Below are 115,343 nucleotides of genomic sequence, written 5' to 3' on the forward strand. Positions count from 1 at the left end.
TCACCGATATTGAAGGTCAAGAAAATTATTCCTTCATAAAGGCTGACATTACTGATGCTTCGGCGATGAATGATCTTTTTCAGAAAGAGAATTTTGATGCAGTAATTCATTTGGCTGCGGAGTCTCACGTGGATAGGTCTATTACCGATCCAACTGCTTTCGTCATGACCAACGTGATCGGAACAGTGAACTTGTTAAATGCTGCCCGTGAATACTGGAAGGGCGATTTTGATAAAAAGCGTTTTTATCATGTATCAACTGATGAGGTTTATGGTGCGTTAGGCGAAACAGGAATGTTTACGGAATCTACTGCTTATGATCCGCATAGTCCTTATTCTGCTTCTAAAGCAAGTTCTGATCATTTTGTTCGTGCCTATCACGATACTTATGGTATCGATGTAGTGATTTCCAATTGTTCAAACAATTATGGTTCACATCATTTTCCTGAGAAATTGATTCCATTGGCCATTAATAACATCAAAAACAACAAGCCCGTACCTGTTTATGGTAAGGGAGAGAACGTTAGGGATTGGCTATGGGTTGAAGATCATGCGCGCGCCATTGATGTCATTTTCCATCAGGCGAAGACTGGCGAGACTTACAACATTGGTGGACATAATGAGTGGAAAAATATTGACCTGATCAATTTGCTTTGCACCATTATGGATGATAAGCTTGGAAGAGAACCTGGTTCTTCAGCTCAGCTAATCACTTATGTTACCGATAGAGCTGGCCATGACTTGCGTTATGCTATCGATTCTACAAAGCTACAGGAAAAGTTGGATTGGGTACCTTCTCTTCAGTTTGAAGAGGGACTGGCTAAAACAGTGGATTGGTACCTGGAAAATGAAGAGTGGTTAGACAACGTAACTTCGGGCAATTATCAATCCTATTATCAGAATCAATACGCAGAAAGATAAATGAAGGCTACAGAAACCAAACTTAAGGGTTGTTTTATCATCGAACCAGCTGTGTTTAAAGATAGCCGAGGGTACTTTTTTGAAAGTTTTAACCAGCCAAAGTTTGAAGAATTAACCGGACAACAAGGTCATTTTGTACAAGACAATCAGAGTGCTTCTACCTACGGGGTGATCAGGGGCTTGCATTTCCAAAAAGGCGAGTACGCACAGGCTAAACTGGTGAGGGCAATTGAAGGCCGCGTATTGGACGTAGCAGTTGATATTCGAGCCGGCTCTGAGACTTACGGTCAATGGGTAGCAGTTGAGCTTACTGGCGAAAATAACTTACAACTTTATGTTCCACGCGGTTTTGCGCACGGATTTTCTGTGCTAAGCGAAACGGCTGTTTTTGCTTACAAATGCGACAATACATACAATAAGGCATCTGAGGGTGGATTGTTCTTCAACGATCCTACCCTAAATATTGATTGGGGAATTCCTGAAAATAAACAAAGTTTAAGTGAAAAAGACTTAATATTGCCTACTTTTAAATAGCATATGAATACAATCGTATTAGGTGGATCCGGGCAATTAGGACAATGCCTGAAAGCTGTTGATGAAACAGGTAGTTACCAACTCTTAGATTTTCCGGATGAAAGTGCGGCGAATATTTTAGACGTAGAGAAGTTAAGGGCACTTTTTTTAGAAAAAAAGCCGGAGTTTGTAGTTAATTGCGCTGCCTATACTGCTGTCGACAAAGCTGAGGATGAAATCGAACTGGCCAGGCAAATCAACAAACAAGGCGCTTTAAACGTTGCACTGTTGTGCAAGGAATTTGATGCTACTTTAATTCATATCTCTACTGATTTCGTTTTTGAGGGTGATCAGGTGGCCTTGCTGAAAGAAGACGATGTTGCTGAGCCAATCAGCGTATATGGGTTGACCAAACTGGAAGGCGAGCAAGATATTATTGCCAACCTGCCAAAACACTATATTATACGCACCAGCTGGTTGTATTCAGAATACGGAAATAATTTTGTGAAGACCATGCTGAAGCTTGGCTCCGAGCGTGATGAGTTGAACATTATCGCCGATCAGATTGGTTCGCCAACCTATGCGATTGATCTGGCAAATGTGATACTGGATATCATTGATATGTATGATGAAGCGTATGGTGTTTATCATTATAGTAATGAAGGTGCTGTCTCCTGGTACGACTTTGCCAAGGCTATTTTTGACATCAGTAAAACTGAGTTGAAAGTAAATCCAATTCCTACATCAGCATACCCAACTAAAGCTGCGAGGCCGAAGTTTTCTGTAATGGATAAAACCAAGATTAAATCAACATTTGGAATTGAGGTTCCATATTGGAGGGATAGTTTAAAGAATTGTATAGAGATCCTGAACCAAGTTCAGCAAGACGTAACGCATAAAGCAATTTAATATGAAAGGAATAATATTAGCTGGTGGTAGCGGCACAAGGTTGCATCCCCTTACTTTAGTAATGAGCAAGCAAATGATGCCGGTTTACGATAAACCGATGATCTATTATCCGCTTTCCACTTTAATGCTTGCAGGGATCAATGAGATTTTGATCATCTCTACTCCGCATGATTTGCCAAATTTTGAGAAGCTGCTGGGCGACGGAAGCAAGCTGGGTTGTAAATTTTCTTATGCGGTGCAAGCTGAACCGAACGGACTCGCGCAAGCTTTTGTGATAGGTGCTGATTTTATTGGTTCGGATAAAGTGGCCTTAGTGCTTGGCGACAATATTTTTTATGGCGAGGGCATGTCTAAACTGCTTCAGCAAAGTGCTGATCCTGACGGTGGGGTGGTATTTGCTTATCAAGTTTCTGATCCGGAACGTTATGGCGTGGTTGAATTTGATGACAATAAAAAAGCCATCTCAATTGAGGAGAAACCTGTTGAACCTAAGTCAAACTATGCCGTGCCGGGATTATACTTCTACGACAACAGTGTGGTAGAAATTGCTAAGAATATCAAACCATCGCCCCGTGGCGAATATGAGATCACTGATGTAAATAAGGTTTACCTGGAGCAAGGTAAATTGAAAGTTGGCGTATTGAGTCGCGGTACTGCCTGGCTGGATACCGGAACCTTTAACTCTTTAATGCAAGCGGGACAATTTGTTCAGGTGATCGAAGAACGCCAGGGTCTAAAAATCGGATCTATTGAAGAGGTAGCCTATCGTATGGGCTTCATTAATGGGGAACAGCTAAGGGCAGTGGCTACACCGCTTGTAAAAAGTGGTTATGGCCAGTATTTGTTGAAGCTGATCAAGTAAAAATACGCCGCTTTTTCAAATAGACCAGCTTTTTGTCATTTGTAAGTATACTTGTACGGTATTACTACTCAATTCCTTTTTTGGCCTCCTAATTGATATGCCCTCTCCACAAAATGCTCAGCTTTCTGGCTCAGCAGGGAAGTTTATGGAAGTACACATGGGAAAGTTACTCGAAGGAGTAATTAGAAAGAGAGGGGTTAATATTAGTGCGCTTGCAAGAAATCTTCATGTAAACAGAAGAACGGTATACAATTGGTTTGCAGAAGCTGAATTGCCTTCTGAGCTTATTGAGCAGATATCCAAGGTGATCGCTCATGATTTTTACAATGAACTTCCTGTTACATTTCCAAAAGCAACGGAAGAAAATCTCTTCCCCGCAGGGAATTCAGTAGACAAAGGCGACGAGTATTGGAAAAATAAGTACATCGCACTTTTAGAACGTTATGCTGAACTCCTTGCAGAGAAGAGGGTTTATTGATCTATTTGTTGATCATAATTAGTGCTCTCGACTTTACGCCTGATTGAATACGCTCAGTTTTTGGTGCATCTGCTGTCGAGCTTTCTGAATCGACTCCATTGATCGAAGATTTTTTAGATACTGTCCTGGTCGTTTTGCTCATTCCTGAAGTACCGAAGTTATAAGTTAGGGTTGCTGCAGCGAATCCATTTCCTTTCAAGGTATTTTTGAATAATTGTGATACCCACTCTCCCTTACCTGAATTGTAACCAGTGATTGCCATTTTATTGTATAGCCCTCCAGTAACTTTAAATGCCAAACCACCACGGACAATTCCTATGTGTGCCGCAGCATAATTTGCAGAAGGATAAGAAGCTTTTACAGTCCCATCCGCAAGCATTTGATTGGCAATGGTACTGTTATACTTGCCATTTGGATGGGCACGGTCGTACAGGGTTTGCCAGTCACCACTTTTCACCTGGCTGCTTGAATTTTGGGTGCGCGTGCGATTTGACGTCCGTTCATTATTGGTTTCGCCCGCAAGTTCTGCATCGAGGGTTAAGGTGTACAATCGCTGAGTCGATGCTTTTCCTAAATCCCAGCTCAAAATGCGGGTAAGGAAACTGTAGCGATAATAGGTCATGGCTTTTGACAAATCGAAGAAGCGCTGATTGGCGTCTGTACCAGCTTTAGTTGAAAGGAGGGAAGCGTCTACGCCAACCAATACCGGGCCAACGTTTAAACCAAGATGTCCGCCCCAATTGATGTAGTCCTGTTTGAAACTTGGAAGGGTGGTCATGCCCCTTACACTTCCGCCGTCGTAGCCGACCGCACGTTTACCGGTACCAAATACCACTCCAAATTCCGGATAGATAAATGGTTTCAAACCCGTGCTGAGCATTTTGTCTAATTTGCCTAAATACAGATCTGACTCCAGACGGAATTCCACTCCTTTTTGAGTAACTCCAACATTGTTTGCGTAGCCAATTGGGTCGTAATTCGCTTTATAGGTAGTGTACCTGGAACCAACACTGATTCTTGGGTTGAGTTGGAATATGCTTTTGGTTGTTTGGATGATTGTGGTTTCATACCGTTCTGAAATCGCTTTCCCTACTTCTGTTAAGGAAAGAGAAGCTTGCCTGGTTACAGTTGCCGGGCTGGCTGGCGCTGCAACTGCGACAAGTACTAAATCTGCAAAGGTCATGTTGTTGCGGCTTTCGGCGCCAAGACCTGCGGACTTCATTTTTTCTGTTCCGTGGTAGCTTAGCTGCGCTAATCTTTTGGCTGTAAAATCTTGTGTGCTGGCAGCTGCTAATGCGCCTTGCTGATTCAGCAACCTGAAGTACAATTTGGAAGCGTCGCGTTCTCCGTAATGTAAGGCAGTTAGCGTAAATAACTCCAGTGCTTTAGACTTTGCATTGGCCGACAACTCACCTGGGTTGATCACGTCAGGTTCGGTCAGCAGTACGGGACCAAGATTTCCAGGAAGGTTTTTGTCAAAGTAGGTGCTACCTTTAAGCGCAGCAATGATCTTGCTCTGAACACCTGATTGCAAATCAGCAGTCATGGCATTGAGCAAGCTAGCTGTTTGCGGATGGTGTTCAAAATCGCTTTGTTGTAAATCGATCAATGAAAATAAGGCACGTCGGTAATTTTCATGCGCGGTTTCCGGACTTACTATTTGTCCAGGGTAGGTCATTCCACGAAATGCAACTACAGCTCTGGTCTCTGCACCTGGCTTTCCATTTTGCTGTTGTAACAGTTGCGCTAAGGTAATTTCCCTGCCTGCATCAGTCGTCAAAGCCAATTGCTGGTCTTCACGCATTTCACGGGTTGCCGAGGTAATGGTGATGGTGTTCTCCAGTTTGGTGCCATAGTCCCTTGCGCGATAAGCCTGATAAATATTTTCCTGCCATTGGGGACGGTTTCCGGCTGCATTTGCGGGGTTCGCCGCCATCTTGATGCGCAGGTCTTTTAGTTCAAGCGGATTGCTAATGCTGCTGCTCGTACCGTTTGTTGTAGTGATGAATTGTAATTTACTTGATTCCGGCAGGTTTTTATTGACTGCTTCAAACAAGGCTACAATATTTACGAACCCTCCCTTTGAGAATTCAGTAAGGTCGTCCTCCTTGAACAACTGGTTGACCGGGATTCCTGCTGCTTTATTGTAGGCTGTAGTATCCTTTAACTTAGCTGCGGCTATTACTGCTGCCCCAATCATCCGGCTGTCTGTTGCAGCGGTAATGTTGGAGGTTGTATAGGTATTTAACGAAGCATTGGGATTCCGTTTTAATTTAACGGTGTCCTGTGGAGCGATATAGCCTGATTGTTTTTGGGCTTCTGCCATCTTTCCAGAAATGAGCAACGCAAAGGATAATAGATAAATTTTAATAAAAGTGGATTTCATAAGATTAATAGATTTCCATGCCGGATACCATTAATCGCGCCTCATATTTATCAAATTTTAAAGTGTGGTATAGCGTCGAACAGGTGTGTGTAATGTGATGTAATTGTTCATCAGTAGTTTATGAAAGTGTTTTATACATACCTGTTCGCCGGTACCATCTTGGGTACAGTTTCCTGCAAAACTGTGATGATGATTTATCACTCTGCAACTCTGCTTTTGCACATTACTATTTTAAGTTTGCGAAAAGTACTTGGGTATTTCTATTTCTCTTTAAAAAATTATGCTATTTAAGCGCTTAACATTGCCTTTCATTTTTTATTTTAGCAGGAATCTAAGTTCCTGCTACTTATGAATGCGGAAATACAAAAACTTCACAACGTCTGGGCCGAAACCCGTAACAAAGCTCTCGAAAATACGGTGCTGCCCCACCATAATTTCGATGACCTGGCGAATTCGATTGTTAATCTTGGCCCTTTTTACTACTATGTGATCGATTTTTATGATATGTCACTTTCGCACGTCAATAAATCTATAACAGAAATGCATGGTTTCGATCCCGAAACAGTGATATTCAACGACATACTTAGTATTATACATCCTGAAGATGTGGATTTTGTAGGAAAGACAGAAGCTGCCATTTCTGACCTCTTTTACAGTAACCTCGGGCCGGATAAATTGCTAAAATACAAGGCGAGTTATAGCTTTCGGGCTAAGATGAGAGATGGCAAATATGCTTTAATGAACCACCAGTCACTAATGCTGACGCTAGACAGCAAAGGGCGATATGCAAAGTCCTTAAACATTCATACCAGAATTGACCATTTGAGCGATAGAAATACTTACCAGTTTTCATTGATTGGACTGCAAGACGAACCTTCCTATCTAAATTTAAATACTAGCTCCGGTGTGCAGACGATGGCAAACTTTTCCAAACGGGAGATCGAAATCATTAAATGTCTTGGCGAAGGATTGAATAATAAGGAGACTGGCGAAAAGCTTTTTATTAGTGAACAGACCGTAAAGCAGCACCGTAAAAATATAATGCAGAAGTCGCAAAGCAAAAACACTGCGCAACTGATCAAATCTTGTATTTTACAGGGATTGATTTAATTTTTACTAGTATTTGTTATGGCACTTTAGTCGCTTCTTCGTTGTTGTCCTGTATGGAATCCCCGCCGGTTTCAACTTCTATTTCTTTGGTTGTTACTGCATAATGCGAGGGATGGATTTCGGATCCGTAAGCCAGGGCATAGGCTTTTGTAAACTCTGCACCGAAATATAAAATGATAGAGGAGTAGTATGTCCACAGCAAAACCACAACTAAGGATCCGGCCGCACCGTAAGTTCCGCCAACATCGCTCTGCCCAATGTAAATGGAGATCCCGAACTTTCCAATCATGAAGAGTACGGCCGTGACTACTGCGCCGGAAATGACGTCCCGCCATTTGATCTCTGCATCTGGTAATACCTTAAATATGACTGCGAAGATCAGGGTAATTACGCCTAAGGTGATGATGGTGTTGAGTACGTAGAAAAAGATAACAGATACATCTTTAAAGGTTGCTTGTAACCTGGTATTGAAACCATCAATTACAGCAGTAACACCAAGAGAAACGAGTAGTATAAACCCGAGACTGATAATGACCGAGAAAGAAAGAAAACGGTTCTGGAGCATTTTTAGCCAGCCTCTTTTTGGCTTAGGCTTTAATCCCCAGATCATGTTGATAGAATCCTGTATATCTGCAAAGACGGTCGTAGCACCAATCAATAATGTTCCTATTCCTATGATGAACGCTATTTTGCTTTTTCCACCCAGCGAAGCCTTTTCAATTACTTCCTGCAACTGGGCAGCGGTCTCTCCGCCAAGGAAGCCTTTTAGCTGACCATAAACTTCTCCTTTTGCCGCCTCTGCTCCAAGGAACAGACCGCATAGGGAAATGATTACCACCATTAATGGGGCCATAGAAAATACAGTATAATACGCCAGAGAGCCACTTAGCTTGGTGACTTTATGGTCGCTAAAACCGGTAAAGGAGTTTTTTAATACTTCCCAAATGCCTTTGAATGTTATTTTCTTATTGTTCATAAATGATGCTTAATAAGAATTTAACCGATTTGGCGGGAAAAGGTTTTGATGAGACGCCGGTCAACTGTAAAATTGACCGGCGTCCATTTTTAATCTTCTAAAACAATTGCTTTTTTTGCATCGAAATACAGCCATACCCAGAAGGCGGCGTAAAGGATAGCGAGGGATGAAATGAGGATTTCCATAGCGGCTAGATTTATAAATGGTTAGGGTTAAGTATAATGCTAAACTAATATTATTTTTCAGTTAATAGCAAGTTAATAACAAATAAAAATTTCTTTAGTTTTTAAATACTGTAATCCAGATCAATAGGAATAAATACTATATTTGGTGCAACTATATGCAAACTAGATACCTCTACATTTTAAAGTACGTTTTACCGATTACAGACCTCTTAATGCTTAACCTGGTTTATTGGGGATCGTATCATGTGACCGGCTATTTTGGCAAATGGGTATCTTATCCGCTCTTCCAGCAATATGCCGTAATCTGTAATTTACTCTGGTTATTTAATGCGCTATTTTTTGGTTTGTATTCGGAGTTTAGCGCAAGAAAACTGGAACGCATTTACAGGGGTACCTGGAGAAGTATTCTTTCTCACTTTGTGTTATTTTCCTTGTATCTTTTGTACGAACGAGATGCAGAATTTTCCCGGACTTTTATCCTGGTCTTTTACCTGACCCTGACTTTTGCCTTTGCGTTAAATAGATTTATAGGCACCGTAATACAGTTTGTGGTGATCAATAAACTGGATGCGACCAATAAAGTTGCGGTGATGGGGATGAACCCTACAGGTAAGCGACTTGCAGAATATTTTAAAAGACAGCGGAACATCAGTTTTTATGGTTTTATTGGGAACAACGACAATGGCTATAATTACCAGACCGGTCTGCTATCTGAAGTGGCTGTTGCCGAAATGGAAGCTGCAGCATCGGATGGGGTAACGGAAATGTATGTTTCTGTTCCACCTGAGCGTATGGGTAAAATCCATATCCTGGTACGCGAAGCCGATAAGTACTGCCTGCGCATTAAGCTGGTTCCTGATATTGCAGGCTCCCTGAAGGTGCCTTATGTGATTGATTACATTGGTAAGGAATTCCCTGTAATCAAACTGCGCCATGAACCTCTGGAAGATATTGGTAACCGTTTTAAAAAACGTGTGTTCGATGTTGCTTTCAGTTCGCTGGTGATCATTTTTGTATTGAGCTGGCTTTTCCCGATCATCGCCATCATCATCAAGATTCAAAGTAAAGGGCCAGTCCTATTCAAACAGCTGCGAAGCGGAAGGAATGACGAACCTTTCTGGTGTTATAAGTTTAGAAGCATGCATGTGAATGCTGCCAGCGATAAGGTACAGGCCACTAAAGGGGATAGCCGCATTTTTCCTTTCGGGCAGTTTTTGCGTAAAAGTAGCCTGGACGAACTGCCTCAATTTTTTAACGTATTGTTTGGTGAGATGAGCGTTGTTGGTCCGCGTCCGCACATGTTGAGCCATACTGAAGAATATAAGGCTATTATTAACCAGTTTATGGTTCGCCATTATACCAAACCGGGAATTACCGGATGGGCGCAGGTAAACGGTTTTAGAGGCGAAACCAAAGAGAACGTGGCCATGGAAAACCGTGTGCGCTACGACATCTGGTACCTGGAAAACTGGAGCGGAAATTTGGACGTGAAAATCGTTTTCATGACCGTCATCAATATCTTAAGAGGTGAAGCCAACGCTTATTAGATTTTGTCTGCTGGCCGGACTGCTGGTCTCCGTTCTAAATCCCGGATTCGGACAAAATTTTAAATTAACTGATCCGAAAGCTACCAAAGAAACTAAAGCACTTTATAAAAATTTACAAGTCCTTTCCAAAAACTATACATTGTTCGGTCACCAACACGCCACAGAATATGGTCATGGCTGGTATGGTGATCCCGACCGCTCTGACGTGAAATCGGTAACTGGTACTCATCCTGCTGTAATCGGGGTGGATTTAAGTGAATTGTCTGGCAGACCGGAAGATCAAATTGTAAAATCAACAGCACGCATCCGGCAAAATGTGATTGACACCTACAACAGGGGCGGGGTAACTACCGTAGCCTGGCATTTTAACAACCCGGTTTCGGCAGGTGAATTTTACTGGAAGGATTCTGTTTCCTTGCCAGCGGTAAAATACATCATCCCCGGCGGGACTGCACATGAAAAGTATAAACGCATTTTAGATGGGGTGGCCCATTGGGCAAAGAGTTTAAAGGGTAAGGACGGAGCCTTAGTACCCGTCATCTTCCGGCCCTTTCATGAAATGGATGGCGATTGGTTTTGGTGGGGGAACACGCACTGCACACCTGAAGAATTTAAGGCGCTTTGGCAATTTACGGTGAGCTATTTGAGGGATACAGCAGGCGTGCATAATTTTATTTATGCCTTTTCTCCGGACAACCGTTTTACCAGCAAAGAAAAGTATTTGGAGCGTTACCCGGGGAATGGTTTTGTTGACCTATTGGGTACCGACAACTATGGCGACATGGGCAGGGACGGGAAATACGACCTGGATGCTGCAGTAAGGAAACTGGAATTGGTTACCGGACTGGCAAAAGAAAATAAAAAGCTAGCTGCATTTACAGAAACGGGCCTGGAATCTTTAACCAACCCCAACTGGTGGAATGAGGTTTTATTAAAGGTGATGAAACGCCCTACCATACAAATGGCTTATGTACTGGTATGGAGGAACGACAGCAAAAGTCCTACTCATTTTTATGCGCCTTATCCCGGTCACCCTGGTGTTCCTGACTTTATAAAATTCTATAATGATCCCTATACGCTTTTTGAAAAAGACTTGAAGGAAATTTATAAATAATTTGTCCGTATTTATTTGAAATATACCCACTTCTGGGTATTGATTTGCCAAAATCGGTACGCTATCTTTGGAATATAACGTTCGGCCTTCCGATCACTCAGACCAAATAACTTTTTTTATCATGAATAAACGCATACTCTCAACGGTAGTGTTGCTGTGCAGCATTGCCGTAGCCAGATCGCAAAATTTGCCTGCTGATTCTTCAAAATTGGCCTTAAATCCTGTTTTTTTCAAATTGGACCATTTGAGCCTTCAATTACAGGGCGGTACTCAAGGTCTTGGGATGAATTTTCGGTACGATTTTTTTCCTTTTCTAGCCGCAAGGGCGGGTGGTTCCTTCGGTTCTGCCTCAATCAGTAAGGGTTTTAATTTTGATAACATCGCTACAGACAACCATTTGAAAGGAGTTTTTTCCAATGTGCACGCACTTGCAGAAATTAGTCCGGTTAAATGGCTGAGGCTGGTAGGTGGTGTAGGTTATTTGTTTGACGCCCGCGGCAGGGCGGTGATGACACCCACTCAATCGGTAACGCAGGAAGGGATTACGCTGGAGCCTGAAGAATTGGGTACCCTAACCGCAAACATTAAGTACAAAGAATTTGCACCATATATGGGAATTGGCTTTGGTAAAGGTTTGCCGAAAAACAGGTTTAATGTAAACCTGGATCTTGGTGTTTATCATCTGTCTCGCCCGGATGTAACCATGACCGGAACGGAATACCTTTCTGACAACAGCCATAACGGGCCCATCATCGCAGAAAACATGAAGGATTACCGTTGGATGCCGATAGTTCAGTTAAATTTTAATTTTAGAATCGCTAAAAAATAAGAACATGAAACGTAACGATATATATTTAGTGCTGATTGCCCTTTTGACTTTTGGTGTTATTCTTTATGCTTGCAAAGACCCGGGAGAAGGCGTGACTATAAACGTGAATACCTATGTTCTGAAAGCGCCAACTGCAGTTCAGTTTGTAAATGCGGTTAATAACGCTCCAAATCAACCAGGAACCTTTACGGTTACCATTGGCGGAAAGGATGCTGATAAAGTGGTAACGGTTGACAATAAAACGGATTTTAAAGCGACTGGTGGAAAGATATTCCTGGCTTTGAAAAAAGGTATTGTTCCATCTGAATCAAGCCCTATCCTATTTACCGTTGCCGCAGAAGTTAGCGGCTTTGCGCCGGCAACGAAAAGTTTCAGAATAACTCGTGACGAGCCGCTCTCAGTGGTAGTCCCTTTGATTGAATACGCAAATCCGCTGCCGGGAACGGCGGTTAAAGTTCAGGAGAGTCCTTTGATTGGGGGGGTGAGTGCAACGCCTATTGTTGTGGAAACCCCTTCCAGCGGAATTATGGACGAAACAGCAAAGGTGACAATCCCTGCAGGTACACAATTTTTAGATGCCAGCGGGAACGTGATCTCTGCAACCAAGCTGGAAAGTAAAATCGTACAGTTTGGAACGGAAAGCTCGGAGTCACTTGCTGCTTTTCCAGGGGGATTTGAAATCAGCTCCATAACCGGTCCCAATGGTCAGCCGATTCCAGGTGGTGTGGCATTTGTAACGGCAGGTTTTATCGCCATGGACATGTATGCAGGCGGAACAGAGGTGAAAAAGTTCTCTAAGCCAATCGATGTAACCATGGGTATCAGTGAATCCGTTGTAAACCCGGTAACTGGTGCTGCGGTAAAAGAAGGCGATGTTGTTCCTGTATGGAGTTTGGATGATAAAACCGGACAATGGACATTCGAATCTAATTCCACAATAGTGAAAGACGCACAGGGCAAACTGCATGGCAGCTTTGCGGCAAGCCATTTATCTTACTGGAACTTCGACTGGGCACAACAATTCTGCACTACTCCTCTAAGTATTAATTTTATTGCTTCAGGAAATGCTGCCGCTACTTACAATGTTATTGTAGAATCAGAAGTAGGTTATAAGTCAAGGGCGTTGGTTTTCATCAAAGACAATACGGTGGTTACGGAGCGCGTTCCACAAGGGAAAATTAAAATAACTGTACTGGATCAGTTTTCAAACATCATTACACAAACGGGCTTTTTTGATGCTTGTGTAGGTAAGGTTAATGTAACGTTCCCACCAGTTGCAAGTCTCGATTTGGTGAACGTAAAGATGACGTTGCAGGGAACTTGTCCAAACAAGCCGGTAAATGAAAATATCAGCACCTTTGCATTCGTTTATGAAAAAGGAACCACAGGTTCGGCTGTTGCCGTATATATTATTGACGGGAAGCTGAACCTAACCTTGAAGAACAATACGGAATATACTGTTGAGGCACTTTACGGACAGAAATATAAAACAACGTCTATCAAGTTTACAAAATCTGACTTCACTTTCCCGGGAACGGTTAGCGGAACTGCAACCTATGTTCAGGAAAGCAATACAGTTAATGTGCTGGCAAAATTTGCACTACCGGACTGCCAATAAATTAACGAGCTAAATAATTCAAAATCAAGGCGCTGTTTTACGGCGCCTTTTGTATTTTATCAGAATTTTGATTCCCAACGTAAAAAGTCTTTAAAAATTTCATTTGAATGTGAGTAATTTGAAATTCTATTAAGAATATTACATATTTTTGGAGCGGAATCCCTTCTGATCTGACAGTATGCTGAAACGTCTACCCGTTTTCACAATTTTCCTGCTGCTTTTCTTTGGTCTGAACAACAGTTTTGGACAGGGCATTACTATTACTACCGTTGACCAGGGGCCATATACTCCTGAATCTACTATTGCTGCATTATTTTCAGGCTCCACCACAACAAATCTCAGACCCGGCAATAAATTTGAGCTTTGGCTTTCTGATGCTACGGGAAATTTCAGTGCGGGAGTGGAGAAAAAGATAGGTGAGTTCACCGGCTTTTACGGTACCTACGTGAATGGGGTAATTCCTGCGGGCACTTTACCCGGACTGGGATATCGGTTGAGAATCAAATCTACTGCACCCGCAACGGTAAGTGCACAGTCTGCTCCTTTCTCGATCATTGCAGGCGGGGCAGTTGAAGCGAAAATCACTGTTCCTGGCAACAAGATCATTTCTGCAGCAGACAATATTTTAGGTTCCTGCAGCGGTTCTGGTCGCGCCAACAATAACTTCAACTTTACCAATGAGTCGACCACAGGAACTGCGGTAACAGCAAGCTCTATTAATGAGTCGACCAATGCCCCATCTGCAACACTCGATTTTTCCGGGGGCACCATAAGGACATTTACGGCCGTCCAGACCACCAATTATACGGTGTATGCAAAAGCCTTGATGCCAGACGGCAGGGTAGGTACGCAAGCCTATATGGTGGTGAACAACAGAACCATTACTGCATTTGGTACTGCGGGGACCAGTGACCTTTGTTTAGGCGGCCCAGCCCTTGAATTTAATGTGATTGTAGATGGATCTGACGGGATTGCCAATAATTATCCGGGGAATACCTATCGGGTAAACTGGGGCGATACGAAAGAAAACGTTTATACTTTGCAGGACATCAGGGCCAATAACAATAAGGTAGGACATAACTATACGGGCACGGCCTGCGGGAATGCCATTAACCTGGGCAGTACCACCATCTACAATGCTTTCGGGATTAGCATTTTTGCCCAGAATGAGTACTGTGGAACCGTGGGTACGCCAATATCTACTACAGCAAAGGTGAGTATTAAGCCGGTCAATAGTTTTACGATATCCGCAACTACTTGTTTAAATACCATCACCGAATTTACCAATACCTCTACACTGGGAGAAACTCCGGAGACCAACGGCAGGGGCTGTCAGCCGAATGAAGCTACTTTTACCTGGTATGTGGACGGTAATGTGGTGCCTGGCGCGATAGACAAGCCAAAATCTTTTAAGCTAAGCTACAGCTTTACCTCGCCCGGAAACCATACCATTACTTTGGAAGCGAACTCCACAGCGCCTTGTCCGCCAGACCCGGTTACCCAAACGGTTTGCGTGCAGGAACAAGCCCGACCTTCTTTTACGCTAAATGGCGTGGCTACAGGTATTGGGATGTGTAATAATGCCGTGTTGATTCCTGACAATACCTCTTTCGTAGACAATAGCAATTGCGGCACCAATACCTATACCTGGGAGATATTGCCTAATACCTACACGACCATTAATGGAACAACGATTAATAGTCGTGTTCCCCAGATTAGGTTCAGCGCCCCGGGAGAGTATACCATTCGATTGATTATCAACGCGTCAAAATGTGGGGAGGTAGCCACCCCTGTGCAGAATGTACTGGTCAGCTCGCCACCAACAGCTTCACTTTCTCCCGACAAAGTGTTGTGTAATTACGGTACTTATAATTTTAATGAGAACGGCGGCGATACCAGAACGGTGATCACTGGTACACCCGCATCAGCACAGGAAGCCGATACTTATACCTGGACGGTTGATGGCCCCGCTGCAGATTATGCATTTGTGAACAATACAACCGCCTCCTCCCGTTACCCAAGTATACAGTTTAAGGCGTTCCGGGCATTTACCATAAAGGTTACGCATAAAAATGGGTGTGATCAGGTTTCAGCCACGCAGAAATTGACCTTCAATGCATCACCTATTGTAGAGGCTGGTAACGATGTGGAAATCTGCTATGACGGGATAGCGCCACTACACGCGTCCCCGGTACCGGGTTATACGCCGGCCTGGTTCGGTGGAAACGGAACCTTCTCTCTGGGCAGAAATGATCCAAATTCCGTTTATTCACCAACAACTGCCGAGCGCAATAGCGGAAGAGTCGCTTTAAGCTGGAGGATCACCACAACTTTACCTGCGCCATGTAACACCGTGGAGGATGTTGTTTTTGTGAACATCAAAGCCATCAATACGGTTACCAGTGCGAATACCTTGGCCATCTGTTCTGATACCAGGCTCGCTTATACGCCTACCAGTACTGTTGCTGGTAGTACATTTACCTGGACGGTACAAAGTGCCACGGGCGGCGTAACCGGTGCGAGCAACGGCAGCGGCTCCACTATTACCGATCTGATCTCCCTACCGGCCAACGCAACTACAAACGGCACCGTAACCTACCGCATTAATCCGGTGTCGGGCAGCTGTACAGGTGTGCCGATAGACCTGACCATCACTGTTGCACCTACTCCGGTGCTGACCGCTACGCCAGCCAGGTTAGCGATTTGTACACGCGATGCCATTCGTATCGCGATCAGTTCAAATTTACCACCTGCAGCGGATGTTAAATATGTTTATACCAGCACGGCTTCAATACCTGAGATAACCGGTAATACTGCGGTTAACACGCCAACCGCCCTCAGCAACATCAGTGACGTGTTGATCAATGCAGGGAATGTGGCCGGTACCGTAACCTATACCATTACGCCGTTGGCGGCTTCGGGATGTCCGGGTCCTTCTAAAGTGATTGTGATCACCGTAAATCCGCAGGGAACTGTCGCGAATGCCGGCGCAGATGAAACCATTTGCAGCAACGTGGCTTATGCGCTGGAAGCGAACGTACCCGCTAACGGGGAAAGCGGTCGCTGGACGGTTACTTCCGGGCAAAACGTCACATTTGCGGACGCAACAAAATACAATACTACGGTAAGCGGTTTACTGGGCGGACAAGCCTATACTTTTGCATGGACAATCACTACCGGAGCAGGCTGTTTTACCACAGATGAGGTGATCATCACCAATCTTCCTCCGCTTGGTAACATCAACATTTCTGCAAATGCAGCCCCCGTTTGTAAGGGACAGGAAGTAACCATAACCGGTCAGACACCTACCGGTGGCAACGGGCAATATACTTACAGCTGGCAGAGCAGTACCGATGATGGCGCAAACTGGACGCTGATGCCGGATGAGACCAGGAAAGACCTGATCGTTAACATTCCTGCTACAACTTCTTACCGCAGGATTACCCGTGGCGGGATTTGTGTTTTGTTTAGTAATGCAGTGAAAATTACGGTCTATGATCCGCTGGGCAACAACACCGTGAGCAGTGGCCAAGCCATTTGTTTGGGACAAACTGCTGCAGCTTTAACCGGTACTGTGCCTACAGGCGGCGATGGCAATTATGTTTACCAGTGGGAGCGCAGTACTGACAATGGCACAACCTGGGTGACGATAGCCGGCGCGACCGGTATTGGTTATGCCCCGGGATTGACTACAATGACCACTCAATACCGCAGGGTTGCTAAAACTACCATTTGTACAGGCTATTCAGAACTGGTCAGTAATGCAGTTACCGTTGAAATTAAACCACATGCCAAGGCAGAATTTACAGTGGCAAGCCCGGAAGAATGCGCGCCATTCGCCATTGATGCATTCAACATCAAAACCATTGCCTACCCCGACAGGAATGCCACTTACACCTGGTATGCAAAAGTAGGGAATGGAGCTGATGTACTGATTGGTACAGGAGTTAACTTTCCGGGGTATACCATACCGACAGAAGACACATTTGTGGCGATTAAGTTGGTAGTAACCAGTAGCAGGGGTTGTAACATAGACCAAACGGTACATACCTTCAATACACTGAAAAATGTGCATGCCAGTTACACGCAGGACAAGGTTTCCGGTTGCGGACCTTTACTGGTGAATTTTACGAATACCTCCAACATTACTGCGGGAGTGAACTTTAAATGGGATTTTGGAAATGGACAGACTTCGACTGATGCCAATCCTGGTGTGGTCAACTTTGCCGCTGACCCGACCGGAAAAGACAAGGTTTATATCGTGACCCTAAATGCCAGCACCGTTTGTGGCGCCAGCGCCGTTTTTACCAGCAGGGTTACCGTTAGGACTACGCCAATTTCTATATTTTCGCCAGGAAGTACGGTAGGCTGTTCACCACTGCCCGTTACCTTTGTCAATACTTCACCTGAATCTACCGGCACGAGCTATACTTACGACTGGGGAGATGGCAGCGCAGCACAAACATTTACCGACAGGGCCGATGTGGTGCATACTTATAGTGCTGTTGGGACGACCACTTTTTACACGATAAAAATGACTGCGAAGAATGAATGCGGTGAGCATACATCGCAACATACCATCAGCATTGCGCCCAATAACATATTTGCCGAACTGGTGGTGGATGCGAAGGATAAACAAGGCTGTGCACCCCTGGTAGTTCCTTTTACCAACAACAGCGGGAACGCCATTTCTTATACCTACGATTTTGGAGATGGAACTACGCAGACTTCAACCACTTCGCCGGAGAAGATTACGCATACTTTTAAACAGCCGGGAACTTATGTGGTAAAGCTGACCGCGATGAACAATTGTACGTCTACGACAACCACAGAAACAATCACCGTTTTTGAACAGCCCGTAACGCGCTTTACAATTGACAGAACTACCGGTTACCCGGGATTGAAATTTCAGTTTGCCAACACGACTGTTGGCGGCATCAGGTATTTGTGGGACTTTGGAGATGGTACCACTTCTATTGAAGCGAACCCTAGTCATGTATTTACCCAGCTGGGAACTTTCAAAGTGAGTCTAACCGCGAATAATGTGGCTGGTTGTCCGTCTTCTTACACGATAGCTGTAGTCATAGACGGAGAACCGGGAAGCTTATTTGTGCCCAATTCTTTTATCCCATCCAGCGATGACCTGCAGTTTCGTGAATTTAAAGCCAAAGGAACTGGTATAGCAAGCTGGAGGATGAGCATTTTTGACAAGTGGGGCGCATTATTGTGGGAGACAACGCGGTTGGAAGATGGCAAACCTGTAGAAGGTTGGGACGGAACTTACAAAGGACAAAAAATGCCGCAAGGCGTATATTATTGGAAAATAGACCTGCAAATGAGAAATGGGACGGAATGGAAAGGCGTTACGTTAAACTCTGCCGCACCCAAACGTACGGGAACCATAAACTTGATCAGATAGGATGGGAAAAATTAGCAGGTTGTTTTTATTGTTTTGTCTGTTCGGATTGAAAGCATTTGCGCAGGATCATGTGTATTCCCAGTTTTATAATGCGCCGCTCTACTTGAATCCCGCGTTGACAGGACAGTTTAAGGGCGACATCAGGATGAACATGATATATAGGAACCAGTGGTCGGGCCTGGGCGGTGACTTGTCTTACCTAAGCGCCTCGGCCGACATCAATATCCCGGATTTTGGCGGGGGTGTAGGATTACAGTTTACCAGGAGCAGTGAGGGGGTCGCTTTTTTAAGGAAGAACAACATTGCCGCTACCTATGCCTACAGTGTAGGCGGTGATGACTTTGTGACCTCCTTTGGAATACAGGCCGGTTTTACCAACAGGCAGATTGACCGGGATAAATTGGTTTTTGCTGACCAGATAGACATGAACACTGGTTTCATACCAGGGAGCAGTACTTCGGCACAGCTACCGGATATCTCCAACCGTTTTTACTTTGATGCGGGAACCGGGATCAATGTGGTGTTCCGTAATTTTATGGCGGGGGCTTCCGTTTACCATATCAATAAGCCCGACGAAAGCTTTACCAATGTGCAGGCGAAGCTGCCGGTGCGCATTGTAGCGAATGCCAGTTTGCGTTTCGCACTGGTACCGCAGTACGATTATTACAATGACGATGGGGTGTACATTATTCCATCTGTGGTGTATTATCAGCAAGCCTCATCCAGATCCGTCAGCATGGGCGCCCAATTCAAGTACAGGAGTGTGAACACTGGGCTATGGTACCGTACCAGCGGACAGAACACGCCTGATGCGCTGGTGATCTCTTTTATATTTGACATATTTAAAAGCGATAAGAACGGGGAAAAACTGCGACTGGGCATTAGTCACGATGCAACTACCTCCAAGATTAACTATACCAATACCAGCGGCAGTACAGAGGCGAGTATAGGCTATGAGAAATACTTTCCGGGCAGCTCGGGCTATAATAAATTTAACGGGCTGAGGAGCTACGACTTCTATTAGTGTAAAAACAATGTGTCATTTTTTGTATTTTGAAATACATATTGCTATGTTTATAGTGTATTAATTACACTATCAGTGTTTTGGTACAGCTGAACGTTTAACCAAATGTAATGACCTATCCTAAATTTTTAATCGGCTTTTTGGCTTTGGCGGCACTTGCTGCTTTTACCAAACCCGATCAGAAAACGCCTGCAGATTATGTAAACCCGATGATTGGGGCCAGTACCAGTGAAAAAGCTGCGGGATCATTGCATGGTTTGGGTAAGACATTTCCGGGGGCCACTACTCCTTATGGAATGGTGCAGGTAAGTCCGAATACCATTACGGGTGGCGACAATGGCTCTGGCTACAGCAGTGAACATACGACTATAGAAGGATTCGCTTTTACACAAATGAGCGGGATTGGTTGGTATGGTGACCTCGGTAATTTTTTGGTGATGCCAACTACAGGGAAACTCTTTACCGCATCGGGCAGTGCCGAGCATCCCGAACTGGGTTACCGCTCGGGTTACGATAAAACTTCTGAAAAAGCGGCTGCGGGTTATTATGCTGTGCAGCTGACAGACGATCACATTAAAGCAGAAGCCACTGCGGCGCGCAGGAGCGGAATGCTTCGGTTTACTTTTCCACAAAATAAACTATCCAGAATTCAAATTGACCTGGCCAGAAGGGTAGGCGGCACATCGTCCATCCAGTCTGTGAAGGTGGTGGGCGACAATGCCATTGAAGGATGGATGAAATGCACACCTGAAGGTGGTGGCTGGGGCAATGGGGATGGCAAGGCAGACTATACCGTATACTTTTATGCGGAGTTTAGCAAGCAGTTAAAGAAATATGGCGTGTGGAGCGCGGAAATACCGGGCGACTGGTCGCGCAAGCGCGATGATGTCACCAGCGAACGTTACCAGAAGTTGATCGCAGATGCAAAGGTATTGCCCATGGTAAAGGCACAGGAAGGTAAACACCTTGGATTTTACACAGAGTTTGAAACCGCCAAAGACGAACAGGTTTTGGTGAAATCAGGTATTTCCTTCGTCAGCATCGCCGGTGCGAAAAATAATTTGCAGACAGATATTAAAGGTTGGGATTTTGACAAGGTACGTGCAGATGCAAAAGCATTGTGGAATGCATCTTTGTCGAAGGTAAAAGTAGCAGGCGGTACAGAAGAAGAAAAAACAGTATTCTATACCGCGATGTACCATACCCAGATAGACCCGCGTACCTTTCAGGATGCCGACGGAAACTATCCGGGCGGAGACGGAAAAGTACATCAGGCTAAAGGTTTTACCAAACGCACGATTTTTAGCGGCTGGGATGTATTTAGAAGTCAGATGCCTTTGCAAACAGTCATCAACCCTGCCCTGGTAAACGATATGGTCAACTCTTTAATTTCCCTGGCGGACGAGAAAAAAATGGATTACCTGGAACGCTGGGAATTTTTGAATGCCTATAGCGGTTGTATGATTGGAAATCCTGCGGTATCAGTTATGGCTGATGCCTATGCGAAGGGGATCAGGAATTTTGATGTGAACAAAGGTTACCAGTTGGCCGTAAACAGTGTAGAGAAATTTGGTAACGGGGAAAAGGGCAATGCCGGGGGAATTTCTACGACATTGGAGTATGCCTATTTTGAGTGGTGTGTTTCTGAACTGGCAAAGGGCTTGGGTAAAACTGCCGACCAGCAGAAATACTTTGCCCGATCAAAATCTTATAAAAACATCTGGGATCCGGAAAAGGGATGGTTTAGACCAAAGAACGATGATGGCAGCTGGGAAACCTGGCCAGCAAATGGCAGAATGACCCAGGGCTATGGCTCTGTAGAATCAAACCCTTATCAGCAAGGCTGGTTTGTGCCACAGGATGTAGAGGGTATGATCAGTTTGATGGGCGGAAGGAAAAAGACCCTGGCCGATTTGACCAATTTCTTCGACAAGGTGCCGGCCGATATGATGTGGAACGACTATTACAACCAGGCCAATGAGCCGGTGCATCATGTGCCTTTCCTGTTCAATAAGCTGGGTTCGCCCTGGTTAACGCAAAAATGGACGCGTGCAATATGCAGCAAAGCTTATCACAATTCCGTAATCGGTCTGGTGGGCAATGAAGACGTTGGGCAGATGAGTGCCTGGTACGTATTGGCTGCAAGCGGTTTTCATCCAATTACGCCTGGAAGTACCCGATATGAGTTGACGAGTCCGGTGTTTAACCGCATTGACCTGGCACTTGATCCCAGTTATTACAAGGGAAAGCAGTTTAGCATCATCGCCAATAACAACAGTCCGAAAAATATTTACATACAATCCGCCAAACTAAACGGTAAACCATACCCGCATTCTTATATAGACCACAAGGATATTGTAGCGGGAGGTAAACTGGAATTAATAATGGGAAGTACACCGAATAAAAGCTGGGGAATAAACTAAGATCATGATGAAAAGAATATATACTGTATTGGCCTTGTTTCTGTTTGTACAGGTGCAGGCACAAACTCCAATTGCAAAATTGCCAAACTGGGCATTGGGACCTTTTGTACGCCCTGCCGGGGTAAACCCCGTGATCTCCCCTAAAGACGATACCAGGTTTTACGACCCGATGCAGGACAAGGATCTGGACTGGGAAAGCAATGATACGTTTAACCCGGCAGCTACGGTGAAGGACGGAAAGATCTATGTATTGTACCGGGCAGAAGACAAATCAGGCGTAGGAATTGGTCACCGTACCTCCCGGATTGGTCTTGCGGAAAGTAAAGAAGGGATTGTGATGCTGCGCAAACCGGCCCCTGTATTGTTTCCGGGAAAGGACGACCAGCAGGAGTTTGAATGGACAGGTGGTTGTGAAGATCCGCGCGTGGCCGTAACGGAGGATGGAACTTACCTGATCTTATATACCCAATGGAACAAAAAGGTGCCGCGACTGGGCTCAGCTACATCGAAAGACCTGGTGACCTGGAAAAAGCACGGGCCGATATTTCAGGATGCCTATAACGGGAAGTTCCACAACATCGCCTCAAAATCTGCCTCTGTGCTGACTACGCTGAAAAATGGGAAATTGGTGATCACTAAGTATAAGGGCAAGTACTGGATGTATTGGGGAGAGAACCATGTGTATGCGGCAACTTCCGAAAATCTGGTGGACTGGGAGCCGGTGACCGACAGTGATGGGAAATTAAAAATATTAACATCGCCAAGAAAAGGCTTTTTTGATAGCAGCCTGACCGAATGCGGTCCGCCTGCAATATTGACTGATAAAGGAATCGTCCTGATGTACAATGGAAAAAATGCGTCGGGTGCAAATGCAGACCCGAATTATACGGCCAATTCCTATTGTGCCGGGCAAATGTTGTTCAGCAAAGATGATCCTTCTAAATTGATTACCCGTTTGGACAAGCCTTTTATGGTGCCGACCGCTTCTTTTGAAAAGAGTGGTCAATACCCGGCCGGTACTGTATTTATTGAAGGACTGGTTTATTTCAAGAACAAGTACATGCTTTACTATGGTTGCGCCGATTCCAGGGTGGCCGTAGCGGTATTTGATCCGAAGAAAAAATGAGGTTGAGTAAATACTTCCTTATCGTTGGAATGCTGCTTGGGCAGTCGGTATGTACTGTTGCTTTAGCGCAGGAGCAGGACTTGCTTAAATATGTAAATACCTTGCAGGGCACGGATTCCAATTACGGCTTGTCGTACGGCAGTACCTACCCGACGATCGGCTTACCTTTTGGAGAGCATTTTTTCTCTGCGCAGACCAATAAAAATGGCGAAGGCTGGAAGTATCAATATAAAAGCAACACGATAAGGGGCTTTCAGCAGGTACATCAATGCAGTCCTTGGATGAATGATTATGCGGTATTTTCGCTAATGCCGGGCAAAGGAAAATTGACCGTACAGGAAGATGAGCGTGCACTGCGCTTTACCCATGAAAATGAAATTGCCAAGCCACATTATTATAAAGTCGCGTTTGACAATGGGATTACTACGGAGATCTCTCCGGTAGAAAGAGGATCGCACATGCGCTTTAGTTTCCCGGCAGGAAGCGACGCGTTTTTAGTACTGGATGGATTTTTGAAAAATAGTGAAATTCAAATTGCTCCCGGGAAGCGCAAGATCACCGGATGGGTAAACAACGGGCGTTTTATTCCGGATGGTTTCCGCAATTACTTTGTGCTGGAATTTGACCAGCCTTTTGAGGCCTATGGCACCTGGGACAATAAAAGCAATACGACAGTAGCAGGCAAAACAAGTGATAGTGGGGAAGGCAGAGGTGCTTACCTGAAATTTAAAGCAGGCAGCAAAGTACAGGTCAAAGTGGCATCGTCCTACATCAGTGCAGAACAAGCACAATTAAACCTGGACCGCGAATTGGGAAAATTTAACACCCTGGAACAGACCAAAGCTGCGGCAGGATTGATTTGGAATCGATTACTGGGAAGGGTAAAAGTAGAAGGCGGCACAGCAAAAGAGCTGGCTACGTTTTACAGCTGCCTGTTTAGGGCGAACTTGTTTTCCCGCAAATTCTACGACCTGAAGGCTAACGGTAAACCGTATTACTATTCGCCATACGACGGGAAGATTTATGACGGGTATATGTATACCGACAATGGGTTTTGGGACACCTTTAGGGCACAGTTTCCATTGAGCAATATTTTGCACCCGGAAATGCAGGGCAGGTATATGCAATCGCTATTGGATGCCCAAAAGCAGAGCGGATGGTTTCCGACCTGGTCTAACCCCGGGATGTCTGGCGTAATGCTGGGCAACCATGCCATCTCTTTGCTGGCAGATGCCTGGATGAAAGGGATCAGGACCTTTGACCCGGTGAAAGCATTGGATGCCTATTACCACGAAGCTACGAATAAAGGTTTTTGGGGCGGGTCTAACGGCAGGGAAGGATGGCAGGACTATTTTGGAAGGGGTTTTGTACCGCTGGGCACCGTGCATGAAAGTACGGCCAAGACCTTAGAATATGCTTATGACGATTTTTGTGCTTACAACCTGGCAAAGGCCATAGGTAATCAGCACTATCAGGATGTATTTGCGCGGCAAATGTTCAATTATACGAATGTATTTGATCCAACGGTTGGATTTATGAGGGGCAGGCTTCCTTCGGGAGAATGGATTCCTGATTTTGATCCGATTGAATGGGGTGGTGCATTTACGGAAGGCAATTCCTGGCAATACAGCTGGTCTGTATTTCACGATCCAAAAGGCCTGATCACACTGATGGGTGGTACCCATAAATTTGTGGCCAAGCTGGATTCCCTGTTTACCATGCACTCTAAATTTAAGGTGGGCTCTTACAAACAGGAGATCCATGAGATGACGGAAATGGTATTGGCCAATATGGGACAATATGCACACGGTAACCAGCCGGTGATGCATGTACCTTATTTATATAACTATGCAGGAGAACCCTGGAAGACCCAGTATAGGGTAAGACAGGTGATGGACAAATTGTATAATGCTACAGAAAAGGGCTTCCCGGGAGATGAAGATCAGGGGCAGATGTCGTCATGGTACGTGATCAGCGCGCTGGGATTATACAGCGTTTGTCCGGGTACGGATGAATACGTCATCGGCAGTCCGGTTTTTAAAAAGGCCACCATCACCCTGGAGAACGGCAAACAATTTATCATCAATGCCAATGGTAATAGCATGGAAAACGTGTATATTCAGTCTGCCAAATTGAACGGGAAGGTATTGACACATAATTATATCAGGTATCAGGATATCGCCGATGGCGGGACACTGACGTTTGAGATGGGCAATAGTCCGGCAAGAACGCGTGGGACTGCCGAAGAAGATAAACCCTTTTCAGTATCAGGAATAAACAACAGCAAGTAATTATCAATTTTTACACAACAATATGAAACCTTTAAACATGAGAACTATTACAAAAATTAGCCTGGTACTGCTGGTGGTCATCGGCTTTGCCGCTTGCAAGAGCATGAACGGTGGAAGTAAAACATCATCAGCTCCACACCCGGAAGCAAAATTAGGCTGGAAGCTGGGCTCACAAGCGTATACCTTCCGTCTATTCACTTTTTTTGAAGCGATCAGGAAGATCGACAGCTGCGACCTGCGCTACGTGGAAGCTTTTCCGGGACAAGAAATTGGCGGAGGCATTGCCGGTAAAATGGGTCCGGAAATGGACGATGCTACCAGAAAAGCAGTATTGGACAAACTAAAAGCTGCCAATGTTAAACTCATTGCCTTTGGGGTGACCGGTGCGGGATCTGAAGCAGATTGGGTTAAATTATTTGAATTTGCAAAAGCCATGGGCATCGAAACCATTACATCTGAGCCTGATGAGAAGTTCATTCCATTCATTTCTACGCTTTGCGATAAATACCAAATTAACCTGGCGATACACAACCATCCAAACCCATCACATTACTGGAACCCGGAGATTGTGTTGAAAGCCATTAAAGGTCAAAGCAAACGTATTGGCGCATGCGCTGATATTGGTCACTGGGTACGTTCAGGTTTAGACCCGGTAGCTTGTTTGAAATCATTGGAAGGACACGTATTGCACTCGCATATGAAAGACCTTCATGAAAAAGGGCCAGGTGGCCACGATGTACATTGGGGAGAAGGTGTTTCTGACATCCCTGCTGTAATTGCGGAATTGAAAAGACAAAATTTTAAAGGCGGAATTTCTGCAGAATACGAATACAACTGGCAGAGCAGCAGCCAGGATGTGGCAGCAAGTGTGGTTAATTTCCGTAACATCATTACTAAACAAAAATAATAGCTATGGATAAGTGGAGTTCTTTGAAACTGCTGACCGCATCTGCGTTGTTACTGGTTTCAGGAAGTGGAGTGATGGCACAATCGGCTGCAAAGCCCGATGATAACCGTTTTACGAAAGTCGTATTGCAACAAAAGCTGGAAGAGCCTATACAATTCCAGATACTGGCTGGAGGTAAAGTATTGTATGCCGAACGTAAAGGAAAAATGAAGGTCTATGACCCGGCTACCAATAAGCTGGAGGTCATTGCTGAATTTAATGTGAGCAGGGAATACGTGAGTAAGACCGGCGAGCACTCTGAAGGAGAAGATGGTTTGCAGGGCATGATCCTGGATCCGGATTATGCAACAAATCATTGGATGTATGTGTATTATTCTCCGAAGGATGTTTCTGTGAACCGTTTATCCAGATTTACCTGGAATGGCGGTAAGCTGGACATGAGCACAGAAAAGAAAGTGATGGACGTAGTCGTACAACGGGAAGAATGCTGCCATGTTGGTGGGGGTATGTTGTTTGACAAAAACAAGAACTTGCTGCTAAGCACTGGCGACAATACCTTTTCCCGTTCTTCGGACGGCTTTACGCCGATTGATGAGCGCCCGGGAGAATCGCCAAGGGATGCACAGAAATCTTCCGGAAATACGAATGACCTGAGGGGCAAGATCCTGAGGATCCATCCGGAACCAGATGGAACGTATACCATACCAGAAGGCAATTTATTTCCAAAAGGAACAGAAAAGACCAGGCCTGAAATTTATACCATGGGTAACAGAAATCCCTGGCGGTTAACGATAGATTCCAAGACCAACTGGTTGTTTTGGGGCGAGGTTGGTCCGGATGGTTCTAACTCATCAGATTTGAGAGGTCCGCGTTCTTATGATGAATTTAACATCGCGAAGAAAGCAGGTAATTTTGGCTGGCCATATTTTAACGGAAAGGAAGCTTATCGTGACTATGACTTTGCCACGCAAAAATCAGGAGAATGGTGGGACCCGTTGAAGCCGGTGAACAATTCTCCTAACAATACCGGTTTGACCGTATTGCCTCCGGTAGTGTATCCTTTTATCTGGTATCCATATGCGGTGAGTGAGGAGTTTCCGGAATTGGGAAGCGGCGGCAGAAGTGCGGTAGGCGGTCCGATCTTTCATCAAAGTGATTTTAAAAATGCCAAAGGCCTTTTCCCGGCGTATTATGAGGGAAAATGGCTGATTACAGATTGGGTACGCGGCTGGATCATGTCGGTAACGTTTGACGAGGAAGGAAAATACGTCTCTATGGAAAGATTTTTACCAAACCTACAGTTGCACGGGGCGATAGACATGAAATTTGGACCGGATGGTAGCTTATACGTTTTGGAATACGGAAATGGTTATTTTAAAGACCTGCCGGAAGCTGAGCTGATCAAGATAGAATACAATGGCGGTAACCGCAAACCTTCGGTACAGGTGGCCGCTAATAAAACCGCCGGTGCCTTGCCGCTAAGCGTACAATTGTCTTCTGCGGGAACCAATGACTCTGATGGAGACGTATTGAAATACGACTGGAAGATCACGAAAGCAGGAGTACTTAAGCAAAGCAGCACCAAGGAAAACCCATTGATCACCTTAAGTGTGGCCGGTACTTATAAAGCAACACTGACCGTTACGGATCCTTCAGGTGCGAAGAACAGCAAGTCTGTGGATATCGTTGCAGGTAACGCCATACCGGAAGTGAAGGTGAACTTTACCAAAGGAAACTCCAGTTTCTATTTCCCGGGAAGTACTGTAGCTTATAATGTCAGCGTAAACGATAAAGAAGATGGAAGCTTAGCGAACAAACGCATCCTGCCATCTGCCGTTTCTATGTCGATCAATTACCTTTCTGAAGGATATGACATGACCGTGGTTGCCCAAAAGCAAAATAACTTTGATGCCTCTGCTCAATATGAGGTAGCTAAGGGCTTGATTAAGAAAAGCGATTGTAACGCCTGCCATATGCTGGATGCCAAATCACTCGGCCCTGCATTTACACAGGTAGCCTTAAAGTATAAAGGCGTGAGTACTGCGCAAGCAACATTGGTAAAGAAAGTGGCGAATGGTGGATCTGGTGTTTGGGGTGATGCGATGATGCCGGCCCACAGTGGAATGCCGACATCGGAATTGAATGCCATTGTTAAATATATTTTAAGCCTGAGCAATAAAACACAAGCCAGCAAAAGTTTGCCAACTGTTGGTACTTATACCACGAATGTAGAAGCCAATGCACCAAACAAAGGTAGTTTTATCTTTAGAGCAGCCTACCAGGATAAGGGATCAAAACTAGCCCCTGCACAGTTTGGCGAGCATGTTGTGGTGTTGCGCAACCCAACCGTTTTGGTGAACAATACCGATAAGAATAATGACATTGACTTCAACGGAAACCGTTCTATTGCCAGCTCGAAAAGTGCCGGTGCCTATCTGGTGTTGAAGAATATTGATTTGACTGGTATCAGCGGCATCAGTTTTGCCCCTGGTGACAAAACTTCCCCGGGAGTTGTGGAAGTTAGGACGGGTTCTGCAACAGGTCCGTTAATTGGTAAAGCAAGCCTCACAGATGGAAAGAGCAGCGTAGCAGATTTGACCGCAACAACTGGTAAAAAGGACCTGTACATTGTATTGACTGCAGCAGATGTGAAGCTAAAGGAATTTACGATGATGAATAAATAAAATTAATCGTGCCTGGTAACAGGACTGTATGGAAAGATGTCTTTCGGGATTTGTAAATCTTCCTGGAAGCATCTTTTTTCATATTTATACTCGTTCATCTTCGCGATATCGCCGGAGGAATTGTACGTTTCGATAATGAGGTTATAAACAATCAATACATTCACGTTCAAGTTGTTTCTTTTAAATATGCCCAATGCAGTTTCCGCTTGCAGGATGGCTGTATTGTAATCCCCATTGAATTTAGCAATCACGGCGTTCAGGAAGATGAGCAGCGATTCAGAATACAAAGTAAAGCCATTGATGTCGCGCTGGCTGGCGATGTTCGATACGATATTTCTAATCTTTATGGCTTTTTTAAATTGATTTTCCATTGCGCAGGCAATGCCATACAATAACAATATATAAGTGGCGAAAGGTGTCCTGCTGTAGATCAGTTTTGGGTGTAAAATATAGACCATATGAACAATTTCAGCAGATTTTGATGCATTGCCGTAGAAAAGGTTAGTGCCCAGCAGTAGCATGTAGAAGACACCTGTCAGGGTATCGGGTATTTCCATTTCCGAATGCTTGTTGCGTCCGGAAATCCAATAATCAACTTTTGAAAGTAGATTTTCAACTGGCGCTTTGATGCCTTGTGTACGGGCATGCGCAATTTTTAAGAAATCAAGTGGATTTACAAAACTTTGGTTACAAATGGCTTCGAAAGGTGTGAGCTGATCTATCCTGTTTTGGATTCGCTCTGGATTAAGACTTAAAATGTCGGTGACAGTGAGGATAGTTTGGTAAGATACCCAATACTGGTCCTTGTCGCAAATATCCGCTAAGGCTTGTACACCCTCAGCATAACAGGAGTCGATGTAATCCAGGTTACTAAGTGCCTCAAGGATGTATTTATGAACTTTCTGCTCCCGCACCTGAACTATATTTCCGGGACGAACGTTCAAGGTAAATTTCAGGTTTTCGGCTATAAACAGGACCAAGTAATTGCGCTCGTAGTTGATCAGGGGCAATTTGAAGACATTTTTAAGCGCGGTATATTCTCCTGAGCGGATGAGGTGGCGAACGGCCCATTGCAACAAGATGAAGCGCATGGAATTGCCTTTATAGGTGGTGTCAATGTGCGCCAGGATTTTACCGGAGGAAACAGGTTCTGTACAATTTGACAGCAATTCCATGTAAATGAAATACTCAAAAATTTGTGGGTGCAGGAAACTGATGTATTCTTTTGGGTAGAAATTGTGACTTCGCTTTTCTTCAACCAGGATCCCATCAGCTATCAATTCCATGTAGGCGTTTTTAAAGACCATCAATTGAGAAATCATCAGGTCTTTTTCTACATGGTAGTTGTCTTGTCCGTAATTGGTGGTTTCCACGAATTTCTTGAGAAAAAGTAATTTTTCCGTGAAATAATTAGAACGGAAAATCTTATCCTGTATAAACCTGTCGATCAGTTCATAGAACGTGATGTTACTGCTGTAAGACAGATAGGGTTCTTCAGCGCGCAGCTGGAAAAACAAAGGGATGTGGAAAGGGAATTTAAGCTGCGTTTTTAGATTGGGGTTAATGCTTCTGAAATCCGTATAGCCTGTATTCCTGATGATTTCCTGGAGCTCATCCTCGGTTAACGGCGGTACATTGGAGACATCGTTAGGATTGTAGTAATTTCCGGGGAACCAGGTGCTTTTTAAATAGGCCGAATGACGTATTTTTTCATAAAATCGGATCCACATCGTTGGTCGCATGTTCATGATGAGCTTTATGCTGGGACTGTGGTCCAGTGCACAAATGAAATTGATGATTTCATCGAACAGTTGGGATTTCATGTCTCTTTTCACAACCAGATCTGTAAAACCATCAATGATTAGGAAAAATTTCCCTTTGTCTTTCGCTATGTCGTTCAGGTAAGCAATTAAATCGGCATCTTGCTTAATCCCAAGGACATTTTTAAGATGCTCATCCAAATTAAAAACCATTTGATCAGGCTTGTAGAAGCTTGAGGCACTAATGAAAAGTGGGATAGAATCTCGGAACATGGACTGTTCATTTCTGAAGTAGTCCTGTACTAGGTGGCTCAGCAGAATTGTTTTTCCATATCCCGGCTGGGCAATAAATGCCATGAAGTTGGTATGACTGTGGTAAAACTCTTCAAAATCGTGTTGGGCAAACTTTCTGCTAACAGTCATTTCATAAGGGAGGCCAGATCTGTTTCTGAGTTCTTTCAAGACATAATCGGTTATTCTACCGATGTTATAGTTGAGGTTTTCCCATGGAGAAAGTGAGGCGTCAGCGCGTAGATTTTGCCCGGAAACAGCAGGAGCATTAAAATTTGCGTATTCAGACAATGCGCTTATTGTGTATTTTGAAAATCCATGACAAACTGCTGCAAATCCAAAGAACCTTTTCAGGGTGGTCTCACTGATGTTTTTTTGGGTTGCCTTACGAATTTCTACAGATAGGAGTTTACAGTCTGAAGGGGTGATGTTTGAAAATCCTGCCTTTAGGCAGACTTTTAGTCTTAATTCTTGCAATAAAAATGTTTCGTACATACAAAAAGCGTTAATGTGCCTGTTAACGTAATAATTTACACCTAGCGGTGTTTAATCATTATAAAATTTATATCGCAATAGGGTTGCTATATTTGGTTTGTAGAACAAAATATTCTTAACTATAAACGTAAGGTAACGATAATTGGTTTTTAAATACTATTTAAAAATTAATTTTTTTTCAAATTCTTTTAGTTTCGGGATTTTGAATTCGCTGTTTTAAATTGGTTGGTTTACAAAAAATACGGAATAGTTGGCTATATTTTAACCTATTCTTAACATAAAGCTTTTTTAGTCGTACTTAATTTCAAACTCTTGTTCATTTCATTCATTTTGAGCAATAAAACGCTATATTTGGGCACGATCCTTAATTTTTAACTATGCAGACCCGATACCTATACCTCCTCAGATATATCCTGCCGGTTACAGATGTGTTGATGCTTAATTTGGTTTACTTTCTCTCATATTTCGTAACCAATTATTTCGGAAAGTATGTTTCTTATGAGTTATTACAGCATTACGTTGTGGTATGCAACTTAATTTGGCTGTTTGTTGCATTGCTTTTTGGATTGTATACAGAGTATGGCGCACGCAGGGTGGAACGCATTTACCGTGGAACCTGGAGAAGTGTATTGGTGCATTTCATTTTATTTTCGCTCTACCTATTGTTCTTAAGAGACAACGAATTTTCCAGGACCTTTTTACTGGTGTTTTATGCTTTATTGGCCGTAGCTTTTATTATGAATCGCTTTGTGGGGACAGTTATCCAGTTTTACCTGGTCAAGAAATTTCATGTGACCAAAAAGATTGCTGTAATGGGCAATAACGCTACGGGTAAACGTATTGCGGCGTATCTTGAAAAGCAAAGAAATGTGACTTTTTATGGTTTTATTGCCGACCACCCCGGTATTTATACTCCGGAAAATAAGGTGGCAACGGATATTGCGATCGCAGAGATGCAACTTGCAGCGGAGAATGGCGTGGAAGACATGTATGTTTCCATTGCCCCGGAAAGGATGTCGGCCATCAACGACCTGGTTCATGAAGCAGATAAGTATTTACTGAGGTTAAAATTTATACCAGATATTGCCGGGACATTGGCCGCTCCTTACACCATTAATTATATGGGCGGAGAATTTCCCATCATTACGCTTAGGAATGAACCCCTGGAGATTATGGGCAACCGCTTTAAAAAGCGAGCATTCGATGTGGTATTTAGTCTGCTGGTGATCATTTTCGTGATGAGCTGGCTGTTTCCGATCATTGCCATCCTGATCAAATTGCAAAGTAAAGGACCGGTATTGTTTAAGCAGTTGCGCAGCGGGCGTAACGATGAGCCTTTCTGGTGCCTGAAGTTTAGGAGCATGCGGCTAAATGATGACAGCAATTTAAAGCAGGCGACTAAAGATGATGACCGGATTACCCCGATTGGCAAATTTTTGAGAAGAACAAGTATAGATGAGTTGCCACAATTTTTCAATGTTTTGTATGGAAGCATGAGTGTGGTTGGCCCGAGGCCGCATATGCTTAGCCATACCGCAGAATACAAAGCCATCATCAGCCAGTTTATGGTGCGCCACTTTATGAAACCCGGTATTACCGGCTGGGCACAGGTGAATGGATTTAGAGGGGAAACTAAAGAAGATGGCGCCATGGAAAAACGCGTAGAGCATGACATCTATTACCTGGAACACTGGACGGGCATGATTGACGTAAAAATTATTTTTATGACGGTAATCAATATGCTTCGCGGAGAAGATAATGCCTATTAACCATTGAAAAAAGCATCCAGGAGCGGGTATTTTTTTTGAAAGCTTTTTTTAAGTTTGCTGGAAAAAATAATTTAACTTTGAATGTTGCCAGGGATATAACTATCAGCATGATAGGGGGAACAGCAAATCTAACTTAAACAGCTCAATGACCGAAAAGTACGGTTCTTATTACCGAATGATCAGCGTACTGGTTGATCTGGCCCTGATAAATCTTGCCGGTTATTTTGCTTACCTGTTTGCTTACTGGCCTGAACATCATATCGACATGAACCATATCAATATGGTCCATGTATTACTGGTCAACTTCATTTGGTTTAATGTTACCCAAATTACCAGGCTTTATCGGGACATCTTTATTAAAGACGCGATTCCAACAGTACGGCAGTCATTTATGTCGTTGGTACTGTTCTCCGTTTTTATTTGTGCGCTGGTTTATCTGATTCCTGAATTTACTTTTACGAACGACCTGATCCTGTACATGCTTGTTGTATTTACCCCATTATTTTTGGGGGAAAGATCGCCTTTTTACTCCTGAGAAGGTCGCACCGTGCAAATTTAATTGAGTATACCAAAGTGGTTATTGTGGGGGCCGGTCCTGTAGGCGTGGAGCTGGCAAAAATTATGGAAAGCAAATCTACAATGGGTTACCGGGTAGTAGGGTTTTTCGACGATAAGCCACATTTGCAGGCGGATGATGTATTTGTGTTGGGCAGGGTTAACGACTGTATAGATTACGTGAAACGGCATCAGATCAAAGAAGTTTATTGTGCATTGCCAGACCGTGCTATTGACAAAATTAACCGCCTGATGCGTGAAGCAGACAAAGAGTTGATCCGTTTCAAACTGGTTCCTGATGTGAAGGATTACTTCAGAAAACACGTGAACGTTAAAATGTTAGGGCATTTTCCGGTGATTAGTCCGCGTGCCGAGCCTCTGGAAAACATGAACAATAAAGTAATGAAGCGTGTTTTCGACATTGGGTTTTCCTTATTTGTTGTGGTTTTTGTTTTAAGTTGGCTGATCCCCTTGCTGGCTGTCCTGATTAAATTGGAATCAAAAGGTCCGGTTTTTTTTAAACAATGGCGATCTGGCAAAGACAACAAGCCTTTTTGCTGCTGGAAGTTCAGGAGCATGCGTGTCAATACCGATTCAGATAAAAAGCAGGCGATAAAAAATGACCAGAGAATAACCAGGCTGGGTGCATTTATGCGGAAAACCAGTTTGGATGAGCTGCCACAATTTTTCAATGTATTGTTGGGCGAGATGTCTGTTGTGGGGCCTCGGCCGCACATGATACAGCATACCAGTGAATATTCTGCCTTGATTGACCAGTTTATGGTAAGGCATTTCGTGCTGCCTGGAATTACGGGATGGGCGCAGGTAAGTGGGTTTAGGGGAGAGACCAGAGAAGAAGGTGCAATGGAAGCGCGTGTGGAAGCCGACATCTGGTATTTGGAAAACTGGTCGATGTTATTGGACCTTAAGATTGCGTTTTTAACTGTGTGGCAAGTTTTAGTCGGACATAAGAATGCTTATTAACTTAAAGTAGTTTTTAAAAAAATATGCAATTATTTTTAAATTTGTCAGTGATAATAACATGATAATGATTAACTTAGCGCTAAAATTCACCGGATTTGCAGGCTTTAATTAGCGGGGAAACTGGCTTTTTGGGAAAAAACAATAAAAAATATTAATAATCAATCAATATTATACTCTCCAATCCAATTAACTATGAAAAGAACAATTACTATTTTAAGTTTGAGCATACTTTTAACGATCTGCACGCAGCTAAATGCGCAAAGTACCGCTACAATTGACAGTGCAAGCCGCCCTAAGGTGACTGTTAGTGCTACAATTGCTACGCAAGGTGTAGGTTTAGATCTAAAATATGCGCCAAAACCTGTTTTTGCTGTCCGCGTTGGTGCCAGTATTCTACCTATCAGCGGTCAAGGTGTTTACAAAGTGAGGTCAGAACCGACAGATGTTGATTTTGATGCTGATTTTGCAAACGCGCATTTGATGCTTGATTTTCACCCATTCCTAAAAGAAAAAGGCTTATCTAAAAAAGTAGTAGTAACTGCAGGAGCCGGCTATTTCTGGAAAGCACAGGGTGATGTAGTAGTGAGCTACCGCGGTACTTATAAGTATGGCGATATTTTGATACCAAGTTCTGATCTTGGTCAGCTAATTGGTGGTGTGAAGTGGGATAAAGTTGCTCCTTACCTTGGATTTGGTTTTGAGAACGTATTTCCTAAGAATGCCTTCAATATCGGTTTTGCTGTTGGAACGTATTATATGGGAGAGCCTAAAGCGACGCTTACAGGAACAAACTATTTAACTTTAAATACCAGTAACCAGGCACAGTTACAGAAAAATATGTCTTATTACCGCTTCTTGCCAGTAGTACAGATCAATTTGAATTTCGGCCTTTAATTAATAATATCTACTTAATAAATAATATATGAGAAATTTTACTAAACTATTCAGCTTTATGATGTTGGTGGGACTGTTCTTTAACAGTTGCAGGAACCCAGCCTACGAGATTAATGTGCTATTTGATGCTGATGTGATCAAATACAAAGCTACTGTGATTGTTAAAGGTGGTAATGGTGAGACTTTGCCGGCGTTGACTGTAAGTGCAACAGGTACTGATGCAGCCAGCATCTACGACTTTTCAGGAACTAAAGCAATTGCTGCACCAGGTGGTGTTATCACTGTTGGTGTTGAGCCAAAGGCTGTTCCGACTGCTTCCAAAAAAATAAACTTTAATTTGAGCATCACTGCTCCAGGTTACGAGCCTAAGCTTATCCCTGTGGAGATGGTGTTGAACCAATTTAGCCAAATCGTTGAGGTTGTATTGTTAAAAACAGTGGTTCCTACACCAGCTAGTACTGTAGTGGTTAAGGAAATTCCTTTGGCGGCAAATGGTGCTACTACCACTACTACTACTTTTGGAACACCACTTTCTTCTACGGTAACTGAATCAACTACTATTACTGTTCCTGCAGGTGTTCAATTTAAAGACGCTGCTGGAAATACCTTAACTGGTGGAAGTGTTACTGCCCAAGCAATCAACATGAATGCTGATGATCCTGCTGCATTGGCATTATTCCCAGGTGGTGATTTAAGTGCGCCAAATGTTATTGGTGCGGACGGAACTGCTACTCCTGCATTCTTCTTCCCAGCAGGTTTTACTGATATCAGAATGTTTGTTGGAGGTTCTGAGGTGAGGAACTTCAGTACACCTATCACAATTGCTATCGAGTTGAATCCTGATTTTGTACCTCAAGCTACAGGTGTTAAGTTAAAAGCTGGTGATCAATTATCTATCTATAGTTACCAAACTTCTACTGGTCAGTTCAAATACGAAACTGTAGGTACAACTGTAGTTGATGGTTCTGGAAAACTTTCTATTAGCTTCCAAACCAATCACTTAACCGTATTTATCGTTGGTGATGTAATCAAAACACCAGGTTGTATTAGCCCAACTGCAACGATCTCAGCACCTTGGTTATTAAACGGAGCTAAGAAAATTGTTGATTTTGAAACTGTTGCAAATGACGGAACTATTTTGAGCAGTTATCCAATTGAAATTGGTGCTGGTGCTTCAGTTGTTCTTCAAGGCTTACCTCCTGTAGCGGTTAACTACGTAATCCGTGATTATGTTAGTCCGTTCTCAGTGTTAGGTGGTGGTAAGATCGACAATCCTTGTGCGGGTACTGCGTTAACAATAACAGTTAATGATCCTGGCACTCCGCTAGATTTCGTTTCCTTGTTGTTAAATGTAAATTGCCCTGGTAAAGGTACAATCGTTGTTCCTAACTTTGATTTGTTCTACAAACCAGTTGGGGCTCCAGACAGTCAATATGTATTATTGGGAACAGCTGTAAAAGGTGCATTCAAAACCACAAACCTTAAAATTGGTTCTTCTTATGACTTCAAAGCGAATTGGGGAACTCAAACTAAGGTAGTTTCTAACAGGCCAATCACTGCTGCTGACATGAGCACAGTTGTGGGTGAAAATGACTTCTTAGGATCTAAGAGTCCTCAGGCTAACAAAATGTTATTGATCGAAGCTTGTAAAGGCCAATAATCTATAATTAAATAAAATATGAAAGTCCCGGCCTTGTGCCGGGACTTTTTTTGTACATAGGTTTTTATGTTAGCGGTTGTCGACTTACCATGTGGTTATGTTAAAAAAGGATTAAATTAGGGACTGCGCTTTGGCTATTTTTACTCTAGTTTATGATGAATAACCAAATTCCTAAAATGAAAGCCTTTTTATTCTACATACTTTTTATTGCATTACTGACTACAACCATTCAGGCATTTAGTCAGCCAAATAGATCAGTAATTCGATACCTTAAACGGATTTCCGGTAAGCAGACCGTATTTGGAATCCACAACCGTGAACCCAACCGGCAACCCGCTGCCTGGACCAACGAGGTGTTTAAAACTACCGGAAAATATCCTGCCCTCTGGAGCGGGGATTTCTTGTTCCAGTCGGACAACATCGCCAACAGGCAGTTGATGATTCATGAGGCGGCTAGACAATGGGAAAAAGGAGCCCTGGTCAACATCATGTGGCATGCCTGTAATCCTGCACTGGAACAACCATGTGGCTGGGATAAAAATGGCGTGCTGAGTAAATTAAATGATGCACAATGGAAGGAATTGCTGACCGATGGTAGCGCCATTAACAGCAAATGGAAAGGCATGATGGATGAAATTGCCGGCTATTTGCAACAATTGGCAGATAAAAAAGTACAAGTCTTGTTTAGGCCACTGCATGAGATGAATCAGGGCGTCTTCTGGTGGGGAGGACGACCTGGTCCGGAGGGTACTAGGAAGTTATACCAACTAACGCACGATTATTTCTGCAAGGTTAAAGGACTGAAAAACCTGATTTGGGTTTGGGACATCCAGGACTTTGGTACGCTTGCAAGCGATGTAATTTCCTATAATCCTGGAGATGCCTATTGGGATGTTGCCGCATTGGATATTTATGATGATAAGACGGGTTTCAGTAAAGACAAGTATGACGTGATGGTGAAAGCAGGCGGCAATAAACCGATTGCTATTGGCGAATGCCAGACATTACCCACGTTGAAGATTCTAAAAGCCCAGCCAAAGTGGACTTTTTTTATGGGCTGGTCTGAACTGACCTTCAAATTCAATAAAAATGAGGATATTGATAGCTTAATTAAAGCTAACCAAATAATTAGTTTAGACGAAATGAAGGGATGGTAAACCAATTTAAAAAGGCATTCATTTTTATAGCCTTATGCTGCGCATCTTTATCGGGCTACACCCAAGCCAAGATATTTGTAAACCAGGTTGGATTTGATAGTTCCGCTCCTAAGTCTGCCGTTTTGCAACTGGATAAAGCGCTTCCCCCATTAACCCGTTTTGAGTTGATCAATGAAGCTACCGGAAAATCGGTATTTAGTGGACCTATTGGCAATGGCACAACAATAGACGAATGGTTTAAAGGAAAGCTATTCTATAAATTGAATTTTTCAACTTTTAGAAAGCGGGGGAGATACCAGATTAGGTTTAAGGCTGGAAATCAAGTCGCCGTATCCAATACATTCGTACTTGATCAATCAGGCTTGGCCAGGTTGACCATTCCATCTATTGTACATTATTACCATCAGCAGCGCGCCAACACCCCTCAGGAACTGGCTGCAGATGTTAAAATATCTCCAAAAGGAAGTGACAAGAAAGTAGACATGAGGGGTGGTTGGGCAGATGCTTCCGGTGATATCAGTAAATATTTTTCACACCTGGCCTATGCCAATTATATGTCGCCCCAGCAAATCCCCTTGGTCGCATGGTCGCTCATCAATACCAAAGAGGCAATTCCGGGAATGTTGAAAGATATGGGCGCTGCAGATTCCATTCAAAATGAAGCACTTTACGGAGCAGATTACTTAATGCGGTCGCTAACCCCCGAAGGGTATTTTTACATGATCATCTTTAGCCACTTTAATAAAGACCCCGCTGCGCGGGACATCGTTGGATTGCTGGCAAATAGTGTGACCACTACTGACTATCAGTGTGCTTTTAGAGAAGGGGGCGGTATGGCCATTGCTTCCCTGGCACGCATTTCCAGGTGGAAGAAGGATGGAGCATTTACTTCAGGCCAATACCTTGATGGTGCCAAACGGGCTTTTGCACATTTGCTGGTCAACAATTCGAAATATACAGATGATGGGAAAGACAACATCATAGACGATTACTGCGCCTTGATGGCGGCTACGGAATTGTGGATTGCGACCGAAGAAGCATCTTATGGTGATGAAGCCAGAAGAAGAGCTTTGAGCTTGGTGAACAGGATGAGTCCGGCGGGTTATTTCTTTGCCAATGATGCAGGCCGACCCTTTTGGCATGGCGCAGATGCCGGAATGCCTGTAGTGGCGCTGGCACGCTACCTCGATGCAGAAAATGATCCTGTGAAAAGAACTGCAGTGTTGGGCGTTATTAAGAAAGCGCTCGATTACAACTTAAGTGTAACAGGTAAGGTGAATAACCCATTTAATTACGCGCGACAAAGCTTTTTATACAAAGGTAAGGTGAAGGAGGGTTTCTTTATCCCTCAGGAAAACGAGACCGGATGGTGGTGGCAAGGCGAGAACGCCCGACTGGCCTCTCTGGCTACCGCAGCGATTGTTGGCGGGAGATTGGTTTACCCGGCTTCTGGTAATTGGGGAGTTATGCCTGCACTTGCCCGGTATGCCTCAGATCAGCTATCGTGGGTAATGGGCGGTAATCCTTACCAAATGTGTTTTATGTATGGCTTTGGTAAGAATAATGTTCCGTATATGGCCGCCTTGTTTGGTCACGGTTCACAAAAGGGCGGCATTTCCAATGGCATTACCGGTAAGGATGGAAATGGGGACGGGACAGGAATTGATTTTAAAACAGAGGCAGGTGGTAATGAATGGCGCTGGACGGAACAATGGTTGCCCCATGCAGCATGGTTTTTACAGGCGGTGACTGCGATGGCCCAGCCAAGATTTAAAGTAGCGGCAATTGCAGAGAATGGCGGTCACCATGTAGCTTATTCCACTGCCGCTAAGCGATGGCTTAATCAATTGGCTGCCGACAGCAACTTTACAGTAGACTATTACGAGAACCCGAAGATGCTCCATAAATCTGTACTGGCCAATTACCGCCTGGTGATTCAGCTGGATTACCCGCCTTACAACTGGGGCCAGGAAGCCGAGCAGGCATTTGAAGATTATATTGACCATGGCAGAGGTAGCTGGCTGGGCTTTCATCATGCCACGCTGCTGGGGGAGTTTGATGGTTTCCCTTTGTGGAAATGGTACTGCGATTTCATGGGCGGAATTCAGTTTAAAAATTACATTGCCAAATTTGCCAGCGGCGATGTGGTTGTAGAGCAGAAAGGACATCCAGTGTTTAAAGGATTGCCAGGTACATTCAACATTAAGAAAGAAGAGTGGTATACTTATGATAAGAATCCGAGGTTAGCTAAGCAGATACAAGTTTTAGCCAGTGTAAATGAACAAAGCTATGTGCCGAACGGCGATATTAAGATGGGAGATCACCCTGTGGTTTGGACAAACAAGACTAAACCTGCTAAAAATCTATATGTATTTATGGGGCATGGTCCGGAGCTTTTTGATAACCCGGCTTATACAACTATGGTAAAGAATGCCATTTTCTGGTTGGTAAAACCTCAGTGATTTCGGTTTTGATATAATCAATTGTTAAAATACTACTACTCTTCAAGGTACATTCGCCCTATCTTCGTTATGATCAATTATAAACTACAGTAACCTGTTTTAGGTTATGCATAACCGAACGAATGAAACCAATTTTTAACCTGGCGATTGCCCTGATTTTTATTATAGTTGCCCAGCCTTTATTTGCGCAAAATAAAGTTGTTGGTTATAAAAGTACCAGCAAAATCATTAAACAATACGAACTGGCAGAATGGGATATTGCCATTGAGGCAGCATTTAAGAACCCTTACCTGCAGGAAGAAGTTGCACTTTCGATGCTGATCAAATCCCCATCAGGAAAGCAACTGATACTGCCATGTTATTATGAAAGTAATGCTCTTGCTAAAGTGTCCAATTGGAAGTCGCGCTTTTTGCCACAGGAGCAGGGAAAGTACACGTATACCTTTGAACTAAAAGTGGGCGAAAAAAATACTTTTTCTACAAAGCAAGGTGTCTTTAGGGCATTGGCTTCCACAGGAAAGGGAATTCTGCATGCCAATGACGACTGGAGTTTTAAATACGACAATGGAACCGTTTTTCGGGGAATAGGAGAGAATTTGGCATGGGAATCACGTGCGGACGACGATTCTAAATTCTTTAAAGCCCTACACGAAAAAGACAAATACAATTACGAGTACATGCTGCCTTCACTTGCTAAACATGGAGGTAATTATTTCCGTACCTGGATTTCTTCATGGAACCTGCCACTGGATTGGAAAGGTGGTTTTAACAGCAAAAGATATACCCCATCTGATGAATATTTTAATCCGAGTGCGATCAGGAAAATGGACCGTCTGATAAACTTGTCTGATTCATTAGGACTGGTTATGATGCTGACACTGGGTGAGGGTACCCATGATGAAAAGAATGGCAGGTATTCAACGACTACTGCAGATTTCTTTGTGAATGAAAAGGCCAAAGCCCAATACCGCAACCGGCTTCGGTTTATTGTAGCGCGCTGGGGTTATAGCGGGGCAATTGGTGCCTGGGAGTTTTTTAATGAGATTGATAACGTGCAATTTAGAAATGCCAGCAATCCCATCAACCCAGCACATATTGTGCAGTGGCATGACGAGATGAGTACCTATTTAAAAAGCATAGATCCTTATCAACATTTGGTGACCACCAGTATTTCTCACCGCGACTTAGCGGGTTTAAATGATCTGAAGAACATAGATTTCAATCAAAAACACATTTACAAGAACAATAGGGTCTTGCCCACTACCATTGTAAAATATGCGGAGGAATTTAAAAAGCCCTACGTTATTGGGGAGTATGGCTATGAGTACGATTGGTCTAAGAATTTCAATCTTTTTGCCGATGAAATGGACAGTGATTTCAAAAGAGGATTGTGGTACGGTCTGTTCTCGCCCACACCGATCTTGCCGCTATCCTGGTGGTGGGAGTTTTTTGACGACCGCGGCACAGACGCCTACATCAGAAATGTAAGCACGATTTCCAAAGAGATGCTAAAGGCAGGGAAAGGATTATTCAGCAAACTTGACGTATCAACCGAAACATCAGGGATTGAAGTATACGCTGTAAAACGTGGAACACATCGATTTATTTACGTGTACAACCCTGGCAGGTTGGCCGTTAGCCCTGTGTTGACATTACCTGGCAAAACCGCTGTTCCAGTCAAAAAAATACAACAATACGATTGTGAAACTGGCAAATATTTGACTGCAACTCCTGCATTAATCAACGACAAAGGGCAACTTGCCAATTTTACACTTGCGCCTAATACAGACACCGTGTTTATTTTATAAGGATGAAAAAGATTAATCATTATCTATTGGCCACCTTTGCATTTGCTATGCTAAGCAAGTCGGCAAACGCGCAACAAGTTTCATCCTGGATCACGAATCAGCAGGAAACTCAAAAGCTTGCCAAACAGGTAGTCCAAAATTTTGAAACGGGCGAGGCAGGAAATATACCGACGATTGGTATAGATGCCGGGCAGACTTTCCAGTCCATCGACGGTTTTGGCTTTGCGTTAACGGGCGGTAGCGCGCAACACATCATCAGGATGACGGCCCCGGAACGTAAGAAACTATTGAATGAACTGTTTGGGAAAAATGAAGAAGACATCGCCATTAGCTACTTGAGGTTGAGTATTGGTGCCTCTGATTTAAACGACCGGGTTTTCTCTTATAACGATTTGAAAGCGGGAGAAACTGATGTAAACCTAAACCAATTTGACCTGGAGCAGGATAAGCTGGATGTGATTCCTGTACTTAAGGAGATTTTGGCCATAAATCCAAACATTACCATCATGGCCTCACCTTGGTCGGCCCCCACCTGGATGAAAACCAACAACAACATCCAGGGAGGAAAGTTAAAACCGGAATACTATCCGGTTTATGCCAAATATTTTCTAAAGTATATCCAGGCGATGAAAAAGCAGGGTATCAATATTGCGGCCATTACCATTCAGAATGAGCCTTTTAATGATGGCAATACCCCAAGTATGCAGATGTTTGCGAAGGAGCAGCTGCGCTTTATCAAGAACAATTTGGGTCCGGTATTGAAAGCTGCGGGCATTAAGACCAAGATCATTTTATACGACCACAACTGTGATGCGCCGGAATACCCAATCTCGATATTGAATGACCCTGAAGCCGCTAAATACATCGACGGGTCAGGCTTTCATTTGTATGCCGGTCAGACCACTGCGATGAGTAAAGTGCACGATGCCTTCCCGAGCAAAAACCTCTATTTCACAGAAATGATGGCGGTGAGCAGGAATGGATTTAACGTTTCCAATCCGGTAGACCGGATTTTGATCGGCGCAACGCGGAACTGGAGCAAGAATGTCATCCTCTGGAACCTGGCGGCCAACGCTAAATATGAGCCCCATACAGATAATGGAGGCTGTCCGATTTGCCAGGGTGCTGTTACCATAGAAGGAGATCAGGTTACCCGTAATACCGCTTATTATGTTGTTGCGCATGCTGCAAAATATGCAGTACCGGGTTCGGTTAGAATTGCCAGTAATAACCTGGATGCCCTCAGCAATGTGGCATTTAAGAGACCAGATGGTAAAATCGTATTAATTGTGGCCAATAAAACTGCCGCAGATCATGAGTTCGCCATTGCTGCTAATGGCAAGACTTTGAAAACAAAGCTGACTGCCGGGGCAGTAGGTACTTATGTTTGGTAATTAAAGAGATATGAAAAGTAGAAAATGTATTACCCTAATGCTATGTTTATTGTTTGCCATCCAGGCATCTGCACAGACAAATGGAGGGCCTAAAGTTACCGTTAAGAATGGCGTGCTGGAAGGACTGACAGCCGGATCCGTAGATCAGTTTTTTGGAATCCCTTACGCTCAGCCGCCTGTTAACGAACTGCGGTGGCAAAACCCACTGCCTGCCAAAAACTGGTCGGGCGTGCGCAAGGCCACCACCTTTGGTCCAAGGGCAATGCAAAAATTTATTTATACAGACATGATTTTCCGATCGCCAAAAGTGAGTGAAGACTGTCTTTACCTTAATGTATGGCGTCCATCCTCCAAAATCACCAAGAAACTCCCCGTGCTGGTTTACTTTCATGGAGGAGGCTTCTCGGCTGGAGACGGATCTGAGTTGAGGTACGATGGCGCAGATATGGCCTCAAAAGGAATAATTGTAGTCACGGTAAACTACCGCATGGGTATATTTGGGTTCTTTGCCCATCCGGAAATTAGTAAATTTGCGGCATCACAGGCCTCAGGCGATTATGGACTCTTGGATCAGGTCGCTTCACTAAGGTGGGTGAAAGAAAACATTGCCGCATTTGGCGGAGATCCCGAGCAGGTGACGATCGGCGGGCAATCGGCCGGATCTATTTCCGTAAGCTTGTTGATGGCTTCGCCACTGGCAAAAGGACTGTTTAATCGCGCGATAGGGCAAAGCGGGTCTATTTTAGGAATCAATAAACCCATAGCACTGAAGCAGGCAGAAGCACTGGGTGTTCAATTTTTGAGCGATGCAAAGCTGCCTACCGTGGCTGATCTCAAAAAAATGCCAGCGGAAGAACTGTTGGAACTATCCCGCAAGCCTGGCGCAGTATATTTTCCTGTAATTGTAGATGGTTATTTTTTACCAGAACAACCCGTGAATATTTATACCAAGGGATTGCAAGCTGATGTGCCCTTACTTGCAGGCTGGACCTCGGCAGAAGTAAATTACCACTCGGTTTTGGGTAATGAAGCGCCGACGGTGGACAATTACATTAAGGCACTGGATAAAATATATGGCGATAAGGCGGCAGAGGCAAAACGCGCTTATGCCGTGACCAGGGATGAAGATGTAATTCCGGTGGCGACTGAATTGGCCGGTGATAGGTTTCTTGGTTTTAGCACCTGGAAATGGATAGACCTTCATGGCAAAACAAACGGATATCCTGTGTTCCGGTACTTGTATAAAAAAGTGCTTCCGGCAGTAAAAGGCAAGGAAGATCAATACCAAAAACCAGTTGGTGCGCCACACTCTGCAGACATTGCTTACGCTATGGGAAACCTGGGCAAAGACCAGGTATACGCATATGGTGCGGATGATTATAAAGCTTCGGCAGCGATGGAAGCCTATTTTATCAATTTTATTAAAACAGGCGACCCCAATGGTCCAGGTTTATCAAAATGGTCTGGACTCCAAAGCAGCATCCCTCAAGTCATGTACCTGGATACCGAAAGCAAACAGGGAGGTGAACAATATCAGCGGCGCTATCAGTTTATGGATCAGCTTTACTACAAATAAACAGCGATGAAGCTTCAATTGATTGATGTGCTGATCCTGGTCTTTTACCTGGTGATGATGGTCCTTATTGGCTGGTATTACCGCAACAAGGCAAAGGAAAACAAGGAAAGCTACATGATGGGCGGTAAAAAGCTGCCCTGGTTTATGCTCGGACTGAGTGATGCATCAGATATGTTTGACATCAGCGGAACCATGTGGATGGTGTCGCTATGTTTCGTTTACGGTTTAAAAAGCATTTGGATACCATGGCTTTGGCCAGTTTTTAACCAGGTGTTTAATATGATGTTTTTAGCCAAATGGCTAAGGCGTTCTAATGCAGATACCGGTGCGGAATGGCTGGCTACCAGGTTTGGCCTTAAGGGCAGGGGTGTGAAAGCATCGCATAACATTACCGTGGTTTTTGCACTTATCGGCTGCCTGGGTTTTTTGGCTTATGGTTTTGTAGGCCTGGGTAAATTTGTTGAAATTTTTATTCCCTGGCATTTGGTACAGGCTTATGTGCCTTTCCAGGTAGCGCCGCAATATGTGCCGCATTTTTATGGACTGGTTTTTACGCTCTTTGCAACCTTTTACTCTATACTGGGCGGGATGCATAGTATTGTGCTGGGTGATGTAATTAAATATGCTATAATGACGGTAGGTTGTGTGGCCATCGGCTACATTGCATTTACACATCTAAGCGCACAACGATTGAATGTACCGCAGGGTTGGGACAGTCCTTTCTTTGGCTGGAATTTGAACCTGGACTGGTCGGCCATTATTCCCGATGCAGGGAAGAAGATTACGGATGATGGATACAACCTGTTCGGCATTTTCTTTATGATGATGCTTTTTAAAGGGGTGTTTGCCAGTCTCGCGGGCCCTGCACCGAATTACGACATGCAAAAAGTCTTGTCGACACAATCGCCAAAAGACGCTTCGAAAATGACAGGCTTTGTATCGATTATTTTATTGCCCATTCGTTATACGATGGTGATCGGACTAACCGTGTTGGCTTTGCTCTATTATCGGCAACTTGACCTGGCTACGCCAAACGGAACTGATTTTGAAAAGATACTTCCTGCTGCAATCAATTCCTTTCTGCCTGTCGGTATTCTGGGTATCGTGCTTACCGGTTTGATGGGCGCTTTTATGGGTACCTTTTCCGGAACGTTAAATGCCGCCCAGGCTTACATTGTTAACGACATATACCTGAAATATATTAGTCCGCAAGCCAGTACCAAACAGATCATGACGATGAATTACCTTACTGGGGTGGTAGTGGTTTCGGTGGGCGTACTATTGGGTTTCTATGCTAAGGACGTGAACAGCATCCTGCAATGGATCGTATCAGGGCTTTACGGGGGCTACATTGCAGCCAATATGTTGAAATGGTATTGGTGGCGCTTCAATGCCAATGGCTTTTTCTGGGGCATGGTTACGGGTATTGCAGGGGCACTGGTGTTCTCGCATTTCTTTAGCGGGATACAGTTCCTGTATTATTTCCCGCTGCTGTTTTTAATTTCCATCAGCGGCTGCCTTATTGGTACCTATACAGCCCCGGCGACAGATACCGAGGTACTCAAATCCTTTTACAAAACAGTTAGGCCATGGGGTTTCTGGAAACCCATACATCATCTGGTGCTGGACGAGCAGGCAAGTTTTAAAGGAAACGACAGGTTTAAGCTGGATATGTTTAATGTAATCATTGGCGTTATTGCCCAATTGTGCTTAACAGCTTTACCTATGTTCCTTATCCTGTGGATGAAAGTGCCGCTCATCATCACCCTGGGTACCATTGCCATTATAGCCATGATCCTGAAAAGAACCTGGTGGAACAAATTAGAGAATTAAAATACAATACACAATATGGATTTTGCAACGCGATTAACACATATAAAAACACAATACGAGGAAACCATTGCTAAAGAAAATTCAGTGGAATTGATAGGTAATGGTATCTATAAACGATTTAGAAACCCTGTGCTCAGCAGCGCCCACATTCCATATTTTTGGAAGTATGACCTGAACCCGGTTACCAATCCGTTTTTAATGGAGCGGATAGGGATAAATGCGGTATTTAATGCTGGGGCGATTAAGTTTCAGGACAAGTATTTGCTAATGGCGAGGGTAGAGGGTAACGACCGGAAGTCGTTCTTTGCCATTGCTGAGAGCGCAAATGGGATAGATGGATTTAGATTTTGGGACAAACCAGCTATTGTACCCCATTTTGAAGGAGAGACCAATTTGTACGACATGCGTTTGGTGCAACACGAAGACGGTTGGGTGTATGGTATATTCTGTACGGAGAGTCGGGATCCCGGAGTGCCAGAGGCAGACCAATCATCAGCTGTAGCCCAATGTGGCATCATCAGAAGTAAAGACTTGCTGGATTGGGAAAGGCTTGCGGACTTTAAAACGCCATCAGCCCAGCAGCGTAATGTAGTACTTCACCCTGAATTTGTGGATGGTAAATATGCCTTTTATACCCGCCCGCAGGATGGGTTTATTGAAGCAGGTAAAGGCGGGGGTATAGGTTTCGGCTTGTCAGACGCAATCAATCCGGCGATTGTAGCGTTAGAAACAGTGATTGATAAGCGAATTTACCATACCATTTACGAAGCTAAGAATGGTCTGGGACCTGCGCCAATTAAAACAGAAAAGGGCTGGCTGCACATGGCACATGGCGTGCGAAATACAGCTGCAGGATTGCGTTATGTGCTGTACCTGTTTATGACCAGTCTGGACGATTTGACCAAAGTGATTCATAAACCATCTGGTTATTTTCTGGCACCAGAAGGAGAGGAACGGGTAGGAGACGTTTCTAACGTGGTATTCTGCAATGGCTGGATTGCTGATGAAGATGGAAAAGTTTTCATCTATTACGCTTCGTCGGATACGCGCATGCACCTGGCACTATCTACTGTTGAGCAATTGCTGGACTATGTGATCAATACTCCCGAAGATGGGTTGAATTCTTCTTCTTCTGTAAGGGAGATTTGCAGACTGGTTGATGCAAATGAGGGATTGTAAAAGTTAACTACACAAAGACCCTTTTGCCCAGGTAATTTTCCCTGAATTCTTTTGGCGTACAGCCTTTCTTGCTTTTAAAGGTGCGGTTAAAGTTGGCCATGTTGTTAAAGCCGCATTTATAGGCAATTTCGGCCACGGAATGAGTGGTGTCTATCAGCATTCTGGACACGTGGCCAAGGCGAATCTCGTTGAGGCTGTCGATAAAAGTATAGCCCGTTCGTTGTTTGATAAAGCGACTGAAAGAAGCATCGGGCATCCCTGCAATTTTAGCTACTTCCGTTAAAGTAATGGCTACACTAAAATGGGCGTTCATGTAGTCGAACACCTTTTCAATCCTACGGCTATTGTAATTGTATTCTTCTTTGGTGAAGGTTGGGTCAGAAAGCATTTTGCTGTTCCTGGAGATAGATAGGTCGTGCAATATCGACATCAGTTCCAGTATGGAAGCGAATCCGCTTTGCGTAGCTAAACTGATTAATCTTGGCGCCATCCGGCTGGTCGTATCCTGCGAAAAAAGCAAACCTCTTTTGGCACTTTCAAACATGTTCCTGATGTTCGACAATTGATTTCTTTTTAAGAATTTTTCATCAAAAAGGTCTTTATGAAACTGAAGGGTTACTTCCTTGATGTCCTTGCTTTTGCAATGGTGGTTAAACCATCCATGTGAAAGGTTAGAGCCTACTAAAACCAGTTCTATTTCTTCTATTTCAGCGATGTGATCGCCCACAATGCGTTGCGCGCCGGCACCGTTAATGATCAGGTTGAGCTCCATTTCTTCGTGGTTATGCAATGGGAAATCGAACTCCTTTTTGTCTCTGGAAAATATCGTGAAACAATCGCTTTGCGTTAAGGGCGTAATTTCACGGATCAGTTGTTTTGGCATCTTTACTTGGTTATGACCGCAATTTAGTTAAAATAGTATTATGATGTTTTTACCGGGTATTATAGATTTGAAGAAAATTTGAATCATGTCTGAATCCACTACGCCAAGATATCTCGAAGCATTAAGAAATGAATTTGCAGCAGCGTTGGATGACATACTGAATTATTGGAAAAAAAATACCATTGATAACCTGGATGGAGGTTTTATTGGAAGGATAGACGATCGTGAAGTAAAGGTGGAAGATGCAGAGAAAGGCGCTGTGCTCAACGCAAGAATTTTGTGGACATTTTCTGCTGCTTTTAATTACGCTTCGGATCAGCAATGGCTCGAATTAGCAGATAGATGTTTTCTATATTTCAAGACTTACTTTATAGATAAGGAATTTGGAGGGGTATATTGGTCGCTAACATGCGAGGGAAAACCTGCGAATAGCAAGAAGCAAAGCTATGCGTTGTCGTTCGCTATTTACGGCCTAACCGAATACTTCATGGCCAGTAAGGATGGAGAAGCTTTGTTGCTGGCAAAGCAGTTGTATAAAGATCTGGAGGATCATGCACGCGATCGGCAAAAGGGCGGTTACCTGGAAGCATTTACCAGGGATTGGCAGGATTTGGAGGACCTCCGCTTAAGCGAGAAAGACGCCAATGAGCGGAAAACCATGAATACCCACCTGCATATTTTGGAGGCCTACACCAACCTATATCGCGTATGGCCCGATGCCGCGTTAAAAGTTGCGATAACAGACATTATATCCCTTTTTACGGATAAGATGATCAGCTCGGAAGGGCATCTGGGTCTGTTCTTTGATGACGATTGGATTCTCAAATCATCGGCAATATCCTACGGTCATGACATTGAGGCGGCATGGTTAATCCAGGAAGCTGCATCGGTCATCAATGATCAGCTTGTTCTGGGGCAATCTAAATACCTTGCTATTGGAATTGCAGCAGCCACGGCTGCCGGTCTGGATGCAGACGGAGGATTAAATTATGAGTACAACCCAGTGACCGGGCAGCACAATTCTGAAAAACACTGGTGGGTACAGGCTGAAGCCATGGTGGGTTTAGTTAATGCCTGGGAGGTTTCTGGTCAGCAAGTTTTCTTTGATCAGTTTAATTCGATATGGCAATTTACAAAATTGAATATAGTGGATCAGAAAAACGGTGAGTGGTTTTGGGGGGTACACGCCGACCATGCGCTAATGGCAGGCGAAGATAAAGCAGGATTCTGGAAATGCCCTTATCACAACAGCAGGGCTTGTATAGAGTTGATTAAACGACTGGTATAAAGCGCTTTTTTGTTGCTTATAACTATTTTTATTGCGGGAAACCCATATATTTAGCACATAAAATAAAAAACCTGTAAAATGTCTGAAATGAAGCCCTCTTTAGTAATCTTAGCAGCCGGAATGGCAAGCCGATATGGCGGAAATAAACAAACTGAATCTTTTGGTCCCTCGGGAGAAACCATTATGGAGTATTCCATTTACGATGCCATCAAAGCGGGCTTCGGAAAGGTCATCTTCATCATCAGAGAAGAATTTGCAGAATCTTTTAAAGCTGCAATCGAGCCTAAATTAAATGGGAAAATTGAGCTGGACTATGTATACCAGAGCTTGGATAAATTTAGCGGCGGTCGCGAAATACCAGCAGATAGAGCAAAGCCATTTGGTACGCAGCATGCGCTATTGTGTACTAAAGAAGCCCTTGATGCTCCTTTTGCTGTGATTAATGCGGATGATTTCTACGGTTTTGAAGCATTTCAACTGGCCTATGAATTCCTGACTACAGCAGCAGAAGATGGTAAGTATGCAAGTTTAGGATATGAACTAAGAAATACATTGAGTGACAACGGTTCTGTAACCCGTGGTGAGATCAGCGTAGATGGATCAGGTAACATTACCGGTATCATAGAGAGAAAAGAAATTTTCAAGCAGGACGGTAAAGCCATCACCAAAGAAGGAGACGCCGAAAAGGAATTGCCTTTGGATACCAAGGTAAGTATGAACTTTTTCTGCTTTACACCGGCATTTGTTAACTGGAGTGAAGGAGAATACTATAAATTTCTTGATGCCAACTTAAACAAAGATCTTAAAGCAGAATTCCTGATCCCTGAGGTTGCTGATACTTTGATCAACTCCGGGAACGGTGTGGTGAAAATGATCCCAACTAAAGCGAAATGGTTTGGTGTAACTTTTAAAGAAGATGCTCCTGTAGTAAAAGCACAATTGCAAAAGTTAACTGAAGAAGGCGTTTACCCAGCAAATTTGTGGGCATAGTTAAATATATTCAGGCCATGCGGATGAAGATCCGCGTGGCCCATTTTCTGCTTAAGAAGCCATAGTTTTTGTTGTCCTGCTTACCGCAGTTTTGCGTACCGCATTGATGATCGCGTTTGTATCGTAGTTACACAATGCCCAAAGCTCTGCCTGTTCCCCATGTTCTATAAACTCATCCGGAATTCCTAATCTGTTTACCTGATTGGAATAGCTGTTGTTGGCCATGAATTCCAGTACTGCACTGCCCATACCACCTTGTAAACAGCCGTCTTCAACAGTAACTATAGTTTTATAACGTTTACATACATCGTGTAATAAGGCTTCATCCAATGGCTTTACAAAACGAAGGTCGTAATGTGCGGGATGTATTCCTTCGCTGTTCAGCTCTTTACAAGCTTCCACAGCAAAATTACCCACATTACCAATGGTTAAAATTGCGACATCTTCACCATCACATATTTTACGGCCCTTACCCACTTCTATAGCTTTGAAAGGACGCTTCCAGTCGGTCATAACGCCATTTCCTCTTGGATAACGTATCACGAAAGGCCCCATGTTTTCCTGCTGGGCAGTATACATCAGGTTGCGCAGTTCCTCCTCATTCATTGGGGCAGAAATGGTCATTTGGGGGATGCAGCGCATAAAGGCAAGATCATATGCCCCGTGGTGCGTAGCGCCATCAGAACCTGCTAAGCCGGCGCGGTCCAAACAAAATACCACGTTTAAGTTTTGTATGGCAACGTCATGAATCACCTGGTCGTACGCCCTTTGCATAAAACTTGAGTAGATGTTGCAAAAAGGAACAAGCCCCTGTGTAGCCAAACCTGCAGAAAATGTAACGGCATGCTGTTCTGCAATACCCACATCAAAAGCACGCTCAGGCATGGCTTTCATCATGATGTTCATAGACGATCCTGAAGGCATGGCAGGAGTGATTCCTACAATTTTTTTATTTTCTTCGGCAAGTTCAACGAGGGTATGACCAAACACATCCTGATATTTAGGTGGCTGCGGTTTATCAATTACCGGTTTCTTGATTTCGCCTGTAATCTTATCAAAGAGACCTGGCGCATGCCATTTGGTTTGATCCTTTTCAGCAAGAGCGAAGCCTTTGCCTTTAACGGTTACACAATGCAAAAGCTTTGGTCCGGGAATGTCTTTAAGTTCTCTTATAATTTGAGCCAAACGTACCACATCATGGCCATCTACCGGTCCGAAATACCTGAAATTAAGCGCTTCAAACAAATTGCTTTGTTTTAGCAGGGTGCCCTTTATGCTTTTTTCAATCTTCTTAACAAATTTATGTGCATTAGGTCCAAGCTCTGAAAGTTTGATCAATACACTTGAGATATCGTCTCTGAACCGATTGTAAGATTTGGAGATCGTGATACTGGTGAGGTATTCTTTAAGCGCGCCCACATTAGGGTCGATGGACATACAGTTGTCGTTCAGGATCACCAGCAGGTTAGAATCTTCAATACCGGCATGATTCAGCCCTTCAAACGCGAGTCCGGCCGTCATGGCACCATCGCCAATTACTGCAACATGCTGACGGTCTGTTTCACCTTTATAATGAGAAGCTACCGCCATACCCAGGGCTGCCGAAATGGAAGTAGAAGAGTGGCCTACGCCAAAAGTGTCGTACTCACTTTCACTGATCTTTGGAAACCCACTGATGCCATTGAGGATACGGTTGGTATGGAAACGCGACTTGCGACCGGTTAAGATTTTATGACCATAGGCCTGATGACCTACATCCCAAACCAGCTTGTCGTAAGGGGTATTTAAAACATAATGTAAAGCTACAGTAAGTTCAACTACACCTAAACTTGCACCGAAATGTCCGCCGTTCACACTTACCACATCAATAATGTACTGTCGGAGTTCCTGACTAATTTGTTCCAGATCCTGTTCCGTGTACTGCTTAAGATCAGCAGGGTAATTGATGTTTGGTAAAAATGGACCGTTGGTGTCTTCCATGCAGCATTTATCGAATAGAACCACAAAGTAAGGTATTTTGTTGTCAAATTAAGAAGGAAAATCATTAATTTTACAAAAATATACTTTGAATAAATGACTAGAGATACTACAATTTTTGAATTGATTGACAGAGAATTGGAACGCCAGGAAAACGGGCTGGAACTGATTGCTTCAGAAAATTTTGTAAGCAAGCAGGTAATGGAAGCAGCCGGCTCTTGTTTAACCAACAAATATGCTGAAGGGCTTCCGGGCAAACGGTATTATGGTGGCTGCCAGGTGGTAGACGAAATAGAAACCATTGCTATTGAACGTGCTAAGAAGCTTTTTGGTGCAGAGTGGGTAAACGTACAACCGCATTCTGGGGCACAGGCAAACGCAGCAGTGATGCTTGCAGTTATCCAGCCTGGTGATAAGATCCTTGGCTTTGATCTTTCTCATGGAGGTCACCTCACTCATGGTTCTCCAGTTAATTTTTCTGGTAAATTGTACCACCCTTTATTCTATGGTGTAAAAAAAGAGGATGGCTTAATTGACTACGCCAAACTGGAAGAAATTGCGCTTGCAGAAAAACCAAAACTCATTATCTGTGGTGCATCTGCCTATTCAAGAGAGTGGGATTACGCCTTCATCAGAAGGGTTGCAGATCAAATCGGAGCATTGGTGATGGCAGATATTTCACATCCTGCGGGAATGATTGCAAGAGGATTACTGGTCAACCCGCTTCCTCATTGTCATATCGTTACCACAACTACTCACAAAACCTTACGTGGCCCTCGCGGTGGCATGATCATGATGGGTAAGGATTTCGAAAACCCGTTTGGATTGAAAACTCCTAAAGGAGAAATCAGAATGATGTCGTCCGTATTGGATATGGCCGTATTCCCGGGCACACAAGGTGGACCTCTAGAGCATGTTATTGCTGCAAAGGCTATTGCTTTTGGCGAAGCGTTAAGTGATGAGTACCTGACCTATATCACCCAAGTTAAAGCAAATGCGCAGGCGATGGGCAAGGCTTTTGTGGCCAAAGGTTATGGGATCATTTCTGGCGGTACTGATAACCACTTAATGCTTATTGATCTTAGAAACAAGAACATTACAGGTAAGGTTGCTGAACAAGCACTGGAAAAGGCAGATATTACGGTGAACAAAAACATGGTTCCATTTGATGACAAATCTCCATTTGTTACTTCAGGGATCCGTGTTGGTACCGCAGCAATTACTACCAGAGGCTTTAAAGAAGCTGAAATGCAACAAATTGTTGACCTGATAGATCAGGTAATCACCAATCCAGAAGACGAACAAAATTTAAAACAGGTAAAAGAGCAGGTAATCGCGTTAGTTAGCAAGTTCCCTTTATATAAATAAGATAAGCTTGATAAGAAGCATTTAATGTCATCAAAAAGCAGCAATAATCCCTCAGCCAGTGAAGATGACCGCGTAAACGCATTGCGGCAGTATGGTATATTGGATACCCCCCAGGAGGAGGCATTCGACAACATTACCAAACTGGCCACGTTGATTTGTAATGTACCTATCGCGCTGATCTCACTGGTTGATGAAGATCGTCTTTTTGTTAAATCCGTTGTTGGCGTAAAAACAACCTATGAGGCCAGAGATGTATCTTTTAGTTATCATACCATACTGGGAGATGACCTGTTAGAAGTAAAGGATACGCTGCTCGACGAGCGATTTGCCAAACACTTGAGGGTATTGAATGCGCCATTTGTACGGTATTATGCAGGTGCACCGCTTATCGATAAGGATGGATTTAAATTGGGTGTGATCGGTGTATTTGATACCAAGCCCAATGCGCTTTCTCCTGAACAAAAAGAAGGGTTAAGTATACTTGCCAGGGAAATCATTACCCATCTTTCTTTAAAGAAGCAGAGTGTAGACCTGGTTGCAAAAAGCAGCCGCTTTGAGGAATTGCTTAACCTGTCTACAGTTTCTCCCGAGATTCATTGCATTCTGGATCACAAAGGCACGATTTTATTCATAAATGATGCCGTAACCAGTATTTTAGAATATACAGCAGCAGAAGCCACAGGCTTAAGCATGTGGGGTTTTTGCTATGAAGAAGATCAGGGCCGCTTGCTGCACACGATAGAGCAAGGACTGAAGAACAAGGTAAAAAGTTTCAATATTGATTTCAGGATAGTTAGTAAAACCGGTGTTATTCGTTGGTTAAGCTGGAATATGGTTGTAAAAAACCAACGTTGGTACACTTATGGCCGTGACATTACCGAAAGCAAAAGGGTAGAAAATGAACTCATGAGGCTTTCTTTTGTAGCCAGTAAGGTAAACAATGCCGTGGTCATCAATGATGCCAATAACCATGTGACCTGGGTAAACGATGCCTTTGAAAAGATAACCGGCTTTACGCTGGAAGATTTGAAAGGGAAGCGACTGGGGGATCTGATTGTAGGCCCTAAAACCGATTTGGAATTGTTGGCCAAAGCACGTGGCTGGATTAAGGAAAACCGATCATTTACGGTAGACTTACTGGCCTATCGTAAGGACAAACAACCGATTTGGTTGTCTATTTACAACACGGTAGTGCTCAATGATGAAGGGGAAGTGGATATGGAGGTGGAGATCATCATTGATATTACCGATAAGAAAAATGCAGAAGAGGAAGTTCAACTCTTATCGATGGTTGCGAGTCAGACCAATACCGGGGTAAATATTTCAGATAAGAACGGCAATACTACCTGGATCAACAACAGTCTTGAAAAATTAACGGGCTACTCGTTGTCAGAAATTCAGGGAGAGAAATTGGGTAATGTTATTGCCAACAGTGATGGCCAGCGCGAGCTGCTTTCAGCATCCAGGAGTAAGGCAAGAAATAATGAATCCTATGTGATTGAAGTGGAGGCAACTACCAAAGATGGCCGAAGCGTTTGGCTTAACGTGGCAAATACTCCGGTAGTTGATGCAAAAGGTAAGGTAGTTAGACAAATTGACCTCATTACTGACATCACCCAGCGCAAGCAGGTGGAGCGGGAACTGGTAGAATCAAAAGAACAAGCATTACAACTAAGCGAAGCAAAGGAAATGTTCCTTTCCGTGATGAGCCACGAAATCAGGACTCCATTAAACGCCGTGATTGGAATGACGCATTTGCTGCTGGAAAATGACCCTAAAATTTCGCAGATTGACGACCTCAATATCCTCAAATTTTCTGCGGAAAACCTGCTCAATATTATTAACGACATACTTGATTTCACAAAGATTGAAACTGGGCATATGCAGCTGGAAGCCATTCCTACAGACATTAAGGCATTGGCGACAGACATCATTAGTTCTTTGCAAGTCAGCGCTGCTAAGAAGGGCAACATTTTAACCTTGGTAACAAAAGACTTGCCCCAAACTGTAATGGGCGACAAGACGCGGTTATACCAGGTAATCATGAATTTATTGGGTAATGCCATTAAGTTTACGGGCCACGGAGAAGTGAAGCTGAGCATCAATTTGACCAGTCAGAATGAAAAACAAGTAGAACTATTTTTCCAGGTTATTGATAACGGAATTGGTATACCTGACGATAAGCTTTCGTATATATTTGAAACTTTTACGCAGGCTAAGGCGGATATTTCCAGGAAGTATGGAGGCACAGGACTGGGACTTGCCATCACCAAAAAGCTGCTCAAGCTGTATGATTCTGATATTCTGGTTGAAAGTGTGGAGGGGAAAGGGACAACATTTTCTTTCGCCATATTTTTTGATAAAGTAGCCGGGGAAGCCAATGGTTTAGTGCTAACGGATCAATTTGCCAGCTTTGCCGGAAAATCAATATTGGTGGTTGATGATAACGACATCAATATCTTAATAGCCAATCGCATTCTCAGCAAATGGGGTTTTGTGCTGGATTTTGCCAGTAATGGCAAAGAGGCCATTGAAAAGGTGATGAAAAAAGAATTTGATCTCATCTTTATGGACATCAAAATGCCGGGTATAGATGGCTACGAAACAACTGCTATCATCAGGGAATTGTCGGGAGAATATTACAAGCAGGTTCCAATAATTGCTTTGACGGCGTCGACGTTACATGACGAACATATCAAATTTGAGGAGTCGGGGATGGATGGGCATATCTTGAAGCCCTTTAAACCTGATGAGATCAAGAGCGTTATTCAACAGCATCTTTCTAAATAAAAAAGAGCCGATAACCACTTTCGTGAACTATCGACTCCTAAATTAACGCTCTCAAGAACAAAGGAACGGAATATATTGGAATTTCCAAAATAAATTTAAATTATTGTTGCTCGAAACATCCTAGTTCAGAAGGAAAGGTACGTGTTGTACCAATCATGTCTCTAATTAAGAGGGTATTATAATAGGGATCTGCTGTTAAAATAATTCCTTTATTAATTGCCGGACTGCCGGTTTGCAGTTTAAAATTGTTATTTGCAATGTCTACAAACTTAGGGTCTGTGTTGATAAAATTATTTACTGCATAAGTTTGCAATGCTGTTTTGATGATGTTCGCTTTAAAATTAGCGTTGATGTTAAAGGCAGTTTTCTTCTCTACTGCCAGTTCCTCGGTTAACATCCCCCAAATGATGTTGTTGGTTAACTCCAGATTCAAATCTGCAGAACGTCCATTTCCGAGATCAGAAAAATAAAGGGCAGGGGTTCTTCTGGGAAACTCAGTGTTAAACCCGGCAAAGGTATTTTGTTTCAGGTTATAGCTTCCGCCACCCACACCGTATATTAAATACTGTCCGCTATTGTAGAACAGGTTATTCAAGGCGACGATATTAGCCTGATAACCCGCGAGCCCGGCAACCGTCATGTTCTTTACGGTGCTGTTGCTTAGTAATAGTTTAGGTGTACCATCAGCTGTTAAAGAATCTGCTGTTACGCCTATTATGGCATTTTTTATCAAAGCGTAGTTGATTGTAGAGGCCATGCTGCTAGGGTAAAAGCGAATGCCCTGCCACTGGCCCGCCTCATTATCGTAGAAATTTTCCAACCTATCACTTGCAAAAAGCACCTGATTGTTAATGTTGCCCACTGCGTTGAGTGTACCACGTATGTTCATGAGAGAATTGCCATGGAACAGAATTCTAGCACCCGGTGTTATCGTTAGCGTTGCATTTTCGGCAACAGTTACAGACCGGTTAATGATGTATGGTAGCCCGGCGTTCCAGGTGGTATTGGCACTAATGGTTTCCCCGTTAATAAAAACGGCATTTTGTCCGTAAGCAATCAGGGCAATTGATTGTTTATTTCCATTGGTGGTAAAAAGGACTGAATCTTCGACAATGAAAGGTTGGTTAAAGTTATTCGGGTTAATGGTAGCCTTGATAAAGATGCTGATGGAGTCTTTTCCTGAAATCCGTACATTGTCTTTTTCGTTAACAGAAACACCGTTAATGATCAGACTAAAAAAAGAATTGTTCCCACGCCAAAGTCGGATGTTGCTAATGCTAACTGCCTTAGGGTCGGTGTTGTATACTTTGATGCGCCTGTTAACAGACCCCACCGCCGTAAATACAGTATCGAAGAGTACAGTGTCTGTAGAGAAAGATAACTTAACATGCTGATCTGTGGTTACGGCATCCTCCTTTCGGCAGGCGATAAAGGCAAAGATGCTGACAACAAACACACCTAATAATCTACGCATAAACAAACTTAGCCTACTTAGTCGGCAAAAGCAACAGCAGCTATACTTAATTTTATATCCTTTGCTTTTGAGATTTCTATGGCACAGGCTTCTATTGTAGCCCCGGTGGTGATGACATCGTCTACCAGCAAAATGTGCTTACCTTCAATTTCGACAGGCTTTGTGAGTGAAAAGACCGACTTCATGTTTTCATGGCGGGAATACCTGCTCCTTCGGGTTTGTGTAGTGGTTTCCCTCGTTTTAAGCAGTGCCGTGGTGTTTATTGCAATATTCAACTCTGCAGCTATTCCTTTTGCTATGCACTCGCTTTGGTTGTACCCCCTTTTGTGCTGCTTTCGTGGATGCATGGGAACGGGAATAATCAAATCTAATCCCTCAAAATATGGAGAGTTTATTAAGTTAGCTGCTACCATTGTGCCCAGACGTTCACCCAGTAGCATTTGATTCTTATATTTTAAGTGATGGATGAGATTTTGTACCCGGGCTCCTTTTTTAAAATTAAGCAGGGCCATTGCAGCATTAAAATCGATACGTCCCCAAAACTGTTTAGCCACCCGGTTGTTCGGGTCCAAGTGATGATCTGTATAAGAAATATGGTACAGGCACTCCGTGCAAATCAGCGATTCTCCCGTATATAAATGTTTAAGGCAGCCGTAACACAGGTTTGGATAAAGCAATCCAATCAGGTCTTCCAGGATTCTTCTAAAAGTATTCATAGGCAAACCTCACCTGTTTAAAGGAAAAAGTGGTAATTTTTGAAGAAATTTATTTTGAAACTAGTTTTGCACTTCGTGTTCTTGCTGCCCCTGACCTTCTTTAACCGCTAGTTGTCCACACGCTGCATCAATATCCTTGCCTCTGCTGCGTCTGATGTTGGTATTTACGCCCTGACTTTTCAGGTAGTTTGAAAATGCATCTATCTTATCCCCGGCGGCGTTAATAAAGTCGGCAAATTGAATGGGGTTGTATTCTATCAGGTTCACCTTACAGGGAATGTGCTTACAGAACCTGGCCAGCTCCATAGCATCTTGCAATTCATCATTAAAGTCATTAAATACGATGTATTCGTAAGTGACCGGGTTTTTAGTTTTAGAAAAGTAATACTTAAGGGCCTCTTCCAATGCTTTCAGGGAGTTTGCCTCATTGATGGGCATAATCTCATTGCGTTTTTTATCGTTCGCAGCATGTAAGGAAAGTGCCAGATTAAACTTTGCGCCATCATCGCCCAACTTTTTAATCATCTTGGCAATGCCCGCGGTTGAAACTGTTATCCGCTTGTAAGACATGTTTAAGCCGTCTGGCGCGGTAATGCGCTCAATAGATTTCATTACATTGGCATAGTTGAGCAAAGGTTCGCCCATACCCATGTAAACGATATTGGTTAACGGTGCTTTGTAATTCTGTTTTGCCTGCTGATCAATCAACACTACCTGATCGTATATTTCATCGGCATTCAGATTACGCTTGCGATCCATATAGCCAGTTGCGCAGAATTTGCAAGTTAAGCTGCAACCGACCTGGGAGCTCACACAAGCCGTCATCCTGTCGTCCATAGGGATCAATACGCCCTCTACAATGTTTCCGTCATAAAGTCTGAAGGCATTCTTAATGGTATGGTCGTTGCTAAATTGAGAATTGTTCACCTCCACCACATTGATGGCGTAATTTTCGTCCAGCTTGGCTCTTAATTCTTTAGAAAGGTTGCTCATCTCATCAAAGGAACGGGCAGATTTTTCCCAAAGCCATTGATATACTTGTTTGGCCCTGTAGGAAGGTTCCTTCATCGCAACGAAGTGTTGCTGTAGCTGCGGCAAATCCAGCGCACGAATATCTATTTTCTTAGTAGCAGGCATTTACGCGCAAAGATACCAAAAATTATTACCTTTTCGGACTTCTGGTTTTAGCTCCCGGAGTACCAGATCTGCCATTGCCAGGTTTAATAGGCCTCTTGCTTGGACCTCCACTTTTATTCCAGTCGCCCGGATTAGCACTTGCCGATCTGGATCCGCCAGTTGCGGCCCCTCTACCAGCACCGGCTGGTTTGGGTGCCGACTTACCCTTGCCTCCTGCAGGTCTATCCGCCCTGCTTACAGAGGAGGAGCGACCGGCGCCTGGGGCACCTTTTGACGTTTTATAACCTGGAGTTCTGCTTGAAGCACGTTTAGGAGTTACATTCTCCATCAGGTTTTCTTCAAAAACAGCCTTAGGTTTTTTATTTACACGTTTTGGCGCAGCAGATGCTCCTTCAAGGGAACTAGACTTGGCAACCATGTTGTAGATTTCGGTTTGCTCTTCAGGAGTCAACTCTCTCCATTCGCCAACGGGGATGCCTTTCAAACTTACATTCATGATGCGCACACGTTCCAACTTGGTTACTTCAAAACCAAAATGTTCGCACATTCTTCTTATCTGTCTGTTGAGCCCTTGTATCAAAGTGATTTTAAAAGTGAAATTACCCTCCTTAACCACTTTACATTTCTTGGTCATAACGCCCAATACGGGTACACCTTTAGCCATTCCGGTAAGGAAAGATTCTGTAAGCGGCTTATTTACGGTAACTACATATTCTTTTTCGTGGTTGTTACCCGCCCGGAGAATCTTATTTACCAGATCACCATTATTAGTTAAAAAAATAAGACCCTGAGAATCTTTATCTAACCTACCGATAGGGAAAACGCGCTCGCTATGGTTTACATGATCAACGATATTGCTTTTAACTCCAGCCTCAGTGGTGCTGGTAATTCCAACAGGTTTGTTATAGGCGATTAATACGGTATTTTCTGCGGCCTGCGGCTCGATGGTTTGACCATTTACCAAAACAATATCGCCAAAGATTACTTTGTCGCCCACTTTGGCTTTCTTACCGTTAATGTATACATTACCCTGCTCAATGTACCTGTCTGCCGCCCTTCTGGAGCACAGGCCGCTTTCACTAATGTATTTATTTAATCGGATATCAGACTCAGCCATGGTTGGGGTATAAATTGAAATATTTTACAAAGAAATCAATTTATACCCACATATACTACCAAAATCTTTAAAGCGCTGATTGTTAGCCTCCCGTTTCGTCGGCACTTGGTCCGTAACTGCCTGGTATAGGAACATCCAGCAATCTTAAATAAACGCCAAGTTGTGCGCGGTGATGAATAGTTTGGCTGATACTCATTCTAACGATTTCGTTCTTTGACCTGGTGCTGTAGATTTGCGCTCCATTCCTCATTGTCCAGGGTTCGTCCAACACAATCTCATTTTTGTCTACTAATTGCTCACGTGCTTCAATTAAGTTTTTCTCAAAGAATGAAAGAATATCTGCTGTGTTATTAATGATAGGGGCAACATGGCTATTATCACCAAAGTCGAGCTCGTCTGTAGTTAACGCAATGCTTACCCAGCCCGGTAGTTCGGCAACGTGAGTTGCCAATCTCTTAAGTGTCATACTTTTTGGGTGTGGCTGCCATTCAAACTTATCGTTAGGTACGATGGCCAGCATTTTTCGGGTAGTTAATGCTTCTTCTTCCAGCTCTTTTAAAAAGGTTTTGATCCTGTTCATCATGTAATTGTTTTGAACAAAGAAAAGGGGAGCCGGTGACAACCCTATGGCAGTGCAAAATTTAGTAAGAAAATAATAATTTGTTCTGGGTTAGAAGTAGAATAAAAAAGGGTTTAGTCGTGGATTCTTCGGGTTTCGGGTACCGCTATGCGAACAAACCACGACCAAACCCCGAAGAATCCACGACTAAACCCAGCATCGGGCTATTAAAAGTTTAGGGCTTGAGCACTACCTTTACACAATTGTCTTCTTTTTGATCAAAAATCTTGTAAGCATGTGATACCTCGCTAAGTGGAAGGGTGTGGGTAATGATGTCATCCAATACCACTTTTTCTTCTTTAACCAATTGAATCAGCGTATCGATGTGGTTCAATACCGGAGCCTGACCTTGTTTAATGGTCAATCCCTTATCAAAGATGCGGAAGAGTGGAAAATTGTCGTAAGGACTGCCGTATACACCCAATATGGAAACCGTACCACTTCTGCGCACTGCTTCAAAACACATCTCCAGCACTTTAATACTTCCCTTTTCAAAATTGACGGTCGCTTTAACTTTGTCCAGGAATGTGCGTTCTGGCTCAAAACCTACGGCATCTATACAAACATCTGCACCGCGGCCCTGTGTCATTTCCCGGATGGCTTCAATCACATCAACTTTGTGCGGGTTTAGGGTGTCTACATTGTTTACTGCTTTGGCTTTTTCCAGGCGGTAGTCGAGCGGGTCAATTGCAATAACGCGACTTGCCCCATGAAGCCAAGCAGCTTTTTGCGCCATTAGGCCTACAGGACCAGAACCAAATATGGCTACTACTTCTCCGCCTTTAAGCTGTGCCCAGTCAACGCCCGACCAACCAGTAGGGAAGATATCCGTTAAGAAAAGGGCTTGTTCATCGGTAATGTTATCGGGGATGATTCTTGGGCTTACATCTGCGTAAGGCACGCGTACGTATTCAGCTTGTCCGCCAGAATAACCGCCGTAGAGGTCAGTATAACCGAACAAAGCTGCGCCTTTCTGATCCATCATGTCGCCATTTGGCCCATAGTGTTTATAGTTAGAATTCTCGCAGGAAGGAGATGCGCCATGGTTACAAAAAAAGCAATGGCCGCAGGCGATAGGGAATGGCACGATTACGCGGTCGCCCTTTTTCAGGTTTTTAACTTCTGCGCCTACTTCTTCAACTATACCCATAAATTCATGGCCCATTACCATATCGGTGGTTTGCGGAACTGCGCCGCTCAGGATGTGCAAATCCGATCCGCAAATGGCGGTTGAGGTCACTTTTAAAATAATGTCTGTTGCCAGCTCGATGCGTGGATCAGCTACAGTTGTATAACTGATGTCGCCCGGTTTGTGAAATACTGCTGCTTTCATAAAATCTGTTTTAATAGGTTAGGTGTTACCGTCCAACACCCGCTATTGAAAAAGGTTTTTATGATTTTTTAAAATAGGTTAAGTTGCTTTCCTTTTAGTGCTTAAATATCTCCGTAATGGAATATCATACATGATCATCACTAAATAAGCGAAGCCTATTGACAGGATTACAGCGGTAATCACGATTAAGGTTAGTTGTTCGGCGCCCGGTTTATGACTGGTATAATAGTTTCCAAACATCCATAAAAAAGCGTAATGCGTCATATATAAAGGGTAGGAGATTTTGCCGGAAAAAACACAAAGCTTTTTTAAGATTTGTGTTGATGTTGCACCTGCGCCGAGTGCAATCAATAGCGGGAAATAAAACAGGACTATGGCAGGTTCAGTAAGCCAATTCCATTTACTGCCTGGCATGAGGAATGCTAAAGACAGCAAAATGCAGATACCTAAAAAGCCCAATTTGTTTTTGATGATCCAGTTGAAACGGTAAATGGCGAGTCCGGCTACAAAGGAATAAAAGATCCTGGCTCCCCCGTCCCAAAAGCTTTTTCCGTCCCAGCCACCTATTAAATTACCGGCCCGGTAACTAACAAAGCAGAGTATTGCTGCGGCAACCAGTATTAAGGCCAGTAATGCCTTCTTGACAATTCTAAAAAGGACAATGACGTAAATGACATTGGCAACATATTCCCAAAATAAAGACCATGCAGGTGCATTTAAACCAAAATTATTAAAACCACGTTCTTCCATTACGGGATATGGCAGGAGCAAAATGGAGCTCAAAAATATCCAAATGGTTTTGCCGGTAGTATATAATTCCGGATGACCAGCAAAGGGGTCGAGCAGAAACGTAATTAAGCCCAACACGGAGCCAAAAATAATCATCGGGTGTAGTCTGATCAATCTTGATTTAAAAAACTCAAGTACGCCCATTTTACCGATCCGGTCGTCATATGCATAGCCGATCACAAAGCCTGAGAGACAAAAGAAAAAATCTACCGCAAGGAATCCGTGACCGATAAAGTTTTGGCTAGGGTCTGTAAAAACCCATTCCATATAGTGAAAAATAACAACAGCTACTGCGGCTAAACCTCTCAAACCATCGAGAACTTCAAAATGTTGTTTGGATTTTAGTATACTGGGATATAGTTTGGGTTGGTCCATATATTGGTTACAAGCATAGCAATTTAGAGATTCATGCCGACAATTAAAATTCAAAAGCGCTTTATCTTATATTTGAAACATGGAAATTAAAGTGCACGGAGAAGGCGCAGGCAAGGTTGCGGAGTTGATGGCTGAAGGTCAGCAAATTGGCAATGCAGAACAAGGATTGCAAATATTAGTAGATCTTTATTACCAGGATTTTGATAAGGTTATTTTGCATGAATACCATTTTACACCGGATTTCTTTGATCTTAAGACAGGCCTTGCAGGAGAAATTTTACAGAAGTACTCTAATTTTAAAGTGCAGTTGTGTATAATAGGGGATTTCAGTAAATATGAAGGTCAAAGCATTAAGAGTTTTATTTACGAAAGTAACAATGGGAGCCGCGTAAACTTTTTACCAACGGTAGATGATGCGCTTAAAAGGCTTAAATAGTAAGATTACACTTCCATCAGCCCATTTTTAAGGCTATACATGTCCCTCTGAACTAAAGGTCTCAATATGCGGATTGCAATATTACTGCGTTGACCGGTCTGACAGCAGAAGATTAGTTTTTTATGCTGAGGCAATTCGTGTGCGCGGTCTTTTAATTCATGAAGGGGAATGTTGATACCGCCAATATTGTAATCTTCAAACTCGTATTCTTCACGCACATCAATGAGATAGATTTCATCCGGAGATTCCGCTAGAAATTTCTCGAAATCCGTTATGCTGATTTCATTTATTGGGGCATCTGGAACTATTTGGATGTCGTTTTGCTTTGCGCTTTTGCCAATCTTAAAAATATGTATTGAGTTTTTAAGCGCATTGATAGTTAATAGATTGCCCGACAAGGTTTCGCCGATACCACAAATAACCTTGATGGCTTCGTTCGCCATATAGCTGCCAATTATGCCAGGCAGCACGCCCAAAACTCCAATCTCACCACAATTGGGTACTTCGTCAGCTGGCGGCGCTTCAGGGAAAATATCCCTGTAATCGGGCCCACCCTGATGGCTGAGTACGGAAACATGACCTTCAAACTTGAATATTGAGCCAAATATGAGTGTCTTTTTTAAAGATACACAGGTATCGTTCACTAAATAACGTGTTTGAAAATTGTCAGACCCATCTATTACCAGGTCATATTTTCTGCAAATATCTTGCGCATTTATTGCGGTGAATCTCACGGGATACGCGGTGATTAAAGTATGCGGGTTGACGAGTTCAAGCTTCTCTTTGGCTACCACCGCCTTCAATGCACCGATGTCATTTGTGTTATATAAAATCTGACGATGTAAGTTGCTCATATCCACAACATCGCCATCCACAATACCGACCTGGCCAACTCCGGCTGCGACAAGATATTGCAATACTGGGCAGCCTAATCCACCTGCGCCAATCATCAGTACTCTGGCATTCTTTAGTTTTTCCTGCCCCTTCATCCCAATTTCTGGCATGATGATCTGCCTATTGTACCGTTTCAGTTCTTCGTCTTTAAACATAACTATGTTGCCAAACTATTATCCCAGTCTTTCCAGACCGGCTCGTACCCTTTGGACCTGATGACCGCGGAAATTTCTTCAGCGCTGCGTTCATCACTAATTTCAAACTGTTCCAGCGACTCCGGTTCAACGGCATATCCTCCGGGATTGGTTTTTGAAGCCGCGCTGATATTCGTGATGCCCAGTTTGATGATGTTATCCCGGAAATCCTCTGACTCCCGTGTAGATATGGAGAGCTCTACCTCTTCATTGAATAGCCTGTAGGCACAGATTAGCTGAACAAGTTCCCTGTCACTCATTTCTACTTTAGGTGCTAGTCCACCGCTAAAGGGTCTCAATCGGGGAAAGGACAAACTATACTTGGTTTGCCAGTAGTGCTTTTCTAAATAATTGAGGTGTAGTGCGGTAAAAAAACAATCGGTACGCCAGTCTTCCAGTCCAATTAGCACTCCCAAACCAATTTTATGGATGCCTGCCTAGCCCAGTCGGTCTGGCGTTTCTATCCGGTACTGAAAATTAGATTTTTTACCTTTTGGATGGTGCTTTTTATAATCTTCCTGATGGTAAGTTTCCTGATATACTAAAACCGTATTTAGGCCATAGGGTGTTAGTTGCTGATAATCTTCGAGGTCCAGCGGCTGCACTTCCATAGAAATGTGCGCGAAATGCGGACGGAGTAACTCGAGCACCTTTTTGAAATAATCGACATGAACATTTTCATTATCTTCGCCAGTAACCAGGAGCACATGGTTATAACCCATTTTTTTGATCACGGCCACCTCCTGCATGATCTCTATTGGCGTTAGCGTTTTGCGTTTTACCTTATTATCATAGCTAAAGCCACAGTATGTGCAAATGTTTTTACATTCGTTAGAGAGGTAAAGCGGGACATACATTTGGATTACCTTACCAAAACGCTTTAATGTTAACAGTTGGCTCACAACTGCCATTTGCTCCAGATACCCCGCGGCGGCAGGTGAAACCAGGGCTTTAAAATCTTCCAGCGTTCGCTTATTAGCTGCTAATGCCCTTTCAACATCATCCGTTGTTTTAGCATAGATGCTAGCTTTTGTTTCCTCCCAGTTATAGGTATCGAAAAGGTCTTTGAAACTACTCATCCAAAAATGAAGTTAAGGGGCTGCTTGCCACAGCTTGGGTTACCGGTAAAGCCAGTTTAGCTTCATAAGCCATTCGACCCGCGTTTACGGCCATTCTAAAAGCTTGCGCCATCTGTACAGGATTGCCTGATACTGCAATCGCCGTGTTTACTAAAACGGCGTCTGCACCAATTTCCATAGCCCATGCTGCATCAGATGGAGATCCGATACCGGCATCAACAATCACTGGAACATTGCTTTGACTAATGATGATCTCTAAGAAATCAATTGTTTTTAATCCTTTGTTACTGCCAATCGGTGATCCCAATGGCATTACTGCAGAGGTACCTGCATCTTCAAGACGCTTGCACAATACCGGATCTGCATGGATGTAGGGCAAAACGATAAACCCCAATTTGGCCAATTCTTCAGTTGCATAGAGGGTTTCAATCGGGTCGGGCATTAAATACTTTGGGTCTGGATGTATCTCCAGTTTAATCCAGTTGGTTTCCAGTGCTTCCCTCGCCAGTTTGGCTGCAAATACAGCCTCTTTTGCATTACGTACCCCTGAAGTGTTAGGCAACAAATTGATGTGGGGATATTTCAGACGGATGAGGAGGTCGTCTTGATGGTTGTTGTCAAGATTTACGCGTTTGAGCGCGACAGTTACGAGCTCTGAACCCGAAGCCAATAGGGCATCTTGCATTAAAATGGTCGAACTGAATTTGCCTGTTCCTGTAAACAACCGGGAACTAAAAGTTTTATCTGCTATGGTTAACATAGGATTTAAATTTATATGAATACATTTCTTGTAGTGTTATTTAATTGTTCGTAGCAATGTTGGACTATTGCCTTACTGTCTATGGCTTTGGTAATCGCAGCCGACATCGCTACGCCGTATAGGCCAGCCTCTAACAACAAAAGAATATCTTCTGGCAACACACCGCCTATACCGATTATGGGAACGGAAATTCCTTCTGCACGAATCTCTTTCATAATGGCCTTAAAGCCCTCTAAGCCTAAAATGGGACTCAATTTTTCTTTCGTTGTGGTAAAACGATAAGGTCCGCAGCCAATATAATCTACCCCTTCTTTCACTCTTTGCCGGACGTGCTGAAAGGTATTTGCGGTGCCGCCAATGATCATTTTTTGCCGACCAATAATACGCCTCGCGTCAGCTACAGACATATCTTGCAAACCCAGGTGCAGGCCATCCGCAGCTGCTTGCAAGGCGATCTTCGGATAGTCGTTCACAATCAGTTTTGCACCGAATTGGTCACATAATTTTCTAGCCGCTATTGCCTGTTCAAGGATTAGCGGGGCAGATTGGTTTTTGATTCTTAACTGTATCCATTTACAGCCAGCCTCTAATGCACGAGTAATGGCAGTTATGTGCGATCTGTTGTCCGTTTGTTGGGAGATATAGTGCAGTTTATCAATCATTGTTTTCAGATTTAAGCGAGCTGATGTAATTTTTTAATTTTTGGAAGGCCGGCAGGACTTGCTGCTGACTATTCCACAGTGTTCCTAGAACTGCAACCCCGTCAAAACCCATATTGAAGACATCTTCCAAATTGGATGCTTCCACACCGCCTAGCGCAATCACTTTGGGCTTGCTTTTGATCTTGTTTAATTGAAAATTGGCAGTTAATGAGCTTTGATAACCTGGTTTTGAAATGCTGTTAAAGACTGGCCCATAGAAGACATACTCGAAGTTTTCTAGTGCCGGCAATAAGGAAATGTCGTGAACTGATGTACTTAAAATATAGCCCTCGTTCAATTTTGCAGTCAGTTCTTGTGGCGTTAAGTGCTTGCGGTGGGCTTCGGTATAATGCAATCTTTTAAGGCAATAGTCGACCGCTAACCCATGAAATTGATGCAACGAAATGCGGTTATGGTATTCGGGAGCTATATCATCGATCAGTTTTCGCACAGCGTGAATGTGATACTGGGGTTTACGAATATGAAAGCATTCCAAACCCTCCTGAAAAAGGGAATTGATGCAGCTACCTTCCTTGGCAACAGCAGTCGGGCTGGAAATTACAATCAACTCCATATTACAAATAGATTTCGCTGCCTTTCTTTAAAAACTCCTGTGCTTTTTCTTCCATGCCCTTAGCGAGTGCATCTGTTTCAGCCATATCATTTTCTTTTGCGTACTCGCGTACATCCTGTGTGATTTTCATGGAGCAGAAGTTGGGGCCGCACATGGAGCAGAAGTGTGCAATCTTGGCACCATCAGCAGGTAAGGTTTCATCGTGAAATTCGCGTGCCGTGTCAGGATCCAGCGACAGGTTAAACTGGTCTTCCCACCTAAATTCAAAGCGAGCCTTACTTAAGGCGTTGTCCCTATATTGAGCGCCCGGATGGCCTTTTGCCAAATCAGCAGCATGTGCTGCAATCTTATAAGTGATCACACCGTCTTTCACATCCTTTTTGTTGGGCAAGCCCAGATGTTCTTTAGGCGTAACATAGCAAAGCATTGCTGTACCAAACCAACCGATCATGGCTGCACCAACAGCGGAGGTAATGTGATCATACCCAGGTGCAATATCTGTTGTTAAGGGACCTAAGGTGTAAAAAGGAGCCTCTCCACAATGGGCAAGCTGCTTGTCCATGTTTTCTTTGATCATGTGCATCGGTATGTGTCCGGGTCCTTCTATAATTGTCTGCACATCATGTTTCCAGGCAATTTTGGTCAGTTCACCCAATGTTTCCAATTCACCAAACTGCGCCGCATCATTGGCATCGGCAATACAGCCCGGTCGTAACCCATCCCCCAGAGAGAAGGCTACGTCATAGGCTTTCATGATTTCGCAAATCTCTTCAAAATGAGTGTACAGGAAATTCTCTTTGTGATGTGCCAGACACCATTTGGCCATGATAGACCCGCCACGGGAGACAATACCGGTGATGCGTTTAGCAGTAAGTGGTACATAGCGTAGCAATACCCCTGCATGGATAGTAAAATAATCTACGCCTTGCTCTGCCTGTTCAATTAAGGTATCCTTAAAAATCTCCCAGGTGAGGTCTTCCGCCTTGCCATTTACTTTTTCTAAAGCCTGGTAAATAGGTACCGTACCGATGGGTACAGGAGAATTGCGGAGGATCCATTCGCGGGTTTCGTGTATGTTCTTACCGGTAGACAGGTCCATGATGGTATCCGCACCCCATCGGCATGCCCAAACGGTTTTTTCTACCTCTTCTTCGATGCTGGAGGTCACGGCAGAGTTGCCAATGTTTGCATTGATCTTAACCAGGAAATTGCGACCAATAATCATCGGTTCACTTTCAGGATGGTTGATGTTTGATGGAATTACGGCACGACCACTAGCTACCTCCGCGCGTACAAATTCTGCCGTGATGTACCCTTTGGGCGTATTTGCACCAAAACTGTGGCCGGGATGCTGATGTGCCATTACCTCATATTGCCCATCCAGTTGTTCCTTTAATAGTTCTATGCGCTGGTTCTCGCGTATGGCAATGTATTCCATTTCGGGGGTAATGATCCCTTTTCTGGCGTAATGCATTTGCGATACGTTCATGCCGGGCCTAGCTTTATAAGGTTTACTGATGTGGGCAAATCGTAAAGCGTCTAGTTTTTGATCATTGGCGCGCAGGTTTCCATATTCGGAACTAATTCCATCCAATTGTTGGCAGTCCTCGCGGGCAATAATCCATGGCTCGCGCAAGCGGGGCAAACCCTGTTTTACATCGATGTCAATATCAGGATCAGTAAATGGTCCGCTGGTATCATAAATAGTTACTGCTGCATTGGGTTCAGTTTCGCCAAACCTGCCGTGTATTTTGGTTTCGCTAAGGCTAACTTCTCGCATGGCCACTTCAATATCATGGATCTGACCTTTTACATATACTTTGCGCGATGCCGGAAATGGGCTGCGGCTAATGATTGGTGCATCTGGAGTTTTTTCTGTTTTCATGATTAGGGTTTTAGGGTTATCCACCTTGTGTTGCTTTGATGATGGTGAGGTTGTCGAGGGGGCAGAGGATATGGGTTTCCCAATTGTGCCTGGCAATGATCTCCTGATTGACGGCTATAGCAATACCTTTTGCCGGAAGGGCAAGAACGGTATCCAGCAATTGCTGCAAAGAGCATGCTTCTGAAACTGAATAATTTTGTTGATTTACGGTAATCTCCATCCTGTTTAAAATTTAATACGATAGGAGTGGACCCGTAGGAGGATTGGTAAACAACACAAGTGTTGCTTTACTTTTCCCTTCGGCAGTACTAACTGCATCAGGTTCAAAGGGTATTTCTCAGCACAAGGCACCCCTAAAGTTTAGCTAAAGGTAGGAAATAAGTTTATATATTGTACATATGAAAATGTACCTGAAGTATTTCCTGTTTTGCCTGGGGCTAGTTAACGCAACAACAAGTTCCGTGTTTTCCTTGAGTTTTGTGAAGCCTCAAAAGCCAAGGATCATCTTTGATACAGATATGGGTCCGGATTACGATGATATTGGTGCAATAGCTGTTTTACATGCTTTAGCAGCTAAAGGTGAGTGCGAAATCCTGGCAACAATTGCCAGTGACGGTCATTCCTCAATTGCCCCAGTAATTGAAGTTTTTAATACTTATTTCCATAAGCCGCTTATACCGATTGGGATTGCAGGGCCAACTGCGCCCAACTTTCCCAGTGGGAATAACTGGAATGATGCGCTACTTCAAAATTTCAATCAGGAAAAGTTAAAGGAGAAAAAATATCCTGCTGCAGTGGACGTATACCGGAAAGTGCTGGCTAGTGAGAAAGATAACAGCGTAACCATTATCACCGTTGGCTTCTTTTCCAATGTTAGTGACCTGTTGAATTCAAAGGCCGACAAGTTTTCGCCGTTGAACGGTGTTGATCTGGTAAAAAAGAAAGTGAAGAATTGGGTGGCTATGGCGGGCGCATTTCCGCAGGGGAGGGAATTTAATGTGGAACGGGATGCAAAAGCTGCGTACAATGCCATTAGCAAATGGCCAAAACCTATCTTGTTTAGTGGTTTTGAAATAGGGGATAAAATTTTTACGGGTGGTAAGGTTGCCAGACAAGGCCCAGAATCAAGTCCGGTTGCCTGGGGCTTTGCTTACAATTTACGCACGTACTCCGGTAAGGAAGAGAAAAACAGGCAGTCCTGGGATGAAACTGCTGTGTTGTGTGCGGTTAGAAATCCGGCTGATTATTTTTATGTAAATGGTCCGGGAAAATTTGTGGTAGATAAAGAAGGTAATAATACTTGGAACGCTGATATCAATGCAAACCACTATTTTCTTTCGCATAAGTACCCATATCAAAAAATAGCGGATGTATTAGATGGGTTGATGGTTCTGCATTAACCATAAATACTAAGCAGAATGAGCCAGCTGACAAAACTAACCGGCACCAATATGGCGGCGCTAATCAATAAGAATTTCCCTAAGTCGCGCTTGCCAATTACTAAACAGATGAAACCAGTAACGACGTTAAGAATGAATTGTATAAAGGCGCATAGACCCATCCCAATGGCAATATTGAATCCTTTATTTTCCATCGCGGAGTTTACCACAATTAGGGTGGTATAGGCTACAAGGATCAAAAGGTTTATCCCTAAAATTTTAAATAGCATGGCGCATTATCTATTGGTTAAACATTGTCAAATATATTTGAATACTAGTAACTAACGGGCAAGAGCTTCATATAATCGTTAAGTTTCATATGATCTTGTTTTGTAAAAGGATGGCATGGACATTTAATAGATTGTATGCGGGATACCCTGAAGTCGCGGTATTCATTTCGAAGCTGACACCATGCAATAAGGTGCCAGTTGAAAGCATAAAAAATTAGTCCGATTGGTTCAATTCTTCTGGAACTATTCTCCGTGTTGTGGTTAGTATAGACAATATCTATACAATGTTGAGATGATATAGCTTCTTGTAACACGGACAAGTGCTCGGATTCATTTTTAAAGGCATCAGGTAGCTGAAATTTGATGTTGTCATTCAGTGCTTCCAGTTTTTCTTTTTGCGAATTTTTAAGTACTGCCTTTACTTTGTTGAGTGCTGTAGAATAATGTTTATGGATCGATCGATCCGCAAAGCCTGATGCCAGTCTTTCCATCATTAAAAGCGCATTAGCTTCTTCAGTGTTAAAAGACACTGGTGGCAAAAAGTAACCCTGTACGATGAAGTATCCCTTTGGCTGCTCAAAACTGATAGGGATGCCCTGCTCTATTAAGGCTTTGATGTCTCGATAGACAGTCCGCACGCTGATCTCATACTGATCAGCGATTTTTTCTGCAGTGACATGCTTTCGGGTTTGAAGGAGCACCAAGATACCAAAAAGGCGGTCTATACGGTTCATTTCTGTTAATGAGGTTTTTGATTGCAATGGCCATACAAATGTATTTATTTAACCGTTAAATTGAGTGAGGAACACAAGTTTGTATTTTTTGATGTAAATACCTTTTCTTTGTAAGTATGGTTTCATACATTTCTGCATCGTACGTATATACTAACGCTGGACTTCCCATTAAAAATGGTATTGTTGGGCTCGATGCAGAGGGGACCGTAGTGGAAGTCCTGAGTCAGGATCAAGCCGCCCACATCCCCGCCGATCATATTAAACATTATGATGGGTTGATTGTGCCCGGCTTTATCAATACACACTGCCACCTGGAACTTTCCAATTTAAAAGGGGCAATTGAGAAACATAAGGGCTTGCCTGCTTTTGTGCAGGAGGTAATAGAGCTGCGTAATTCCGATGCGTATAAGGATGAATACTTGCAGGACAGTGCCATGCTCAGGGCAGATATAGAGATGTTTGATTGTGGCATTGTAGCCGTGGGAGATATTTCCAATAGCGCTGTTTCGCGGATGACGAAGCGCGGAAGCCTGATTCATTACCATACATTTATTGAAGCATTGGGATTTAATCCGGATACTGCGCATTTAGCAGTAAACCGTGCTTTGGCTTTGAAAGAAGAATTTGCGCCCTTACCTGCATCTATTGTGCCGCATGCGCCCTATTCTGTATCTGAAGTATTATTTGGCGAATTGAAGCAAATAGCGGAGACTGACAACAGTATCGTTAGCATACATAACCAGGAGACGGTGGATGAAAATGCTTTTTTTATGGAAAAAGAAGGCGAGTTCCTGGATCTGTATTTTATGCTGGCCCTGGACATTGAATTCTTTAAAGCATCTGGGAAAACCTCATTACAAACCATTTTACCTTTACTTTCCAATACCCAGCCAACGCTGCTGGTCCACAATACTTTTACCAATCTGGAAGATGTTACGTTTGCCCAACAGACGCATAATAACCTGTACTGGTGCTTATGCCCCAATGCGAATTTGTACATTGAAGACCGCTTGCCGGATGTCAATATGCTTAGAGAAGCCAGACTGAAAATCACCCTGGGAACCGATAGCTTAGCAAGTAATGACAAGCTGAGTATTTTCGAGGAAATGCTGGCGCTTCAAGACCGCTTTGATATCCCGGTTGAGGAATTGCTGAAATGGGCAACCTTAAATGGGGCTGAGTTTTTGGGGTTGGCCGACCGCTTTGGCAGTTTGGAGCCAGGTAAAAGGCCAGGGATTAACCTTCTTGGCTTTACAGCGATTGATGGTCAGGTTAAACTAACAGAATTTTCCAGGCGTTTGTATTGATATGGGAAACAGGATCACGTCTCTTTTTGGCATCAAATATCCAATTGTTCAGGCAGGAATGGTATGGTGCAGTGGCTGGAAACTGGCTGCTGCGGTATCCAATGCAGGTGGATTGGGCATTATTGGTGCCGGTTCGATGTACCCAGAAGTCTTGCGTGAACACATCATAAAATGCAAAGCGGCCACGAGCAATTCTTTTGGGGTTAATGTGCCATTATTGTATCCAAATGTGCAGGAAGTTATGGATGTGATTGTACAGGAAGGCGTGCGGATTGTTTTCACATCGGCGGGGAACCCGGCAGTGTGGACTGATTTCTTAAAGAAGAATAACATAACGGTGGTGCATGTTGTCGCGAATACAAAGTTTGCGGTGAAAGCAGCCCAGTCTGGTGTTGATGCGATAGTTGCAGAAGGGTTTGAGGCAGGCGGACATAACGGTAGGGAGGAAACAACAAGCCTGTGCCTGATCCCGATGGTAAAAGCTGTAGTTGACATCCCTGTTATAGCAGCTGGCGGTATAGCCAGCGGAGAGGCGATGCTCGCAGCCTTTGCGTTGGGTGCAGAAGGCGTACAAGTCGGATCTGCGTTCGCGATTGCGGAAGAATCATCAGCACACTCTAATTTTAAGAACAGCATCATTGCGGCCGCAGAAGGTGATACCAAACTGAGGATGAAAAATCTCGTTCCGGTAAGGTTACTTCAAAACGCATTTGCAGATGCCGTGGCGCATGCTGAGGCACAAGGTGCAGATAAGGAAGCACTAATGAAATTGCTGGGCCGTTCTCGTGCAAAATTAGGTATGTTTGAAGGAGATATGGCAGAGGGAGAGCTGGAAATTGGCCAGGTTTCGGCCATGTTAAACGAGATTAAACCCGCTAATGAGATTCTACAGGGAATTTGGGAAGAATTTATTGCCGCGAAAAAAAGGCTAAGCGAATTGGACCTGTTATAGAAGCAGGTATTATTAATGATAGTATAGTAATAACAATGAGTAAAATACATCTAGATATAAGGATAACAGGTAACGTACAGGGTGTTACTTTTAGGGAAACAACCAAATATGTAGCTGATCAGTCTGGCATCAGGGGATTGGTTAGAAATGAAATGGACGGTTCTGTATACATTGAAGCAGAGGGAGAACAATGGGAACTGGATTCTTTTATTGAGTGGTGTAATGACGGTCCAGATCGTGCTAAGGTTGAGCATTGTGAAGTAACCACTGGACCTGTAAAAGATTTTAAGGACTTTGTAATTCTTAAAAAATAGGGATGTCTGTATTTAAGAAATTTGCCGGGCAGACCTTAGTATATGGTTTAAGTACCATTTTCTCCAGGCTGTTTAATTTCATTTTAACCCCCATTTACACTAGGGTCTATGCTGAGGGAATATATGGCATTTTCACCAAAATGTATAGTTACATCAGCTTAATCAATCCAATACTGGCTTTTGGGATGGAAACTACATTTTTCAGATACCTGAACAAGCATGAGGATAAGAAAAAAGAAGTTTACAACAACAGCTTTTGGACCATTACTTTTATTGCTGGTTTATTTTTAATTACTGGTTTGGTCTTTACCGACTATTTTGCCGGATATACGCTTAATGGCAGCATTTCAGGACTTGCAGACCAGCGCAAATATGTGCAGTTGTTTGTTTGGATCCTATTTGTGGATGCGATCTGCGTCATTCCATTTGCGAAACTGAGGGCTGAGAGTAAACCCTTCAGGTATAGTTTGATCAAATTTTTAAATATAGGATGTTTTGTAGGTCTGAACTTGATTTTTATCTATGCATTGCCTGCACTTATTAAACATCATAGTCTTGGCGCAGAATGGCTTTCTGGTTGGTTTAGAATAAAATGGGTTGGGTACGTATTTATTGCAAATCTTGTTGCAAGTATTGTTACCTTAATCATGCTGATTCCTCAATTTCTAGAACTGGAATTAAAGTTTGATAAATCACTTTTTGCCAAAATGCTGGGGTATAGCTGGCCAGTCCTCGTTGCTAACTTATCGTTTATCATTAATGAGAACCTTGATAAGATCTTGTTAAGTAAATATTTGCCTAACGAAATCGCCGACCATGAAATTGGTGTCTATGGAGCAGTATGTAAATTGGCCATATTCATCAGTATTTTTAATACAGCATTTAGATTGGGTGCAGAACCTTTCTTTTTTAGCCATGCTAAAAATGCCAATGCTAAAAATACTTATGCTACGATATTGAATTATTTTGTCCTGGCGCTGGCAGTCTTATTTGTAGGCCTTATTGCAAATATTGATTTGTTGAAGCATTTTATAGCAAGTAAATATTGGATTGGTTTACCTGCCATACCTTTCCTTTTATTCGGTTATGTGTGCCTTGGTATTTATATGAACCTTTCAGTATGGTACCGATTGTCAGATCAAACACGCTACGGCGTGTATATATCAATGGTAGGTGCAATCTTTACCATTGTAATGAATATTGTGCTGATTCCTAAATATAGTTACATGGGTTCAGCCTGGGTAAGCATGCTCGCTTATTTGATGATAACTGTGATATCTTATGTGCTTGGTCAGAAATATTATCCAATACCCTACAACCTTAAGCGAATGCTTGGATATTTGGGCATTTCGGTGGTGTTGGTTTATATGTCATTTTATATCTTTAAACAAAATATTTTTATTGGGAATGCCCTGCTCGTTTTGTTTCTTGGCGGTATCTACCTCGTTGAGAAAAACGATATCATGAAAATATTGAAATCAAAATAATAATTAATGGAAGTAAAAATTATCAACAACTCTACACACCCACTACCTCAATATGAAACTGCTCATGCTGCAGGAATGGACATGCGGGCTTTTACAGAAACTGAGATTACCATTAAACCTTTGCAGCGTGTTTTAGTTCCAACTGGTTTACACATTGAATTGCCTGTGGGTTACGAAGCACAGATTCGTCCGCGTAGCGGACTTGCCTATAAGCATGGGATCAGCATTGTGAACTCGCCGGGTACGATTGATGCAGATTACCGGGGGGAGATTAAAGTGTTATTAGTGAACCTGTCGGATACGGATTTTGTGGTGAATAATGGCGACAGGATTGCGCAAATGGTGATTGCTAAACATGAAACTGTTAGCTGGACCGCAGTTGAAGAATTAAATGATACCGCTCGCGGTGCGGGAGGATACGGACATACCGGTAAATAATTAAATAATGAGGGCAAAATGGTTTTTACTTTCCGGGTTGATGTACTGTATGCCGCTTTTTGCGCAGGTTGCGCCGGCGGCGGGTATTGACACTACCATGGTGAAAAGTTTATTTTTTGCCGGCCTTCAGGATAAATTGAGTGAAAACTATGGTAAAGCCGCGGAAAGTTTTAACAGAATATTGGCCATAGATCCTAAAAATGCTGCCGTTTATTTTGAACTGGCGACAGTTAATTATCGGCAAAACAAAATGCCCGAGGCAGAATTAGCTATTAAAAAGGCAACGGAATTAGATGCTTCCAATATATGGTACTGGAAATTTCTGGTAGAAATGTATAAACGTAAAGGGGATATGAATGCGCTCGTTGGTGCTTTTAGCCAACTGATTGGACTTGATCCAAACAACGATTCTTATTATTTCGACCGCTCTAATGCATTGCTTCTAGGGGGTAAAGTGGATGAGGCTGTTAAAAGTTATGATGAACTGGAAGCAAAGTTTGGCACATCCGCCGAACTTGCCGCCGCACGAAAGCGAGTTGGGGGTAAAAAATCGGGTGAGACCAAAGAGATTGCTGGGGGTAATGACTTGGAGACATTAAAGAAAGCAAAGCTGGAAGAACCCGATAATTATGAGTTGGATCTTGCTATAGCGGATGTCTACAAGGCGGAAAAGAAAAGTTCCGAAGCGACGATCGCACTGCAATCTGCCTTTGCAAATCAGGCTATGCCGGTAGACCAGAAAGTTAAGATTATTATGATGCTGTTTACTGGTACAAAAAACCAGCAACGGATGAACGATGCGAAGGGTTTAGTCAGCATAGCGGTTAAGACACAACCGGCTGATCCGGCTATAAGGGCAGTTTATGCCGAGGTATTGTACCAGATGGGTGATCTGCCCGGTGCATTGACAGAATTTAAATCGGCTTTGAAGATGACCGACCAACTTTATAAAGTTTGGGAGCAGGTCATGAATATACAGGTTAAGCTAGGCCTGTTTGCGGACGCAATGAAGACGGGTGATGAGGCACTGGCGGTTTACCCAAACCAGGGTGCGCTCTATTATTATTTGGCCATGGCGATGACCGGGGCCGGAAAACATGCAGATGCGTTGACACAAATTAAAGCCGCTTTGCAATTAGATACTGAAAATGCCGTTTATATGGAGTTGTACAAGGAGTTAAATAAGAAGGTTAATGAGAAGAGAGATATCAAATAAATGGCTGCTTGTGCTATTAATGTTCACTGTTGCTGCCTGTAAGCCGAAGAAACAGCTGGTCAAATCGACAGCTGCACCGATTGCCGTAGCTGCGAATAAAAAGGCTGAAAACCTGATTTTGTTGAAGAGTAAAAACGTAATATTTAATACGTTGGCCATAAAATCAAAAGCTTCCCTGGATTTTGCGGGAAGCAAAAATGGGGTAACCATGAACATCAGGATGGAACGCGACAAACAAATTTGGGTGAGCATTACCGCTTTGGGTATAGAGGTGGCCCGGGCTTTAATTACCCCTGATAGCATACAGGTGAGAAATAACTTTCAAAAGACATACCTTAAAAAGCCTTTTAATTATGCTTACAGGTATACCAGCAGGAATGTAAATTTTAAAATGCTGCAAGCCATCTTTGCGGGAAATGCCATACCGGATTTTATGACAGAATTGGCGGAAATTAATCAGCAGGACGCTGCATGGGTAGTGAAAGGACAGGACGGTACCTTAGCGTTTAGTGTTCTTTTTAACAATTTATTAAAAGTGCAGGAGAATAACCTGAATGACCTTAAATCTGGTCAGGCATTGAAAGTGGCTTATGGCACTTACCAGCAAGTGAACGATGGGCTGTTTCCTTCAACCATAAGCATCAACTCCATGGCCGGGACTAAAAAAGTGAGTATTGAGCTGGATTATCAAAAGATAGACAGAAACCTTCAACTAGACTTTCCTTTTAGTATTCCGAAGAACTACGAACTTGTAAACTGATTTTTATACTTTTGAACAGATGAAGCTACACAAACTATTGCTATTCCTATTTCTTTTGTTTTCTGTATCTGCTGCGGTAGCACAAAGCAGTATAGAGTTGAAAAGAAAGAAAGAAGCATTGCAGCGTGAAATTGACCTGCTACAAAAGAATGCGAACAAAGCAGCGAGCAATAAAAAACTGACGTTGAGCCAAATCAATGCCCTGAACTCAAAAATCAGGCTGATGCAGAATAAAATAGGGGTAATCAATTCAGAAATGAAGAATCTGGATAACCAGATCCATGAGAATACCAATACCGTACATACGCTAAAAGAACAATTGGAGCAGCTGAGAAAAGAGTACGCAAGTATGATTCGCTTTGCGCAACGGAATAAGAATGCTTACGACAAAATGATGTTCATTTTTGCAGCAAGTGATTTCAATCAAGCTTATAAGAGAATTAAATATCTGCAACAGTTTGGGCAGTATAGAAAGAAACAGGCCGACTATATTAATGGTAAAGAGAAAGACCTGAGCTACAAGATTGTAATTCTGGACAAGAATTTAAAAGCGAAAAGCACTTTGTTACAAGAGCAGGAGAACGAGAGGAGTATCTTGGGTAAAAGTAAGAACGAACAAGCCAAAGTGCTAAAGCAGTTTAGCAGGGAGGAAAAACAATACAAGCAAGATATCGCAGCAAGAAGGTCGCTGCAGATTTCGATAGACCGGAGCATTAGGGCTGCAATTAACAGGGAGATAGAGGCTGCCAGAAAAGAAGAAGAAGAGAAAGAGCGCTTAGCAGCTGCGCGGGCGAAAGCAGATAACCTGCCTGCGCCAGCGGCTTCAAAAGCAAAATCCAGCGGGGGATATCTGACTGCTACGCCAGAATCAGCGAAATTGTCTGCTGCTTTCGAAAGCAATAGGGGTGCCTTACCATGGCCGGTGGCTATGGGATCGATTACTGAAGGGTTTGGAAGACATATGGAAGGCCAGGCCTCGTACACAAATGATGGGGTAAATATTGAGACTTCTGAGAATGCCTCAGTAAGGGCGGTATTTAACGGGCAGGTGAGGGCTGTAGATCTTCAATTGGGGCGATATTATGTTTTGATTAAACATGGCGAGTACTTTACTGTTTACCAAAATCTTAAATCAGTAAGCGTTGCAAAAGGTGATAATGTGACTACAAAGCAGTCTATCGGCGTTGTAGCCAATACCGAAGGTACTCCTCAGTTACAATTTCAGATCCGGAGAGGTGCTGCGGCACAAAATCCTGAAGCTTGGATTGCGAAATAAAAGTTATTATTAAATAGTTATATTTGTAAACTTAAATATAGATAAGCGATGTATAGTGCGACATTAGTTGAATTTCTGAACATGGGTGGTGGCGAGATCATGTTAATCTTAGCCGTAGTGTTGTTGTTGTTTGGAGGTAAGAAATTGCCTGAGCTTGCCAGGGGATTGGGAAAAGGAATAAGGGATTTTAAAGATGCTTCCGAAGGTGTAAAAAGAGAAATCCACAGGAACATTAATTCCGTAGGTATTGCAGATGATATCGATTCGGTAATAAATGATAACAATACTGGCAGCAGGTATCATCCAGAAGAAACGGCTACTAGCAATATACATACGTCAACAAATGAAGGGATAAATCTGGAAAAGAAGACAGCGGTAGCTGAGCCTTTAAATGTAAACGATAGAATAGAAACTGATAAAACTAACCTTTAACTAAAATATCATGTTAAATACAACAATATTGGCCGCTTTAGGTGGCATGGAGATCGCTGTTATCCTGGTGATCGTTCTTTTACTTTTTGGAGGCAGGAAAATTCCTGAACTGATGAAAGGATTGGGTAAAGGTATTAAAGAATTTAAAGACGGTAAAGATGGTGTGGACGAAAATGAGCCAGTTGAACGCAACAGGACCAATACCAACAAGCCTTTATAGGTTCTATCTATTTAATTTTATTGCATTACTGAAGTTTGAAGAAGTACAATTCTCTTAAAGAGATACAAGCATTTATAGCTCAAAAGGTACTTACAGTACCACAGTTATTAGACCATTATTTCCAGCAAATAGAAGATCAAAAACACCTCAATGCATTCAATGAGGTGTTTTTTCTTTCTGCTTCGGCCCAGGCAAAAAGGGTGCAGGATAAAATAGAAGCCGGAACCGCTGGAAAATTGGCAGGTATGGTTATTGGTTTGAAAGATAACATCTGTTATAAAGATCATGAAGTAACAGCATCCTCAAAAATGCTGGAGGGATTTATTTCTCCCTATTCCGCTACAGTGACGGAGAGATTGTTGCAAGAAGATGCAGTTATCATCGGTAGGTTAAATTGCGATGAGTTTGCTATGGGCGGCTCTAACGAAACCTCTTTCTATGGTCCTGTTAAAAATGCAGCCGACCCAAGTAAGGTGGCAGGTGGATCATCAGGTGGTTCTGCAGTTGCGGTTCAGGCTGACATGTGTCTTTCTGCTCTAGGGACTGATACCGGTGGGTCTGTAAGGCAACCCGCAGCGTTTTGTGGCTGTATTGGGTTTAAACCTACTTATGGAAGAATTTCACGTTACGGCGTTATCGCCTATGCGTCTTCTTTTGACCAGGTAGGAACCATTACATCATCCGTTAGTGATGCTGCACTATTACTTGAAGTTTTAGCTGGGGCAGATGATTACGATAGTACGGTTTCTCAGCGTCAAGTTCCGGCATATTTTGCTAATCTTACCGGCAGTGGTAAACGAAAAATTGCCGTGCTGAAAGAGACACTGGATAGCGAAGCCCTTGATCCGGAGATCAGGCAATCTATATTGCAAGCTATTGAATCATTTAAAGAACAAGGACATACGGTTGATTACGTATCGTTCGACCTGCTGGATTACCTAGTGCCAGCATACTACGTGCTGACTACGGCAGAGGCATCTTCTAATTTGTCACGTTTTGATGGTGTACATTTTGGACACCGTAATATGGAAGCTGCAAGCTTAAATGAGTTGTACAAAAAGTCGCGTTCAGAGGGCTTTGGGGAAGAGGTTAAGAAAAGAATTTTGCTTGGTACTTTTGTACTTAGTGCAGGTTATTATGATGCCTATTACCAAAAGGCTCAACAAGTGAGGAGGCTGATTAGGGAAAGAATGGAAGCCTTACTTGTAGATTACGATATAATCGTTACACCCGTAGCACCGACACCAGCATTTAATATCGGTGATAATATGGCCGATCCATTGGTGATGTACCTCGCGGATATTTTTACCGTGCTGGCATCGTTAACCGGAATACCTGCAGTGGCGATACCTTTGGGCAATAACAAGGCGAGTTTACCGTTAAGTATTCAATTAATGGCTAAGCACTTCGCTGAGGAGGAATTACTTTCTTTCGCTCATGCGTTTTTAAACGAAAACTAAAAGATTGAACAGTGCCTATGAAAATACAAGTACATTTTTTATCGTATTGCATTTTGGCTTTAACCGTATTCCCGGCAGCCGCACAACAATTTCCAATTTCTTTAAATGATACGACAGCGGTTCCGGTTTTACCCGAGACACCGTTGTTTATAAATTACAATTTTGCTTATAAGAACAGGCTTGACTCTATACAGAAAACCGTTCCTTTAACCTACAATGAGCACGTTCAAAAATACATAGATGTTTATAGTGGCAGGAAAGAGATGATGGGTAGAATGCTGGGGTTATCTGAATACTATTTCCCGATCTTTGAAAAAGCATTGGAGAGTTACCATATTCCAAACGAAATTAAATTCCTGCCGATTATAGAATCTTCAATGAATCCTCATGCCGTTTCCAGGGTTGGTGCGACGGGGTTGTGGCAATTTATGTTTGCTACAGCAAAAGGATACGGTCTAAGCATTGACAATTACGTTGATGAGCGCAAGGACCCGATTCAGGCTAGCTATGCTGCTGCTGCCTATTTTAGAGATGCGTACGATCAGCTGGGCGACTGGATTTTAGCCATTGCCGCTTACAATTGTGGCATGGGCGCAGTGAAACGGGCAATGGAAAAAGCAGACTCTAATGATTTTTGGGCCATCAGGCGTTTTTTGCCAACGGAAACCAGAAATTATGTTCCCGCATTTATTGCTGCGGTATATGTAATGAGTTGTCCAGAAAAGCACCAGATACAGACACAGCGCAACGCATTCTTGAAAAACACAGATACGATACAAGTCAGTCGATTTATTTCTCTTTCTACGCTCGCGAAGGCCATGAATATGGAAGATGAAGATCTGATTAGTCTAAATCCGTCTTACAGGAAAAAAATAGTTAACGGCTCTGAATCCGCACCAAAGCGAATTATTCTTCCAAAAGTTAGTTTGGCGGACTTTACAGTACTTTATGATGTGTTGAACAAGGAGGAAGAACCTGAAATGAAAGTGTTTCTTGCTTCTGATGGGGAACATCATATATCTAAGAAAATTAAAGCAAAGTCTAAGAGTCTGTTTTTTTACCATACGGTGGCTTCAGGGCAGAGTCTTGGAATTATAGCCAACAAATACCACGTGGAAGTACAGGATCTTAAGGTTTGGAATAAATTGAAAGGCTCTGCTATTGCTCCAGGACAGAAGCTTAAGGTTTTTAACATCCAGGAAGAGAAGAATACATCAAGGCCTTTTAGAGGTTAAGTAGCTTGTTCAGTTTGTTCAAATTCATCTAAATTTAGTATCTGTTATGTAGTTTGGAAGCCTTTTTTTATTTTAAGGCTATATAAAAGAATTGTAACTTTGACCTTTTACAATTATCCATTTTTATGAGTAAAATCAATAGAAAACAAGACGCTTTAGACTACCATTCTCAGGGGCGTCCCGGGAAGATCCAGGTCATACCAACTAAACCTACTAACTCTCAAAGAGATCTGGCATTAGCCTATTCTCCAGGAGTAGCTGAACCTTGTTTAAGAATAGCTGAAAATAAAGAAGAGGTTTATAAATACACGGCTAAGGGCAACTTGGTTGCGGTAATTAGTAATGGCACCGCAGTTCTAGGATTGGGAGATATTGGTCCCGAAGCCGGTAAACCAGTTATGGAGGGTAAGGGTCTTTTGTTTAAGATTTTTGCTGATATAGATGTATTCGATTTAGAGTTAAATACCAAAAATGTTGACGATTTTGTGAAGATCGTTAAAGCTTTGGAGCCAACATTTGGTGGAGTGAACCTAGAGGATATCAAGGCTCCCGAATGCTTTGAAATAGAGCGTAGGTTGAAGGAAGAAATGAATATTCCTGTGATGCATGATGACCAGCATGGGACTGCTATCATTTCTGCAGCTGCATTATTAAATGCCTGCGAGCTGCAGAAGAAAAAAATGGACAAGATTAAGATTGTAGTTAATGGCGCCGGTGCAGCTGCCATTTCATGTACAAGATTATACGTTTCTTTGGGCGCAAAGAAGGAAAATATTGTGATGTGCGACCGCTCAGGTGTGATCAGGGAAACCCGTGAAAATCTGGATGTAATTAAGGCCGAATTTGCGACATCAAGAAAACTAGAGACCCTCGAAGAAGCCATGAAGGACTCAGATGTATTCATAGGTCTTTCTTCTGCAAATTGCGTAAGCCAGGACATGTTGAAATCCATGGCTAAAAACCCTATTGTTTTTGCGATGGCTAACCCTGATCCGGAAATTGCTTATGAGCTAGCTGTAAGCGCACGAAAGGATTTGATTATGGCAACTGGACGCTCTGATTATCCTAATCAGGTAAATAATGTGTTAGGCTTCCCGTATATATTTAGGGGGGCTTTAGACGTGAGGGCAACTGGCATTAATGAGGAGATGAAAATTGCTGCAGTCAAAGCTATTGCAGAATTGGCTAAAAAGCCGGTTCCGGAAGCAGTGAACATGGCATATAATGTAAACAACATCAAATTCGGTAAGGAATATATCATTCCAAAGCCAATGGACATCAGATTAATGACCAATGTATCTACAGCTGTTGCAAAAGCTGCAATTGATTCTGGCGTCGCCAGGAAGATCATCACTGATTGGGATGCATACGTAGAAGAATTGAAGCGCAGGCTAGGTGGGGATGATGCCATCATGCGTGCTATCACCAATAAAGCAAAATCAGATCCTAAGCGTGTAGTATTTGCTGAAGCAGATAATTATAAAATTTTAAAAGCTGCACAGATTGTTAAGGATGAAAATGTAGCGATTCCTATTTTATTGGGCAATAGAGCAGTTATTGAACGAATTATTGAGGAAAATGCCCTTGATCTGGCAGGTGTAGCCATTATTGATCCTTTTGAAGAGAAGGAGCGGATGAATAAATATGCAAATTTCTTATATCAGAAAAGACAGAGAAGGGGAGTAACATTATTGGAAGCCTCTAAAATGCTGCGGGATAGAAACTATTTTGGTGCATCAATGGTGGAGTTTGGAGAAGCGGACGCCATGGTATCCGGTTTAACAAAAAACTATGCTACAACCATTAAACCAGCATTACAGGTAATTGGTACTGAAGAGGGTGTTAACCGTGTAGCAGGGATGTACATGATGATGACAAAAAAAGGTCCTGTCTTTTTTGGTGACACCACTGTTAATGTTGATCCTACTGCTGAAGAATTAGTGGATTTGACCTTGCTATTGGAACGTGCTGTAAGCAAATTTAACATCCAACCAAGGGTTGCTTTACTGTCATATTCTAACTTTGGGTCTAATGAAGGCGTAGTGCCCGAAAAGGTAAGAAAGGCTGTGAAATTATTGCATGATCAGCATCCTCATATCGTTGTTGATGGTGATATGCAGGGCAATTTTGCCATTAATAATGAACTGTTAAGAGATAATTTTCCATTTAGCAGATTAATTGATGCCCCCGCAAACACGCTGATTTTCCCAAATCTGGAATCGGGAAACATCGCTTATAAATTGCTGCAGGAGCTTGGCGAAGCGGAAGCGGTAGGACCAATTCTGCTTGGTTTGAAGAAGCCTGTTCACATCGTGCAACTGGGTAGTTCTGTGAGGGAGATCGTAAATATGGTAACTATAGCGGTTCTGGATGTACAGGGGAAGGAAGCGGAAGCCAATTCAAAAAGAGGCGGTTTACTAAAAAGAATTTCAAAAAAATAAGGTATGTACGAGTATATTGATGGCAGGTTAACCTTTAAATGTCCCGCTTATATTGTGGTTGAGGCCGGAGGTATAGGTTACCACATTAATATTTCTTTAAATACTTACAGCCTTTTAGGAAGCGCTGAACGTTGCAAGATTTACACCTGGCTACACGTTAAGGAGGATGCACACACGCTTTATGGCTTTGCGGATGAGGGGGAGCGAAGGTTATTTCTACATTTGATATCAGTGTCTGGCATTGGTCCCAATACCGGTAGAATGATGTTGTCGTCCATTACGCCCAATGAGATACAAACTGCGATTGTAAATGCAGATTTAACCTTAATACAGCGCATAAAAGGAATCGGTGTCAAATCAGCTCAGCGACTTGTACTGGAGTTGCAGGACAAATTAAAGAAAGAAGGATCCGGATCTTTGATAGCCGCTCCGCTTAATAATACAGTGAGGGAGGAAGCTTTATCTGCTTTAATGATGCTGGGGTTTGCTAAGCCTGCGTCTGAGAAAGTATTGGATAATGCAGTAAAAAGCGGTGGTCTGGAATTGTCTGTAGAGCAGTTGATCAAGTTTGCCTTAAAAAACTTATAATTTTTAGAATTGAAAAGACTTTTAACGCTTATTTTCTTTTTAATTGTGTCTTTAAGTGGGCGGCAAGCTTTTTCACAGGTTGCTCAAACAACAAAGGCAATTGATACGGCAAAGAATAATTTCAGCTTAAAGGAAAAGAGTCGGTTGGGAATCAGGCCCGTGTCCAATCCGTTTACACCACTTCCCGGAAATTTGCGCAGGGAAGTTGATTATGACGCGGTAAGCAAGCGATATGTGATCAGGCAGATGCTTGGCGATAAGCAGATGGCAATCCCCCAATATCTTTCCATAGACGAGTACCAGAGACTTATTAGTAGCGAAATTAAACGGGAAAATTGGCGTGCTTTTTCCAATCAAGAAGTCGACGAGGTGCGGCGCACTGGTATAATACCCAGTCTAAAAGTCAATAGCAGGGCTTTTGAGCGTATTTTTGGAGGAACAACTATTGATGTGCAACCTCGCGGAGAAGCTGAGTTAACTTTTTTGGGCCGTATCAACAGAAACGAGAATCCTCTTTTCAATGAGCGGCAAAGGGTTCAGGGCAATTTTGATTTTAATCAGCGGATACAGATGGACGTAATCGGAAACATCGGTACCAAACTGAAAATCAACATGAACTACAATACTGAAGCCCAGTTTGATTTTGAGAACCAGGTTAAGTTGGATTATACGGGCGGTGAAGACGATATCATTAAGAAAATAGAGGCAGGTAATGTCAGTTTGCCGTTAAACACGACATTAATTACTGGAACACAAGCCTTGTTTGGTATCAAGACGCAATTACAATTTGGAAAATTAAATGTTAATACGGTTTTTACCCAGCAGAAGTCGCAGTCCCGCGAAATACAGATTAGCAATGGGGCTCAACAAAATGAGTTTAAAATCAGCGGAGATAATTATGAAGCCAACAAACATTACTTTTTGGCACAATACTTCAGGAACAATTACAATAAGGCGCTTTCCAATCCACCTACAATCACATCTGGTGTAATTATTACCAAGATTGAAGTATGGATTACCAACAAGTCTGGAAATACACAGGATTCCAGAGATGTGCTGGGTTTTATTGATTTGGGAGAGAATAATCCATACAATACTGCCCAATTGAGCGGTGTTGGTTATTCTGCCCTTCCATCGGGATTTAACAATCCGCTTTTTCCCAGAGCGTCAAATAATTTATTGGAAAAGTTACCCCCAGGAGCACGACAAACAAATTCTAATGACATCATTTCATTTTTTCAGGCGAATGGGGGAACAGATAATTTTGCCAAGCTGACTTATGCCCGTAAATTGGCAGACAGAGAATTTACATTCCATCCGAAATTGGGCTACATTTCTCTGAACAATGCGTTAAATACTGATGAAGTGCTGGCGGTGTCCTATCGGTACACGTTCAATGGCGTAGAATATCAGGTAGGTGAGTTCTCAACAGATATACCTTTTGATCAGGCTGCACCTAAAGCATTGTTTGCAAAATTATTGAAGAACGAAACTACTAAAACCAACTTACCTACCTGGGATTTGATGATGAAAAATATCTATAGTATTGGTGGTTTTCAGATCAGCGCTCAAAATTTCAAACTCGACATTTTCAGGACTGATGAAGCTAGTGGGATAGACCGGCCTGTAATAACGGAAGGGGAGAAACTTGATCAATTTAATAAGCCTTTAAAAGATAAATTGTGGTTACAGGTAGTTGGACTTGACAGATTGAACCAACAAAATGAGTTAAAGCCTGATGGAATCTTTGATTTTGAAATAGATAACGACCCCTTTAGCTCCACCAATAATAGTTCAGGCGGTACATCGTTTGGTAATGCCGGGACTCAAACCAACACTACGAACAACACTGCTGTTTTAGTTACAAACACCAAAAATGGCTACATCACTATAGATCCCTTAAATGGCCGGATTATATTTCCTCAATTAGAACCTTTCGGTAAGGATCTTGCAGCACAGTTTTTGCCATCAGAACAGGCATTTATTAATAAATACACCTATACCGCATTATATGACTCCACCAAGGTTATAGCACAACAACTTTTTACCCGGCAAAACAGGTATGTGATAAAAGGTAACTACCAATCGGAAATTTCGTCTGAGTTTAGCCTGAATGCGATTAATGTACCAGAGGGTTCAGTTAAAGTGTTTTCTGGTACAATTCCACTGCAAGAGGGGGTTGATTTTACAGTGGATTATCAGGGCGGAAGAGTAAAAATTCTAAATACAGGCTTGCTGATCTCAGGGCAGCCAATAAGGATTTCTACAGAAAATAATGAGCTCTTTGGATTGCAACAAAGATCATTATTTGGTACAAGGCTAGATTATAAGGTAAACAATAAACTCAACTTAGGAGGAACTTTCATGAGTTTGTCTGAAAAGCCACTAACCCCTAAAGTTAACCTTGGCGAAGAGCCTATATCAAACAGCATCTGGGGAATGGATGTAAACTATAGTTCGGCGTCGAGATTCCTAACCAAAATGGTTGACAAATTGCCGTTTATCTCTACAAAAGCGCCATCTAACATCACATTTTCGGGCGAGTTCGCTCAACTTTTACCTGGACATCCTAAAGCTCTGGATGTGGGGGGATCCACTGGTGGAGTCAGTTTTTTGGATGATTTTGAGGCATCCCGCTCTATAATTGACTTAAAGAGTGCAATTGCCTGGCAGTTGTCTGGTACGCCTCAGCTTTTTCCGGAATCACAGCTGATAGACAACCTTGCCTATGGTTATAACAGAGCGCAAATTGCCTTCTATAATATCGATCCGATATTCTATAACAGAACGGCAAGTAACCTACCAGCTAGTTTGAAAGGTAACAGAACCGAATTGTCAAATCACTATGTAAGAGAGGTTATAGAGCAGGAAGTATTCCCATTCAAAGAAACAGCGATAGGACAAGCGGTAACATTGCCTACCTTAGACCTTGCGTTTTACCCGATGGTTAGGGGACCCTATAATTATACGCCAACTGGATTTACAGCTAACGGGTCACTTACAAACCCGCGTTCCAGATGGGGTGGTTTATTTAGAAGACTAGAAACAAATGATTTTGAAGCCCTCAATATTGAGTTTATTGAATTATGGGTGATGGATCCCAATATCTATAAGCCAAATTCTGCGGGTGGAGATCTTTATTTTAACCTTGGAAATATATCTGAGGATATTTTAAAAGACGGCCGAAAATCATTGGAAAATGGCTTGCCTGCAAATGGCGATCAAAGTAAATTTGATGAAACAAACTGGGGTCGTGTACCAAAATTGCAGCCTGTTGTTCAAGCTTTCGACAATGACCCAGGTGCTAGAAGAATTCAGGACGTTGGCTTAGATGGATTGTCCAATGCCGATGAAAAGAGCAAGTTTGCCGCATTAATTGCGCAGATAAAGGCGCAGTTAAATCCAGATGCTGCTGCTGCACTTGACAACGATCCATCATCAGATGATTATTCTTACTATAGAAGCGGGTTCTTGGACCAGTCGAATGCTGGCATCCTTAAGAGGTACCAACGTTATAACGGAACAGAAGGTAATTCTAAAACACCTCAGCAATCTCAGGAGGATTTCGGAGTAGAGAATTCTGCAAGCACATCTTTGCCTGATGGGGAAGATGTAAATAGAGATAATAACATGACGCAAAGTGACGAATATTACCAATACAAAGTATCTATGCGTCCGGGAGATTTACAGGTAGGGCAGAACTTTGTTACGGATAAAATTACTTCCCAGGTAAAACTTGCAAATGGAGTTACTCAGCCAGTTACCTGGTACCAGATCAGGATACCGCTAGCACAATACCAACAAAAAGTAGGAAATATTCAAGACTTTAAGTCAATCCGTTTTATCAGGATGTTTATGACCAATTTTGCAGATACTTCTATATTGAGATTTGGTAAGATACAGTTGGTTAGGGGTGAGTGGAGACAATATAATGTTAACAATGACCCTTCTCAGGTTATTGTTGACCAGGCTTTGTTGCCAGTGGGCGCTGATAATTCAACTATAGAGGTTGCCACTGTAAATATTGAGGAAAACGGGAAACGTACACCAATACCCTACGTAGTGCCGCCTGGGATTGAAAGAGAACGAGATTTCAGCAATTACCGCGGTGATACCAGACAAAATGAGCAGTCGTTGTCCGTTAATTTAAGAAACCTCCGAGATGGCTATGGTCGGGCTGCCTTCAAAACTGCTATAAACGATTTCAGGTCTTATAAGCGACTGGAAATGTATGTGCATTTAGAGGCGTTGGGCAACACGCAACTCAATGATAATGATTTAAATGCTTTCTTAAGAATAGGTGCGGATAACCAAGATAATTATTATGAATATTCGTTGCCATTAAAAGTAACATCACCTGGAACAAGCGATCCTTACGCGATTTGGCCAGATCAAAATAAGATAGACATAAAGCTGGAGTTGTTCCAAAATGCCAAATTAGCCAGGAATAAGGCACTACTTAATGGACAGCCCTGGCCAGTGAATATTCCGTTTAATTATGTGGAAAATGGTTATTCAATTACCGTAAAAGGGCAGCCGGATATGAGTAAAATAAGGGTTTACATGCTTGGCCTGAAAAATCCGTTGAGGAATGCAGCTATACCGCTAAGAGACGATGGATTGGATAAAAGTGCTCAGGTTTGGTTTAATGAATTGAGGTTAACAGAATTTGATGAACGTGGCGGTTGGGCGGCGACCGCCAGGATGAATGCCCAACTGGCCGACTTTGCTGACGTAAATGTTTCCGCAAGTAAGTCTACTATTGGTTTTGGTTCCCTTGAAAAGCGGGTTAGTGAAAGGAATCGGGCAGATAACGTATTTTTTGATGCTTCATCAAGTATGGAACTTGGAAAGTTTTTGCCAAAGAAATCAGGCATACGAGTTCCTATGTTTGTAAGTTACTCAAGCCAGGTAAGTACCCCTCAATATGATCCGAGAACCCCAGATATAGAATTAAAAAACGCGTTAGACGCTGCAACAAAAACAGAGAAAAGGGAAATATTAAACTATGCTCAGGACTTTACTACAAGGAACAGCATTAGTTTTACAAATGTACGCAAAGAACGGACGAACCTGGAGAAAACACCAAAGGTTTGGGACGTGGAAAACTTAAATGCCAGTTATGCCTATACCAAGTTTGCACATCGTGATTTTATTAATCAAAATAATATACAGCAAACATATAGGGCATCTTTAGCATACAACTATGCGTCTCAAGCTAAAGTATATAGCCCTTTGGATAAGCTAATTAAATCAAACAAGTTGGCTTTGTTAAAGGAATTTAATTTTAGCATATTGCCAAGTGCCATTAATTTTAGGATCGATCTTGATCGTTATTATTCAGAAAACAGCCTGCGTAATAATGATCCAAATAACTATATTCCTATAAATACAACTTACAATAAGAACTTTCTGGTGACAAGGGTTTACGGGATAACCTGGAATTTAAGTAGGTCCATGACGCTGGATTTTGATGCAACTAATTACTCTATAATTGATGAGCCAGAAGGTAGGATTGAAGGTATTAAACGTGACACACTTTGGCAGAATCTAAAACGTTTGGGCAGAAATACAGATTATACGCATAATTTGAACCTGACGTATAATTTGCCGATCAATAAAATACCAGGGTTGGAATGGGTAACGGTGACCACTAGATATGGTACTAATTTTAACTGGCAAACAGAGCCGCTCTCCACATTGAGAGATCCCAGCATCAATCTTGGAAACACGATACAAAACTCAAGAGTAGTCCAGGTTAACCCAAGTTTGAATTTTACTGGTCTGTACAATAAGTTTGGATTTGTTAGAAAAGCAAACCCTACTGGCGAGAAGCAAACAGGAACAGGTTTCTTCATCGGGCTTTTGACAGGAGTAAAGAATGTTGCCGGTGCTTATACTGAAACTAAGGGTATATTTTTGCCGGGCTATTTACCTAAGACCAGTTATCTGGGTTTGGACAACATTACTGGCGCGCCGGGTCTTGGATTTGTTTTGGGTAGTCAGAGAGATATCAGAAACCTGGCGTTGAGTAATGGCTGGATAACCAGTGATACACTCCAGTCGCAATTATACATTAATACACTCAGAGAAGACTTGAGTCTTACCAGTTTAATAGAACCTATTCGAGATTTGAGTATTACGCTTACTGCAAATAAGAACCGCACTTTAAATTATTCCAGCAATTTTAGATACGACAATGATCTTCGTGATTTTAGGAACCTGAGTCCTTTCACTACCGGAGATTACAGTGTGTCGTTCATTACGCTTGGAACTGCGTTCTCTGAAAATTCGGGAAGTACCTTCTCTCAGCTATATAGCAATTTCATGAACAACCGGCAGGTGATTTCAAGAAGGTTGGGTGGTATTAATCCTAACTCATCCGGTACATCCGGAGGTTTTGCAGATGGCTACGACAAGAATTCACAAGACGTATTGGTATCGGCATTTTTAGCTGCATATACTGGGAAAGACGCCTCATCTTCCAGTTTGAGTACTTTCCCGAAAATACCACTACCAAATTGGAGACTGAATTATAGGGGCTTGACACGGATCCCTTACCTGGCTGATAAATTTAGTTCCATTGATATAAAACATTCTTACCGGTCCGTTTACAGCGTGAACGGTTTTAATTCCCTGATTAGGTATCAGGAAACAAATGGTGCATCAAGCACGAGAGATGTTAACAATAATTTTCTTCCTAATTATCAATATAGTCAAGTTACTATTGCGGAGCAGTTTTCTCCGTTAATTGGTGTAGATACCCGACTAAAGAATAACCTTACAGCAAATTTCGAACTCGGCAGGTCGAGACTATTGGGACTTAGTCTCTCGAATAGTCAACTTGCTCAACTCTCGGAAAACAATATGGTTTTTGGAATTGGCTACCGAACCACTAAGTTTAGGTTCCCATTTGGGTTGTTTAGCCAATTGAAGATGGATAACAACATGGACTTTAAGCTGGATGTAGCCGTTCGGGATAATAAAACGGTAATATATAGGGCAGATGTTGCAGAGGCCGAAGTATCATCAGGAGCAAAAAACATTACAATGCGGCCAAGCGTAGATTATATACTGAATCAGCGCTTTAATATTAGGCTGTTTTACGATTCTAATATTACTAAGCCATACACCTCACAAACATTTAATACATCTTTCAGTAATTTCGGATTTAGTTTGAGGATTACATTGAATTAGGATTGTGATAAATAGCGAGAATAATTACCTTTGAAACGCAGGTAACTTACTTTGCATAAAAAAACTATATTAATATATAAAATTTAGAAAATGAATTTTCCATCAGAATTAAAGTACACAAAAGACCACGAATGGCTTAGAGTTGAAGGCAATGATGCTGTGATTGGTATAACTGATTTTGCACAGCGTGAGTTGGGCGATATTGTATATATAGATATTAATACTGTTGGGGATGAAGTTGCTAAAGATGAGGTGTTTGGCACTGTTGAGGCAGTGAAAACAGTTTCTGATCTTTTTATGCCGGTTACAGCTACTGTATTAGAAGTGAATGACTCATTAAACAATAGTCCTGAATTGGTAAACTCTGATCCCTATGGTGAAGGATGGATGGTGAAAGTAACATTAGCAGACCTTGCTTCAGTTGATGAACTATTGGATGCTGATGCATATAAGGCTCTTGTTGGAGCATAATAAATGGGGTTTTTAAGAAAGATAAAATACCACAGCTGGGCTATTGCCTGGTCTGTCTTTATTTTAATACTTTGCTGCATGAGAATGCCTGCCTCGTCGAGGTCAGGCTTTTTTTTTGAAGGCTTTGATAAGCTTGTTCATTTAGGTTTCTTCTTTATACTAACCGTTCTACTTTTTTTTGGCCGAATTTTAGAAAAAAAGAGCTATCGTTTTCGGTTTTTTACCATATTTAATATACTGTTTATTACTTCTGCAATAGGGGTTGGAATTGAGTTGATACAATGGAAGTTTTTTCCATATCGGTCTGCCGAGGTTTGGGATTTTGTTTGTGATATGTTGGGCGTCTTAATGGCAGTTTGCAGTTACGTACTTTTGCATAAATCAGATTATTATGAAAAGAAAAACTAGTTTGCTGATATTATTGCTTTCCGCAACTTTAATTGGAGGTTGTGGTATTTTCAATTCAGGATGTAAATGTCCGAAAGTTAGTTATAGCGCCTATCCACAAAAATAGCCTCGGGTTAACCATGTTCTCTATTTGGATTTATTATAAATTAAGGCTAAATTGCGCCTGAAATAATATATACAAACAGATGAAACTTTCGCAATTGAATCCTGGAGAAACGGGAACCATTGTTGCATTTACAGACCTTGAAATGTCAGTTAAACTGATGGAAATGGGCTGCTTGCCGGGGGAGCTTGTCGAAGTTGAGCGCTTTGCACCATTGGGTGATCCTATCGCAATTCGAGTTGCCGGATATCAGCTCTGCTTGAGAAAAAGCGAGGCATCTATTATTATAATACAATAGAACTTGGCGAAAAATATTAAAATTGCTCTTGTTGGTAATCCCAATACTGGTAAGTCTACTTTATTTAATCTGCTTACAGGATTAAACCAAAAAATAGGCAACTTTCCCGGTATCACAGTTGATAAGAAAATAGGTTACTGCAATCTTCCGGATGGAAGAGGTGCGGAGATCATAGATCTTCCCGGAACGTATAGCTTATATCCAAAGAGCAGGGATGAAAGTATTGTATTTCAGGTCTTAGCTGATAAGGAAAATGCCAGTCACCCCGACCTGATTGTACTTGTTGCCGATGCCACAAATTTAAGGCGGAATTTATTGCTCTGTTCTCAAGTATCAGATTTAGATATTCCAATGCTGTTGGTTCTTAATATGACCGACATGGCAAAAAAGGAGGGGATTGATATTAATGTAAACAAACTTTCTGAGCGGTTAGGAATCCAGGTAGTCGAAATGTCTGCCAGGAAGAATGAAGGTCTCGATAAGCTTAAAGTTGCGCTATCCAATACAGGACGTATTAGCACGCAGGTACCGGGTATCGATGTTTCGATTTTCGCAGCGCAGGCAATAGGTGAAATTAAAAATGAGCTTAATACCGAAAATGATTATTTCGCTTTACAAGTTTTACACCAACATGAACATCTGGTTTTTCTTAGCGACAGACAACTGGAAGAAATTGAGAAGATAGTGCAACAACATTTGTTCGAATCATCCAAAGTTCAAGCCGCGGAGACCATTGCCAGGTATCGACACCTAAGCACCGTGTTAGCAGATGTAATAAAAGTTACCGGAGCTGAACGTAAGTTTAAACTGACAGACCGATTGGACTCGGTATTAACTAATAGATTCTGGGGATTTTTTATCTTCTTACTCATTCTTTTCTTTGTTTTTAACGCCATCTTTTCTTGGTCTGCCTATCCAATGGATCTTATTGAATCAGGATTTACCTGGTTAACTGGCTATGGGCATGAAATCTTGCCACAGGGTGTACTAACGGATCTTTTACTGGATGGAGTAGTTGCAGGTTTGGGTGGTATTGTAATATTCATTCCGCAGATAGCAATTCTTTTCGCATTAATTTCCATTTTGGAAGACACTGGTTATATGGCCAGAGTTACTTTTATGATGGATAAGATCATGCGTAAGTTCGGTTTGAGCGGTAAATCTGTAGTACCTATGATTGGTGGTATTGCTTGCGCAGTGCCTTCCATAATGAGTGCAAGAAATATTGAAAATTGGAAAGACAGGATGATAACGATTATGGTTACGCCGTTGGTAAGCTGCTCTGCAAGGCTGCCAGTGTATTCCCTGATGATCACCCTCGTGGTGCCCAATAAAATGTATTTTGGTTTTATTAGCTTGCAGACGCTTACGTTTATGGCCATGTACATCATCACAATTGTGGCTGCGATGCTTGTGGCTTTTGTAATGAAATTTATCCTTAAAGCGAAAGAGCGCTCTTACTTTATCATGGAACTTCCAGTTTACAGGATGCCAAGATGGAGTAATGTATTTTTGACGATGTACGAAAAGTCTAAAACTTTTGTGCTTGAGGCTGGTAAAGTAATTATCGCGATTTCTATAGTTCTTTGGGTTTTGGCTACTTACGGTCCGCCGAAAAGATTTGATGGCATCAATGCTAAATATCGCTCGCTAGAGAAAAAGTTTGATAATGTTAAACTATCACCTCAAGACAGCGTAACTTTTAATAGTCTGCAGCGTGATATGGCTGCAGAAAAACTGGAGAATTCTTATGCCGGTATATTGGGGCAGTCTATTGAACCGGTGATAAGACCTTTGGGTTACGACTGGAAAATTGGCATTGCGCTGATCACTTCATTTGCTGCCAGAGAAGCCTTTGTAGGCACTATGGCAACAATTTATAGTGTTGACAGTGTGGATGATGATGCAGGTGAAATGAGGCTTAGGGATAAGATAAGAGATGCCATAGATCCGGAAACCGGCTTGCCGATATTTACTTTCGCCACAGCACTATCTCTTATGCTTTTCTATGCCTTCGCGATGCAATGCATGAGTACTGTCGCTGTAGTTTATCGGGAAACCAAATCCTGGAAATGGCCTGCTATACAGTTTGGTTACATGACGGCATTAGCTTATGTGGCCAGTTTGATTGTCTATCAATTTCTAAAGTAATTCCGTAACTTGTGGTTGTGGAAAAGGAGAATATCTTAGCACAATATATGCCAGTTGGAGCATCCCCCGTGATTGCGCGTTGGATCGACTATTTTCAGTGCGAATTTAAGATATCAAAAACTCGCTCAACTAAACTTGGCGACTATAGGCATCCCCATAAGGGAATTGGCCATAAGATTTCCGTAAATAATAATCTCAATGCCTACTCGTTTCTAGTGACAACCGTACATGAATTCGCTCATCTGTTAACATGGAATGATCACAAAAATAACGTTAAGCCGCATGGTGAAGAATGGAAGCGGAATTTTAAGAAAATGATGGTTCCATTTCTGGAAAAGAAAATCTTTCCGGAAGATGTTCAATATGCTATTGTAAATTATTTGAATAATCCAACTGCTGCTAGTTGTACGGATTTGAACTTGTCAAGGACGCTAAAAAAATATGATGCAACTGCGAACGATAGCGCTCATAGGTTAGAAGAACTTCCATTAAATGCCACTTTTACTATAAAGGATGGAAGACGATTTAAAAAAGGGGAGCGACTGCGAAAAAGATTTAGATGTACGAGTCTTGATAATGGAAATATCTATTTGTTTAACCCACTTGCTGAAGTTACCTTAACTGGAACATAAACCGCTTCATTGTTCACAATATTCCACTTTAAATTTAATTTCTGATTTCTAAACAAAGAGGGATCTTGTTGCAGACTATCTATAAATGCGTCTTTTTGAATAACGTTCAAACTTGCAGTGTAACCTCCTGGAATCTTGCTTTTTAATAGCAATGAGGCGGCATCTGATCCTGGAATAAATTGATCGAATACCATTTCAAATCTATTCCTGCCAGCAATGGCATCATTCAAAAACTGCACAGAATCCTGGAAATTGATTGCATTCAGCTGGTCTGTTTTAATCTCCTTAAAAGGTATCGGTAAAAGTTTTTCTGCTGATGACGCAGTCTTTTGATCTTCCAGAAATGGTATGTTTTTTCTCAAGTAAATGCGATCATTGGTAAATACGATATTCCTGTCTTTCATTAGTTTACTATTCTTTTTGATGAGAATAAGGCTATCATCTTTGAAGTAATATTTCTCACTATTTCCGCTTATCCCTTCGTTACCTGTATACTTCACCAACATAGTGGGCATTCCCTGAAAGCTATACCGCTCAACATGGAACGAGGATTCACCGGCTATATAAATAAGGCTTACCGATTTTTCCATAGCATTCAAACTTGCATCAATAGAATCAGCATATAAAATGATTTGCTGTGGGCTCAGACCTTCTCCAGTGCTTTTGTTAATGAGGTCGGCCTGGGGATGTTTGCTGCCTTGCGTGCAGGCATTGAATACCGATAAAATAATAAGGAGGAATGTTGTTGTTTTCATGTAATATGCTGAGCAGGATACAGTTCCATTATCGTGCCAAGCAAAATTAGTAGGCCAGTATCCGGCTGATCGTATCTGCCAGCCTGCTATTTGCGAGAAAAGTATCTTCAAGTGTCTTGTTCATAGGAATTGCTGTATCTAGACTTGCACATCTCATTACCGGAGCATCCAGATATTTAAAACAATGCTCACTGATCCAGGCAGCTATTTCGGCTCCGAAGCCTGAGCTTAAAGTATCTTCATGCAATATGATCACTTTTCCTGTAACTTTAACAGCTTGTTCTACTGCTTCTCGATCCCATGGTTGCAGACTTCTGAGATCAACAAGTGTGCAAGATAACTCAGTATTTTTATTCAAATAGTTTAATGCCCAATGAACCCCAAGTCCGTAGGTGATGATACTGAATTGACTTCCTTTTCTTAAAATAGCTGCTTTACCAATTTCAACCCCGTAATACCCCTCGGGAACAGATCCGCTTGTGCTGCGGTAAAGATATTTATGTTCAAAATAGATGACAGGATTAGGATCATCTATTGCAGCTAACAGGAGTCCTTTGGCATCTTCAGGAAATGCGGGGTATACGATTTTTAGCCCAGGTGTTTTGGTAAACCACGCCTCATTGCTTTGTGAATGAAAGGGACCTGCACCCGTTCCTGCACCGGTAGGCATCCTGATCACTACATCTGCTTTTTCACCCCACCGGTAGTGTGTTTTTGCCAGATTGTTTACGATTTGGTTGAACCCACAGCTTACAAAATCGGCAAATTGCATTTCTACAATAGCTTTAAAGCCATTAATAGACAATCCAAGCGCCGCCCCGATGATAGCAGATTCGCAAATGGGGGTGTTTCTCACCCGGGCTTTACCGAACTTCTCCACAAAGCCTTCAGTAATTTTAAATGCGCCTCCATATTCTGCGATGTCCTGCCCCATAATAATGAGGTTGTGATGCCTTTGCATACCTTCACTAAGTGCGTCCGAAATCGCATCTAAAAATCTCATGTGTTTTTTCGAATCGCTAATGGAATCTTTACCTATCGGGTTAGCTGGAGCGTACATATCTGCAAGCTCCAATTGACTACTGGCTATCGGTTCGGCTTCTGTAAAAGCAGTTTCAATTTCAACCTCAATTTGGCTCTTAAGTCTTTCTTTCAGCGCAGCTATATCTTTTATATGAAGAACATCAGTATCCAATAAATACTGTTCATAATTTTTTACCGGATCCTTAAGCTGCCAAGAATCAAGCAGTTCTTGCGGTACATATTTTGTGCCGGATGCTTCTTCGTGGCCACGCATTCTAAATGTGAGACATTCGATAAGCACTGGCTTTGGGTTTACCCGCATTTTTTGCGCCGCTAGGGCAATGGTATCATAAACTTCAAGAATGTTATTTCCGTCAATCTGAATACCCTCAATGCCGTAACCAATTGCTTTATCGGACAGATTTTGACATCTGAACTGTTCTTTGACTGGTGTTGATAATCCGTAGCCATTGTTCTCGATCAAGAATATAACGGGTAAATCCCATACAGCAGCCACATTTATGGCCTCATGAAAATCTCCTTCACTTGTTGCACCTTCTCCTGTGAAAACCAGCGTAGCTTTTTTTTATTAGCAATCACATCAGCTAGTGCGATACCGGCAGCAATAGCCATTTGTGGACCAAGATGAGATATCATTCCAATAATCTTATGTTGCTGACTTCCAAAGTGAAAAGAACGGTCCCTGCCTTTGGTGAAACCGGTAGCCTTGCCTTGCCATTGGGCCATTAGTTTTTGTAAGGCGATTCCCCTTGATGTGAAAACACCAAGATTACGATGCATCGGTAGAATATATTCAGAAGCCTCCATGGCCATGGTACTTCCAACCGCAACGGCTTCTTGCCCAATACCAGAAAACCATTTACTAATACGGCCTTGCCTTAAAAGGATAAGCATTTTTTCTTCGATCATTCTAGGATAAAGGAGTTGCCTGTAGAATTGAATCAATTGGCTATCACTTTTCCCTTTCCTGTCGAAGATCATGTTAAATGCTTTTATGATCTTTGTTTTTCTCCACCCATTGCTTTGAAAAGGATTTTTCTGCGATCACAGGCATGTTTCGGTATTTTCCCCAAATTTTGCCAAACATTGATTTAAGGAAGAAGTTCTTTATTTTACCGCCAACTAGATCCATTCTGGAGCGCTTTAACATGCTTGCTTTCCAAACTTTCCAGCCAAATTCTTCAATCCTAGTGTTGTCATGGTTCGCCGCAGCATCACGCCTATTGAGAAGCAGCATTTTATGTATGTCTATTTTGACAGGGCAAACTTCAGAGCATTTTCCGCAGAGACTGGATGCATAGCTTAGGTGTTTAAACTCTTTCATGCCCTTGAGGTGTGGAGTGATAATAGAGCCGATTGGCCCGCTGTAGGTAGTATTGTAAGTGTGTCCTCCAATGTTTTTATAGACTGGGCAAGCATTTAGGCATGCCCCGCAGCGGATACAATACAAACCTTGCCTTTGTTCTTTTTGAGCTAAAAGATTGGTGCGGCCATTGTCGAGTAAAATCACATACATCTCTTCTGGCCCATCTGTTTCAGACCCACGTCTTGGACCACTCAGTATTGTGTTATACACAGTTAAGTTCTGACCAGTTCCGTGGCTTGCTAGTAGGGGCCAGAAGAGGTCGAGATCTGCAATAGAAGGGATTACTTTTTCAATACCTACAATGGCTATATGTACTTTTGGAAAGGTAGTGCAAAGCCTGGCATTTCCTTCATTTTCAGTGAGCGCAATGCTACCAGTGTCTGCAATTAGAAAGTTACCGCCACTAATCCCAATATCCGCACTAAGGTACTTTTCTCGAAGCAATTCACGTGCTTTCTGAGTAAGTTGCTGAGGGGTGTAATCTAATGGAGTTCCAAATTTTTCGTGGAAAAGTTTGGCGATGTCCTCCTTGCTTAAGTGCATTGCAGGAGTTACAATGTGGTAGGGAGGCTGTCCAAGTAGTTGAACGATATATTCACCAAGATCACTTTCTAGGGACTCAATACCATTTTTTTCAAGAAAATCGTTTAAATGAATTTCTTCGGTTGTCATTGACTTCGACTTAATAACTGTTTTTCCACCAACCTTCGAAATAATGTTAAGAATTTCCCGCTGAGCCTCTTCAGCATCGTTAGCCCAAATTACTTTACCACCCCTTTTTTGGAAATTAGACTCAAACTCAGGGAGCATTTTGTCTAGATTCTCCATTACTCTCCATTTTATCACATGGGCTTTTTTCTTGGAGTTTTCCAAGTTCTCAAACTTTGATAGGCCACGCTCAACTGCTATGTTGTATTTTCCTATATTGTGATTAATGGTTTTACGATGTCCTTGATCGAATGCTTTCTCATCTGCCTTTACCAAAAATTCTTCCGCAATCTTAGTCATGTTCAAACTTAGAGAAATTTGCGCTTATATTCAATAAACATATCTTCATATTGAAATCTGATTAAACAAAAAAGCCCACTCGCTAAAGTGGGCTTGAGTTATTTTTTTGGGGTGCCGTCGTCATTTTTATCAACCACGGGTCTTTTTAAACCATTGGCCAATTCCCATGCAGTAAAGTAAACTAGTCGAGCTCTTTTTGCCAGCATTGGAAAATCGATCTTGCTGACCTCGTCTCCTGGTTGGTGGTAATCTGGGTGTACTCCATTAAAGTAAAAGATTACAGGAATTCCGTGTTTTGCAAAGTTATAATGATCTGAGCGGTAATAGAATCGATTTGGGTCAGTACGGTTATTGTAACGCTCATCCAGATTGATATTCACGTAGTCTTTATTGGCTTTTTTTCCAATCCTGTCGAGGTCACTGCTTAACATATCCGATCCAATGATGTACACGAAGTTGTTATCGGTTGCATGATCCTTATCCCCACGGCCAATCATATCTATATTAAGATCCGTGATCGTATTTTCTAGGGGAAGCACTGGGTGTTCAGAGTACCATTCAGACCCCAATAGTCCTTTTTCCTCACCAGTTACAGTCATAAATAAAATGCTCCTTTTTGGACCTTTTCCGGCCTTTTTAGCTTTTGCAAACGCTTCTGCAAGTAAAAGAACACCAGTAGTTCCAGATCCATCATCATCCGCTCCATTGTTCACTTTATCTTCTCCAGAAGTAGTTAACCCTATATGGTCGTAATGCCCGGTAACTACTAAAACTTCCTTTTTAAGTTTTGCATCTGAACCTTCCAGAAAACCCAATACATTTTCAGCTCTAACTGGTTGTTCAACTTTACTTGCGCTAGCGCTGATGCTAACCTTCAATTCTTGTGAGGCAGGTTTACCAGTGTCTTCGATTTTCTTTTTTATTGCATCAATACTAGTTCCCGCTGCAGAAAGTATTGAGTTGGCAAGGGATGTTCCGATATTAATGATAACCATTCCTTGCGGCGCTTTCATTTTTTCAATATTTTCCTGCGTTTTCATTACCAGAGGAGAAGAAAGCAATTCGTTTTTCGCGCTAGGAGTCATCGTATCAATTAATGGATCAATGACCAAAATTGCGAGTGCTTTTTTGTCTGTCAAGTATTTAAACTTAGTATTAAGTGCAGCCAATTCTCCTCGGGTGTTGGGTGCAGCAGGTGATGCAACTGGCTGTCCCGATTTAAAGAACATGATCACCTTTCCAGCTACATCCTGACCCTCGAAATCATTATAACCATCCTTATTTATTCCGTATCCCGCAAACAATATGGTATTTGCATTAAATGCAAAACCGTTTACAGATGTAGATCTGCTGGTTATGTAAAAATCTGTAAGTGGTTCAGCAGGCTTCCCTTCAATTGTTAAAATTTGTTTGAGTTTATAGTTAACCATATCAATTTTCTGAAAATAATCGCCATTTACAATAGCTTTTAATCCCAGAGATTTAAAATGATTTTTTATGTAATCTGCAGCCATCCAACCGCCTTTTGTTCCTGTTTCTCGTCCTTCATATTCATCGGAAGCAAGTACAGAAAGATGCTTGTATGCGTTATCTTTATTAATGGTTTGGCTAAATTTAACCGCGTCCTTGTTTTGTGCAATGGCTGTGCATCCCATCAATAGCACAAAGCTTGTATATAAAAATTGTTTTCTCATAAAGTTAGTTCTTAGATTTCTAGCATGAAATTTTTTCTACCCTATTGCCGTGTCTACCGCCTTCAAAATCAGTAGTGAGGAATGTGGTTGCCATTTGTTTAGCCAAATCTTCTGATACGAATCTTGCAGGTATGCAAAGTATATTTGCGTCGTTATGTTTCCGGCAAAGCGCCGCTAGTTCATCCAGCCAACAAATTCCTGCTCTAATATGTTGGTGTTTATTGGCCGTTATAGCGACACCATTTGCGCTTCCGCATACAAGTATGCCAAATGTGTATTCCCCGCTTTCCACGGCGAAGGAAACAGGGTGTGCAAAATCGGGGTAATCCACCGATTCAATTGAATAAGTCCCGAAATCTTTTACTTCATAATTATTACTCAAATATGTTTTAAGAATCTCTTTGTATTCAAATCCTGCGTGGTCTGCGCCAATGGCGATTTTAAGGTTTTGTTGAACTGACATATTTTTCAAAAATAAATAGAAATATGGTGAAGAATTGTAAAGCTTTAGTTATAGCAATAATCTTAAGCTGCTAGTTCCTTTTTTCGTTTTCGCTCAATATTCGCAGAAATGTAGATACTCATTTCATAAAGTAGGAATAAAGGAAGTGCAACAATTAACATGGTAAATGGATCCGCTGTGGGCGTAACAACTGCAGCAACGATAAGGATAATCACCGCTGAGTATCTTCTACTTGACCGCATAAAAGCCGGGGTCATGATCCCAATTTTTGATAGGATGTAAATGATAACCGGAAGTTGAAAAATAATGCCAGAACCCAGTGTTAGGGTCATAATTGACGATAAGTAGGAATCAATTGTAAACGTATTTTGTATCTCCGGGCTAACGGTAAAGTTGATTAGGAAATTCACTGAAAGCGGACAAATAATATAATAGCCAAAGATGATACCTGTAAAAAACAATATGGAGGCAAAAGCCACAAACCCACTTGCAGATTTTCTTTCATTTTCATGCAACGCGGGTTTTATGAAAAGCCAGAGCTCAAATAGTAAATAGGGAATTCCTAATATTATTCCAGTCATTACGCATGAATTTAACTGAAGCGTAAACTGCCCAGACATTTCTGTATTAATTATCTTAGCATCCAGTGTTCGTATACAAAATTCTTCACCTATCGATGGGAAGCGTTCGTAAAGCTTACACATCATCCTATAGGTCCAAAAACTTGGGTTTTTAGGTCCCATAATGATTGTGTTGAAAATAAAATCTGTATAGTAGAAAGCGCCAGCTGTTAATACGACTACCACAGCTAACGCACGTAGTAAATGCTTTCTTAAGACATCAATATGATCAAAGAAAGACATTTCTGCTTCCAACGTTTTACCTTTTTCTTTTATAGCACCAATAAGGTCCCGTGTTTTATTGTCACTCATGTACTTTATTTGGAAACAAAAATACCATTCTATTTATTTAGAATGGTATTTACGTTTTAAATGTTATAAAAAGTTTTTATTATTCAGAAAATTCGAAAGTCTCCATAAACTTGGTGGTGAAATTACCTGCCCTGAAGTTAGGATCCTTCATTAATTTAAGATGAAAAGGAATAGTGGTTTTTATACCCTCAATGACAAATTCACTTAATGCACGCTCCATAGTACTGATCGCTTCCTCACGTGTTTGTGCTACGCAAATCAATTTAGCAATCATAGAATCGTAGTTCGATGGGATTTGATAACCTGCATATACGTGGGTATCAACTCTAACGCCATGCCCGCCTGGAGAATGAAAATTGGTAATTTTTCCTGGTGAAGGCCTGAAATTATTGAAAGGGTCTTCAGCATTGATTCTGCATTCGATTGCATGCATGTCCGGAAGATAATTCCTTCCTGAAATTGGAACACCTGATGCTACTTTAATTTGTTCCTTAATAAGGTCATAATTGATCACCTCTTCAGTAACTGGATGTTCCACTTGTATCCTTGTATTCATTTCCATGAAATAGAAATTACGGTGTTTATCAACCAAAAATTCTATCGTGCCTGCACCTTCATATTGTACAGCGATAGCCCCTTTAATTGCCGCTTCGCCCATTTTTTCTCGAAGTTCAGGTGTCATAAATGGAGATGGGGCTTCTTCGACCAATTTTTGGTGGCGACGCTGAATAGAGCAGTCACGTTCTGACAAATGGCATGCTTTACCATATTGATCTCCTATTATTTGAATCTCAATATGACGCGGATCTTCTATATATTTTTCAAGATATAATCCATCATTACCAAAAGCAGCTCCAGATTCCTGGCGCGCGCTATCCCAGGCGTTTTCGAAATCTTCATCTTTCCAAACTACGCGCATTCCTCGTCCACCACCACCGGCAGTAGCTTTTAATATTACAGGATAACCTATGTCATTGGCTAGTTTAATCCCTTCTTTAACGCTTTCAAGTAATCCCTCAGAACCAGGTATTGTCGGAACCCCTGCTTTTTTCATCGTCTCTTTAGCAGATGCCTTATCTCCCATTGAATTAATCTGTTCTGGAGTTGCACCTATGAATTTGATTCCGTAGTCACGGCATACTGAAGAAAATTTAGCATTTTCTGATAGAAAGCCATAACCGGGATGTATTGCATCCGCGTTTGTAAGTTCCGCCGCAGAAATTATATTTGGAATACTTAAGTAAGAATCTTTACTTGGTGGAGGGCCGATGCAAACAGCCTCATCCGCAAAGCGTACATGTAAGCTTTCCCTGTCCGCAGTAGAATAGACCGCAACGGTTTTAATGCCCATTTCCTTACAGGTACGGATAATACGCAACGCGATTTCACCCCTGTTGGCAATTAATATTTTCTTAAACATATTATTTTTTCTTTTCGTCACCTTGAAATCAGTTTCAAGGCCTAATTTTTAAATGAGAAGCTGACCTTGGTCAGCACGACGGATTACATTGGTTCTACTAAAAATAATGGCTGATCGTACTCCACTGGCGAAGCGTTATCTACTAATACTTTTACAACTCTTCCCGAAACTTCACTTTCTATCTCATTGAATAACTTCATAGCCTCTATAATGCATACTACTTTTCCAACTGAAACTTCATCTCCAACGTTTAAGAAAGAAGGCTTATCTGGAGTTGATGAGCGATAAAAAGTACCGATCATGGGAGATTTTATAGTAATATATTTAGAAGTATCTTCTGAGGCACTTACAGCAGCTTTTGTTTCTGTAGCCGATACAGGCAGCGGAGCGGCGGCGGCAGGTATTGCAGATGTAACAACAGGAGCAGGAACAGTAGCGTGAACGACTGTTGGAGTTTGATTTGTTTTAATAGTGATCTTGAAGTCTTTCTGCTCAATAGCAACTTCATTTACGCCCGACCGGGAAACAAATTTAATAAGTTCCTGAATTTGTTTAATATCCATTTTTTGGTGTTATTTTAAGAAAACAATATGTTTTTAGAATTAACTAAGTTATGATTTTTTATGATATAAATTTAATAAGCCCATTTTAAGTATACTGAACCCCAGGTAAAACCGCCTCCAAAAGCTGCTAAGATAATGTTATCACCCTTCTTTAGTTGACTTTCCCATTCCCATAAACAGAGAGGAATAGTGCCATTAGTTGTATTTCCATATCGCTGTATGTTGATCATCACTTTTTCGGATCCAATACCCATTCTGGAAGCTGTGGCATCGATAATACGTTTGTTGGCCTGATGAGGCACTAACCATGTTACATCCTCCGATTTAAGGTAATTACGTTCCATGATATCAGCTGCAACATCCGCCATATTGGTTACAGCAAACTTAAATACAGCTTGACCTTCCTGATAAACCGAATGTTCATTATTATCAATAGTCTCATGTGATGCAGGTCTTGCAGAGCCACCCGCTTTCTGATGCAGATATTGCCTTCCTGATCCATCGCTTCGTAAAATGGAATCCATAACCCCGTATCCATCTTCATTTGGTTCCATAAGTACGGCGCCACATCCATCTCCAAAAATGATGCAGGTCGTTCGGTCTTTATAATTGATAATCGAAGACATTTTGTCTCCCCCAACAACCAGAACCTTTTTATGTTTTCCAGACTCAATAAATTGTGAGGCAGTAGAAACTCCATAAATAAAGCCAGAGCAAGCCGCTTGCAAATCATATCCCCAAGCATTCGTTGCGCCAATTTTATCGGCAAGGATATTCGCTGAGGCAGGGAAGGGTAGGTCAGGAGTTGTTGTACAGAAAATAATGAGTTCAATTTCTTCTGCGGAGATACCTCTCTTATTAAGTAATCCATTTACCGCATGCACAGCCATATCTGATGTTCCCAGGCCTTTTCCCTTTAATATTCTCCGCTCTTTAATTCCTGTTCTGGAGGTAATCCACTCATCTGTTGTATCCACGATAGACTCCATTTCTTTATTAGTAAGAATGTAATCTGGAACGTATCCATTAACAGCAGTGATTGCAGCATGAATTTTACCCATGTTTATTAATTATTAAATGCAGCCTGAATTTTGCCAACAAGACCTGTTGTCACCATATCTCTAGATTGAAGGATCATGTTTTTTACTGCTGTCGGACTTGATATGCCATGACCAATGATTACTGGTGCGTTTACACCCAAAACGGGACTTCCGCCATAGTTTTCGTAATTGAACCGGTCGAAAAATTCATCCTTTAGGCCTCGTTTTTTGGTGAGCACATAAAATGATTCTGCTAATTTCAGCATAATATTTCCAGTAAATCCATCGCAAACAATTACATCTGCCTTTTCATTGAACAAATCTCTTCCTTCAACATTTCCTACGAAATTGAAAAGCTGTGTGTCTTTCATCAATGGGAAGGTGGCCAGACTAAGCATGTTGCCTTTTTCATCCTCTTCTCCAATGTTAATTAACGCAACTTTAGGCTTAGTTATTCCCATCACGTTCTCGGCATATAAGCTACCAAGTACGCCAAATTGCAGGAGGATATCTGGTTTACAATCGGCGTTTGCACCAACATCGACCATCAATCCAACCCCACCACTAAGTTTTGGGAGGAAGGTGGAAAGGCAAGGTCTAATGATGCCTGGAATGGTCTTTACACTAAAAACTGCACCAACGAGCATAGCGCCTGAATTTCCGGCACTTGCAAATGAATCAATTTTACCCTCTTTAAGTAATTGAAAACCAATAGAGATACTGGAGTTCGGTTTTTGAACTATGGCCTTTGTAGGATGCTCGCCCATACCAATAACCTCCTTAGTATGAACATACTCAAAAAGATCTGGATTAAATCCATGTTCGGCAAGCAAAGGTTTAATCTGTTCCATATCACCTATAAGCACAATTTGCTCATTAGGAGATAACAAAGGATGGGCAGCTATTGCTCCTAAAACATTAGCTTTAGGAGCATAGTCTCCGCCCATTATATCGAGACCTATTTTCATAGTAAAAATCAGTTTGTGTATGAGGCAATAAGTGCCGTAATTTAGTCCCTAAGTTAAACTTTCAAAGACTTAAAACACAAACTATTTTTAGAAAATTAAGCTATCGCGGTGTTTTCAATAACCAATTTACCGTTGTAGTATAAGCTACCATCAACGTTATAAGCGCGGTGCGGCGTATGTACTGCACCTGTAGTTTGACAAGTAGCTAAAGAAGGGGTCTCTGCTTTATAGTGAGTTCTTCTTTTGTCTCTTCTACTCTTGGAAATCTTGCGTTTTGGATGTGCCATTGCTGATTTATTTAATTATTATTTTAATTTTTTTAATGCTGCCCAACGTGGGTCGTCATCTGTTTTTTCTTCTTCTTCTTGTGATCCAACAGCCAAACTCTCCAATCTGGCTATCATTTCCTGATCGCATTGCTGACCACCGCCATTCTGCTCACAGATCTTAATATAAGGAACCGATACAGTAATGAACTCATAAATCAAGTCTGCAATGTTAATTTCGCTTTCTTTTTTATTGAGCATGATGATCTCCAAATCATCACTTTCAAGTTCATCCTCAGCAAACTTAACGATCTGCCTTTCCCGGATACTTATTGGTGAATTAAATTCTGCTAAACATTTATCACAATCTAATACTATTGTTCCATCAATTTGAAACTGAAGTATTAACATTGTTTCCTGTTTATCCAATTCAACAGTTGCTTTTAGTTGCCCCTTTTTAACTAAAGAGTACTCATAAGCCTCAAAAAAGCTGTTATCAATGTCAAAATCAAACTGATGTTTGCCAATTTTTAAGCCTGTAAATGGGATTGAAAATTGTTTTAATGCTTTCAATGGTAACAAAATTTTAGCCCGCAAATGTAAGAATAAAATTCATTCGGTGCAAATAGTTTCAATAGCTAATTTGCGTCATCTTTTAAATCGAAGGCAGTCTCTACTATTTTACCTCCACTTTTCAGCTGGTTTCTTAGTAGATCTTCCTGCTCCCGCCTGTGTTTTACAATGTGTATCGCAGAAAAGATTGCTTCAGTAAATGATGATGGATCCGCTTCATTTTTTCCTGCAATGTCATAACCTGTTCCATGGTCAGGAGACGTTCTCACAAAGTTAAGTCCGGCAGTGTAATTAACGCCAGTGCTAAAAGCTATAGTTTTAAAAGGAATAAGTCCCTGGTCGTGGTACATTGCCAGTACCGCATCGAACTGTTTGTAGCTTCCTTTGCCAAAAAAACCATCTGCGGGGTAAGGACCAAAACAAATTATGCCCTTATCAAACGCTTCATAAATCGCCGGTATAATTATTTGTTCTTCTTCTGCACCTAAAAGACCATTGTCGCCAGCGTGCGGATTTAGTCCTAGAACTGCAATTTTTGGCTTCTCAATCCAAAAGTCCTTTTTCAAACTCTCATTCATCATAATAAGTTTTTTGAGGATCTTTTCTTTGGTGATATTTTGCCCTACAGCAGTCAACGGGATATGCCCTGTTACCACACCAACTTTTATGTCTTCACTCAGCAGAAACATCAAAACATCTCCACTGCCGCTGCGTTCTTGCAGGTATTCGGTATGTCCTGGAAATTTAAACGTGTCGGACTGTATATTATGTTTATTGATTGGCGCAGTAACTAATGCATCAATCTTGCCATTCACTAGGTCGTCAGCCGCTTTTTCTAAAGAAAGTAAAGCATATTTTCCCCCTGTTTCATTTGCAACCCCCAACTCAATCTTTACATCTTCCTCCCAGCAATTGATCATATTCACTTTTTTGGGATTCGCGAATTCCGGCCCGTTGATCACATTGAAAACAAAATCACCCATACCTAACGCTTTCCTATGATAGGATGCCACTTTGGTATGTCCATAAACTACTACTGTACAATAATCAAGAATTACTTGTTCAGCTAACGACTTAATGATCACCTCTAAACCGATCCCATTTACATCACCTATACTAATTCCAATTTTAATTTTATCGCTCATATCCGAATGGAAATTTCGCGCAAATTACAGAATTTCAATCTAATGTTAGCCCGATACTGATAAAACTTAGTTATTTTGCGGCTACTATTACATTTGGCTATGAGTTTGGTAAAGGCGAAAAAACATCTTGGGCAACATTTTTTGACGGATAAAAAAATTGCTGCAAAAATTGTAGACGGCCTTGTTCATACCGATAAGTATCAACAGGTATTGGAAGTTGGCCCTGGCATGGGAATTTTGTCAGACATCCTCCTGGAAAGGAAGGATCTGGAAACCTTTCTAATAGATATTGACATCGAATCTTATCATTTTTTACAAGATAAATACCCCCAGTTAGGCGGCCGGCTGATCAACGGTGATTTTCTTGCACTGAACCTCTCGGATCTTTTTCCGGGTAAATATGCTATCATAGGTAATTTTCCTTATAATATTTCTTCTCAAATCCTCTTCAAAATATTGGAAAATCGTTCTAACGTTGTAGAGATGGTTGGGATGTTTCAAAAGGAGGTTGCAGAACGCTGCGCATCCAAAGAGGGGACTAAAGACTATGGAATATTAAGTGTTTTAATTCAGGCTTATTATGATATAGAGTATCTTTTCACGGTTAAACCAGGAACCTTTAATCCTCCACCAAAAGTTAATTCGGGTGTTATTAGACTGAGCAGAAATGCGGTAGAAACACTACCCTGCGACGAGAAATTGTTTTGGCGAACAGTAAAAGCGGGGTTTAATCAGAGAAGGAAAACCCTACGAAATGCATTATCTGGCGTCGTTCCAAAAGATAAAATGGATAGCCACCCTTATTTTGATAAACGTGCAGAGCAACTTAGTGTTGCAGATTTTATTAGTTTAACACAACATCTAGCACAGCTTGTGCAATAACTGTTACTTAAAATGAATAGAGGGAAAATTCTTATAGTTGATGATCTCCATCCTGTGTTTAAAGAGCGTGCTGAAGCATTGGGCTTCGAAGTCCATGATCAACCGTTGATTACCAGGAATCAAACCCTTATGATTATAAAAGATTATATTGGCTTGGCAGTTAGAACAAAATTTCTAATAGACCGAGAATTAATGGAAGTAGCCGAAAACCTGAAATTTGTGGCCAGGGCAGGAGCCGGACTTGATAATATAGATGAAGCATTCGCTAAGCAAAAAGGCATTACACTAATAAATGCTCCAGAAGGCAACATGGACGCAGTAGGCGAGCATGCAATTGGTATGCTACTCTCACTTATGAACAATTTTCGTGCTGCCGATCATCAAATCAGGGAAGCTATCTGGGATAGAGAGGGCAACCGCGGATTTGAATTGAAAGGAAAAACTGTAGGTATAGTTGGTTATGGGTTTATGGGCAAAAGCTTTGCAAGGAAGCTCTCAGGATTTGAGGTAAATGTTATTGCTTATGACAAATACAAGACTGGATTTTCAGACTCATTTGCCAGAGAAGTGAGTATGGAAGAGATAGTTCGGCAGAGCGATGTCCTTAGTTTACATATTCCGTTGACTTCAGAGACTAGGCAAATGGTCAATGATGAATACTTATTTCACTTTCGTAAACCTATATTTTTCATCAATACTGCCAGAGGAGAAATTGTGGATACGAACGCTATTTTGAACGGGCTGAACCAAAACAAGATCATTGGAGCGGGGCTGGATGTTTTACAAATAGAAAAATTTCCCGCTCTGGCCAGTCAAAGCTGGTTTAAGGGGCTGATTGCTTCCCAACGGGTGTTACTTACTCCGCATGTTGGAGGATGGACATTTGATTCTTATCGGAAAATATCTGAGGTTCTGGCT

90 protein-coding genes, 2 pseudogenes and 1 riboswitch (2 of these 93 running past the window's edge) are annotated in these 115,343 nt (G+C 42.4%); of the genes and pseudogenes, 57 read left to right on the forward strand and 35 right to left on the reverse strand.

Going from position 1 to position 115,343, the window contains the following annotated elements:
* From rfbB to ACXZ1K_RS05560, 5 genes are all read left to right on the forward strand, one after another.
* On the forward strand, positions 1-920 hold the 3' portion of the coding sequence (gene rfbB / locus ACXZ1K_RS05540; RefSeq protein ID WP_458972389.1) for a dTDP-glucose 4,6-dehydratase. 133 nt of this gene lie to the left of the window's left edge; 920 of the gene's 1,053 nt are visible here — the last part of the coding sequence; the start codon falls outside the window, past its left edge; it ends in the stop codon at positions 918-920.
* Entirely contained in the window at positions 921-1,454 is a 534-nt protein-coding gene (gene rfbC / locus ACXZ1K_RS05545) for a dTDP-4-dehydrorhamnose 3,5-epimerase (RefSeq protein ID WP_458972390.1), read from the forward strand.
* A gap of 3 nt (positions 1,455-1,457) precedes the next feature.
* The gene (rfbD, locus tag ACXZ1K_RS05550) at positions 1,458-2,342 is read left to right on the forward strand and encodes a dTDP-4-dehydrorhamnose reductase (protein WP_458972391.1); all 885 of its coding nucleotides are present in this window, start codon (positions 1,458-1,460) and stop codon (positions 2,340-2,342) included.
* 1 nt (position 2,343) lies between these two features.
* Positions 2,344-3,204, forward strand: coding sequence for a glucose-1-phosphate thymidylyltransferase RfbA (rfbA, locus tag ACXZ1K_RS05555; RefSeq protein ID WP_458972392.1), 861 nt, complete (start codon positions 2,344-2,346; stop codon positions 3,202-3,204).
* 97 nt (positions 3,205-3,301) lie between these two features.
* The gene (locus ACXZ1K_RS05560; protein ID WP_458972393.1) at positions 3,302-3,682 is read left to right on the forward strand and encodes a hypothetical protein; all 381 of its coding nucleotides are present in this window, start codon (positions 3,302-3,304) and stop codon (positions 3,680-3,682) included.
* Between the two features lies 1 nt (position 3,683).
* Here ACXZ1K_RS05560 and ACXZ1K_RS05565 read toward each other — a convergent pair whose 3' ends face one another.
* Positions 3,684-6,068 (reverse strand): hypothetical protein, encoded by a 2,385-nt coding sequence (locus ACXZ1K_RS05565; RefSeq protein ID WP_458972394.1) that lies wholly within the window; start codon positions 6,066-6,068, stop codon positions 3,684-3,686.
* A 348-nt stretch (positions 6,069-6,416) separates the two neighbouring features.
* Between ACXZ1K_RS05565 and ACXZ1K_RS05570 the strand changes: the two genes are divergently transcribed.
* Positions 6,417-7,178: a LuxR C-terminal-related transcriptional regulator gene (locus ACXZ1K_RS05570; protein WP_458972395.1), complete on the forward strand. Its 762-nt coding sequence runs from the start codon at positions 6,417-6,419 to the stop codon at positions 7,176-7,178.
* A gap of 16 nt (positions 7,179-7,194) precedes the next feature.
* On the opposite strand, the gene ACXZ1K_RS05575 is transcribed toward ACXZ1K_RS05570, so the two are convergent.
* Complete coding sequence (locus tag ACXZ1K_RS05575; RefSeq protein WP_458972396.1) at positions 7,195-8,154, reverse strand: YihY/virulence factor BrkB family protein; 960 nt, start codon at positions 8,152-8,154, stop codon at positions 7,195-7,197.
* 340 nt (positions 8,155-8,494) lie between these two features.
* On the opposite strand from ACXZ1K_RS05575, the gene ACXZ1K_RS05580 reads away from it, so the two are divergent.
* The 11 genes from ACXZ1K_RS05580 to ACXZ1K_RS05630 all read left to right on the forward strand — a co-directional run bounded on the left by ACXZ1K_RS05580 (position 8,495) and on the right by ACXZ1K_RS05630 (position 29,321).
* Positions 8,495-9,886, forward strand: coding sequence for an undecaprenyl-phosphate glucose phosphotransferase (locus ACXZ1K_RS05580; protein WP_458972397.1), 1,392 nt, complete (start codon positions 8,495-8,497; stop codon positions 9,884-9,886).
* Complete coding sequence (locus ACXZ1K_RS05585; RefSeq protein ID WP_458972398.1) at positions 9,867-11,000, forward strand: glycoside hydrolase family 26 protein; 1,134 nt, start codon at positions 9,867-9,869, stop codon at positions 10,998-11,000. Before ACXZ1K_RS05580 ends, ACXZ1K_RS05585 begins: the two co-directional genes overlap by 20 nt.
* A gap of 121 nt (positions 11,001-11,121) precedes the next feature.
* Entirely contained in the window at positions 11,122-11,829 is a 708-nt protein-coding gene (locus ACXZ1K_RS05590) for a hypothetical protein (RefSeq protein ID WP_458972399.1), read from the forward strand.
* A gap of 4 nt (positions 11,830-11,833) precedes the next feature.
* Positions 11,834-13,447 (forward strand): hypothetical protein, encoded by a 1,614-nt coding sequence (locus ACXZ1K_RS05595; protein ID WP_458972400.1) that lies wholly within the window; start codon positions 11,834-11,836, stop codon positions 13,445-13,447.
* Between the two features lie 178 nt (positions 13,448-13,625).
* The gene (locus ACXZ1K_RS05600) at positions 13,626-18,866 is read left to right on the forward strand and encodes a PKD domain-containing protein (RefSeq protein ID WP_458972401.1); all 5,241 of its coding nucleotides are present in this window, start codon (positions 13,626-13,628) and stop codon (positions 18,864-18,866) included.
* A gap of 1 nt (position 18,867) precedes the next feature.
* A complete protein-coding gene (locus ACXZ1K_RS05605; RefSeq protein WP_458972402.1) occupies positions 18,868-19,890 on the forward strand; it encodes a PorP/SprF family type IX secretion system membrane protein in 1,023 nt (340 codons plus the stop codon).
* Positions 19,891-20,000: 110 nt separating this feature from the next.
* Positions 20,001-22,313 (forward strand): GH92 family glycosyl hydrolase, encoded by a 2,313-nt coding sequence (locus tag ACXZ1K_RS05610; protein WP_458972403.1) that lies wholly within the window; start codon positions 20,001-20,003, stop codon positions 22,311-22,313.
* 4 nt (positions 22,314-22,317) lie between these two features.
* Positions 22,318-23,439 (forward strand): glycoside hydrolase family 130 protein, encoded by a 1,122-nt coding sequence (locus ACXZ1K_RS05615; RefSeq protein WP_458972404.1) that lies wholly within the window; start codon positions 22,318-22,320, stop codon positions 23,437-23,439.
* The gene (locus ACXZ1K_RS05620) at positions 23,436-25,730 is read left to right on the forward strand and encodes a GH92 family glycosyl hydrolase (protein WP_458972405.1); all 2,295 of its coding nucleotides are present in this window, start codon (positions 23,436-23,438) and stop codon (positions 25,728-25,730) included. The genes ACXZ1K_RS05615 and ACXZ1K_RS05620 overlap by 4 nt, the downstream gene beginning before the upstream one ends.
* A gap of 37 nt (positions 25,731-25,767) precedes the next feature.
* The gene (locus ACXZ1K_RS05625; protein ID WP_458972406.1) at positions 25,768-26,637 is read left to right on the forward strand and encodes a sugar phosphate isomerase/epimerase family protein; all 870 of its coding nucleotides are present in this window, start codon (positions 25,768-25,770) and stop codon (positions 26,635-26,637) included.
* A 5-nt stretch (positions 26,638-26,642) separates the two neighbouring features.
* Positions 26,643-29,321, forward strand: coding sequence for a PQQ-dependent sugar dehydrogenase (locus tag ACXZ1K_RS05630; protein WP_458972407.1), 2,679 nt, complete (start codon positions 26,643-26,645; stop codon positions 29,319-29,321).
* A 2-nt stretch (positions 29,322-29,323) separates the two neighbouring features.
* Here the strand turns inward: ACXZ1K_RS05630 and ACXZ1K_RS05635 are convergent, their stop codons facing one another.
* Entirely contained in the window at positions 29,324-31,867 is a 2,544-nt protein-coding gene (locus ACXZ1K_RS05635; RefSeq protein ID WP_458972408.1) for an NACHT domain-containing protein, read from the reverse strand.
* A gap of 377 nt (positions 31,868-32,244) precedes the next feature.
* Here ACXZ1K_RS05635 and ACXZ1K_RS05640 point away from each other — a divergent pair, with 377 nt between their 5' ends.
* From ACXZ1K_RS05640 to ACXZ1K_RS05695, 12 genes are all read left to right on the forward strand, one after another.
* Positions 32,245-33,636: an undecaprenyl-phosphate glucose phosphotransferase gene (locus tag ACXZ1K_RS05640; RefSeq protein WP_458972409.1), complete on the forward strand. Its 1,392-nt coding sequence runs from the start codon at positions 32,245-32,247 to the stop codon at positions 33,634-33,636.
* A 145-nt stretch (positions 33,637-33,781) separates the two neighbouring features.
* The gene (locus ACXZ1K_RS05645; protein ID WP_458972410.1) at positions 33,782-34,171 is read left to right on the forward strand and encodes a hypothetical protein; all 390 of its coding nucleotides are present in this window, start codon (positions 33,782-33,784) and stop codon (positions 34,169-34,171) included.
* Between the two features lie 23 nt (positions 34,172-34,194).
* Positions 34,195-35,175 carry an undecaprenyl-phosphate glucose phosphotransferase gene (locus ACXZ1K_RS05650; RefSeq protein WP_458973237.1) on the forward strand — a complete coding sequence of 327 codons (981 nt, stop codon included), beginning with the start codon at positions 34,195-34,197 and terminating at the stop codon, positions 35,173-35,175.
* Between the two features lie 192 nt (positions 35,176-35,367).
* The gene (locus ACXZ1K_RS05655) at positions 35,368-36,069 is read left to right on the forward strand and encodes a hypothetical protein (RefSeq protein ID WP_458972411.1); all 702 of its coding nucleotides are present in this window, start codon (positions 35,368-35,370) and stop codon (positions 36,067-36,069) included.
* A gap of 28 nt (positions 36,070-36,097) precedes the next feature.
* The gene (locus ACXZ1K_RS05660) at positions 36,098-37,729 is read left to right on the forward strand and encodes a hypothetical protein (protein WP_458972412.1); all 1,632 of its coding nucleotides are present in this window, start codon (positions 36,098-36,100) and stop codon (positions 37,727-37,729) included.
* Between the two features lie 152 nt (positions 37,730-37,881).
* Complete coding sequence (locus ACXZ1K_RS05665; protein WP_458972413.1) at positions 37,882-38,886, forward strand: glycoside hydrolase family 26 protein; 1,005 nt, start codon at positions 37,882-37,884, stop codon at positions 38,884-38,886.
* The gene (locus tag ACXZ1K_RS05670; RefSeq protein WP_458972414.1) at positions 38,880-41,348 is read left to right on the forward strand and encodes a ThuA domain-containing protein; all 2,469 of its coding nucleotides are present in this window, start codon (positions 38,880-38,882) and stop codon (positions 41,346-41,348) included. Before ACXZ1K_RS05665 ends, ACXZ1K_RS05670 begins: the two co-directional genes overlap by 7 nt.
* A 122-nt stretch (positions 41,349-41,470) precedes the next feature.
* Positions 41,471-43,156, forward strand: coding sequence for a DUF5060 domain-containing protein (locus tag ACXZ1K_RS05675; RefSeq protein ID WP_458972415.1), 1,686 nt, complete (start codon positions 41,471-41,473; stop codon positions 43,154-43,156).
* A 2-nt stretch (positions 43,157-43,158) separates the two neighbouring features.
* Positions 43,159-44,550, forward strand: coding sequence for a glycoside hydrolase family 30 protein (locus ACXZ1K_RS05680; RefSeq protein WP_458972416.1), 1,392 nt, complete (start codon positions 43,159-43,161; stop codon positions 44,548-44,550).
* A gap of 10 nt (positions 44,551-44,560) precedes the next feature.
* Positions 44,561-46,126, forward strand: a complete 1,566-nt coding sequence (locus ACXZ1K_RS05685) for a carboxylesterase/lipase family protein (protein ID WP_458972417.1) — start codon at positions 44,561-44,563, stop codon at positions 46,124-46,126.
* Positions 46,127-46,132: 6 nt separating this feature from the next.
* Positions 46,133-47,959, forward strand: coding sequence for a sodium:solute symporter family protein (locus ACXZ1K_RS05690; RefSeq protein WP_458972418.1), 1,827 nt, complete (start codon positions 46,133-46,135; stop codon positions 47,957-47,959).
* 15 nt (positions 47,960-47,974) lie between these two features.
* A complete protein-coding gene (locus ACXZ1K_RS05695; protein WP_458972419.1) occupies positions 47,975-49,138 on the forward strand; it encodes a glycoside hydrolase family 130 protein in 1,164 nt (387 codons plus the stop codon).
* Between the two features lie 7 nt (positions 49,139-49,145).
* Here the strand turns inward: ACXZ1K_RS05695 and ACXZ1K_RS05700 are convergent, their stop codons facing one another.
* Positions 49,146-50,021, reverse strand: a complete 876-nt coding sequence (locus ACXZ1K_RS05700; protein WP_458972420.1) for an AraC family transcriptional regulator — start codon at positions 50,019-50,021, stop codon at positions 49,146-49,148.
* 85 nt (positions 50,022-50,106) lie between these two features.
* Between ACXZ1K_RS05700 and ACXZ1K_RS05705 the strand changes: the two genes are divergently transcribed.
* Entirely contained in the window at positions 50,107-51,309 is a 1,203-nt protein-coding gene (locus ACXZ1K_RS05705; protein WP_458972421.1) for an AGE family epimerase/isomerase, read from the forward strand.
* A gap of 87 nt (positions 51,310-51,396) precedes the next feature.
* Complete coding sequence (locus tag ACXZ1K_RS05710; protein ID WP_458972422.1) at positions 51,397-52,299, forward strand: nucleotidyltransferase family protein; 903 nt, start codon at positions 51,397-51,399, stop codon at positions 52,297-52,299.
* Between the two features lie 51 nt (positions 52,300-52,350).
* On the opposite strand, the gene dxs is transcribed toward ACXZ1K_RS05710, so the two are convergent.
* Positions 52,351-54,279 (reverse strand): 1-deoxy-D-xylulose-5-phosphate synthase, encoded by a 1,929-nt coding sequence (gene dxs / locus ACXZ1K_RS05715; protein ID WP_458972423.1) that lies wholly within the window; start codon positions 54,277-54,279, stop codon positions 52,351-52,353.
* Between the two features lie 93 nt (positions 54,280-54,372).
* Between dxs and ACXZ1K_RS05720 the strand changes: the two genes are divergently transcribed.
* Together ACXZ1K_RS05720 and ACXZ1K_RS05725 are read left to right on the forward strand one after the other, a co-directional pair.
* On the forward strand, positions 54,373-55,644 hold the full coding sequence (locus ACXZ1K_RS05720) for a serine hydroxymethyltransferase (protein WP_458972424.1): 1,272 nt from the start codon (positions 54,373-54,375) through the stop codon (positions 55,642-55,644).
* 24 nt (positions 55,645-55,668) lie between these two features.
* Positions 55,669-58,434 carry a PAS domain S-box protein gene (locus ACXZ1K_RS05725; protein WP_458972425.1) on the forward strand — a complete coding sequence of 922 codons (2,766 nt, stop codon included), beginning with the start codon at positions 55,669-55,671 and terminating at the stop codon, positions 58,432-58,434.
* A gap of 100 nt (positions 58,435-58,534) precedes the next feature.
* On the opposite strand, the gene ACXZ1K_RS05730 is transcribed toward ACXZ1K_RS05725, so the two are convergent.
* The 7 genes from ACXZ1K_RS05730 to ACXZ1K_RS05760 form a co-directional block, all read right to left on the reverse strand.
* Positions 58,535-59,908, reverse strand: a complete 1,374-nt coding sequence (locus tag ACXZ1K_RS05730; RefSeq protein ID WP_458972426.1) for a hypothetical protein — start codon at positions 59,906-59,908, stop codon at positions 58,535-58,537.
* Positions 59,909-59,925: 17 nt separating this feature from the next.
* Positions 59,926-60,624, reverse strand: a complete 699-nt coding sequence (locus ACXZ1K_RS05735; protein WP_458972427.1) for a ComF family protein — start codon at positions 60,622-60,624, stop codon at positions 59,926-59,928.
* 60 nt (positions 60,625-60,684) lie between these two features.
* Positions 60,685-61,761, reverse strand: coding sequence for a 23S rRNA (adenine(2503)-C(2))-methyltransferase RlmN (gene rlmN, locus ACXZ1K_RS05740; RefSeq protein WP_458972428.1), 1,077 nt, complete (start codon positions 61,759-61,761; stop codon positions 60,685-60,687).
* A gap of 25 nt (positions 61,762-61,786) precedes the next feature.
* Complete coding sequence (gene rluF / locus ACXZ1K_RS05745) at positions 61,787-62,878, reverse strand: 23S rRNA pseudouridine(2604) synthase RluF (RefSeq protein ID WP_458972429.1); 1,092 nt, start codon at positions 62,876-62,878, stop codon at positions 61,787-61,789.
* An 82-nt stretch (positions 62,879-62,960) separates the two neighbouring features.
* Positions 62,961-63,461, reverse strand: a complete 501-nt coding sequence (locus ACXZ1K_RS05750) for a DinB family protein (protein WP_458972430.1) — start codon at positions 63,459-63,461, stop codon at positions 62,961-62,963.
* A gap of 211 nt (positions 63,462-63,672) precedes the next feature.
* Entirely contained in the window at positions 63,673-64,830 is a 1,158-nt protein-coding gene (locus ACXZ1K_RS05755) for a zinc-dependent alcohol dehydrogenase (protein WP_458972431.1), read from the reverse strand.
* Between the two features lie 78 nt (positions 64,831-64,908).
* Complete coding sequence (locus tag ACXZ1K_RS05760) at positions 64,909-65,994, reverse strand: acyltransferase family protein (RefSeq protein ID WP_458972432.1); 1,086 nt, start codon at positions 65,992-65,994, stop codon at positions 64,909-64,911.
* Between the two features lie 79 nt (positions 65,995-66,073).
* Here ACXZ1K_RS05760 and ACXZ1K_RS05765 point away from each other — a divergent pair, with 79 nt between their 5' ends.
* Complete coding sequence (locus ACXZ1K_RS05765; RefSeq protein WP_458972433.1) at positions 66,074-66,430, forward strand: DUF4180 domain-containing protein; 357 nt, start codon at positions 66,074-66,076, stop codon at positions 66,428-66,430.
* 5 nt (positions 66,431-66,435) lie between these two features.
* Here ACXZ1K_RS05765 and moeB read toward each other — a convergent pair whose 3' ends face one another.
* From moeB to thiS, 7 genes and pseudogenes are all read right to left on the reverse strand, one after another.
* On the reverse strand, positions 66,436-67,479 hold the full coding sequence (gene moeB, locus ACXZ1K_RS05770) for a molybdopterin-synthase adenylyltransferase MoeB (RefSeq protein ID WP_458972434.1): 1,044 nt from the start codon (positions 67,477-67,479) through the stop codon (positions 66,436-66,438).
* A 2-nt stretch (positions 67,480-67,481) separates the two neighbouring features.
* Positions 67,482-68,597, reverse strand: a pseudogene (thiH, locus tag ACXZ1K_RS05775) (2-iminoacetate synthase ThiH).
* On the reverse strand, positions 68,590-69,357 hold the full coding sequence (locus ACXZ1K_RS05780; protein ID WP_458972435.1) for a thiazole synthase: 768 nt from the start codon (positions 69,355-69,357) through the stop codon (positions 68,590-68,592). The pseudogene thiH and the gene ACXZ1K_RS05780 overlap by 8 nt, the downstream one beginning before the upstream one ends.
* 11 nt (positions 69,358-69,368) lie before the next feature.
* On the reverse strand, positions 69,369-70,019 hold the full coding sequence (locus tag ACXZ1K_RS05785) for a thiamine phosphate synthase (RefSeq protein ID WP_458972436.1): 651 nt from the start codon (positions 70,017-70,019) through the stop codon (positions 69,369-69,371).
* Complete coding sequence (locus ACXZ1K_RS05790; protein ID WP_458972437.1) at positions 70,012-70,632, reverse strand: thiamine phosphate synthase; 621 nt, start codon at positions 70,630-70,632, stop codon at positions 70,012-70,014. The genes ACXZ1K_RS05785 and ACXZ1K_RS05790 overlap by 8 nt, the downstream gene beginning before the upstream one ends.
* A 1-nt stretch (position 70,633) precedes the next feature.
* A complete protein-coding gene (gene thiC / locus ACXZ1K_RS05795; protein ID WP_458972438.1) occupies positions 70,634-72,517 on the reverse strand; it encodes a phosphomethylpyrimidine synthase ThiC in 1,884 nt (627 codons plus the stop codon).
* A 16-nt stretch (positions 72,518-72,533) separates the two neighbouring features.
* On the reverse strand, positions 72,534-72,737 hold the full coding sequence (gene thiS, locus ACXZ1K_RS05800) for a sulfur carrier protein ThiS (RefSeq protein ID WP_458972439.1): 204 nt from the start codon (positions 72,735-72,737) through the stop codon (positions 72,534-72,536).
* Positions 72,738-72,794: 57 nt separating this feature from the next.
* Positions 72,795-72,882: riboswitch (TPP riboswitch) on the reverse strand.
* A gap of 33 nt (positions 72,883-72,915) precedes the next feature.
* Here thiS and ACXZ1K_RS05805 point away from each other — a divergent pair.
* The gene (locus ACXZ1K_RS05805; RefSeq protein WP_458972440.1) at positions 72,916-73,917 is read left to right on the forward strand and encodes a nucleoside hydrolase; all 1,002 of its coding nucleotides are present in this window, start codon (positions 72,916-72,918) and stop codon (positions 73,915-73,917) included.
* On the opposite strand, the gene ACXZ1K_RS05810 is transcribed toward ACXZ1K_RS05805, so the two are convergent.
* On the reverse strand, positions 73,914-74,186 hold the full coding sequence (locus ACXZ1K_RS05810; RefSeq protein ID WP_458972441.1) for a hypothetical protein: 273 nt from the start codon (positions 74,184-74,186) through the stop codon (positions 73,914-73,916). The genes ACXZ1K_RS05805 and ACXZ1K_RS05810 overlap by 4 nt on opposite strands.
* 44 nt (positions 74,187-74,230) lie before the next feature.
* On the reverse strand, positions 74,231-74,920 hold the full coding sequence (locus ACXZ1K_RS05815) for a helix-turn-helix transcriptional regulator (RefSeq protein WP_458972442.1): 690 nt from the start codon (positions 74,918-74,920) through the stop codon (positions 74,231-74,233).
* A gap of 116 nt (positions 74,921-75,036) precedes the next feature.
* Here ACXZ1K_RS05815 and ACXZ1K_RS05820 point away from each other — a divergent pair, with 116 nt between their 5' ends.
* From ACXZ1K_RS05820 to ACXZ1K_RS05915, 20 genes are all read left to right on the forward strand, one after another.
* On the forward strand, positions 75,037-76,227 hold the full coding sequence (locus ACXZ1K_RS05820) for an amidohydrolase family protein (RefSeq protein WP_458972443.1): 1,191 nt from the start codon (positions 75,037-75,039) through the stop codon (positions 76,225-76,227).
* 1 nt (position 76,228) lies between these two features.
* A complete protein-coding gene (locus ACXZ1K_RS05825; protein ID WP_458972444.1) occupies positions 76,229-77,179 on the forward strand; it encodes an NAD(P)H-dependent flavin oxidoreductase in 951 nt (316 codons plus the stop codon).
* Positions 77,180-77,214: 35 nt separating this feature from the next.
* Positions 77,215-77,493, forward strand: coding sequence for an acylphosphatase (locus ACXZ1K_RS05830; RefSeq protein ID WP_458972445.1), 279 nt, complete (start codon positions 77,215-77,217; stop codon positions 77,491-77,493).
* A gap of 2 nt (positions 77,494-77,495) precedes the next feature.
* Positions 77,496-78,980: a lipopolysaccharide biosynthesis protein gene (locus ACXZ1K_RS05835; RefSeq protein ID WP_458972446.1), complete on the forward strand. Its 1,485-nt coding sequence runs from the start codon at positions 77,496-77,498 to the stop codon at positions 78,978-78,980.
* Positions 78,981-78,986: 6 nt separating this feature from the next.
* Positions 78,987-79,418, forward strand: coding sequence for a dUTP diphosphatase (gene dut / locus ACXZ1K_RS05840; protein WP_458972447.1), 432 nt, complete (start codon positions 78,987-78,989; stop codon positions 79,416-79,418).
* A gap of 7 nt (positions 79,419-79,425) precedes the next feature.
* Positions 79,426-80,634, forward strand: a complete 1,209-nt coding sequence (locus ACXZ1K_RS05845) for a tetratricopeptide repeat protein (RefSeq protein ID WP_458972448.1) — start codon at positions 79,426-79,428, stop codon at positions 80,632-80,634.
* On the forward strand, positions 80,612-81,394 hold the full coding sequence (locus ACXZ1K_RS05850; protein ID WP_458972449.1) for a DUF4292 domain-containing protein: 783 nt from the start codon (positions 80,612-80,614) through the stop codon (positions 81,392-81,394). Before ACXZ1K_RS05845 ends, ACXZ1K_RS05850 begins: the two co-directional genes overlap by 23 nt.
* Positions 81,395-81,413: 19 nt before the next feature.
* Positions 81,414-82,670 carry a murein hydrolase activator EnvC family protein gene (locus tag ACXZ1K_RS05855; protein WP_458972450.1) on the forward strand — a complete coding sequence of 419 codons (1,257 nt, stop codon included), beginning with the start codon at positions 81,414-81,416 and terminating at the stop codon, positions 82,668-82,670.
* A gap of 48 nt (positions 82,671-82,718) precedes the next feature.
* A complete protein-coding gene (gene tatA, locus ACXZ1K_RS05860; RefSeq protein ID WP_458972451.1) occupies positions 82,719-83,102 on the forward strand; it encodes a twin-arginine translocase TatA/TatE family subunit in 384 nt (127 codons plus the stop codon).
* 10 nt (positions 83,103-83,112) lie between these two features.
* The gene (locus tag ACXZ1K_RS05865; RefSeq protein ID WP_458972452.1) at positions 83,113-83,322 is read left to right on the forward strand and encodes a Sec-independent protein translocase subunit TatA/TatB; all 210 of its coding nucleotides are present in this window, start codon (positions 83,113-83,115) and stop codon (positions 83,320-83,322) included.
* 35 nt (positions 83,323-83,357) lie between these two features.
* Complete coding sequence (gatA, locus tag ACXZ1K_RS05870; RefSeq protein WP_458972453.1) at positions 83,358-84,782, forward strand: Asp-tRNA(Asn)/Glu-tRNA(Gln) amidotransferase subunit GatA; 1,425 nt, start codon at positions 83,358-83,360, stop codon at positions 84,780-84,782.
* Between the two features lie 17 nt (positions 84,783-84,799).
* A complete protein-coding gene (locus ACXZ1K_RS05875; RefSeq protein ID WP_458972454.1) occupies positions 84,800-86,017 on the forward strand; it encodes a lytic transglycosylase domain-containing protein in 1,218 nt (405 codons plus the stop codon).
* Positions 86,018-86,142: 125 nt separating this feature from the next.
* Positions 86,143-88,458: an NADP-dependent malic enzyme gene (locus ACXZ1K_RS05880; RefSeq protein WP_458972455.1), complete on the forward strand. Its 2,316-nt coding sequence runs from the start codon at positions 86,143-86,145 to the stop codon at positions 88,456-88,458.
* A 3-nt stretch (positions 88,459-88,461) separates the two neighbouring features.
* A complete protein-coding gene (gene ruvA / locus ACXZ1K_RS05885) occupies positions 88,462-89,046 on the forward strand; it encodes a Holliday junction branch migration protein RuvA (protein WP_458972456.1) in 585 nt (194 codons plus the stop codon).
* A 9-nt stretch (positions 89,047-89,055) separates the two neighbouring features.
* Entirely contained in the window at positions 89,056-96,243 is a 7,188-nt protein-coding gene (gene sov / locus ACXZ1K_RS05890) for a T9SS outer membrane translocon Sov/SprA (RefSeq protein WP_458972457.1), read from the forward strand.
* A 90-nt stretch (positions 96,244-96,333) separates the two neighbouring features.
* The gene (gene gcvH, locus ACXZ1K_RS05895; RefSeq protein ID WP_458972458.1) at positions 96,334-96,714 is read left to right on the forward strand and encodes a glycine cleavage system protein GcvH; all 381 of its coding nucleotides are present in this window, start codon (positions 96,334-96,336) and stop codon (positions 96,712-96,714) included.
* Positions 96,715-96,798: 84 nt separating this feature from the next.
* Entirely contained in the window at positions 96,799-97,122 is a 324-nt protein-coding gene (locus tag ACXZ1K_RS05900) for a VanZ family protein (protein WP_458973238.1), read from the forward strand.
* 185 nt (positions 97,123-97,307) lie between these two features.
* The gene (locus ACXZ1K_RS05905) at positions 97,308-97,523 is read left to right on the forward strand and encodes a FeoA family protein (RefSeq protein ID WP_458972459.1); all 216 of its coding nucleotides are present in this window, start codon (positions 97,308-97,310) and stop codon (positions 97,521-97,523) included.
* Between the two features lie 3 nt (positions 97,524-97,526).
* Entirely contained in the window at positions 97,527-99,674 is a 2,148-nt protein-coding gene (gene feoB, locus ACXZ1K_RS05910; protein ID WP_458972460.1) for a ferrous iron transport protein B, read from the forward strand.
* 17 nt (positions 99,675-99,691) lie between these two features.
* The gene (locus ACXZ1K_RS05915) at positions 99,692-100,306 is read left to right on the forward strand and encodes a SprT-like domain-containing protein (protein WP_458972461.1); all 615 of its coding nucleotides are present in this window, start codon (positions 99,692-99,694) and stop codon (positions 100,304-100,306) included.
* Here ACXZ1K_RS05915 and ACXZ1K_RS05920 read toward each other — a convergent pair.
* The 14 genes and pseudogenes from ACXZ1K_RS05920 to pdxA form a co-directional block, all read right to left on the reverse strand.
* Positions 100,261-101,061 (reverse strand): hypothetical protein, encoded by an 801-nt coding sequence (locus tag ACXZ1K_RS05920; protein ID WP_458972462.1) that lies wholly within the window; start codon positions 101,059-101,061, stop codon positions 100,261-100,263. The genes ACXZ1K_RS05915 and ACXZ1K_RS05920 overlap by 46 nt on opposite strands.
* Positions 101,062-101,107: 46 nt before the next feature.
* Positions 101,108-102,121, reverse strand: a complete 1,014-nt coding sequence (locus tag ACXZ1K_RS05925; protein WP_458973239.1) for an alpha-ketoacid dehydrogenase subunit beta — start codon at positions 102,119-102,121, stop codon at positions 101,108-101,110.
* Positions 102,122-102,217: 96 nt separating this feature from the next.
* A pseudogene (locus ACXZ1K_RS05930) lies at positions 102,218-103,086 on the reverse strand (thiamine pyrophosphate-dependent dehydrogenase E1 component subunit alpha); the annotation flags it as partial.
* 1 nt (position 103,087) lies between these two features.
* Positions 103,088-104,479 (reverse strand): LutB/LldF family L-lactate oxidation iron-sulfur protein, encoded by a 1,392-nt coding sequence (locus ACXZ1K_RS05935; protein WP_458972463.1) that lies wholly within the window; start codon positions 104,477-104,479, stop codon positions 103,088-103,090.
* Between the two features lie 98 nt (positions 104,480-104,577).
* On the reverse strand, positions 104,578-106,173 hold the full coding sequence (locus ACXZ1K_RS05940; protein ID WP_458972464.1) for a M28 family peptidase: 1,596 nt from the start codon (positions 106,171-106,173) through the stop codon (positions 104,578-104,580).
* 19 nt (positions 106,174-106,192) lie between these two features.
* Positions 106,193-106,636 (reverse strand): ribose 5-phosphate isomerase B, encoded by a 444-nt coding sequence (rpiB, locus tag ACXZ1K_RS05945; RefSeq protein ID WP_458972465.1) that lies wholly within the window; start codon positions 106,634-106,636, stop codon positions 106,193-106,195.
* Positions 106,637-106,698: 62 nt separating this feature from the next.
* Positions 106,699-107,568 carry a twin-arginine translocase subunit TatC gene (gene tatC / locus ACXZ1K_RS05950; protein ID WP_458972466.1) on the reverse strand — a complete coding sequence of 290 codons (870 nt, stop codon included), beginning with the start codon at positions 107,566-107,568 and terminating at the stop codon, positions 106,699-106,701.
* A gap of 79 nt (positions 107,569-107,647) precedes the next feature.
* Positions 107,648-108,988: an acetyl-CoA carboxylase biotin carboxylase subunit gene (gene accC / locus ACXZ1K_RS05955; RefSeq protein WP_458972467.1), complete on the reverse strand. Its 1,341-nt coding sequence runs from the start codon at positions 108,986-108,988 to the stop codon at positions 107,648-107,650.
* An 83-nt stretch (positions 108,989-109,071) separates the two neighbouring features.
* Positions 109,072-109,551 carry an acetyl-CoA carboxylase biotin carboxyl carrier protein gene (accB, locus tag ACXZ1K_RS05960; protein ID WP_458972468.1) on the reverse strand — a complete coding sequence of 160 codons (480 nt, stop codon included), beginning with the start codon at positions 109,549-109,551 and terminating at the stop codon, positions 109,072-109,074.
* 71 nt (positions 109,552-109,622) lie between these two features.
* A complete protein-coding gene (locus ACXZ1K_RS05965; RefSeq protein WP_458972469.1) occupies positions 109,623-110,612 on the reverse strand; it encodes a beta-ketoacyl-ACP synthase III in 990 nt (329 codons plus the stop codon).
* A 5-nt stretch (positions 110,613-110,617) separates the two neighbouring features.
* Positions 110,618-111,559, reverse strand: coding sequence for a phosphate acyltransferase PlsX (gene plsX / locus ACXZ1K_RS05970; RefSeq protein WP_458972470.1), 942 nt, complete (start codon positions 111,557-111,559; stop codon positions 110,618-110,620).
* 95 nt (positions 111,560-111,654) lie between these two features.
* Entirely contained in the window at positions 111,655-111,846 is a 192-nt protein-coding gene (rpmF, locus tag ACXZ1K_RS05975; protein ID WP_458972471.1) for a 50S ribosomal protein L32, read from the reverse strand.
* A gap of 18 nt (positions 111,847-111,864) precedes the next feature.
* Positions 111,865-112,398, reverse strand: coding sequence for a YceD family protein (locus ACXZ1K_RS05980; protein ID WP_458972472.1), 534 nt, complete (start codon positions 112,396-112,398; stop codon positions 111,865-111,867).
* Between the two features lie 65 nt (positions 112,399-112,463).
* On the reverse strand, positions 112,464-113,543 hold the full coding sequence (gene pdxA, locus ACXZ1K_RS05985; RefSeq protein ID WP_458972473.1) for a 4-hydroxythreonine-4-phosphate dehydrogenase PdxA: 1,080 nt from the start codon (positions 113,541-113,543) through the stop codon (positions 112,464-112,466).
* A gap of 99 nt (positions 113,544-113,642) precedes the next feature.
* Between pdxA and rsmA the strand changes: the two genes are divergently transcribed.
* Positions 113,643-114,425 (forward strand): 16S rRNA (adenine(1518)-N(6)/adenine(1519)-N(6))-dimethyltransferase RsmA, encoded by a 783-nt coding sequence (gene rsmA, locus ACXZ1K_RS05990; RefSeq protein ID WP_458972474.1) that lies wholly within the window; start codon positions 113,643-113,645, stop codon positions 114,423-114,425.
* Between the two features lie 12 nt (positions 114,426-114,437).
* Positions 114,438-115,343: the 5' portion of a 2-hydroxyacid dehydrogenase gene (locus tag ACXZ1K_RS05995; protein ID WP_458972475.1), read on the forward strand. The gene runs 24 nt beyond the window's last position; 906 of the gene's 930 nt are visible here — the first part of the coding sequence; it begins with the start codon at positions 114,438-114,440; its stop codon lies off the right edge, out of view.

Source organism: Pedobacter jaeyakensis (assembly GCF_054461315.1).

What these genes read in the sequence shown, in the direction of transcription:
- ACXZ1K_RS05690 (WP_458972418.1), top strand. Translation starts at nt 46,133, where the DNA reads ATGAAGCTTCAATTGATTGATGTGCTGATCCTGGTCTTTTACCTGGTG.
- ACXZ1K_RS05760 (WP_458972432.1), bottom strand. Translation starts at nt 65,994, where the DNA reads ATGGACCAACCCAAACTATATCCCAGTATACTAAAATCCAAACAACAT.
- ACXZ1K_RS05735 (WP_458972427.1), bottom strand. Translation starts at nt 60,624, where the DNA reads ATGAATACTTTTAGAAGAATCCTGGAAGACCTGATTGGATTGCTTTAT.
- ACXZ1K_RS05605 (WP_458972402.1), top strand. Translation starts at nt 18,868, where the DNA reads ATGGGAAAAATTAGCAGGTTGTTTTTATTGTTTTGTCTGTTCGGATTG.
- ACXZ1K_RS05590 (WP_458972399.1), top strand. Translation starts at nt 11,122, where the DNA reads ATGAATAAACGCATACTCTCAACGGTAGTGTTGCTGTGCAGCATTGCC.
- ACXZ1K_RS05880 (WP_458972455.1), top strand. Translation starts at nt 86,143, where the DNA reads ATGAGTAAAATCAATAGAAAACAAGACGCTTTAGACTACCATTCTCAG.
- ACXZ1K_RS05755 (WP_458972431.1), bottom strand. Translation starts at nt 64,830, where the DNA reads ATGAAAGCAGCAGTATTTCACAAACCGGGCGACATCAGTTATACAACT.
- ACXZ1K_RS05865 (WP_458972452.1), top strand. Translation starts at nt 83,113, where the DNA reads ATGTTAAATACAACAATATTGGCCGCTTTAGGTGGCATGGAGATCGCT.
- ACXZ1K_RS05670 (WP_458972414.1), top strand. Translation starts at nt 38,880, where the DNA reads ATGGTAAACCAATTTAAAAAGGCATTCATTTTTATAGCCTTATGCTGC.
- ACXZ1K_RS05685 (WP_458972417.1), top strand. Translation starts at nt 44,561, where the DNA reads ATGAAAAGTAGAAAATGTATTACCCTAATGCTATGTTTATTGTTTGCC.
- ACXZ1K_RS05875 (WP_458972454.1), top strand. Translation starts at nt 84,800, where the DNA reads ATGAAAATACAAGTACATTTTTTATCGTATTGCATTTTGGCTTTAACC.
- ACXZ1K_RS05805 (WP_458972440.1), top strand. Translation starts at nt 72,916, where the DNA reads ATGAAAATGTACCTGAAGTATTTCCTGTTTTGCCTGGGGCTAGTTAAC.
- gcvH (WP_458972458.1), top strand. Translation starts at nt 96,334, where the DNA reads ATGAATTTTCCATCAGAATTAAAGTACACAAAAGACCACGAATGGCTT.
- rluF (WP_458972429.1), bottom strand. Translation starts at nt 62,878, where the DNA reads ATGGCTGAGTCTGATATCCGATTAAATAAATACATTAGTGAAAGCGGC.
- ACXZ1K_RS05710 (WP_458972422.1), top strand. Translation starts at nt 51,397, where the DNA reads ATGAAGCCCTCTTTAGTAATCTTAGCAGCCGGAATGGCAAGCCGATAT.
- ACXZ1K_RS05965 (WP_458972469.1), bottom strand. Translation starts at nt 110,612, where the DNA reads ATGGGTAAAATTCATGCTGCAATCACTGCTGTTAATGGATACGTTCCA.
- rpiB (WP_458972465.1), bottom strand. Translation starts at nt 106,636, where the DNA reads ATGTCAGTTCAACAAAACCTTAAAATCGCCATTGGCGCAGACCACGCA.
- tatC (WP_458972466.1), bottom strand. Translation starts at nt 107,568, where the DNA reads ATGAGTGACAATAAAACACGGGACCTTATTGGTGCTATAAAAGAAAAA.
- ACXZ1K_RS05855 (WP_458972450.1), top strand. Translation starts at nt 81,414, where the DNA reads ATGAAGCTACACAAACTATTGCTATTCCTATTTCTTTTGTTTTCTGTA.
- ACXZ1K_RS05725 (WP_458972425.1), top strand. Translation starts at nt 55,669, where the DNA reads ATGTCATCAAAAAGCAGCAATAATCCCTCAGCCAGTGAAGATGACCGC.
- thiC (WP_458972438.1), bottom strand. Translation starts at nt 72,517, where the DNA reads ATGAAAACAGAAAAAACTCCAGATGCACCAATCATTAGCCGCAGCCCA.
- moeB (WP_458972434.1), bottom strand. Translation starts at nt 67,479, where the DNA reads ATGTTTAAAGACGAAGAACTGAAACGGTACAATAGGCAGATCATCATG.
- rfbA (WP_458972392.1), top strand. Translation starts at nt 2,344, where the DNA reads ATGAAAGGAATAATATTAGCTGGTGGTAGCGGCACAAGGTTGCATCCC.
- ACXZ1K_RS05920 (WP_458972462.1), bottom strand. Translation starts at nt 101,061, where the DNA reads ATGAAAACAACAACATTCCTCCTTATTATTTTATCGGTATTCAATGCC.
- ACXZ1K_RS05700 (WP_458972420.1), bottom strand. Translation starts at nt 50,021, where the DNA reads ATGCCAAAACAACTGATCCGTGAAATTACGCCCTTAACGCAAAGCGAT.
- ACXZ1K_RS05695 (WP_458972419.1), top strand. Translation starts at nt 47,975, where the DNA reads ATGGATTTTGCAACGCGATTAACACATATAAAAACACAATACGAGGAA.
- ACXZ1K_RS05810 (WP_458972441.1), bottom strand. Translation starts at nt 74,186, where the DNA reads ATGCTATTTAAAATTTTAGGGATAAACCTTTTGATCCTTGTAGCCTAT.
- tatA (WP_458972451.1), top strand. Translation starts at nt 82,719, where the DNA reads ATGTATAGTGCGACATTAGTTGAATTTCTGAACATGGGTGGTGGCGAG.
- rfbC (WP_458972390.1), top strand. Translation starts at nt 921, where the DNA reads ATGAAGGCTACAGAAACCAAACTTAAGGGTTGTTTTATCATCGAACCA.
- dxs (WP_458972423.1), bottom strand. Translation starts at nt 54,279, where the DNA reads ATGGAAGACACCAACGGTCCATTTTTACCAAACATCAATTACCCTGCT.
- ACXZ1K_RS05790 (WP_458972437.1), bottom strand. Translation starts at nt 70,632, where the DNA reads ATGGAGTTGATTGTAATTTCCAGCCCGACTGCTGTTGCCAAGGAAGGT.
- ACXZ1K_RS05835 (WP_458972446.1), top strand. Translation starts at nt 77,496, where the DNA reads ATGTCTGTATTTAAGAAATTTGCCGGGCAGACCTTAGTATATGGTTTA.
- ACXZ1K_RS05665 (WP_458972413.1), top strand. Translation starts at nt 37,882, where the DNA reads ATGATGAATAACCAAATTCCTAAAATGAAAGCCTTTTTATTCTACATA.
- ACXZ1K_RS05645 (WP_458972410.1), top strand. Translation starts at nt 33,782, where the DNA reads ATGACCGAAAAGTACGGTTCTTATTACCGAATGATCAGCGTACTGGTT.
- accC (WP_458972467.1), bottom strand. Translation starts at nt 108,988, where the DNA reads ATGTTTAAGAAAATATTAATTGCCAACAGGGGTGAAATCGCGTTGCGT.
- ACXZ1K_RS05625 (WP_458972406.1), top strand. Translation starts at nt 25,768, where the DNA reads ATGAGAACTATTACAAAAATTAGCCTGGTACTGCTGGTGGTCATCGGC.
- rlmN (WP_458972428.1), bottom strand. Translation starts at nt 61,761, where the DNA reads ATGCCTGCTACTAAGAAAATAGATATTCGTGCGCTGGATTTGCCGCAG.
- ACXZ1K_RS05825 (WP_458972444.1), top strand. Translation starts at nt 76,229, where the DNA reads ATGGGAAACAGGATCACGTCTCTTTTTGGCATCAAATATCCAATTGTT.
- rpmF (WP_458972471.1), bottom strand. Translation starts at nt 111,846, where the DNA reads ATGGCACATCCAAAACGCAAGATTTCCAAGAGTAGAAGAGACAAAAGA.
- ACXZ1K_RS05705 (WP_458972421.1), top strand. Translation starts at nt 50,107, where the DNA reads ATGTCTGAATCCACTACGCCAAGATATCTCGAAGCATTAAGAAATGAA.
- accB (WP_458972468.1), bottom strand. Translation starts at nt 109,551, where the DNA reads ATGGATATTAAACAAATTCAGGAACTTATTAAATTTGTTTCCCGGTCG.
- ACXZ1K_RS05595 (WP_458972400.1), top strand. Translation starts at nt 11,834, where the DNA reads ATGAAACGTAACGATATATATTTAGTGCTGATTGCCCTTTTGACTTTT.
- ACXZ1K_RS05675 (WP_458972415.1), top strand. Translation starts at nt 41,471, where the DNA reads ATGAAACCAATTTTTAACCTGGCGATTGCCCTGATTTTTATTATAGTT.
- ACXZ1K_RS05680 (WP_458972416.1), top strand. Translation starts at nt 43,159, where the DNA reads ATGAAAAAGATTAATCATTATCTATTGGCCACCTTTGCATTTGCTATG.
- ACXZ1K_RS05935 (WP_458972463.1), bottom strand. Translation starts at nt 104,479, where the DNA reads ATGACTAAGATTGCGGAAGAATTTTTGGTAAAGGCAGATGAGAAAGCA.
- ACXZ1K_RS05925 (WP_458973239.1), bottom strand. Translation starts at nt 102,121, where the DNA reads ATGTACGCTCCAGCTAACCCGATAGGTAAAGATTCCATTAGCGATTCG.
- rsmA (WP_458972474.1), top strand. Translation starts at nt 113,643, where the DNA reads ATGAGTTTGGTAAAGGCGAAAAAACATCTTGGGCAACATTTTTTGACG.
- ACXZ1K_RS05940 (WP_458972464.1), bottom strand. Translation starts at nt 106,173, where the DNA reads ATGAGAAAACAATTTTTATATACAAGCTTTGTGCTATTGATGGGATGC.
- dut (WP_458972447.1), top strand. Translation starts at nt 78,987, where the DNA reads ATGGAAGTAAAAATTATCAACAACTCTACACACCCACTACCTCAATAT.
- ACXZ1K_RS05630 (WP_458972407.1), top strand. Translation starts at nt 26,643, where the DNA reads ATGGATAAGTGGAGTTCTTTGAAACTGCTGACCGCATCTGCGTTGTTA.
- ACXZ1K_RS05635 (WP_458972408.1), bottom strand. Translation starts at nt 31,867, where the DNA reads ATGTACGAAACATTTTTATTGCAAGAATTAAGACTAAAAGTCTGCCTA.
- ACXZ1K_RS05610 (WP_458972403.1), top strand. Translation starts at nt 20,001, where the DNA reads ATGACCTATCCTAAATTTTTAATCGGCTTTTTGGCTTTGGCGGCACTT.
- ACXZ1K_RS05720 (WP_458972424.1), top strand. Translation starts at nt 54,373, where the DNA reads ATGACTAGAGATACTACAATTTTTGAATTGATTGACAGAGAATTGGAA.
- ACXZ1K_RS05815 (WP_458972442.1), bottom strand. Translation starts at nt 74,920, where the DNA reads ATGAACCGTATAGACCGCCTTTTTGGTATCTTGGTGCTCCTTCAAACC.
- ACXZ1K_RS05820 (WP_458972443.1), top strand. Translation starts at nt 75,037, where the DNA reads ATGGTTTCATACATTTCTGCATCGTACGTATATACTAACGCTGGACTT.
- ACXZ1K_RS05830 (WP_458972445.1), top strand. Translation starts at nt 77,215, where the DNA reads ATGAGTAAAATACATCTAGATATAAGGATAACAGGTAACGTACAGGGT.
- ACXZ1K_RS05780 (WP_458972435.1), bottom strand. Translation starts at nt 69,357, where the DNA reads ATGTTAACCATAGCAGATAAAACTTTTAGTTCCCGGTTGTTTACAGGA.
- ACXZ1K_RS05785 (WP_458972436.1), bottom strand. Translation starts at nt 70,019, where the DNA reads ATGATTGATAAACTGCACTATATCTCCCAACAAACGGACAACAGATCG.
- ACXZ1K_RS05640 (WP_458972409.1), top strand. Translation starts at nt 32,245, where the DNA reads ATGCAGACCCGATACCTATACCTCCTCAGATATATCCTGCCGGTTACA.
- ACXZ1K_RS05750 (WP_458972430.1), bottom strand. Translation starts at nt 63,461, where the DNA reads ATGATGAACAGGATCAAAACCTTTTTAAAAGAGCTGGAAGAAGAAGCA.
- ACXZ1K_RS05570 (WP_458972395.1), top strand. Translation starts at nt 6,417, where the DNA reads ATGAATGCGGAAATACAAAAACTTCACAACGTCTGGGCCGAAACCCGT.
- ACXZ1K_RS05850 (WP_458972449.1), top strand. Translation starts at nt 80,612, where the DNA reads ATGAGAAGAGAGATATCAAATAAATGGCTGCTTGTGCTATTAATGTTC.
- ACXZ1K_RS05655 (WP_458972411.1), top strand. Translation starts at nt 35,368, where the DNA reads ATGAAAAGAACAATTACTATTTTAAGTTTGAGCATACTTTTAACGATC.
- ACXZ1K_RS05580 (WP_458972397.1), top strand. Translation starts at nt 8,495, where the DNA reads ATGCAAACTAGATACCTCTACATTTTAAAGTACGTTTTACCGATTACA.
- ACXZ1K_RS05905 (WP_458972459.1), top strand. Translation starts at nt 97,308, where the DNA reads ATGAAACTTTCGCAATTGAATCCTGGAGAAACGGGAACCATTGTTGCA.
- ACXZ1K_RS05845 (WP_458972448.1), top strand. Translation starts at nt 79,426, where the DNA reads ATGAGGGCAAAATGGTTTTTACTTTCCGGGTTGATGTACTGTATGCCG.
- ACXZ1K_RS05730 (WP_458972426.1), bottom strand. Translation starts at nt 59,908, where the DNA reads ATGCGTAGATTATTAGGTGTGTTTGTTGTCAGCATCTTTGCCTTTATC.
- ACXZ1K_RS05575 (WP_458972396.1), bottom strand. Translation starts at nt 8,154, where the DNA reads ATGAACAATAAGAAAATAACATTCAAAGGCATTTGGGAAGTATTAAAA.
- ACXZ1K_RS05660 (WP_458972412.1), top strand. Translation starts at nt 36,098, where the DNA reads ATGAGAAATTTTACTAAACTATTCAGCTTTATGATGTTGGTGGGACTG.
- pdxA (WP_458972473.1), bottom strand. Translation starts at nt 113,543, where the DNA reads ATGAGCGATAAAATTAAAATTGGAATTAGTATAGGTGATGTAAATGGG.
- plsX (WP_458972470.1), bottom strand. Translation starts at nt 111,559, where the DNA reads ATGAAAATAGGTCTCGATATAATGGGCGGAGACTATGCTCCTAAAGCT.
- ACXZ1K_RS05765 (WP_458972433.1), top strand. Translation starts at nt 66,074, where the DNA reads ATGGAAATTAAAGTGCACGGAGAAGGCGCAGGCAAGGTTGCGGAGTTG.
- ACXZ1K_RS05620 (WP_458972405.1), top strand. Translation starts at nt 23,436, where the DNA reads ATGAGGTTGAGTAAATACTTCCTTATCGTTGGAATGCTGCTTGGGCAG.
- ruvA (WP_458972456.1), top strand. Translation starts at nt 88,462, where the DNA reads ATGTACGAGTATATTGATGGCAGGTTAACCTTTAAATGTCCCGCTTAT.
- ACXZ1K_RS05565 (WP_458972394.1), bottom strand. Translation starts at nt 6,068, where the DNA reads ATGAAATCCACTTTTATTAAAATTTATCTATTATCCTTTGCGTTGCTC.
- thiS (WP_458972439.1), bottom strand. Translation starts at nt 72,737, where the DNA reads ATGGAGATTACCGTAAATCAACAAAATTATTCAGTTTCAGAAGCATGC.
- ACXZ1K_RS05560 (WP_458972393.1), top strand. Translation starts at nt 3,302, where the DNA reads ATGCCCTCTCCACAAAATGCTCAGCTTTCTGGCTCAGCAGGGAAGTTT.
- rfbD (WP_458972391.1), top strand. Translation starts at nt 1,458, where the DNA reads ATGAATACAATCGTATTAGGTGGATCCGGGCAATTAGGACAATGCCTG.
- ACXZ1K_RS05900 (WP_458973238.1), top strand. Translation starts at nt 96,799, where the DNA reads ATGCCTGCCTCGTCGAGGTCAGGCTTTTTTTTTGAAGGCTTTGATAAG.
- ACXZ1K_RS05600 (WP_458972401.1), top strand. Translation starts at nt 13,626, where the DNA reads ATGCTGAAACGTCTACCCGTTTTCACAATTTTCCTGCTGCTTTTCTTT.
- ACXZ1K_RS05615 (WP_458972404.1), top strand. Translation starts at nt 22,318, where the DNA reads ATGATGAAAAGAATATATACTGTATTGGCCTTGTTTCTGTTTGTACAG.